This is a genomic window from Microbacterium awajiense (genome assembly GCF_039536545.1).
GTDB classification, from domain to species: Bacteria; Actinomycetota; Actinomycetes; order Actinomycetales; family Microbacteriaceae; genus Microbacterium; species Microbacterium awajiense.
Genome location: NZ_BAAAYU010000004.1, coordinates 1 through 102,807, shown reverse-complemented (window position 1 = coordinate 102,807; position 102,807 = coordinate 1). Strand labels below are relative to the sequence as shown.

Below are 102,807 nucleotides of genomic sequence, written 5' to 3'. Positions count from 1 at the left end.
CGTACACCACGTACACCACCAACCGGCGACCCCCCACCGGAAACACCGCCGGAACCGCACCCACCGCGCCCGGCTCCACCGTGGTCAGCGCAGACCCTGCTCGAGCGCCGAGAGGAGGTAGGCACCGTACCCGCTCTTCATCAGCGGCTCGGCCCGGGCACGCAGTTCGTCGTCTGTGAGGAATCCCATGCGCCACGCCACCTCTTCGGGGCAGCCGATCGACAGCCCCTGGCGCTTCTGCACGGTGCGGATGAACTCGGTCGCCTCGCTGAGCGAGTCGAATGTGCCGGTGTCCAGCCACGCGGTACCCCGAGGCAGGATCTCGACCTTGAGATCGCCGCGCTCGAGATACGCCTTGTTGACGTCGGTGATCTCGAGTTCTCCGCGCGGCGAGGGGGTGAGCGACTTCGCGATCTCGACCACGTCGTTGTCGTAGAAGTACAGGCCGGGCACCGCGTAGTGGCTGCGGGGGGCGGCCGGCTTCTCTTCGAAGGACACCACTCGCCCGTCTGCGTCGAACTCCACGACGCCGTACGCCGTGGGGTCATCGACCCAGTAGCCGAAGACGACGCCGCCGGAGAGGTCGTTGTACTGCCGCAGCCGCGTGCCGAGCCCCGGGCCGTAGAAGATGTTGTCGCCCAGGACGAGCGCGACCGTCTCGGAGCCGATGTGCTCCTCGCCGAGGATGAACGCCTGGGCCAGACCATCGGGCGACGGCTGGGTCTTGTAGGTGATGCTGACCCCGAATTGCGACCCGTCGCCCAGCAGCCGCTGGAACTGGTCCGAGTCGTGCGGCGTCGTGATGACGAGGACATCGCGGATGCCCGCCAGCAGCAGGGTCGACAGCGGGTAGTAGACCATCGGCTTGTCGTAGACGGGCACGAGCTGCTTGGACGTGCCGAGGGTGATCGGGTGCAGACGGGAACCCGTACCACCCGCGAGAATGACTCCGCGCATGGGTACCAGTCTCGCCGATCGCACCGGTCGGGCAAAACCACCCACGGCGCAGGGGGAAACCTGGCGTCCTCGGCCGTAGACTTCGTCCGTGCCCGGCACCGAGCGCTCCCTCCCCCTCCCCGACGAACCCACACTGCTCGACCGCGCCCTCGCGGACTTCAGCGCGCTGAACCGCGAGCTCTCCGCGCGCTGCGCGACGCTCGCACGGGAGAACGACGAGATGCGGTCGCTGCTGGCCCGCCGGCCCTACCGTCTGCTCGCGCGCGTGCTGCGGATTCTCGGGCGATGAGTCCGCACGACGGCGCGCCGGTCACCACGGTGCTCGCGTATCCGGACTATCCCGACAACCCGTGGCAGCGGGTCGTGTACTCGGCGTTCTCCGCGGCCGGCGGCCGCGTCCTCCCGCTGGAGAGGATCGGCGAACTGGCCGCGGCAGCCGCCGCCGTCCGCCGCGACGGCGGACGGTGCGTGCTCCACCTGAATTGGACGGCGCCGATCTCGCAGGCGTCGCCGTCGATCGCGGACTCGGCGCGTGCCGTGGACGAAGCGGTCACCGCGATCCGCGCGTTCCTCGCCGACGGCGGGCGGCTCGTGTGGAGCGTCCACAACGTGCTCCCGCACGAGCTCCACCACTTCGCTCCCGAGGTCATCCTCTGCCGCGCGCTCGCGGAGGCGGCCCACGCGATCGTGATCATGAATCCGGCGACCCCGACGCTCATGGCGCCGTTGTGCGCACTGGATCCGGCGCGCACCGTCACGATCGATCACCCCCGCTACCTCGGCGAGTTCGACGACACGGTCACGCGCGCCGAGGCGAGAGAGCGGCTGGGCCTCGACCCCGACGATGTCGCGACCCTGTTCTTCGGACTCATCCGCCCCTACAAGGGGGTGGAGTCGGTCGTCGACGCCTTCGACCGGTTCGATGACCCTCGTCGGCGACTGCTCGTCGCCGGGGCGACCGGTCCTGGGTACTCCCCGGACGAGGTGGATCGGATGCTGCACCCCCGGCCATGGCTCACGCGGCATCGGGACCGCGTGCCCGACGACGAGGTGCAGCTGTGGTTCGCTGCGTCCGACCTGGTGGTGCTGCCGTACCGGCGCGGCCTGAACATGAGCGTGCTCCTTCTGGCGGCGACGTTCGGAACACCGTCGATCGTCCGCGGCATCCCCGGGACGGAATACCTCGCCGACGAGCGGTGGATCGCCCGCGTCGACGACGACGACGCTCGGTTCGCGGCGTCGCTGTGAGTCGCGCAGGACGACCTGCTCGCCCGGCCGGACGCGCGTGCCGCCGCGCGTGCCTACGCGCAGGCCCGGCGCCCACAGCTGGTCTCGCAGCGGTATCTCGAGCTCTTCCGGGCTCAGTGAAGGCGCAGACAGCGCGACTACGCTGGAGGGATGCGCAAGCTGCTCGTCACCGGCGGCGCCGGGTTCATCGGCTCCAACTTCGTCCACCACGTGATCGACCACACTGACGACCACGTCACCGTGCTCGACAAGCTCACCTACGCGGGCAATCTCGCCTCGCTCGAGGGGCTCCCGACCGACCGGTTCCGCTTCGTCCAGGGCGACATCGCCGACCCCCGCGTCGTGGACGAACTGTTCGCCGACGTCGACGCCGTCGTCCACTACGCGGCCGAGAGCCACAACGACAATTCACTGCACGACCCGCGGCCGTTCCTCGACACCAACATCATCGGCACCTACACGCTGCTCGAGGCCGCTCGACGGCACGGCCGGCGACTCCACCACATCTCGACCGACGAGGTCTACGGCGACCTCGAACTCGACGATCCCGCACGATTCACCGAGACCACGCCCTACAACCCCTCATCGCCGTATTCGTCGACCAAGGCCGGCAGCGACCTGCTCGTGCGCGCCTGGGTGCGCTCGTTCGGCGTTCAGGCGACCATCTCGAACTGCTCGAACAACTACGGCCCGTATCAGCACGTCGAGAAGTTCATTCCTCGGCAGATCACGAACGTCGCGCGGGGAACACGACCCAAGCTCTACGGCGCGGGCGAGAACGTGCGGGACTGGATCCACGCCGACGATCACTCCTCCGCCGTCTTGACGATCCTGGATCGCGGTGCCATCGGAGAGACGTACCTCATCGGCGCCGACGGCGAGAAGAGCAACAAGGACGTCGTCGAGTTGATCCTCACGCTGATGGGCCGACCGGCGGACGCCTACGACCACGTCACCGACCGTGCAGGCCACGACCTGCGCTACGCGATCGATTCGACGAAGCTGCGCACCGAGCTGGGCTGGGCTCCCCGCTACCCGGACTTCGAGGCGGGCCTGGCGGCGACCATCGAGTGGTACCTGTCCCACGAGCCCTGGTGGGCACCGGCCAAGGACGCCACCGAGGCGTTCTACGCCGCGAAGGGGCAGTGAGGGCATGACGGAGTACGGCAAGGCGCTCGGCGCCGCCGAGACCTCGATCCCGGGACTGGTCCTGTGGGATCTGCCGGTGCACGGCGATGCGCGGGGATGGTTCAAGGAGAACTGGCAGCGAGAGAAGATGCGGGCCGCCGGGCTGCCCGACTTCGGCCCCGTGCAGAACAACATCTCGTTCAACGACGCCGTCGGCACCACCCGCGGCATCCACGCCGAGCCGTGGGACAAGTGGGTGTCGGTCGCGACGGGGCGGATCTTCGGAGCGTGGGTGGACCTGCGTGAAGGACCGACATTCGGGACGGTGTTCACCGCCGAACTCGATCCGTCCACGGCGATCTTCGTCCCGCGCGGTGTCGGCAACGCGTATCAGACCCTCGCGCCCGACACCGCCTACGTCTATCTCGTGAACGACCACTGGTCGCCCGACGCCGACTACACGTTCCTGAACCTCGCCGACGAGACTGCCGCGATCGACTGGCCGATCCCGCTGACCGAGGTCGAGATCTCGCCGAAGGACCGCGCGCATCCGCGGCTCGCCGATGTCGTCCCCATGGGCCCCCGCAAGACGCTCGTCATCGGCGCCAACGGCCAGCTCGGTCGCGCGCTGCGCGCGGAGTTCGGCGAGCATCCGTCGATCGAGTACACCACGCGCGATGAGCTCGATCTGGCCGCAGCCGACCTCGAGGGCGCACGACGATGGCGCGACTACGGTGTGATCGTGAACGCGGCCGCGTATACGGCGGTCGACGTCGCCGAGACGCCCGATGGACGCGCCGCCGCCTGGGCCGCGAACGTCGCGGGCGTGGCGGCGCTGACCCGCATCGCGACGGAGGCCGGTGTCACCCTCGTCCACGTCTCGAGCGACTACGTCTTCGATGGGACGAAGGCGACGCCGTACACCGAGGAGGATCCGGTGAGTCCGCTCGGCGTGTACGGGCAGACCAAGGCTGCAGCCGACGCCGTCGTCGCCACCGCGCCCCGCCACTACATCGTGCGCACGTCCTGGGTCATCGGCGAGGGCCGCAACTTCGTGCGGACGATGGCGTCGCTCGCGCAGCGGGGAGTCGACCCGGCGGTCGTCGACGATCAAGTCGGCCGGCTGTCTTTCACGCGCGACATCGCGCGCGGCATCCGACACCTGCTCGACGTGGGAGCTGAGTACGGCGTGTACAACCTGACCGGCGGCGGCGAGGAGGCGACCTGGTACGATATCGCCCGCCGCGTCTACAGCGCGACCGGCGCCGACCCGAACCGCGTCACGCCGATCAGCACCGACGACTACTACGCCGGAAGCGAGGGCGTCCACGCCCCTCGCCCGCGCCGCAGCATGCTCGACCTGGCGAAGATCACCCGCACGGGTTTCACCCCCGCTCCCATGCTGGAGTCGCTCGACGACTACCTCGCGGCCGACGCCGCACAGTGAGCCCGACACCACCCCGAACAAGCACGAGACAGACACGCGCGCCCGCGGGCGGCGTCCGAGGAGACCACCACGTGAAGAAGGTTCTGCTCACCGGCACCGCGAGTGCTCACAACAAGGGCGATGCCACCATGCAGCTCGTCGTCTCCACCGAACTCGAAGCCGCGCTGGGCGATGACATCCGTGTGGCGATCGCGTCGCCGTCGCCGTCCTTCGATGTCGCCGCCTACCCCGACCGCCTCGTCGTCGCCAGCGTCCGCCGCTCACGTCTGTTCCCGGTGAGCCTCGCCGCCGCCGGCCTCTGGGGCGTCCTCAACCGCGCCTTCGGCATTCGTGCCGACGCCCTGCTGTTCACCGATGAGCTGCGCTGGACCGAATCCGCCGACCTCGTCGTCGACCTCAGCGGCGACATGCTCACCGAGGACTACGGCTTCCTCGTCGGCTTCAGCCACTTCATCCCGCTGATCATGGCGCGCTGGCTGCGCACGCCGTACGTGATCTGCGCGCAGTCGATCGGCCCGTTCTCGCGCCTCAAGCCGATCGCGAAGTGGATCCTGCGCCGCGCCGCCGACATCACGATCCGCGAAGACGTGACCCGCGAGCGGGTCGCGGGCCTGGGTCTTCGGATGGAGACGACCGCGGACGTCTCCTTCCTGCTCCAGCCCGACACCGCCGGCGCCGCAGAGGTCCTCGAAGCAGCCGGTGTGCCCACCGACAAGCGGCTCATCGGTCTGTCGGTCAGCCCGATCCTCAAGCAGCGGTACGAGTCCGCGCACCCGGGCGCGTCGTTCGCGCACGCCATCGCCGAATCGGTGAACACGGCGCTGCACGGCGAGGACGTCCACATCGTGTTGATCCCGCACGTCACCGGCCCGGCGACTCGGCACGACGACCGCATCGTCGCCCGGGAGGTCGCCGCGATGCTCACGCTCGATCACACGAACCTCGAGGGCGAGATCGCTCCGCCGGTGCTCAAGGGCGTCATCGCGCGATGCCACGTCGTGCTCGGCGCGCGGATGCACGCGAACATGGGCGCGCTGTCGCAGGGCGTTCCCGTCGTGGCCCTCTCGTACAGCCACAAGACGCAGGGGATCATGGACTCGTTCGGCCAGGGCGACCTCGTGGTCGACGGGCGGCGGCCGCTGCGCGAAGAGCTCAGCGCCGACATCGTCCGCATCATGGACGAACGCGACGTCCGGGCGGCGGCGATCCGCTCCCACCACGATGAGGTCGTCGCCGAGTCGCGGCGCAACATCACCCGCATCCTGGACCGGCTCGACGCGTGAGCGATCCGCAGATCCCCGACGAGCCGGAGCGACCGGCGCGTCCCCGCTGGCGGCGGGTGCTGGTGCGCAGCATCCCGATCGTGTTCTACGGCCTGCTCGCCGTGTCGCTGGCGTGGATCCTCACCCAGATCGACTGGGCCCAGGTGGCGACGATCAGCTTCGACTGGTGGATGGTCGTGTTCGCGACCGTGGTCGCCCTCGTGTCCCGGTTCTGGCTCGTCACGATCTGGCTCGTCCTGCTGCGGCGACTCGGCGCGCGGCACTTCACCAGCATCCCGCTCCTGGCCCATGCCTACGCCAAGGCGTGGCTCGGCCGGTACATCCCGGGCTCGGCCGCGTGGATCCTCGGCAAGATCTACTTCGCGTCGCGCGAGGGCGTCTCCAAGAGCAAGCTCGCCGTCAGCTCCTTCCTCGAAGCGGGGCTGCAGATCCTGGTGATGCTCCTGGTCGGGATCGTCCTGCTGATGGTGGATCCTCGACTCGACTTCGTCACCCCCGGCATCAGGATCACGATGGGCATCGTGGCCGTCGGTTGCGTGGTCGCACTGTGGCCGCCCCTGTTCAACGGACTCGCGAAGTTCGCCTACCGGAAGGTGCGCAAGCGCGAGCTCGGCGATGAGGATCTGCCCACGTGGGGCGCGATCGGCCAGGGCTTCTGGATGTTCGCCGTGAGCACGGTGCTCACGGGAGTGTCGGTCTTCCTGCTCGCCCGCTCGATCCACTCGGACCTCGACGCGTCGCAGCTGCTGTTCATCGTCGCGGCGAACGCCCTGGCGAGTGCCGTGTCGATGATCGCCGTCTTCGCACCCGGTGGACTCGGCGTCCGCGAAGTGATCCTGATCGCCCTGCTGACGCTCATCATGCCGGCGTCGGTCGCCGTCCTCGTGACCCTGTTGATCCGGGTGTGGTCGATCGCGGTCGACTTCGTCTTCGTCGGTGTCACGAAGCTGCTCACGCTGCTCCGCGGCGAGGACACGCACCTTCCCGATCCGCCGACACCCAACCGGTAGCCTGGGACGATGCCCTCGATCGATGATGTCCTCGCCGGCGGCGCATGCTCGGGGTGCGGTGCGTGCTCGGTGGCGACCTCCGGTCGCATCCCGATCACGCTCACTCGCTACGGTGCTCGGCAGGCGTCCACGGCGGGAGCTTCCGAGTCCGACAAGGCGATCGCGTCCCGTGTGTGTCCTTTCGCCCGGGACTCGCCCGACGAGGATGCGGTCTCCGCCGAGGTCTTCCCGCCCTCACTGGACCACGACGAGCGGATCGGGCGGTTCCTCAAGGTGTCGGCCGCCCAGGTCGCCTCTGACGACTACGTGATCGACAGCTCGTCGGGTGGCATGACCAGCTGGTTCGTCGGCCGGCTGCTGGCGGAGGGCGACGTGGACGGCGTGATCCACGTCGGCCGCAACGAGGACGACCTGTTCGGCTACCGCGTCTCGTACGATATGGACGCCGTGCTCGGCAACCGCAAGTCGGCCTACTACGCGACCTCCTTCGCCGATGCGGTGAGCCGTATCGAAGGCGACGGACGTCGCTATGCGATCGTCGGCGTGCCCTGCTTCATCACCGGCGCACGCCACTTGGTGCGCGAGCGCCCCGCCCTCGCCGATCAGCTCGTGTACTTCGTGGGTCTGGTATGCGGACACCTCAAGACCGACGCGTTCGCCCAGCTGCTCGCGTGGCAGGTCGGTGTCGCACCGGATCAGCTCGCCGAAGTCGACTTCCGGGTGAAGCACCCGCATCGTGACGCGCAGGACTACAGCTTCGCGGCGCGACGTCGCGGTCGCGCGGAGTGGGCGTCGAAACCGAATCGTCGCCTGTTCGGCGCCAATTGGGGCCACGCGATGTTCCAGCTGGGAGCGTGCGACTTCTGCGACGACATCTTCGCCGAGACCGCCGATGTGGTACTCGGGGACGCCTGGCTCGAAGGCTTCCGGCAGGACTGGCGCGGCACGAATGTGGTGATCACCCGGTCACCGCGACTGCAGGAGATCCTGGATGCCGGCGAAGACTCCGGTGCGGTGCGCGTCTGGCCGCTGTCGCCCGACGAGGCGGCGAAGAGCCAGGCAGGGAATTTCCGTCACCGACGCGACGGCCTGGCGGTGCGTCTCGCCGATGACATCGCGGAGGGCCGCTGGGTTCCGCTCAAGCGCGTGCAGCCGGATGCCGAGCGCGTCGGGGCCAAGCGCCGGTCGCTCATCCGGCAGCGCCGCGCCCTCAGCCGCACGAGCCACACCGCGTTCGCGGCCGCGCGCGAGGCGGGATCGCTGCGCGCGTTCATGCGGGTCATGCGGCCGAAGGTGAACGCCTACGTGCTGACCGACCTGGGCCCCGTGATGGGGCGCCTGACGATCTACGCCCCGTGGCTGGCGCGCTCGCGTTTCGTGCGGAACTCGTTCGTGCGCAGCATTCTGTCGCGCGCGCGAACGCGCTCCACCGGCACCTGAACTCAGCGTTCGCGCACCGTGACGACGCCCCTCGAGTAGTCGACGATCACATGCGTGAACTGGACCGTGCACACCCCGCCCGAACACGACCCGTCATCGACCGGCCACCCCCACGACCCCGTCGGCCCACCCGCCGCGAGATACGCCCGCGTGATCGCACTGCTGCGCGCCCGATACGTCACACCCGCACCGGTCGAATAGAAGATCCCCGACGAGAACTCCTGCACCACCCCGCCGCCGTTCGCATCGACGGATACCGGGAAGCGCACCGGGTGACCCGACGACTCCCTGCCGCCGCGGTTCGCCCATGCCGATGCGATCGGCTCCTCGACCGGGATCCCGACCGTTGTGACGCCTGATCGATACCACACGGCGTCGTACTGGAAGTCGACGATGCAGATGCCGTCGATGCACTCCCCGTCGTCGGCGGGCCAGCCCCACGGTCCGGACGGGCCGCCGGAGTTGAGGTAGGCGACGCTGATGGCGCTGGTGCGACCGCGATAGGTCACCGCCTTCGATGTCGCGTAGATGATCCCGTTGTCGAACTCCTGATAGACACCGCCACCGTTCGCGCTGACCTTCTTGGTCGTTCCCACGACGTCGCCGGGTCCGGACACGCCACCGAGCTCCACCCACTTGGCGCGGATGCGCGAATCGGGGATCGAACCCGTCGAGTTCGTGCTGCCGAACCAGTCGGTGAAGTAGTTGTAGAAGTTGCGGTTGCCGTAGCTCGAGCATCCGTCGCCCTCGGCGTACCCGGCGCGCAGGGCGGCGGCGTTCGGCTGGTAGGGCGTGTAGTAGTACAGGTTCGACGTCGCCTGGTTGCGCACATACACCGGCGAAGAGCCGCAGGCGCGGTTCGGGTGGTACAGGATGTTCCACGTCTTCCCGGGTGCGTACCACGTGAAGTACTGGCTGGTGCCGGGCGGGTTGGCATAGCGCTTGAACTGCCACGCGGCGCCGTACACCTGGTTGAAGAACCCGTAGTACCGCGTGTCGCACGCTGCGGTGTCGGGGCAGCCCTGCCCCATCGCGATCGTGTAGCGCCACTCGCTCGGTGCCGTGTGGGTGACCAGACCCTGCTCTTTCTGCAGCGTCGCCAGGATCACCTGCGGATTGATTCCGCACGCCTGGGCGACCTTGTAGATGATGCGCGAGGCGCGCTCGCGCGCGCCGCCCGAATAGGCGCCGCACATCGCGTCGGCGCTCGTACTGCGCGACGTGTCGTACTTGTCCTTCAGACACGTGTAGCCGCTCTGGCACGACGAGACCTTCGACTGCAGGAACGACTGGATCTGGGACTCGGTCATCGACGACTTGTCGAAGAAGACCGCGTCGCTGATGATGTAGCCCGGGTCGAAGCCGGTCAGATCGGCCGTGGCCGCGAAGCTCGCCGACCCCGGTGCCGCGACGGTTGCGGGCGCTGTCCCCGGGCTCACCGATCCGGCGGCGCCCGCAGGTGCGATCGCGACCGACAGTGTGAGCGCGAGTACAGCGGCCCACACGGCCGCGATCCGCGCGAGCACGCGCGAGGGTCGGTGAGCGGGCGTCGCCATGTGAACAGTGTGACGGATGTGACGGATGAGTACAACACTTCGGCGCCTGCCGGGGATGCGACGCGCCGCTCTCGGCGGACTCGCGGTGATCCAGGTGACGTTCTAGAGATCCGCGTGAAGCTGCCACACCCGATCGGCGGCCTCGCTCCACGAGAAGGTGCGACCCCGATCGGCGGCGAGCACGGCGAGCCGCTCTGCGGCCGCGGCCGACGCCAGCCCCTCGGCGAGCGCCGCGGCCATGCCGTCGACGACGGATGCCTCGTCTCGACCGGCGACGAGCACCCCGCCGTCGACGACCAGTTCGGCATTGACCGGTGTGTCGACCGCGATCGTCGGCACCCCGAGCGTCAGCGCCTCGACGATGCGCCAGGGGAAGGCCGTGCGCACAGCCGGCGCGAGGAACGCGAGTGCGGCACCGTACACCGCGGCCCGATCGGGCGCGTCCAGTGCACCCCGCACATGGACTCTGCGCTCCGGGATGCCGGCCGAGGCCGCGAGCTCGGCGACCGCCGGCTCATGCCCCTCCTCGACGTCGATCACGACGACCGGCACGTCGGCGCCGCCCGCCGCGATCGCGCCGAACCCGGTGCTCAGGCGATCTGCGGGCATCGGCCCGCCCGCCAGCATCAGGAAGCCCTCGGGGAGTCCGAGGTCGCGCCGACGGCCGATCTCGTCTGTCGGCACCGCGAATCCCGTCGGGGCGGCGCCGGCGATCACCCGGATGCGCCCCGACAGCTTCGCCTGCTCGGCGAGGCGCTCGGCGATCGCGTGGGCAGGCACGACGACCGCATCGGCATGCTTGGCGGCCCGCTTGAGCATCGCCTTGTGCCAGGCCACCACGCTCCGTGGAAGCTCGTCGGGCGACTCCCACGGTCGCAGGTCCCAGATCGTCACCACGGTCTGGTCGTTGTCGTGCACCCGGTCGTGCCGCACGAGCGGGGCGAACAGGGTCGGCGAGTGGATCATGCCGCCGCCGATGCCTGTTCCGATGCCGAGCTGCAGCGCCGTCGCGAGCTCGCGACGCGGCAGCGCGGTGCGCCGCACCCCGGCCAGACCCGCGATGGCGAGATCCGCCGGGCCGCCGGCGGGCACGATCCCCTCGACCTCGCACGCGGTCGGTGCGCCCGCGATCAGGGCGCGCGCGAGCTGGTCCGACGCCTCGGCGAGCGCAGCCTCGGTCGGCGCGACCAGCTGGTCGAGCATCACACGCAGGATCGCAGTCATGTCGTAGGCCTCACCGCGTCGCCGTGGTCATCCGGCGGGCTCGGCGGTCGGGGTGGGCGGATGCAGCGTCGCCCGCACCAGCTCGTGGATGAACGCGTAGTCGGGGTCGTCCTCCTCGATCCCCCCTTCGGGGGTCAGCTCGATCGTCGAGACCGGCTCCTCCTGGGCCTTGATCGCCAGGTCGGCGAGGAAGGGGATGAACGAGGTCGGCAGGTCGGTCTCGACGATGTCGGCGCCGGCCGTCGCGACATCCTGGAACCGGGTCAGCACGGTCTGCGGCGTGAACTGCGCGAGAATCGCCTGCTGCAGCTGACGCTGCCGCTTCATGCGGTCGAAGTCGTCGGTCGTGTACCGCGATCGGGCGTACCACTGTGCGGTGTCGCCGTCCATGTGCTGCGCGCCGGGCTCGATCCACCCGATCGCCCAGTCCTCGGCCGGCTGACCGTCGTACGACGGTCCGCCGCCCTTGGGCAGGCGCTCCTCGACCGTGATGTCCACGCCGCCGAGCGCATCGATCAGCGACGCGAAACCGTGCATGTCGATGAACACGTAATACGGGATCTCGATGCCGAGGATGCCCTCGGCGGCATCCTTGGTGGCTTCGACCCCCGGCGAGGAGCCCTGGGCGCGGGCATCCGGGTACAGCAGATCGCCGTCCTGGCACACCTCGACCTCGGTGCGCAGCTGGTTGATGCCGCTCCCCCAGCCGCACGTCGCGTCGGCGTGACCCTGATGGCCATCGGGGTACCGCTCGAGCATCGGTCCTTCGGAGAACGGGAAGTGCGGCATGTCGCGGGGGATGCCGGTGATCGTCGTCGCCCCGGTGGTCGCGTTGACCGAGACGACCGAGATCGAGTCGAAGCGCATGGAGTCGCGGCCTTCGCCGCTGTCGGCACCCAGCAGCAGGATGTTGTAGTAGCCGTCGGACGGCTCGACCGGCGGCCCGCTCGCTCCGAAGATCGCACCGAGCGTGTCCCGCGCCGTACCCGCCACCATCGCGGCGTAGGCCGCCGCGCCGCCCGAGATGACCAGGAGCACGACCGCCAGCAGCGCGATGCCGAAGCGGGCGATCGGGCCGGTGCGCACGAGGCGCACCAGGCGCAGGGTGTCGATCGTGAGCACGACCCAGAGCACGGCGTATCCGGCGAGCAGGATCTGGACGGCCGTCAGCGCGAACCAGTTCGTGACGATCGTGATGAAGACGGTCTGCCAGAGCATCGCGGTGAGCGCCGCGAGGATCACGAGCACCCACATCGCCAGCGTCGCGCCGAGGCCGAACCGACCGAGACGCCGGTTGCCGGCGAGCACCTGTGCAGAGCCGGGCAGCAGGAAGTTCATGACGACCAGCCACCAACCCCGACGGGTCATCATCTCAGGCGACCGCGCGTCGGGATGCCGGAGGGGCCGCTCCTCGACGAGTTGGCGCGGGATGGCGGGCGCCGCCGGTCGCGGTGGCGAAGCGACGCTCACAGCGACTCCTTCAGCCGCCGGTTCTTCTCCTCGACCTGCGCCTCGAGGGCGCGGGCGTACTCCTCGACGCGATCACCGAGAGCCGCATCCGCGGTGCCCAGGATGCGGGCAGCCAGGATGCCGGCGTTCTTCGCACCGCCGATCGACACCGTGGCGACGGGGATCCCCGCGGGCATCTGCACGATGCTCAGCAGCGAGTCCATCCCGTCGAGGGTGGCCAGCGGCACGGGGACGCCGATGACGGGGAGCGCGGTCAGCGATGCGAGCATCCCGGGAAGGTGGGCTGCTCCGCCGGCGCCTGCGATGATCACGCGGATGCCGCGGGCCCGGGCCTCCCGCCCGTACTGCACGAGTCTGTCGGGCGTGCGGTGCGCCGAGACGACCTCGACCTCGTGCGGCACACCGAAGTCGGTGAGAGCCTGCGAGGCGTCGCTCATGACGCGCCAGTCGGAGTCGGAGCCCATGACGACGCCGACCAGCGGCGCGTCGGAGGAGTGCAGCGGCCGGGTCACCCGTCCAGGCTAGGCCGCGACCCTGCGAGTTGCCCGCAACGGCACGCGTCCGTCACCCACCACCACCCCGTCGAGCACTCAGTCGAAGTGGGATGCCGCGGCGCGCGCCTCGTACGCGACGTCGTCGAGGTCGAAGCCCGAGACGTTGACGTGGCCGACCTTGCGTCCGGGTCGCGACGCTTTGCCGTAGGTGTGGATCTTCGCGCTCGGATGCTCGCTCATGACCCCCGCGAAGCGTCCGTCGATGTCGCCGACCTCGGGACCACCGAGGATGTTGACCATCACCGTCCACGGCGCCACCGGTTCGGCCGTCCCGAGCGGCAGGTCGAGCACGGCACGGAGGTGCTGCTCGAACTGGCTCGTCACCGCACCCTCCTGCGACCAGTGCCCGCTGTTGTGCGGGCGCATCGCGAGCTCGTTGACGAGCAGTCGCTCATCGGTCGTCTCGAACATCTCGACCGCGAGCATCCCGGTCACGTCGAGCCCTTCGGCGATCGCGGTGCCGATGGATGCCGCCACGGCCGACAGCCGGTCTCCTCCGTGGGGCGCCGGCGCGATGACCTCGGCGCACACTCCGTCGCGCTGGACGGTCTCGACCACGGGATATGCGCGCATCTGGCCGGACGGCCGGCGGGCGACCTGCTGGGCCAGCTCGCGCGAGAAGTCCACGAGCTCCTCGACGAGCAGCGGCGCGCCCTGCGCGGCCTCGAACCAGTCGGCCGCGTCATCGGGATCGCGCACGACGCGCACGCCTTTGCCGTCGTAGCCACCACGCGGCGTCTTGACGACCGCGCGGCCACCGTGCGCGGCGAGGAAGGCGCCGAGGTCGTCGGCTCCGGCGACCGCGGCCCAGTCGGGCTGCGGCATCCCGAGCTCGGCGAGGCGTGCGCGCATCGCGAGCTTGTCCTGTGCGAAGCGCAGCGGACCGGGGCCGGGGCGCACCGGAATGCCGGCATCGACTAAGGCGGCGAGCACCTCCTGCGGGACGTGCTCGTGGTCGAAGGTGAGCACGTCGACATCGCGGGCGAACGCGACGACGGTCTCCGCGTCGCGGTAGTCGCCGACGGCGGTCGCGGCCGCCGACGCGGCCATGCCCTCGGCCTCGGCGAGCACACGCAGCTCGACTCCGAGCTCGACCGCGGGTGCGATCATCATCCGGGCGAGCTGCCCACCGCCGACCACTCCCACACGCAGCGCCATGCCGCTCCTTCCGTCCGCCCTCCATCATCCCCTACCGGCACGGTCGCCCCGATGTCGACGGACAGGTTTGCACGCGACACGCCGGTCATCGGCGTGCAATCCCGTCCGCTCGGCACCGAGACCGGGCGCGGTCAGGGCGAGGGAGGTGCGGGCGGCAGCGGCTGACCGTCGCGATGGGCGAGGATCTGGTTCACCTCGACCTGGTCGACCAGCGCCTCGTACACGAGCTCGACGCTCGGCACGTTCGCCAGACGCAGGGGCGGATCGACGCCGTTCGAGAGCACGAGGGTGCCCGCACGCCACATGCGCTGCAGAAGGCCGCGGCGCACCTGGATCGTGTAGCCGCGCACGTGGGCGAGCTCCCGGCGACGGGCCACGAAGATCCCCCGGCGCTCGATCACCCGACGTGTCGTGATCGTGTACACGTGCGACCACCACGCCAGGAACGGCAGCAGCACGAGCAGGAAGACCAGCACCGCGGCCACGGTCAACAGCATCCAGTTCTCGAACGGGGCCGGCAGATTGCCGTAGAAGTATCCGCACGCGCCGGCGATCGCGACCAGCACCAGCGCGCACCAGAAGAGTCGTCGCGCGTGCCCGCGGAAGCGCGCGACGCGCAGCTCCGGCTGCGCGGGCGAACCCGGAGCCGGCATGAGCGGTCTGCTCGCGAACGGCTGCGGCTGGGTCATGCCTCCATTGTGTCGGTGGGTCGCCGACACGGCCGTCCCGAAACGCGGAGGGTCAGCGCACGTGCACGACGTCGCCGGCCGACACGGCCGTCACCGCGCCGTCGGGGGCGATGACCACGAGGCGCCCGTCGCCGTCGAGCCGGTCGGCGCGGCCTTCGAGCGCTGAGCCACCCGGGAGCGCGACCCTCACGTCACGGCCGAGCGTCGCGCACACCGCCTCGACCTCTCCGGCGACGCCGGCGGCGACGGCGTCGCCCCGCGCGGCGCCGAGGGCCGCGACGCGCTCGCCGAGGCCTGCGACGAAGTCCGCGAGCATCCGGTCGTCGTCCGCCTCGAGGCCGACCGCCGCGAACGAGACCGCGGTGTCGACGGGAAGATCGCCGACGGTCATCCGCGTGTTCACCCCGACGCCGACGACGATCATGTCGGGGTCGTCCGCGGTGGTCTCGCACAGGATGCCGCTGATCTTGCGGCCGTCCAGCAGCACGTCGTTGGGCCACTTCAGCGCCGCAGTCCGGCCCGATCCGCGCAGCTGCCGCGCGATCGCCCGGGTCATCGCCGCCCCCGCCGCCAGCGGGATCCAGCCGCGGGCGCTCGAGGGCACCTCGGGCACGCGCGTGACCACCGAGACCGCGAGGGCGGTGCCCGCCGGTGTCGTCCAGCTGCGATCGAGTCGACCCCGGCCGGCGCGCTGGTCGTCGGTCAGCACCAGCGAGAGGTGAGGCCACCCGAGCGGGTCGCCCGCGGCGAGACCCATCACGTCGGCGTTCGTCGAGTCGGTGGTGGCGACCACCTGCACCCGGGGGCTCACGGCGGCCAGGCGCGGGTAGCCTTCATCGGGGATCGGCATGATGCTCACCCTACGCCCCGCGCTGGGCGACAGCGGATGCCGCACGCCGTTGTGCGAACCCTCCAACGCCGTCGCAGGTCGCGCAGATAGGCTGGGAGCCGTGACCGACCAGCCCGACCTGTCCACCACCGCCGGCAAGATCGCCGACCTGCGCGCCCGCTTCCAGGAGGCGGTCGTCGACGCCGAGAAGACCGCGCAGGAAAAGCAGCACGCGAAGGGCAAGCTCACCGCCCGCGAGCGCATCGAACTGCTGGTGGATCCGGGATCGTTCGTCGAGTTCGACGAGTACGTCCGGCACCGCACCACCGCGTTCGGCATGGACCGCTCGCGGCCCTACGGCGACTCGGTGGTCACCGGTCTCGGCACGATCCACGGCCGCACGACGGCCGTCTACGCGCAGGACTTCTCCACGTTCGGCGGCTCGCTCGGCGAGGTCGCGGGCGAGAAGATCATCAAGATCATGGAGTTCGCCATGCGCAGCGGGGTGCCCATCGTCGGCATCCTCGACTCGGGCGGCGCCCGCATCCAGGAGGGTGTGGTCGCCCTCGGGAAATACGGCGAGATCTTCCGCCTCAACACCGCGGCATCGGGGGTCATCCCCCAGATCTCGATCATCATGGGGCCCGCAGCGGGAGGGGCGGTCTACTCCCCCGCGCTGACGGATTTCGTGGTCATGGTGGACAAGACGAGCCAGATGTTCGTGACCGGCCCCGACGTGATCAAGACCGTGACCGGCGAGGACGTCGGCATGGAGGAACTCGGCGGCGCGCACACCCACAACACGCGCTCGGGCGTCGCGCACTACCTCGCCGAGGACGAGGACGACGCGATCGACTACGTGCGCACCCTCCTCGGCTTCCTCCCCGACAACAACATGTCCGAGCTTCCGGTCTACGAGACCGAGTTCGAGTTCGAGACGACGGACGCCGACCGTGTGCTCAACGCGATCATCCCCGACTCGCCGAACCAGCCGTACGACATGCACGAAGTGATCCGGCACATCGTCGACGCCGAGGACTTCCTCGAGGTGCAGCCGCTGTTCGCACCGAACATCGTCATCGGCTTCGGTCGCGTCGAAGGTCGCACCGTGGGGATCATCGCCAACCAGCCCTCGCAGATGGCAGGAACCCTCAACATCGAGGCCGGCGAGAAGGCGAGCCGTTTCGTGCGGTTCTGCGACGCGTTCTCGGTGCCGATCGTCACGCTCGTCGACGTGCCGGGCTACCTGCCGGGCACCGATCAGGAGTGGACCGGAGTCATCCGCCGCGGCGCGAAGCTGCTCTACGCGTATGCCGAGGCGACCGTCCCCCTCGTCACCGTCATCCTGCGCAAGGCGTATGGCGGCGCCTACATCGTCATGGGCTCGAAGCAGCTCGGTGCCGACGTCAACCTCGCATGGCCGACTGCCGAGATCGCGGTGATGGGCGGCCAAGGCGCCGTCAACATCCTCTACCGGGGCGAGATCAAGCGTGCCGAGGAGGCCGGTGAGGACGTCGCGGCCGTGCGCACCCGCCTCGCCAACGAGTACACGTACAACGTGGCATCCCCCTTCCTGGCCGCCGAACGAGGTGAGCTCGACGGCATCATCGAGCCGGCGGCCACGCGGGTCTCGATCGCGAAGGCCCTGCGCGGACTGCGGGGCAAGCGGGCGAGCCTGCCGCCCAAGAAGCACGGGAACATCCCGCTGTGAGTGACGACGCCTCGAGCCTGCGCATCGACGTGCTGCGCGGCGAGCCCACGGACGAGGAGCTCGCCGCGCTCATCGCCGTCGTCGGCGAGGCGTATGCGCAGGAGGCGGCCACGGCGGTCGCCGACGATGCACCGACCCGCTCGGCCTGGTCGGTGTCGCAGCGGACCCTGCGGCATCCTCTGCCGCGTGAGCTCGGCTGGCGGAGCTTCCCGTCGGTCTGACGGTGCGGCTTTGTCCCCCGAAATACCTACAGACGGCCTCTTGCGGGGTCGGGATACTTGAACTGCTGGAACGCTTTCGCGTTCGGCCGGCCTGCTCCTCTTCGGAGCACAGGTCCGGCCACGTGCGGACGGTTTTCGGGTAACCGCTCCGCCAGGCGAGGGGCGGGCGGCTTCGCCGCCCCTCGCCTCCTCTCACTCCGCTTCCCGTCCCGGGTCCCCTCCCCCACCGGGGCGGGGAGCGTGGCCTTCTTCGTCGCCCTCGTCGCTCTCAGGCGCACGGGGGATCTCGACCCACAGGTCGACGACGTCCTCATCCGACAGGCCGGGACCCGATGCCGAGCGCCCGACCACGGTCGCGGCGATGCGCTCGTCGGGCGACGTGCGGATGAACAGCCGCGCCGACGTCGATGCCCGCACGGCGTCGGCGAGCCGCGCGCGGACGGAATCCAAAGACGCCTGGTCCAATCCGTCCAGCCACCCCTCGTCGAGCACGGTGACGGTGGCCCCCCGGCCGCGCGCCTCGCGCAGCTGCTCGCGCACGGCATCGTCGAGCAGCTTCGGGGCACGGATCTCGTCGCGCAGCGAGCCCTCGGCGATGCGCGCACGGCGGCGATCCTCGTCGTCGAGGCGTCCGCCGCGGGCGACCGTGCGCGACAGGACCGGCCCGGCGACCGCGAGCGCGCGCTGCACCTGGACCCGACGCTCTCGTCGACGGACGAGCTGGGCCGCCTGCCACGCCGAGGCAGCGCGCTGCAGCTGCGCCAGACGCGACGTGTCACGCGCTGCCCGGTCCAGTGAGCGCACCAGCAGCTGGGCGACGGCCACCCACACGACCGAGCCGACCAGACCGAGGGCGAGCGCGTCGACCGGCCCCATCCACAGCATCGACGCCACCGCCAGCAGCACGATGCCGATCCATGCGACCCACGGTCGCCGTCGGACCATCACGATGGTCATGAGTGCGCCGATCCCCCCGAGGTACCACGTCGCGAACGACGCGGTGCGCGCATCGGGCCCCACGGCGTAGGCGATGGCGCTGGGGACGATCGCGGCACTGGCCAGGGCGAGTACGCCTCCCCACACCGGGAGCACGGTCGGCCCACGCGCACTGACGTCCGCGGCGTCTTCGCCCGTGTCGGCCCGCACGATCGGCTGCTCCCAGAAGATGCAGAGCCACGTCGTCGCAAGGTACAGCCCGAGCGTGGCGAACACGACGAGCGGCTGCGGCACCGGCTCCGTCCACCACAGGCCGCGCGCACCCAGATACGCCGTGAAGGCGAGCGCGAGCGCGGTCAGCACATTGCGCACGCTGATCATGCCCCCACCCCCCGCCACGAGAGGCGCACGACCGTCCCCGTGGGCCCCGAGTCGACCTGGGCGGTACCACCGACTGCGGCGACGCGGGCGAGGATCGAGGCGCGGATGCCCAGTCGATCCTCGGGCACCTCCTCGAGGTCGAAACCGGCCCCCTCGTCACGCACCTCGATGCGAATGCCTCGCTCGTCCCCGCGCACCACCACGCCGAGCCCTTCGCCGGCGGCGTGCTGCAACGAGTTCGCGACGGCCTGCATCGCCGCGAGCGAGAGGGCACGGGCCACACGGCCCGGGATGTCGGTTGCGCCGTCGGCCGTGCGTCGGTCGACGGTCACCGCCCCGCCGAGTTCCGCGGAACCGGCTTCGATCTGGTCGGCGATCCACGCGCCGCTGCGCGGCTCGTCCGAGCCTTCGGTCGCATCCTGCTCGGCGTTCGCGAGCCGCGTGAGGGCCTCGCGCGCCATCGCGACGGCGAGCGTGCGCTCACGTTCCGTCTCGGCTCGCGCGGCCGCGATGAGCGCCGCCAGGACGCTGTCGTGCATGAGCGCCGCGACGGCGAGTCTCTCCTTCTCGGCGGCGTCCGCGGCCGCCGCCCGCGCGTACGAGTCGACGGCACGGGCCCTCGTGGCGTCGACGTTGGTCGCCATCGAGCGGAACATCCAGCCGAGCGTGATGAGGACGCCGCCGAGGATCAGTGCGAAGGACACGTCGAGCCCGACCGGGAACCAGAATTCCGCGGCGAACCCCGCTTGGACGAGGCGGACCACACCGAACAGCAGGGGGATCACGATCGTCGCGACGACCTGAAGAGCGAACGGGAACGCCAGCCCCGACGCCATCGTCGCGAGGTTGATCTGATACCAGATCCACGGCTGCTCTGTCGGCACCGGGGCGGAGCCGACGGTCGCGATGGGCCACAGCAGGAGCGTCAGGGTGAACGCGACGACGAAGCCACCGGCCGACACCCGGATCGCGCGACCCACGAGGCACGCGACGATCATGGCTCCGAGCGGAAGGAAGGCGAGGAGCATCAACGTCAGGTGCCAACCGGGGCGCTCGTCGGTGGCACCGAGCGCCGCGATGAACGACTGCGTTCCCAGAACCACGAACCCCACGGCGGCCGCGAGCGACAGAGCCCGCTCCACCCGCGTGCGGGTGAACGACCCGGCACCGGCGTCGGACTCGCGCGATTGCGAGATCAGGCCCCAGGCCTTGTCGACGATCGCGGTGGCGGTGTCAGTCGCCACGGGGCGGGCCCCCGCGATCCGCGGCCGGTTCGGCGAGGATGCCGTCCTCCATCGCGCGCCGCAGCAGATCGACCTTCGTCGGTGCCGGACGACCGACGTCGACGTACTTCACGCGGATGCGCGTGATGTTCTCCTTCGCGGTGGAGTAGGCGACCCCCAGCCGGTCTGCCACGACCTTCAGCGGAAGCCCCGCCGCGTAGAGACGGAGCACCTCGCGCTCACGCACCGAGAGCTGCGCGTCGGCGAAATCGCGATCGCCCTCGACGGCGCTCGCCCATTCGACGTTGTTGAGCGGCTCGCCCCGGGCGACGGTGCGGATCGCATGCGTGACATCATCGATCGGCGAAGCTTTGCTGATGACGCCGGCCGCTCCCGCGGACAGCGCCTCGCGAACGGCGGCCGGGCGGTCGGCGACGCTGTGGATGATGACGCTGGACCCATCGGCGACCAGCCGCTGCACGTTCTCGGTGACCGTCGTGCCGTCGCCGAGCGTCAGATCGAGCACCACGACGTCGGCGGGGGAAGAGGCGCTGAAGGCGCGCCAATCGAGGTACTCGGTGACGTTGCTGCCCGAGAAGACCACGTCCATGCCGGGCTCGCGTGCGCACGCGGCCTCGAGTCCGAGTCGCACGGACTCGTGGTCGTCGATGAGGGCGACCCGTGTCATGCGGCCACTCTAGCCGCGGGGGCGGGTGCGGCCGAGCACGGCGACCGCCTCGACGTGGTGCGAGTTGGGGAACAGGTCGACAGCATGCACCGCGGGCGCCTCGTACCCCGCGTCCCGCAGGGTCGCCAGGTCGCGCGCGAGCGCGACCGGATCGCACGCCACGTACACGACCGTCTCGGGCTCGAGCGCCGCGATGCGATCCACGACCTCGCGGCCCGCGCCCGACCGCGGCGGGTCCAGGAGCACGACGCCCCGTGTCATCCGCTCGCGCTCGGCGACGGACGCCTCGGCGATCAGCCGGTCGAGCCATCGGTCGACCCGGCCGGTCTCGGCGCGCGCGCCGACCCACTCGGCGAGGTTCTCACCGGCGTGCTCGGTGGCGCGGGCATCCGACTCGACGGTCGTCACCCTGGCGCCGGGCCCGGCGAGCGAGGCGAGGGTCGCCGCGAACAGGCCGACCCCGCCGTAGAGGTCGAGGTGGCGGGCATCCGGATCGATGAAGGCGCCCCCGGTGTGCGGGATCGGGCCGTCTTCGCGCAGGTTCCGCAGCTGACCGCGGACGATCGAGGTCAGCGAGTGGGCGGCGAGGCGGTGCACCTGCCAGAAGCCGCCGGCGTCGACACGGAAGTCGCGGCCGTCCACGGTCTCGATCACCGTCTCGCGGGCGGGATCCGCGTGTGCGCGGGTCGACCCCCGTACGGGACCGCGGCGTCCGCGACCGCGCTCGGGGCGCGGGATGACGCACACGCGGCCGTCCGCGGGCTGCACGAGGTCGATGCGCCCTGCAGCGCCGGTGGCCCCCAGCGCGACCCGCTCGACGGCAGGGGTCGCGAGCGGCAGATCCGCGACGGGGATGACGCGGTGGCTGCGGGCGGCGTAGGGCCCGACGCGCCCCTCGTCATCGACGTGCAGGCTCACGCGCGTCCGCCATCCGGTGCCGTCGGCCGACTCGCCCGCGATCACGTCGCCCTCGGGAGCAGCGATCTCGTGCGCCTGCTCGAGGCCGACGGTCAGCTGCAGCCCGCCGATCCGGTGCAGCGCATCCGAGATCACCTGCACTTTCAGCGCCCGCTGGTGCGCGAGGTCGATGTGCCCGAAGTCCGCACCCCCGGGGCGCTGGTCGGGCGGAACGTCCACATCGGCCTGCCGCCACACGTGCGGACGCCGATGGGGCGAGGCGTCGAGGATCTCGAGCGTCTCGCCGCGCCAGAACGCCTTCTTCGACGTGTCGGTCAGGCGCACCCGCACCCGCTCCCCCGGAATGGCGTCGGGCACGAAGACCACACGGCCCTCGTGACGGCCGACGAAGACGCCGCCGTGGGCGACGCCCGTGATGTCGAGATCGATGAGGTCGCCGGATTCCACTGGTCGAGCATACGGTGGGTGCCATGCGCGTGTGCCTGGCCTCGACCTCTCCCGCCCGGCTGATGCTGCTGCGGCAGTGCGGCATCCACCCCCTGACGATCGCGCCCGCTGTCGACGAGGAGGCCGTGATCGCCGCGGTCGAGGCGGCCGAGGACCGCGTGCTCGCCCCCGACGAGCACGTCCTGCTGCTCGCCCGCCGCAAGGCCGCCGACGTCGCTGCGCGCCTGGCCGACGACGACCCCGGATTCGATGGGATCGTGATCGGCGGCGACTCGATGTTCGAACTCGACGGCGAGGTGCTCGGCAAGCCGCTGAAGCCCGAGATCGCCGTCCAGCGCTGGCAGGCGATGCGCGGGCGCACCGGCGTGCTGCACTCCGGCCACGCCGTCGTGCGCGCCGCGCCCGGCACCTCGCCGGTCGAGGTGCACGCGGTGGCGCAGGCATCCGTCACCTTTGCCTCCGACGTGACCGACGCCGAGATCGACGCGTATGTCGCGACCGGCGAACCGCTGCAGGTCGCCGGGGCGTTCACCGTCGACAGCCTCGGCGCCGGCTTCATCGAGAGCGTCGAGGGCGACCCGTCCACGGTGGTCGGCATGTCGCTGTCGACACTGCGTCGCCTCACGCGCGAGGTCGGCGCGGAGTGGACGGCGCTGTGGAACAGCGTCGACCCGTCGCTGCAGAGCGCCGAGATCGCACCCCGCTGACGCGCCACGGCGTTGTACTCGGACGACCACGTTTCTGGTCGGTTCTTGTACCAACCAGTCAAAAGTCCGGGTATCCGCGTGAGTAGGCTGGCCTTCATGCCTCCCATCGCCAAGGTTCTCGTCGCCAACCGAGGCGAAATCGCCGTCCGCGTGATCCGCGCCGCCCGCGACGCCGGGAAGGCGTCCGTTGCGGTGTACGCCGATCAGGACCGCGATGCGATGCACGCGCGTCTCGCCGACGAGGCCTACGCGCTCGACGGCGCCACCAGCGCCGAGACCTACCTGTCGATCGACAAGATCCTCTCGGTCGCGCGCCGCTCCGGTGCGGACGCCGTGCACCCGGGCTACGGGTTCCTCGCAGAGAACGCCGACTTCGCGCGCGCCGTCATCGACGCCGGGATGGTCTGGATCGGACCGAGCCCCGAGGCCATCGAGGCCTTGGGCGACAAGGTCACCGCACGCCACGTGGCCGAGAAGGTCGGCGCTCCGCTCGCGCCCGGCACTCCCGGCCCCGTCGAAGGCGTCGACGAGGTCGTCGCGTTCGCGCAGGAGTACGGCCTGCCGATCGCGATCAAAGCCGCGTACGGCGGCGGCGGGCGCGGCCTCAAGGTCGCGCGCGAGTTCGACGAGGTCGCCGAGCTGTTCGAATCGGCGACCCGCGAGGCGATCACGGCGTTCGGCCGCGGCGAGTGCTTCGTCGAGAAGTATCTCGACAAGCCGCGCCACGTCGAGACGCAGTGCCTCGCGGACACCGCCGGCACCGTCATGGTCGTCTCCACGCGCGACTGCTCGCTGCAGCGACGCCACCAGAAGCTCGTCGAAGAGGCACCGGCGCCGTTCCTGACCGACGAGCAGAACCGCATCCTCTACGAGTCGTCGAAGGCGATCCTGAAGGAGGTCGGCTACGTCGGCGCGGGCACGTGCGAGTTCCTCATCGGCGCCGACGGCACGATCTCGTTCCTCGAGGTCAACACCCGTCTGCAGGTCGAGCATCCGGTCTCGGAGGAGGTCACCGGCATCGACCTCGTGCGCGAGCAGTTCCGCCTCGCCGAAGGCGGCCTGCTGTCGGACGTCGACCCGAGGCCCGAGGGCCACTCGATCGAGTTCCGGATCAACGGCGAGGATCCCGGGCGCAACTTCCTGCCGCAGCCCGGCCCCATCCACGTCTTCAAGACCTTCGGCGGCCCCGGCATCCGACTCGACTCCGGCGTCACCGCCGGCGACAGCGTGACGGGCGCGTTCGACTCGCTGCTCGCGAAGATCATCGTCACCGGTCGCGACCGCGACGAGGCGCTGCAGCGCGCTCGACGCGCCCTCGACGAGTTCGAGGTCGCGGGCATGCCGACCGTGCTGCCCTTCCACCGCAAGGTCGTGCGCGATCCGGCCTTCACGGCCGAGGACGGCCGGTTCGGCGTGTACACACGCTGGATCGAGACCGAGTTCGACAACGACATCCCGCCGTGGGACGGCGAGCTCGACGCGCCCAAGCCCGCCGACGCTCGCCACACCGTCGTCGTCGAGGTCGGCGGCAGGCGGCTCGAGGTGAGCCTGCCCGACCGGGTCGTGGCATCCCCCGGCTCGAACGGCCGACCCGCCGCGGTTCCTCCGTCGCGCCGTTCGCACGCGCAGACCGTCGTCGCCGGAGCGACCGGCGACGCGGTCAACTCTCCGATGCAGGCGACGATCGTCAAAGTCGCCGTCGAAGAGGGCCAGCAGGTCGTCAAGGGCGACCTCGTGGTGGTGCTCGAGGCGATGAAGATGGAGCAGCCCATCCAGGCCCACAAGGACGGCGTCATCGGCGCGATCAACGCGCAGCCGGGCACGACCGTGTCGGCGGGGCACCAGCTGCTGCTGATCGCGAACGCCTGACGACGCCGCCGATCGAGGCGATCGAGCTGCGCGTCAGGCGCCGTAGACCGTGTGGTCGACGACGTGCATCGCCCGTGCGGCATCGGTGATGCTGCCCGACAGCGACGGGTAGACGGCGAACACGCGCGAGACCTGGTCGACCGTCAGGCGCCGCTCGACGGCGATCGCGATCGGGTAGATGAGCTCGGATGCGCGCGGTCCCACGATGACGCCGCCGATGACGCTGCCGCTGCCCTCGCGCGCGATGAGCTTCACGAAGCCGTCCTTGATGCCCATCATCTTGGCGCGGGCGTTGGCGGCGAGCGGCAGCTTGTGCACGACGCCGTCGACCTTGCCGTCGGCGATGTCCTTCTCCTGCCAGCCGACCGTGGCGATCTCGGGTGCGGTGAAGATGTTCGAGGTGATGCGGCGGCGCTCGAGCGGGATCACGACGTCGCCGAACGCGTGGAAGACGGCCGTGCGTCCCTGCATCGCGGCGACGGATGCCAGCGGCACGAAGGTCGTGCAGTCGCCGGCGGCGTAGATGTTGGGCACCGACGTGCGCGCCACGCGGTTGACCTGGATGTGACCCGACTCGGTCGTCTGCACTCCGGCCTCCTCGAGGCCGATCCCCGCGGTGTTCGGAATCGATCCGACTGCCATCAGGCAGTGGCTGCCCTCGAGCGTACGGCCGTCTCCGAGCGAGACGACGACGCCGTCGCCCGTGTTCTCGACGCGCTCGGCACGGCACTTCGACAGCACGGTCATGCCGCCGCGCTTGAAGACGCGCTCGAGCACGGCCGCGGCATCCGCGTCCTCACCGGGCAGCACCCGGTCACGGCTCGAGACGAGCGTGACCTTCGCCCCGAGGTTCATGTACGCGCCGGCGAACTCCGCGCCGGTCACGCCCGATCCGACGACGATGAGGTGCTCGGGCAGCTGCCGCATGTCGTACAGCTGGGTCCAGGTGAGGATGCGACGGCCGTCGGGCTTGGCGCTCGGCAGCTCGCGCGGCGAGGCGCCGACCGAGACGACGATCGTGTCGGCTTCGACGCGGTCGAAGTCGGTGCCGCCCTCGTCGGTCGACACGATGACGGCTCGGGGGCCCTCGAGCCGACCGTGCCCCGACACGATGCGCACACCGGCTTCGACGAGCGACGCACGCATGTCGTCCGACTGCTGACGAGCCAGCGACAGCAGTCGCTTGTTCACCGCGGCCAGGTTGATGGCCACCTGCGGCGTGAGCGGCCGACCCTCCTCGCCGCGGGCGAACAGCTGAACGCCGAGGTCGCTCGCTCCGGCGATCGCCACCGCGGCGTCGGCGGTCGCGATGAGCGACTTCGACGGCACGACGTCGGTGATCACCGCCGAACCGCCGACTCCGGCTCGTTCGACCAAGGTCACCTGGGCACCCAGTTGCGCGGCGGCCAGCGCCGCCTCGTACCCGCCGGGACCGCCGCCGATGATCGCGACGGTCTGGGTGCGCTCGAAGCTCATCGACATGTCCTCCATTCTTCCCGCATCCGACGCGGTTCCACGACCGCCGCCGTGGCGCATCTGGCTCCAGGGGCTCCGCGTTCCTAGAGTGGGGTCATGTCAGACGCCATCGACAACCCGCTCGACGACCCCGCCGCCGACCCGACCGACGTCGCGCGGGCCGCCGCCGCCGACATCGCCCGCCTGACCGGAGTGGAACGCCACGACATCGCGCTGACGCTCGGCAGCGGGTGGGGCCGCGCCGCCGAGCTCATCGGCGAGACCACCGCGACGCTCGCCGCGACCGACGTCACCGGATTCGGCAAGCCCGCTCTCGAAGGCCATGTCGGCACGCTCCGCAGCATCCTCACCGCGAGGGGCAGACGCGTGCTGGTGATCGGCGCACGCACCCACTACTACGAGGGGCACGGTGCGCGCCGCGTCGTGCACAGCGTGCGCACCGCCGCTGCGACCGGCGCCTCGACCATGGTGCTCACCAACGGCGCCGGCGGGATCAAGCACACGTGGCGCCCCGGCCAGCCGGTGCTCATCAGCGACCACATCAACCTCACCGGCGACAGCCCGCTCGAAGGCGCGACCTTCGTCGACCTCACCGACCTGTACTCGGTGCGCCTGCGCGACCTCGCGCGCCGCGTCGACCCGAGCCTCGACGAGGGCGTGTACTGCCAATTCCGCGGTCCGCAGTATGAGACACCGGCCGAGGTGCGCATGGCGAAGACCATCGGCGGCCACATCGTCGGCATGTCGACGGCGCTCGAGGCGATCGCCGCGCGCGAGGCCGGCATGGAGATCCTCGGCTTCTCGCTCATCACGAACATGGCCGCGGGCATCCAGACCACACCGCTGAGCCACCAGGAGGTCATCGAAGCCGGCCGCGAGGCCGAGCCGGTGATCTCGGCTCTGCTGGCGCGCGTCATCGACCAACTGTGAGGGAGGACGCCTTGTCCGAACACGACGACGGGATGCTCGACCGCGCCCGCACCTGGCTCGCCCAGGATCCCGACGGTGAGACCCGCGCAGAGTTGCGCGCGCTCATCGACTCCGCCGAAGCCGGCGACGACGCGGCGCACGACGAGCTCGCCGATCGGTTCGGCACACGCCTGGCGTTCGGCACGGCCGGGCTGCGCGGACGCCTCGGAGCCGGCAGCAACCGCATGAACCGCGTGCTGGTCGCCCAGGCCGCCGCGGGCCTGGCGGCGTACGTCCGCGAGACGGCCGGTGACGACGCCACCGTGGTCATCGGGTATGACGGACGCCGCAACTCCGACGTGTTCGCGCGCGACTCGGCCGAGATCTTCGCGGGAGCAGGGCTGCGGGCGGTCATGCTGCCGCGGATGCTGCCCACGCCGGTGCTCGCGTTCGCCGTGCGCGCGTTGGACGCCGCGGCGGGTGTGATGGTGACGGCGAGCCACAACCCACCCGACGACAACGGCTACAAGGTCTACCTCGGCGGCGAGGACGGCGGGGCGCAGATCGTGCCGCCCGCCGACCAGCGCATCGCGGCGCATATCCAGCGGGTGGCCGACGACGGCGACATCGCCGCGCTCCCACGCTCGCTCGCCTTCACGACGGCGCCCGAATCGCTGATCGACGAGTACATCGCCGCCACCGCCGCCGTCGCACCCGCACCGCCGGCATCCGACGGTCTCGTCTGGGTCTACACGGCCCTGCACGGCGTGGGCTGGCAGACCTTCTCCCGGATCATCGAGGATGCCGGATACCCCGCACCCGTGGTCGTGGAGCAGCAGCTCGCGCCGGACGGTGCGTTTCCGACCGTGTCGTTCCCCAATCCGGAGGAACCCGGCGCGATGGACCTCGCCTTCGAGGCCGCGCGCACGAGCGGTGCCGACCTGGTGATCGCGAACGATCCCGATGCCGACCGACTCGCCGTGGCGATCCCCGATGCCGAGGCCGAGGGCGGCTGGCGGCGTCTGAGCGGCAACGAGATCGGCCTGCTTCTGGGCTGGCGGGCTGCGCGCATCGCCGCGGACGACGGCGAGACCGCGGGGGCCTCGCTGGCGTGCTCGCTGGTGTCGTCGCCAGGGCTCGCGACCGTCGCCGAGCACTTCGGGCTCGGATTCCACGCCACCCTCACCGGCTTCAAATGGATCTCGCGCGCCCCCGGGATCGTCTTCGGTTTCGAGGAGGCCCTCGGCTACCTCGTGAATCCCGACACGGTCCGCGACAAGGACGGCCTCTCGGCGGCGATCGCGATGCTGGGCATGGTCTCGGAGGCCCGCGCGCGCGGGGCGTCGCTCGGCGACCTGCTCCGCGAGTTCGCCGACACCTTCGGGCACTTCGCGAGCGACCAGGTCTCGGTGCGGTTCGACGATGTGTCGCAGATCGCGGGCATCATGGCGGTGCTGCGCGAGCGGCATCCGCAGGCGATCGGCGACGTCGACGTCGACCGGGTCGACGACCTGCTGCACGGCGACGGCGACCTGCCGCCCGGCGATGTGCTGCGCCTGTGGCTCGCCGACGGGTCACGGGTCATCGTGCGACCGAGCGGCACCGAGCCCAAGCTCAAGCTGTACCTCGACGTGCGGGGAGACTCGGCCGACGACGCCGCGGCGCGCATCGCCGCGCTCGCCGACGGATCGCGCGCCCTGCTCGACGGCCTGCGCTGACGACACTCGCGTCGAGATCAGGCGGTCCGGCGAACGCGCGACGGCGAGGGCGCCGGCTGTCGTGTCCTGGCCGGATCACCTGACTCGGGCGGGACCACCCGCGTGTCGGCGGCGGGCCGTATGCTCACTGCGTGTCGATGACCGAATCGGATGCCGCATCCCCGGCACCCGCCGACCCCCCGCACTGGGTGCGCAAGGTCGTCCTGTTCCTGGGTGGGCAGACCGCGAGCCTGTTCGGCTCGATGCTCGTGCAGTACGCGGTCTTCTGGTATCTGACGATCACCTACCAGTCGGGGATCATCATGATGCTCGCCGCGGTGTTCGGCTTCCTGCCGCAGGCGATCGTCTCGGTGTTCGGCGGTGTGTGGGCCGACCGGCACAACCGCAAGTGGCTGATCGTCGGGGCCGACGCCGCCATCGCGGCCACGACGCTGCTGCTCGCCCTCGCCCTCATGACCGGATTCGACGCGCCGTGGCTCATCTTCGCGGCGCTCGCGATCCGGTCGGCCGGCGCCGGCATCCAGATGCCCGCCGTCGCGGCGCTGATCCCGCAGATCACACCGATGCGCCACCTGATGCGCGTCAACGGCATCAACGGATCGATCCAGTCGGCCATGGCCCTGCTCGCCCCCGCTGCGGCAGGGGCGATCTACGCGTGGTCGGCGTCGGTGAACGGCGGGTCGGCGGCATCCCTCGTCCCGATCTTCTTCGTCGACGTCGTCACCGCGGTGATCGGCATCGGCCTGCTCGCCTTCGTGGGCGTGTCGGCGATCCGCACCGCCGGCGAGGCGCAGACCGGCTACTTCGCCGACCTCGTCGACGGCGTGCGCTACATCGCCCGCCACGGGTTCGTGCGGTGGCTGCTGGTGCTCTTCGCGATCATCTTCGTGCTGACCGTGGCCCCGTCGAACCTGACGCCGCTCATGCTCGTGCGCTCGTTCCCGGCCGGCGAGCAGCAGGACGTCGTCAACCTCGCGGTGCTCGAGATCGCCTTCAGCATCGGGATGACGCTCGGCGGCATCGTCGTCGCGTCGCTGTTCGCCAACCGCAGCCGGGTCGGGATGCTGGTGGTGTCGTCGCTGGTGTTCGGCGCCCTGTCGATCGGCCTCGGGCTGTCGCCGAACATCTGGGTCTTCTTCGCGTTCATGTTCCTGGTCGGCCTGGCCGTGCCGTTCTTCTCGACGCCATCGATGACGCTTCTGCAGGAGACCGTCGAACCCGAACGGCAGGGCCGCGTGTTCGGCTTCGTCGGAATCGTGATGGCCGTCGCGATGCCGTTCGGCATGGTGGTCTTCGGGCCGCTCGCCGACGTCGTGCCCATCGAGGTGCTGCTGGTGGCCGCCGGCATCCTGACGTTCGTCGTGGTGGGGCTGGCGGTCTGGCTGCCGGCGGGTCGACGAGCCGTGACCGCCGCACGGGCGGCATCCCGCGCGAACGACCCCCGTGAGGGCGCCGCCGCCGTGGAGGCGGCGATGCACGACGACGCGGAGTGACACCGAGCCCTACGCTCAGGGTGTGCAGCTGAACGAACCTGTCGTCCTCGAGAACGCATGGGTGCGCCTGGAGCCCTTGGGCGACCAGCACATCGATGACCTCGCCGAGGCATCCCTCGGACTGGAGCGCGCGTGGTACACGACCGTACCCACGGTCGACGGCATGGGCGCCGACATCGCCTGGCGGCGCGGCCAGCATGAAGCCGGAACGATGAACCCGTGGGCGGTGCGCCGACTCGAGACGGGCCGGGTCGTCGGAACGACCACGTTCTGCAACATCGACCAGCCCAACCGGCATGTCGAGATCGGCCACACGTGGCTCGGTCTGTCGGCGCAGCGCACGGCCGTCAACTCGGCCGCGAAGCTGCTGCTTCTCGGCCACGCGTTCGAGACGTGCGATGCGATCGCCGTCGAGTTCCGCACGCATTGGCACAACCGGCAGTCCCGCGAGGCGATCGTGCGGCTGGGCGCCAGGCAGGACGGCGTGCTGCGCAACCACCGCCTCGGCCCCGACGGGTCGCTGCGCGACACCGTGGTCTTCTCGATCCTGCCGCACGAGTGGCCCGCCGTCCGCCTGGGGCTGGTGGAGCGCCTCGCCCGACCCTGAGCGGCTCCGGCATCCCCTTTCACCCGTTTGGGGCGCACTTCCGGTTGTGGGGCGCGGAAATGCGCGCCCCGAGTCCGCAAACTCGCCCCATACCTGGTCGCAGTGCGGCGGACGCCGGTTCCTCCCCAGGCGAGCCTGACGGGTGGATCGCCTCCGAGGGCGGTGGATGCCGCACTCCGACCACCCTCGAGCGGCGAGCATCGTGGTGTGAGCGACACGGACCTTCCACTCCGACGGCGCTGTGAGCTGCTGGAGGACGGCGTCACCGACCGCGCGGTCGGCGCGAAGGTGCGCGCAGGCTCATTGGTTCGGGTCCGCCCCGGCGTCTACGTCGACGGCAGTGCATGGCGTGGTGCGCGTCCCGAAGAGCGGGTGATCGCCCGAGCCCGTGCGCTGTCGTTGGTGTCGCACACGCCGCCCGTCGCGTCTCACGAGACCGCCGCGGCCCTGCACGGCTTGCCCGTGTTCCGCCCCGATCCCGCGCGGGTGCACGTCATCGTCCCGACCGCGCGGCCCGGCGCGGCGACGGGAGTCGTCCGGCATCGAGGCGAACTCGACCCGTCCGAGGTGGTGGAGATCGACGGCGTGGTGTGCACATCGCTCGAGAGGACCATCGCCGACATGGCCCGCACGGCGAGCACCGAACAGTCGGTCGTGGCGGGCGACGCCGCCTTGAGGGCGATCTGCGGGGTGGGCCCGGGGCAGTACGCGAGGGATCTGGCCGCGGACTTCACCGAGCGGGTGCGGACGATCGCCCACCGAAGCGCCCACGGTGTAGCTCGTGCGGACCGCAGGCTCGCATTCATCGACGGCCGTGCGCAGCTTCCCGGCGAGTCCATCAGCCGCATCCGTCTGCACCAGGCCGGATTCCGCAGGCTCGACCTGCAGGTGCCGGTCGCCGGCCCGCCCGGTCGGGGGTACTTCTTCGTCGACTTCTGGCTGCGGGATGCTCACGCCTTCGGTGAGTTCGACGGATCCATCAAGTACACGGACGGCAGATACACCGACGACCGCTCGTCGTTCGAGGTCTTCGACCGCGAGAAGGCGCGCGAGGATTGGATCCGCGGTTCGCAGCAGGCGCCGCTCGTCCGGTGGGGCTGGTCGCACATCCGCACCGCCGAGACACTGGCGGCCCGGCTCGCCGCATTCGGCGTCGTCGCGCCGTAAGCCCGCACATCCGGCATCCCGTGGTTCGGGGCGTGATCCGGTCATCGGGGCGTGAAGTTCCGCGCCCCGAGGTCGGGGGTGCGCCCCAAACCTGGAGGAACAGGGTGGATGCCGGAGGACAGGACGGATGCTGCAGGGCGACCGATGATCGCGCGGTCAGCCGTCGACGACAGCCACCAGCTCGTCGAGGAACGCCGTGAAGTCGGTGCCCCGGCGCACGATGCGCTGCACGCTCTCGCGCTCGGAGAAAACCTCGACGAACTGTTCGAAGACGGTCTGGAAGGCCTCGCGGTCGTTCTCGGAGAACGCCACCAGTGCGACGACCTGCACGCGCCCCTCCCCCCAAGCCATCGACGGCTCGGCGATGCCGATCGCGATCGCCGTACGGCTCGCGGTCATCCCCAGCGCGTGCGGCACCGCGAGCGCGTCGGTGAACGCCGTGGACGACAGGCGCTCCCGCTCGATCGTCCGCTCGACGTAGTCCTCGTCGATGACGCCCTGCTCGACGAGCATCCCGCCCAGCATCCGGATCACCGCCTCGGCGTCCATGCCGTCGAGCCCCCGGCGGAATGCCGACGGGTCGAAGTACCGCTCGAGCTCGGCCCGCAGTCGTCCCAGCCGGCGCGACCGCCGCACGCGCCCGGCGGCCTGCTGCACCCGGTCGATGTCGGCGTCGGTGAGGAACGGCTGGATGCGCACGATGCGGTCGCCTCGATCGCCGACGGATGCCGCGGGGTCGATCGTCGTCAGCACCAGGTCGGTGTCGACCGACGCCCAGTCGGGGTCGACACGCGTCTCGACCCCCACCACCTCGATCGCCTGACCGAGCGAACGGGCGACGCTCGATCGCAGCAGCTCGTGCAGCTCGTAGTAGCCGGGGCACACGATCGTGGCGGTCAGCAGCTGGTCGGCCCGGCGGCTGCGTTCGAGTCGGCCGCCCACGTGCATGGCGATGTAGGCGATCTCGTCGTCCAGCAGCGGAATGCCCAGTCGCTCCTGCAGTCCGTTCGCGATGTAGACGCCGACCTCGAAGATCATCGGGTAGGTCGACTTGAGCGATCGGGTGAGCGGGTTGCGCGACCACGCCTGCTCGCGCGCGCGCTGCCGCAGATTCTGCACGTGCAGGGCGAGGCGCAGGATGAAGTCCTCGTGGGCGATGTCGACGAGGAACTCGGCGGCCGCCCCCGTCACCACATCGCGGACCGCCGATTCGACCTCGGGGTCCAGCGGCGAGCGGGCACGGTCGCCGGGGCGGGCGCCGGGCGCGACGATCCGGGTGAGGACGAGGGTGCTGAGGTGGGCCGCGTCGCCGGTGCCGAGGCGCACGTCGAGGTGCTGCTCGGCGAGGCGCACGATGATGTCGGCCACCTCCCGCTGCCCGGGCTGCACGGCCACCGAGGGTTCGTCGAGACCGCGGTCGCGCGAGACGCGATCGGCCGCGATGGCGATGTGCATGACGACGTCGGTGATGCCGATCTCGTTGACGAAGTAGCCCAGTGCGCCCAGCTCGGCCACCAGCTCGCTCTTGAACGGCCCGAAGGCGCGGGCGCCGACCGACTCCTCCCCCAGCGTGCGACGCAGCGCGTCGAGGTCGAACGAACCGGCATCCATCTCGTCGTGCGCGAGACGGCTGAGCAGCCGCCGCTGGGCGGTCTCGGTGCCCAGCAGCCGTGCCCGCTGCGCGGAGCGCTCGAGGGTGAGCTCGGTGCCGCCGAGCAGTCCCCGTACGCGCGCCAGATCGGCCTCGACCGTCGCCGAGCTCACATGCAGCTGTTCCGCCGTGTCATAGACGTCGATGCCGTCCTCGGAGTCCAGCAGCAGCCGGACGAGCGTGTGCAGGCGATCGCGCGGCGTTCCCGACTCGCCGGCCGAACGCAGCGCCGCTCCGGCTTCCGGTCCCGCTCGATAGCCCTGCGGACCCGACTCGATCGCGGTGCCGGCCGGCACGCGCGCGTTCAGCGCCGTGACGTAGGAACGGATGCTGCGGGGCGTGACCCCGAGCGAGTCGGCCAGTGTGGCCGCGGTCGCCCACTCGCCGTCGCGCACGAGGGCGGCCAGCAGGCGATCCTGTCTTGCTCGTGTCACATCGAACCTCTCCCGACGCCGCCGTCGGTCTGTCGGAACGAGCCAAGTCAACCACGATCCCGTCGGTGCGGCGCGGCGCCCCGCGTGCCACTGACCCCCGGGCGACCCGCAGCGATAGCGTGAGCGCGAGCGCGCGGACGGTCCGCGCGGATCTAAGGAGTCACCATGGCCGGTCAACGCCCCGGAGGCGTCACCCTCGTCGCGGTCATCGCATGGCTGAACGGACTGTTCACCATCATCAGCGGCGTCTTCCATATCTTCAGCTGGGCGGGATGGGTGCAGATCATCATCGGCATCCTGACCATCGCGGTGAGTCTGGGGCTGTTCCGCGGCAGCAACCTCGCGCGGATGATCCTGGCTGTGATCTTCGTCATCGACATCGTCGTGGCGATCGTCGCGTGGTTCGCCGTCGAGGGCTTCGGCCTGTGGGCGACGCTCGGCGCGAGCATCCTGCCCCTCATCGGGCTGATCCTGCTGTTCTCGCCGAAGGCGAACGCCTTCTTCCGCTGAGAGCCGATCCACCACCCCGACGGGGCCGCCGGAACCACCGGCGGCCCCGTCGGCGTTTCCGCCCCTGTGGAAAGAGGTGTGGTTGTCCGCTCCCAGTGATCTCACAAGAATGAGGAACACGAGGAGGTGGGTCGATGAGGATCCTGGTCGTCTGCGGTGCGGGCGCGTCGAGCACGTTCGTGGCTCAGCGAGTGCGTCGGGCCGCGCAGCAGCAGGGTCTCGGCTACACCGCGTTCGCCGGCACCGAGCAGTCTCTGCCGATCGACCTCGATGCCGCCGACGTCGTGCTGATCGGCCCGCACCTCGGCCATGCGCTGACACGCATCGAGAAGGATGCCGCCTATCGCGGCACCACCGTCGTGCTGCTGCCCGACGACATCTTCCAGGACCTGGACGGGACGCGCACCCTCGCGCTCGTCCACGGCGCGGTCGACGGCTCCGGGGGGATCCCGTCGGCCGCGCCATCATCCGCCGACGTCTCGACGAAAGGAACATCATGACGCAGCTCACGCGCACCGTCCGCATCGGTTCGTCCCATGGCCTGCACGCCCGCCCCGCGAAGCTGTTCGCGCAGGCGGCGAAGGACGCCGGCATCCCGATCACGATCGCGAAGGGCTCGGGCGCCCCCGTCAACGCGGCGAGCATTCTCGGCGTCATCGCGCTCGGGGTCGAGCAGGGCGACTACGTCACCCTCACCGCCGACGGCGACAATGCCGAGACGGCGATCGACACGCTCAGCGAGCTGCTGACGACCGATCACGACGCGGAGTAGACCGATGACGGAACTTCGTGGAGTCGGAATCGGCCTGGGCGTCGCCCAGGGACCCGTCGCGCGCATGGCGGAGCCGCTGCCGGCGCCGTCGGACGCACCGAGCACCGTGGGGGTCGAGCCCGAACGCGAGCGTGTGCGCGACGCGATCGCCGGCGTGGCCCGTGAACTGGAAGAGCGCGGCGCACAGGCCGGTGGGTCCGCGCGCGACGTGCTCGAGGCCCAGGCCATGATGGCCGAGGATCCGACGCTCGCCGCCGAGGTCGACACGCGCATCGCCGACGGCAAGACCGCCGAGTGGGCTGTGCACGACGCGTTCGCGTCGTTCCGAGACCAGCTCGTCGCCATCGGCGGCTACCTCGGCGAGCGCGCCGCCGACCTCGACGACGTCGCCCAGCGCGTCATCGCCCGGCTGCGCGGACTGCCCGCCCCGGGCGTGCCCGACCCCGGGCATCCGTTCATCCTGGTGGCGAAGGACCTCGCACCGGCCGACACCGCGCTGCTCGACCTCGACAAGGTGCTCGGGCTCGTGACCACCGAAGGCGGGCCGACCTCTCACACCGCGATCCTCGCCCGCGAGAAGTCGATCGTCGCGGTCGTCGGCGCCGCGGCTGCCAAAGACCTCGCCGACGGCGAGACCGTCATCGTGGATGCCGCCGCCGGCGTCGTCGTGCGCGACCCCAGCGCCGACGAGCTCGAGCGGGCACAGCACCGTGCCGACTCGCGCGCCGCCGCTGCCGACGCCCCGATCACGCCGGGCGCGCTCGCCGACGGCACGGCCGTGCCGCTGCTGGCGAACCTCGGCAAGCCGGGTGCCGCGGCCGAGGCCGTCGGGCTCGGCGCCGAGGGGGTGGGCCTGTTCCGCACCGAGTTCCTCTTCCTGAGCTCGAGCCAGGCGCCGACCGTCGCGGAGCAGAAGGCGGCCTACACCGAGCTGCTTGCGGCGTTCCCCGGCAAGAAGGTCGTCGTGCGCGTGCTGGACGCCGGCGCCGACAAGCCGCTGCCGTTCCTCAACGACGCCCACGAAGAGAACCCCGCGCTCGGCCTGCGGGGCATCAGAGCCCTTCGCGCGAGCGAGGACATCCTGCGCGAGCAGCTGACCGCCCTCGCCGAAGCGGATGCCGCGACCTCGGCCGACCTGTGGGTGATGGCTCCCATGATCGGCACCGTCGAGGAGACCCGGTACTTCACGGCTCTCGCCCGCGAATACGGCATCAAGACCGCGGGGGTCATGGTGGAGGTGCCCTCGAGCGCTCTGCTGGCCGACCGCGTCCTCGCCCACGCCGACTTCGCGTCGATCGGCACGAACGACCTCACCCAGTACACGATGGCCGCCGACCGCCTGCTCGGCTCGGTCGCCGCGTTCCAAGACCCGTGGCATCCCGCCGTCCTCCGTCTCGTGCGCGAGGTCGGAGCGGCGGGACAGGCGCGAGGCAAGCCGGTGGGCATCTGCGGCGAGGCTGCGGCCGACCCGCTGCTGGCCGTCGTGCTCGTCGGACTCGGTGCGACGAGCCTGTCGATGGCTCCCACAGCGCTCGCCGACGTGCGCGCGACGCTGCTCCAGCATTCGCTCGACGATGCCCGCCGCATCGCCGACGCGGCGCTGGCCACCGATGATCCGGAGCAAGCCAGACGTGCGGCACACGCTGCCGCCACCCGAGAAAAGGAGACACAGCAATGACAACGGCGTCCGCACCCCCATCGGGTGTCAGCAGAGCTCGCGTAGGGGTGCAGCGATTCGGCACCTTCCTCTCGGGCATGATCATGCCGAACATCGCGGCATTCATCGCATGGGGCTTCATCACCATGCTCTTCATCCCGTCCGGCTTCCTCGGACCCAACAGTCCGTTCGGATGGCACTGGTATCCCGTGTCGGACATGCTCGGCTCCGGCGGTGACGCAGCGGTCATCGGCTGGGAGGGAGCGATGCTCCAGCTCGCCGAGGGCGACGGCGGGAACTTCTTCCAGTACGTCGGCCTCGTCGGCCCGATGATCGTCTACCTGCTTCCCCTGCTGATCGCGAACACCGGTGGCCGCATGGTCTACGGCGAGCGCGGCGGCGTGGTCGCGACGATCGCGACGATGGGTGTCATCGTCGGCACGAACATCCCGATGTTCCTGGGTGCGATGATCATGGGTCCGCTCGCCGCCCTGGCCACGAAGTACATGGACAAGATCTGGGACGGCAAGATCAAGCCCGGGTTCGAGATGCTGGTGAACAACTTCTCCGCCGGCATCCTGGGCATGATCCTCGCGATCGTCGGGTTCTTCGTCTTCGGTCCAGTCATGCTCGGCGTCAGCGCCGTCCTGGGCGGCATCGTGGGGTGGCTGGTGGACTTCAACCTGCTGCCGCTGCTGTCGATCATCGTCGAGCCGGCGAAGGTGCTGTTCCTGAACAACGCCATCAACCACGGCGTGTTCACACCGCTCGGCATCGAGCAGGCCGCCGAGACCGGCAAGTCGATCCTGTTCCTCATCGAGGCGAACCCCGGCCCGGGCCTCGGCCTGCTGCTGGCCTTCACCTTCTTCGGTGTCGGCGCGGCGAAGGCCTCGGCGCCCGGCGCGATCATCATCCAGTTCTTCGGCGGCATCCACGAGATCTACTTCCCGTACGCGCTGTCGAAGCCGATCACCATCCTCGCGCTGATCGCAGGTGGCGCCACCGGTGTCACGACGAACATGCTGCTGGGCGGCGGACTCGCCTTCCCCGCGGCACCGGGAAGCATCATCGCCGTCACCGCGGCGGCGATCGGCCCCGGCGTCGGCAACCTGCTGGTGGTCTACCTGTCGGTGATCCTCGCCGCCGTGGTGACGTTCCTCATCGCCGGCGTGATGCTGCGTGCAACGCGCAAGCGCGATCTCGAGGCGGGGCTGTCCGGCGACCTGAGCGCCGCGATCGCCCAGACCGAGGCGAACAAGGGCAAGGAGTCGGCTGCTCTCGCGGGTCTGCGGGCCAGCGCCGGCCACGACGCACGGGCCGAGCGCGATGCCGAGGCGGCGTACGACGAGGCCGAGACCGCGCGGTCGACCGATGGCGTGCTCAGCGGAGGGCGCTTGGAGACCAAGCAGGTGCGGAACATCGTGTTCGCCTGCGACGCCGGGATGGGCTCGTCCGCGATGGGCGCGAGCGTGCTGCGCAACAAGATCAAGAAGGAGGGCATCGAAGACGTGACGGTCGTCAACAAGGCGGTCGCGAACCTGGATGCCTCTGCCGACCTGGTCATCACCCAGAATCAGCTCACCGACCGGGCGAGGAAGCAGGCGCCCGACGCGATCCACGTGTCGGTGGACAACTTCATGAACTCGCCGAAGTACGACGAGGTCGTTGAACTGGTGCGCGACCAGCACCAGGCTGGTCAGTAGCAGCGAGAGACAGCTGCGGGGTCGGGCGGCGGGAGGCCCCCGACCCCGTGGCCTTTCGGTCACAAGGCCGCATCACGCGGCGGAGAGAAAGGCGCAAGGCATGGCACGAGACGTTCTGAGCATCGGACAGGTGCGGATCCACGGCGGCAGCGCGTCGCGGGAAGAGGCGATGAAGGAGGCCGCCGACATCCTCGAGGCCGCCGGCGCCGTGACGGGCGCCTACTTCGACGCGATGCAGCAGCGGGAGCAGACGGTGTCCACCTACATGGGCAACGAGCTGGCGATCCCGCACGGCACGAACGACACGAAGGATGCGATCCTCGAGTCCGCATTGTCGGTCGTCCGCTACGACGGCGGCGTCGACTGGGACGGGGAGCAGGTGACCTTCGTCGTCGGCATCGCCGGCAAGGGCGACGAGCACCTCGAGATCCTGTCGCAGATCGCGATCCTGTTCTCGGATGAAGACGAGGTCGCAAAGCTCAAGACGGCGAGCACTCCCGAAGAGCTGTTCGCGCTCGTCTCGGCGGCGGGCGTCTAGATGAAGGCCGTCCACTTCGGAGCCGGCAACATCGGCCGCGGGTTCGTCGGGCTGCTGCTGCACGACGGCGGATACGACCTCGTCTTCTCGGACGTGGCCGCACCGCTGGTCGATGCCATCAACGGCGTCGATTCCTACACGGTGCACGAGGTCGGCGAGGGCGGCGAGGATCGCGTCGTCACCGGCTTCCGCGCCCTCAACAGCGCCGATGATCCGGATGCCGTCGCCGCAGAGATCGCGTCGGCGAACGTCGTCACGACGGCGGTCGGCCCGACGATCCTGAAGTTCGTCGCGCCGCACATCGTCGCCGGCCTCGGCCTGCGCGACCCCTCCGCTCCCCCGCTGCAGATCATGGCGTGCGAGAACGCGATCAACGCGACCGACCTGCTCCGCGACGAGATCATGCGCGAAGCGGGCGAAGCGTGGGATGCGCTGTCGGCCCGCGCGGTGTTCGCGAACACCGCCGTCGACCGCATCGTGCCCGCTCAGCCCGAGGGCGGCGGCGTCGACGTCACGGTCGAGCCGTTCTACGAGTGGGCGATCGAGCGACCGCCGTTCGGAGACGAGCCGCCGAACATCCCCGGTGCGCACTTCGTCGACGACCTCGCCCCGTACATCGAACGGAAGCTCTTCACGGTCAACACCGGCCATGCGACGACCGCGTATTTCGGCGCACGCGCCGGTGTCGAGCGGATCTCCGAGGCGCTCGCCGACCCCACGATCGCCGCGGACGTCGAAGCGGTGCTGGAGGAGACCTCGGCCCTGCTGGTCGCCAAGCATGAGCTCGACCCCGAGACCCAGGCAGCCTACCGGCGCACCATCCTCGCCCGCTTCCGCAACCCGTCGCTGCCGGACACCGTCTGGCGCGTGGGCCGCCAGCCGCAGCGCAAGCTGTCGCGCAACGAGCGCTTCGTCGGTCCGGCAGCCGAAGCGTCGGAGCGCGACCTTCCCGTCGACGCCCTCGTGAAGGCGATGGCTGCGGCACTCGAGTTCGACGACCCCGACGACCCGCAGTCGGTCGAACTGCAGGCGTTGCTCCGCTCGGAGGACGCCGCGGGCATCACCGCCGCGGTCACCGGCCTCGAGCTGCGGCATCCGCTGTTCGCGCGGATCGAGGCGATCGTCGCGGAGCGTCAGCAGGCGCTGCGGACGTGACCCGGATTTTCGGTTAACGGCTCGTAACCCTTAGGGTTCTACCCTAGGTCGGCGCGTCCGCCGGCACGACGATGTGCAGGAGACAACGCATGGAGCATCGCTACGCCGTGATCGGCGCAGGGCCGTCGGGGCTGTCAGCGGCGCGCGCACTGCAGAAGGCGGACATCGCGTTCGACGGCTACGAGGCGTCGCGCGGCGTCGGCGGGTTGTGGGACATCGAGAATCCGCGCTCGACCATGTACGAGTCGGCGCACCTCATCTCGTCGCGCACGACCACCGAGTTCGCCGAGTACCCGATGGACTCCCGCGCCGACTACCCCAGCCACCGCGCCCTCATCCGGTACTTCCGCGACTTCGCCGACCACTTCGGCCTCACCGAGCTGTTCCGCTTCGACACCAAGGTGACCGGCCTCGAGCGCACCGATGACGGCTGGCTGCTGCGCGCCGACGGGCCTGACGGCGAGATCGAGCAGCACTACACCGGCGTGATCCTGGCCAACGGCACGCTCGCCGAGCCGAATGTGCCCGCCTTCCGCGGCGAGTTCACCGGCGAGCTGCTCCACACCAGCGCCTACAAGTCCGCCTCGCAGCTGACCGGCCAACGCGTGCTCATCATCGGCGCCGGCAATTCGGGGTGCGACATCGCCGTCGACGCCGTGCATCATGCGGCATCCGTCGACATGAGCGTGCGCCGCGGCTACTACTTCGTGCCCCGCTACCTGTTCGGCCGGCCCTCCGACACCCTCAATCAGGGCAAGCCGCTGCCTGCGCGTATCAAGCAGTTCGTCGACAAGCGCGTGCTGCAGGCGTTCACCGGCGACCCGGTGCGGTTCGGGTTCCCCAAGCCCGACTACAAGATCTACGAATCGCACCCCATCGTCAACACGCTGATCCTCAACCACCTGGGCCAGGGCGATCTTCACATCCGCCCCGACATCGACCAGTTCGACGGGAAGACCGTGCACTTCCGCGACGGTACGAGCGGCGAGTACGACATGGTGCTGCTGGCGACGGGATACACGCTCGACTATCCGTTCGTCGACCGGGCGGAGCTGAACTGGACGGGCTGGTCCCCCACGCTCTTCCTCAACGTCTTCCCGCCGTCGTTCAACGGGCTGTACGTCATGGGCATGATCGAGGCGTCCGGCATCGGGTGGCAGGGTCGGTACGAGCAGGCCGAGCTCATCGCGACCTACCTGGCCGCGCTCGAGCGGCATCCCGAGCGCGCGGCGGCGCTGCGTGAGCGCGTCGCGTCCGAGCCGTGGCCCGATCTCACCGGCGGCTATCGCTATCTGGGCCTGGAGCGCATGTCGTACTACGTCAACAAGGATGCGTATCGCGCGGCCGTGCGGTCGACGACGACACAGCTGAGATCGGATGCCGCCGACTCGGGTGTCGGCGCGACGGGCCGCTCCATCCGGTCGCGCCTTCGCCGCCCCTCGACGCGGAAGGTGCGGGCATGAACCCCGACGACATCGTCCTCAACTTCAACCCGGGCACGCTGATCATCCTCAACGTCGTGCTCGGGCTGATCATGTTCGGCATCGCGCTGGACACGACCGTCGACGACTTCAAGGTGGTCGCCCGCAAACCCAAGCCGTTCGCGATCGCGATCCTCGCACAGCTGGTCGTGCTGCCGGCGGTGACGTTCGGGCTGACGCTGATCCTGCCGGTCAGCCCGTCGATGGCCCTCGGAATGATCCTGGTCGCGTGCTGTCCGCCGGGCAACATCTCGCAGGTGCTCACCCACCGGTCTGGCGGCAACGTCGCCCTGTCGGTGTCGATGACCGCTGTCGGCAATCTGATCTACATCGTCATGCTGCCGCTGAGCATCGCGTTCTGGGGATCGTTGCATCCGACGGCGCGCACGCTGCTGGAAGCCGTCGAACTCAACCCGTGGCAGATGCTGCTCGACATCTTCCTCATCATCGGCCTGCCCTTCCTGCTCGGTCTGTTCATCCGGGCGCGCTTCCCCCGCTTCTCGGCGAAGGTGCAGCCGTACGTGAAGTGGTTCTCGCTGCTCGCGCTGGTCGGCTTCATCGTGGCCGCCCTCGCCGGCAACTGGAGCATCTTCGTCGCCTTCCTCGGCATCATCGTGCTGGTCGTGACGATCCATGACGCCGTGGCCCTGGCGATCGGGTACGGCACCGCGGTCGTCGGCGGCCTCGGCACCCGCGAGCGCAAGGCGATGACGTTCGAGGTCGGCATCCGCAACGCGGGCCTCGGACTCGGTCTCGTGTTCGCGTTCTTCGGCGGGCTCGGCGGCATGGCCATCGTCGCCGGCTGGTGGGGCATCTGGGACATCATCGCCGGCCTCATCGTCGCGAGCCTGTGGGCGCGGCACACCAAGCGGCGCACCGGCTCGATCAAGGGCGACGCCTCGCGCCACGCGCGCGCCGGCGACGCGGACGCGGCGGCCGAGGCATCCTCATGACCCGCGTGTTGATCACCGGCGGAGCCGGATTCCTCGGCAGCCACGTCGCCGCGGCGCTGGTCGCGCGGCCCGACGTGGAGCTGATCGTCGCCGGCGACGTGCGGCGGCCGGAGCATCCGCTCGACGGAGTGGTGTACGACGAATGCGACGTGACGATCGCCGGCGCACTGGCGCCCCTGCTCGACAGACACGGCATCGACGTGGTCGTCCACCTGGCGGCGATCGTCAATCCCGGTCGCGACCACGACATGGAGTACCGCGTCGACGTCGAGGGCTCGCGACACGTGCTCGAGGCCTGCCTGGCCGCCGGTGTGCGGCGCATCGTGGTGTCGTCGTCGGGCGCCGCGTACGGCTACCACCCCGACAACCCCGAGTGGCTGCGCGAGAGCGACCCGGTGAGGGGCAACGACGAGTTCCCGTACGCCAAGCACAAGCGGCTGGTCGAACAGATGCTGGCCGGCTACCGCGAGGCGCACCCTGAGCTGGAGCAGGTGGTCTTCCGCATCGGCACGATCCTCGGCCCGACCGTCGACAACCAGATCACGGCGCTGTGGAACGGCGCGCGGCTGCTGGCGATCCGAGGCTCGGAGTCGCCGTTCGTCTTCGTGTGGGTCGATGATGTGGCCGGCGCGATGGCGCGGGCGGCCACCGACGGCCCTCCCGGGGTGTACAACGTCGCCGGCGACGGCAGGGTGACCGTGCACGAGCTCGCCGACCGCCTGGGCAAGCCCGTGTTCACCGTGCCCGCCGGCGTGCTGGCGTTCGCCCTGCGGATCGGCCGCGCGCTGCGGCTGACCGTGCACGGTCCCGAGCAGGTCGGGTTCCTGCAGTACAGACCCGTCCTGGCCAACGACCGCCTGAAGTCCGACTTCGGCTACGTCCCGGCGCTGTCCTCCGCCGAGGCCTTCGAGGCCTACCTCGACACGCACCCCGGCGTCGCGCTCCGCTGACGCGGGTGCCGGCGGCCCGAACTCCTGAATATTCGCCGTGGCGGGCCGCTGGGTCGTCCGAACTGACGTTCTGCCATCCCTTTCTCAGGAGTTCGGTCTACCCGTGCCCGGTCCTCCCCAGCGCCGCGAGCCGGGGAAGTACTCCACATCCGGGTCTTCACGCCGCGCCGGGCGCCGCCGGACGAACACAGTTGGCGGATGCTTCGTCGCCCGAACCCCTGGAACTGCGAGCCTCGGTACGCGAGCAGCCGAGAACTTCGAGTATCCGGCTGGTCGAAGAGGCAGATCGCACGCGCCGTGGAAGTCGGCTCGCTCGTTCGTGTGCGCAGGGGGAAGTTCGTTCCCGCGGTGATGCACGCCGATCTCGTCACGGCCGCCCGACTCGGTGGACGGCTCGACTGCGTCTCGCTGCTCCGAAACCTGGGCGTGTTCGTCCTCGACAGCGGGCCGCTCCACATCCAGATCGATCCCGTCGCCAGTCGAGTGCCCGAGCGCAGCCCGGGTGTGGTCGCACACTGGAAGCCCACCACCGAGGCGCGCGAGTCTCTCGTGACCGAGATCATCGAGGCGCTGATCCAGGCTGTGAGGTGCCAAGACCCGCGCTCGGCGATTGCGATGCTCGACAGCGCGATGCATCTCGGACTTCTCGATGAGCGAGACCTCGCAGAGGTGTTCGCGCGGCTCCCGCGCCGTCACCGAGTCTTGCGTGGGCTTCTCGATCGCCGGTGCGAGTCGGGCCCCGAGTCACTCGTACGACTGATCCTGCGCGCACTCGGGTGCGCGTTCGACGTCCAGGTGCGCATTCCCGGCGTGGGACGCGTCGACTTCGTGGTCGACGGGTGGCTCATCATCGAGTGCGACAGCGAGGAGTTCCATTCGGGGTGGGCTGCGCAGAAGAGGGACCGTCGAAGGGATGCCGCCGCCGCCACGCTCGGATACACCACCGTGCGTCTGCTCGCCGAGGACGTCATGTGGTCGCGCGACCACGTCACGCGTCAGCTCCGGCAGATTCTGGAGCACGGGCGCCGCGGCACCTGCGTGCCCAACTCCTGAAATTCTGTCGTCGAACCACGACGCAATCGCCGTGCGGGCCTGAATCGCCAGAAACTCAGGAGTTGGGCACGGCGAGCGGCCCCCAGCTAGCGGTCGAAGCCGTCGCCGATGATCGCGATGAGCTCCTCGCGCTCCTCGACGGGCAGGAAGGCGCCCGCCGCGGCGTTGAGCTGGAAGACCTCGAGGTCGTCGAGATCGTAGTCGAAGGTCTCGGCCAGCAGTGCGAGCTCGCGGGTGAGCGAGGTGCGGCTCATCGTGCGGTTGTCGACGTTGACGGTGACGGAGAAGCCGAGCTGGTACAGCAGGTCGAACGGGTGGTCCTCGAGCGTCGTTCCCCATGCGGCGATCGCGCCCGTCTGCAGGTTCGAGCTGGGCGAGAGTTCGAGAGGGATCTCGCGATCGCGCACCCATCGCGCCAGGTCGCCGAACTCGACGAGCACCTCCTCGCCCGACCGTGAGACGACCTCGAGGTCTTCGGCGAGACGCACGCCGTGCCCGAGCCGCAGCGCGCGCCCGTCGATGAGCGCGCCTCGGATCGAGTCCAGCCCGGCAGCCTCACCGGCGTGCACCGTGGCGGGGAAGAACTCGGATGCCAGATAGTCGAAGGCCGCGCGGTGCTTCGACGGCGGGAAACCGTCCTCCGGACCCGCGATGTCGAACCCGACGGCTCCGCGGTCGCGGTACGCCACGGCGAGCTTCGCGATCTCGAGCGAGCGGTCGGTGTGGCGCATGGCCGTGATGAGCTGACCGACCCGGATGTCACGGTCACGGCGGTCTGCCGCATCCTCGCCCTGCTCGATGCCCTCCTGCACCGCCTCGACGGCCTCTTCGAGCGAGAGGCCACGCGCCAGGTGCTGCTCGGGCGCCCAGCGCACCTCGCCGTAGACGACGCCGTCGGCGACGAGATCCTCAACGAACTCGCGCGCGACGCGTGTGAGTCCTTCACGGGTCTGCATGACCGCGGTCGTGAGGTCGAACGTCTTCAGATACTCGACGAGCGAGCCCGAGTCGCTCTTCTCGGCGAACCAGTCGGCGAGGTCGTCGGCATCCTCTTCGGGCACGTCGAGGTCGATCTCGTCAGCCAGCTCGATGATGGTCTGCGGGCGCACGCCGCCGTCGAGGTGGTCGTGCAGCGACACCTTCGGCAGGCTGCGGATCGAGACGCCCTGCAGTGCGGCATCGCCGTGCTGATCGATGGCCATGGGAACTCCTCGGCGGGTGGGACGGTGGTGGACGGAACGGATGCCCGGGGTCAGGCGGTGATGCGCTCGTGGACGATCGGCGATCGGGCCACGGCATCCGCCCCGATCTCCCACGCGCCCTCGAGTGCCGCCAGCGCGCGCTCGAACCGCGAGCCATCCTGACCCAGCAAGGTGAACAGCGCCTGACCTTCGGTCACGGCATCGCCGGGCTTGACGTGGAGGTCGACACCGGCGGCGTGCAGCACCGGGTCCTGCGCGCGAGCGCGGCCGGCACCCAGCCGCCACGCGGCGACGCCGAACGGCAGCGCATCCATGCGTGCGACCACACCCGCCGACGGCGCGACGACCGTGTGCGTCTCGTTGGGCGTCGGAAGCGCGGCGTCCGGATCGCCGTCCTGCGCGCGGATCATCGCCCGCCACACGTCCATGGCACGGCCGCTGCGCAGGGCGGCCTCGACATCGGCATCGGGCTGGCCGGCGAGCGCGAGCATCTCGCGGGCGAGCGCGACGGTCAGCTCGACGACGTCGGCCGGTCCGCCGCCGGCGAGCACCTCGACGGACTCGCGCACCTCGTTGGCGTTGCCGATCGCGAGGCCGAGCGGCGTGTTCATGTCGGTCAGCAGCGCCGTGGTCGACACTCCCGAGTCGGTGCCGAGCGCGACCATCGTGCGGGCGAGCTCGCGCGCACGGTCGAGGTCGCGCATGAAGGCGCCCGAGCCGAACTTCACGTCGAGCACGAGCGAGTCGGTGCCCTCCGCGATCTTCTTCGACATGATGCTCGACGCGATGAGCGGGATCGCCTCGACGGTGCCGGTCACGTCGCGCAGCGCGTACAGCCGCTTGTCGGCGGGCGCGAGCCCCGACCCCGCCGCGCAGATCACCGCGCCGACGTCGCGCAGCTGCGCGGTCATCTCGTCGTTCGACAGCGCGGCCCGCCATCCGGGGATCGATTCGAGCTTGTCGAGCGTGCCGCCGGTGTGGCCGAGGCCGCGTCCTGACAGCTGCGGCACGGCGACTCCGAACGACGCCACCAGCGGCGCGAGCGGCAGGGTGATCTTGTCGCCGACCCCGCCGGTGGAGTGCTTGTCGACCGTGGGCTTGCCGAGCCCGGCGAAGCTCATGCGCTCGCCCGAGGCGATCATCGCGTCGGTCATGACGCGCACCTCGTCGCGGGTCATGCCGTTGAGCAGCACCGCCATCGCGAACGCGGCCATCTGCGGGTCGGTGACGTACTCGCGCGTGTAGGCGTCGACCATCCAGCGCAGGGCGTCTTCGGCGACCTCGCCGCCGTCGCGCTTCGCGCGGATGACGTCGACCGCGTCGAACGCCTCGACCGCCGATCCGTGCTCGCTCATCGTCCCTCCAGGTCTCTCGGGCCGAACGCGTCGGGCAGCACCTCGTCGATGGTGCGGATGCCCGACACCGTCTCGAGCAGCATCCCGGGGATGGCGTGCTCGTACAGCAGCTGGCGGCAGCGGCCGCACGGCATGATCGTCGCGCCGTCGCCGTTGACGCACACGAAGGCGACGAGCTGTCCGCCACCGGTCATGTGCAGGTCGCTCACGAGCCCGCACTCGGCGCACAGGCCGACGCCGTACGACGCGTTCTCGACGTTGCATCCGCTCACGGTGCGACCGTCGGTCACGAGGGCGGCGGCGCCGACCTTGTAGCGCGAGTACGGCGCGTAGGCGCGCTGCATGGCTTCGACGGCGGTCGCCCGCAGCTCGTCCCAATCGATGTCGGTCACGGGCTGCCTTCTTCCACGTCGGTATCTGGGGGGTCTGCGGATGCGGTCACGGGCGCGGTCATCCCTTGATGTACGGGATGCCGTCGGCCGCGGGCGCCCGCGACTTGCCGACCACACCGGCCACGACGAAGATCGTCACGAGGTACGGGAGCATGAGCATGAACTCGCTCGGCACCGGCGAGCCGATGACGCTGAGGGTGTTCTGCAGGCTCGAGGCGAACCCGAACAGCAGCGCGGCGAGGGTCGCCTTGATCGGGTGCCACTGGCCGAAGATGACCGCGGCGAGGGCGATGAAGCCGGCTCCGGCGGTCATCTCCTTGTTGAACGCGATGCCGTTGCCGATCGTGAACACCGTGCCGCCGAGGCCGGCGATCGAACCGGCGAGCAGCACGTTCCAGAACCGCGTCGCGTTCACCTTGATGCCGACGGTGTCGGCGGCCTGCGGATGCTCGCCGACGGCGCGCAGGCGCAGACCCCACTGCGTGTGGAACAGGCCGATGTACACCGCCGCGATGACGACGTACATGATGTAGACGATGATCGTCTGGTTGAACAGCACCGGGCCCACGATCGGGATGTCCGACAGCAGCGGGATCGCGATGCGCCCGAACCGCGGCGGCGTGTTCAGCAGCGCCGCGTTGGGCTGCAGCACCTGCGAGTAGAGGAACCCGGTCACGCCGATCACCAGCACGTTCAGCACGACACCGACGATGACCTGGTCGACGAGGTACTTGATCGCGAAGGATGCCAGCACGAAGGCGACCAGGACGCCCGCGACCATCGCCGCGAGCAGGCCGAGGAACGGAACGCCGGTGAGGCTCGCGACCACCGCGGCGGTGAACGCGCCCGCCAGCAGCTGACCCTCGATGGCGATGTTGACCACGCCCACCCGCTCGCCGATGACGCCGCACAGCGCCCCGTAGATGAGCGGCACGGCAAGGCCCAGAGAGCCGGCCAGCAGACCCGTCACCGGAATCGTCGAGCCCGAGGCCGCCCACGTCAGGAAGCCGATGATGATGATGCCGATGTAGACGCTCACGATCCACAGCGGCGAGCGTCCCGACGCGCGCACGAAGTACGCCGAGGCGGCCGTCAGCAGCACGAGGAAGATCAGGCACACCCACGTCGTCAGCACGACCGGCAGCGCGAGCGGCGGCAGCTGCAGCGGGTCGGCGCCCGACGAGAGGCGGAACGTCGTCTCGCCGGCACGCGGGGCGACCAGGATGAGGATCGCGAAGAGCACGGTGAACACCGCGAGAGCGACCGGCGCCTTCCAGCTGCGGATGACGGTCGTCTCGGGCAGCGGACGCTCGGCCGCGATGTTGACGGCGGGGGCGGTCACTTCGCCACCTCCATCTCGTCGGCCTGGATCTGGGCCTTGAGCGCCTTCTGCCGCGCCTTCTCCTCGCGGCGGCGGTCGCGCTCGGGCGAGGGCAGGAAGAAGATCGTGCGCACCAGCGGCGGCGCCGCGATGAACAGGACGATGAGCGCCTGCACGACGGTGACGATCTCGATGGGGATCTGCTGTCCCGCCTGCATCGCGAACCCGCCGGCCTTGAATGCGCCGAACAGGATGCCGGCGGCGAAGGTGCCCCAGGGCGTCGACCGGCCGAGCAGCGCGACGGTGATGGCGTCGAAGCCGATGCCGGCGTCGATGCCCGCCGTGAAGCCGGTGGTGATCGTCCCGAGCACCTGGTTGACCCCGGCGAGGCCGACCAGGGCGCCCGCGATGAGCATGCCGTAGACGTACATGTTCTTGACGTCGATGCCGGCCACCCGCGCGGCGTTGGGGTTCTCACCGACAGCGCGGAACTTGAATCCCAGGTTCGAGCGGCTGAGGATCCACCACACCAGGATCGTCGCGGCGACGACCAGCACGAACCCGAAGTGCAGGTTGTACTGCGGGCCCAGCAGGTCGGGGAAGACCGCGGTGTCCTTCATCGCGGGCGTCTTCGGGTTGCTGGACCCGGGCGCCTGCAGCAGTCCCGGCGTGCGCAGCATCCACGAGATCAGGTAGAACGCGACGTAGTTGAGCATGATCGTCACGATGACCTCGTGCGCGCCGGTGCGCGCCTTCAGGAAACCCGCGATGCCGGCCCAGAGGGCACCGGCGGCGAGGCCGGCGATGAGGGCGACGATCATGTGGATGCCCCACGGCAGGTCGAGCGAGAACGCGACCCAGCCCGCAGCGGCCGACGCCATGAGCATCTGGCCGCGGCCGCCGATGTTGAACATGCCGATGCGGAACGCGAGGGCGACGCCGAGGCCCGCGGCGATGAGCGGCGTCGCGAAGGTGAGCGTCTCGGTGAGGGGCCGGATGGCCCGATCGAACGACGCCGCCTGGAAGTTGTAGATCGACCCTTGGAAGAGCGCGATGTAGGCGCCCGACACCGAGTTCCAGATCGCAATCAGCGTGTCGCCCGGCCGGGCGAAGAAGTAGACGGATGCCTCTTGCACGTCCTCGTCGGTGAAGGCGATCATGATGCCGCCGACCAGGAGCGCCAGCACCACCGCCAGCACCGAGATCAGGGCGTTGCCCTGCGTGATCTTCAGGAACGTCTCGTGCCACTTCGAAACGGGCGGAGCCGTCTCGGCCGGATCTGTCGTGGTGCTCACGCGGCGGCCCCTTCCCCGGCGGGCGTCTCGCCGGCCATCATCAGTCCCAGAACGTCGCGGGGAGTGTCGCCGGGGACGATCCCGACGATGCGGCCGCGGTACATCACCATGATGCGGTCGGCCAGTGCGCTGACCTCGTCGAGTTCGGTGGACACGACGACGACCGGCACCCCGGCATCCCGCGTCTCGACGATGCGCTTGTGGATGAACTCGATCGATCCGACGTCGACGCCGCGTGTGGGCTGGGCGGCGACGAGCAGGGCGAGGTCGCGACTCAGCTCGCGGGCGAGCACCACCTTCTGCTGGTTGCCGCCGGACAGGTTGCCGACCAGTGTCGTGATCCCCGGGGCCCGCACGTCGAACTCGGTGAGCTTCTCGTCTGCGAACTCGTCGAGCACGCCCTTCTGCACCGACCCGCGCTTGACGAACGGCGCGCCGTTGGCGCGGTCGAGCATGAGGTTCTCGGCGATGGTGAACGTGCCGACCAGGCCGTCCTCCTTGCGATCCTCGGGGACGAAGCCGACGCCCTCGTCGAGGATGCGCCGCACGCTGCGGCCCGCCAGCTCTTCGCCGTCGAGCGTGACCGAGCCGCGCACCTGCGGCTGCAGTCCGACGAGCGCCTCGGTCAGCTCGGTCTGCCCGTTGCCCTGCACTCCGGCGATCGCGAGGATCTCGCCACCGCGCACCTCGAAGCTGACGTCGTTGACGACCACCTGGCCATGGGGGTCGATGACCGACAGGTTCTCGACGACCAGGTGCCGGTCTCTGAGCTGGGGGGGATCTTTGTGGACCGTGAGCTCGACCGCGCGCCCCACCATCATCGAGGCCAGCTCGCTGTTCGACGCCTCGGGCGACGCCTCGCCGACGACTTTGCCGAGCCGGATCACCGTGATGCGGTCGGCGACTTCGCGCACCTCGCGCAGTTTATGGGTGATGAAGACGATGGAGGCACCCGACTCCTTGAGCTGCCGCATGATCCCCATCAGCTCGTCGGTCTCCTGCGGCGTGAGCACGGCCGTCGGCTCGTCGAACACGAGCACCCGGGCATCCCGCGACAGCGCCTTGATGATCTCGACCCGCTGCTGCACGCCGACGGGCAGGTCCTCGACGACCGCGTCGGGGTCGACGTGGAAGCCGAAGCGCGCCGAGATCTCGCGCACGCGCTCGCGGGCCGCCTCGAGGTCGAGGAACCCGCCGGCACGGGTCGACTCGTGGCCGAGCATGACGTTCTCGGCCACGGTGAAGACGGGCACGAGCATGAAGTGCTGGTGCACCATGCCGATGCCGGCACGCATCGCGTCGCCGGGGCCTTGGAAGTTCCGGGGGTGGTCGTCGAGCAGGATCGTGCCCTCATCGGCGCGATAGAGCCCGTAGAGGACGTTCATGAGCGTGGACTTGCCGGCGCCGTTCTCGCCGAGGAGGCAGTGGATCTCCCCGGGTTCGACCACGAGATCGATGTGGTCGTTGGCGACGAGGCTTCCGAACCGCTTGGTGATCCCACGGAGTTCGAGCTTCATACAGATGATCCTATTGACGAGGGTGCGTCGCTCGCACCCACAACGGTGCCGCACGCACGGAGGGCGGCCGGCTCGCGCCGACCGCCCTCCGGTGTGTTGGAGACTTACTCCGCCAGGTAGGACGTCACCGGGATCGACCCGTCGATGATGCCTGCGGCGATCGCGTCGAGCTCACCCTGCAGATCGGGCGAGACGAGCGACTCGAAGTCGTGGAACGGCGCGAGGCCGACGCCGTCGTTCTCGAGGGTGCCGACGAACGGGGTGGCGTCGAACTCGCCCACGCCCGCCGCCATCACCGCGTCGTACACACCGACGTCGATGAGCTTGCGCACCGAGGTGAGCAGCAGGTCGGCGACGCTGGGGTCGGTCTCGTAGACGTCGGCGTCGACACCGAGCAGCGCGATGTCGCGACCCGACGAGCGGATCACCGAAGCGGCGCTCTGGTAGATCGGGCCACCGACGGGCAGCAGCACATCGACACCCTGGTCGACGAGACCCTGGGCGGCGTTGATCGCGTCCTGGTTGGCTTCGAAGCCACCGGTGAAGACACCGTCGGTGCCGTCCCAGCCGAGGACCTCGACGCTGTCGCCCATCTCGGCGTTCCAGTACTCGACGCCCTGCTTGAAGCCGTCCATGAAGATCGAGACGGTCGGGAAGTTCATGCCGCCGAAGGTGCCCACCTTCTTCGCCGTCGAGTACGACGCCGAGGCGTATCCGGCGAGGAACGCAGCCTGCGCGGTGTCGAAGATGATCGGCTTGATGTTGGGCGAGTCGGTCGTACCGTCGAAGTCGTTGTCCACGACGTCGTCGATCGAGACGTACTCGACGTCGGGGTTCTGCGCGGCGGACTCGCCGGCGGCCGACGCGAGCGCGAAGCCGACGGTGATGATGAGCGTGCAGCCCTGGTCGACGAGGCTCGTCAGGTTCGGCGCGTAGTCCGACTCCGAGCCGGACTCGACGGCGAGGAAGTCGACGCCGAGCTCATCGGCGGCGCGCTCCATGCCCTCGTAGCCGAGCTGGTTGAACGACTTGTCGTCGAAGCCACCCGCGTCGGAGACCATGCAGGGCTTGAAGCCCTCGATGGCACCGCCACCGGCCTCGGTCTCGGTCGGGGTGGCTTCGGGGGCCGACGCGCAGCCGGCGAGCGCAACGGCGGTGGTCGCGGCGACGAGGCCGGCGAGCAGCCGCTTGCGGGTCGAGATGGTGGTCACTGTGCCTCCACGTGCAAAGGGAAGAACCCGCGGACTTCGCGGGTGATGTGTGAAAGCTACCCCGTGTGACGCTCACGACGCATGCCGACAGCGGCTGTGCGCGCGAATGGTTACAAAGCCGCAATACGTCCGTATCAGAGCACGTCGCCGCGGCCCGTCAGCTTGAGCGCGTCGACGACGCCCTTCACACGCTGCGCATGCTCGCTCGTGGTCACCAGCAGCGCGTCCTCGGTGTCGACGACGACGATGTCGCGCACGCCGATGAGGCTGATGACACGGTCGGTCTGGCTCACGACGATGCCGCTGGCGGCATCCGAGAGGATGCGGGCGTTCTCGCCGAGGATCGCGAGGTCGTTCTTGCGACCGTGCGAGTTGAGCTTGGCCAGGCTCGCGAAGTCACCGACGTCGTCCCAGTCGAAATGACCCGGCACGACGGCGAGCCTGCCCCGCTGCGCTGCCGGCTCCGCCACCGAATAATCGATCGCCACCTTCGCGAGGGTCGGCCAGATGCGGTCGACGACGGGGCCGCGCTGCTCGCGGTCGTCCCACGCCTCGGCGAGGTCCATCAGGCCCGCGTAGAGCTGGGGTTCCTGCTCGGCGATCTCGCCCAGCAGGACGTCGGCGCGCGAGATGAACATGCCCGCGTTCCACAGGTAGGTGCGGTCGGCGAAGTACTCCTTCGCCGTCTCGAGGTCGGGCTTCTCGACGAAACTCGCGACCAGGGACGCCTCGGGCGCGCCGTCGACGATGAGCTCGGCGCCCTTGCGGATGTAGCCGAATCCGATCGAGGGCTCCGTCGGCGGCATCCCGATCGTGCAGACGTATCCCTCGCGGGCCACTTCGATCGCCTGGCGCACCGCCCAGTCGAACAGGTGCGGCACCCGGATCACATGATCGGCGGCGAAGGAGCCGATGATCACGTCGGGCTCACGGCGTGCGAGGACCGCCGCCGCGAGGCCGATCGCCGCCGTCGAATCGCGCGGTTCCGACTCGAGGAACACGTTCTTGTCGGGGACCCCCGGCAGCTCCTTCTCGACCGCCGCGCGGTGGGCGCGCCCGGTGACCACGGCGATGCGGTCCGGACCGGTCAGCGGCTCGAGGCGGTCCCACGTGTCGCGCAGGAGTGTGCTGCCCGATCCGCTCAGGTCGTGGAGGAACTTCGGAGCATCCGCGCGTGAGAGCGGCCACAGCCGACTGCCGATACCGCCTGCGGGGATGACTGCGTAGAAGTCTGCGACGGGCTCGGCCATGACCCCAGGCTAGTGGTCGGTGTCAACGATCGGCTGCGGGGTCCGCGCCGCGCTTCTTCGACGCCCGGGATGCCGCCGGGGATGCGGTCGACTCGGCGATCCCGGCGCCGATGCCGCGACCGACCGTCTGGCCCTGGATGATCGCGGCGAGGTCGAGACCGGTCGCCGCCTCGACACTGTCGAACACCGATCGCATCGCCGTGGCGCTGTCGCCCCCGACCACGGCCGACGCGCTGTCGTCGCCCGCGCCGATGATCGAGACGTTGCCGATCGCCGAGTACCCCTTGGCGAACTCGGCCATGATCTGCGGCAGCACCTCGACCACCCGCTGCGTGAGGAGGGCCTCCTGGTTCGAGGCGATCGCCTCGGCCTCGGCTTCGACGGCGGCTGCGCGCGCCTCGCCCTCCGCGCGGATCGCGTCCGCCTCGGCCTGCGACCGCAGGCGTCGGGCGGCCGCCTCGGCGTCGGCGAGCGCCCGCAGCGCGCCGGCTTCACCCGCCGCCTTGGCTTCGGCCGCCGCCGCTTCACCCGCGGCGCGTGCGCGGTCGGCTTCGGCCTGCTGCTCGGCGATGCGCGTGCGGGCCTCCGCCTGCTTGACCTGCTCGATCGCGGCAGCCTCGGCCGACCGCTCACGCGTGTACAGATCGGCCTGCGCACGCGTCTCGGCCTCGTATCGCTGCGCGTCGGCGACGCGCTTGACATCGGCGTCCAGCTGGGCCTGCTTGTTCTCGGCCTGCTGCTGCAGAACGGCCTGCTCGGCCTGCGCGCGGGCGAGGTATTCGGCCTGCTCGGCCTCGGCGCGCGCGCGACCGACGCCCGCGTCCGCATTCGCGGTGTTGGTGTCCAGCGCCGTCTGCTCGACCAGGTTCGCCTCCTGGTTGGCGATGATCTTCTGGTTGATCGCGCGGTCGGCGTTGGTCTGGGCGATCTCGGCCGCCTGTCGCTTCGCCTGGATCTCTGGCGCGCCGAGCGACTGGATGTAGCCGACGGCGTCGGTGATCCCCTTGATCTGGAACGAGTCGAGGATCAGCCCCTGCTCGGCGAGCTCGTGCGAGACGTCGGCCGCGATCTGGTCGGAGAACTTCTTGCGCTCGCGCATGAGCTCGACGACGGAGAGGGTCGCGACGATGCCGCGCAGGGCGCCCTCGAGCTGCTCGGTCGTGAACTGCTCGATCGCCTGGTCCTGCGACGCGAACCGCTCGGCGGCGCGGCGGACGAACAGCGGATCGGACCCGATCTTCACGATCGCGACACCGTCGACGTTGAGCGTCACGTTGTCGAGCGACTGCGCTTCGGCGTTGAGCGACACCTGTCGTGAGCGCAGCGAGATGATCTCGTGGCGCTGCGTGATCGGGTTCACGAGCGACTTGCCGTTGACGATGACCGTCACCGGCGACTCCGTCAGCTCGGATCGCGTGGAGCCGTCGACCGCCACGACCGCCTGCTGGACCTTCTGCTTGCGGCCCGAGATCACCAGCGCCTCGTCGGCGCGCGCCACCTTGATCCAGCTGCGTGCGAACAGCAGGAGGATGAGTCCGATGATGATCGCGGCGGCGACACCGACGCCGATGATGAGCAGGATGCCGACGAGTCCGGCGATCTCCATGGACGACTCCTTCGTGGTACTCCCCGACGGCGGATCGCTCGACGGCCATTGCAATCCTGCCAGCACGCGCGCGCTTCGAGACGTCGCTGTGGACAGCGCGCTTAGGTGCACCTAAGCGACCGGCAGCCGACGACGGGAATAGGATGGGATCTGCGCCCACCAGGCGCCCGGCTCGCGCCTTCGCGGTGCGCCGGCGGAGGGGTTGATCGAACGCCCCTCGTCGATCGACCAGGGAGGACGGCTGTGTCTGCACCAGCACGCGTGACCCCGTCGGTGTCCGAGACCACCTCGAAGGTTCCCCGCGGAACGCTCTACCGCGGCAACGAGGGCATGTGGTCGTGGGTGCTGCACCGGATCACCGGGATCGGGATCTTCTTCTTCCTGCTCGTCCATGTGCTGGACACGGCACTGATCCGGGTCGCCCCCGATGCGTACGACGCCGTGATCGGCACCTACAAGAACCCGATCCTCGGCCTCGGCGAAGTCGCGCTCGTGGGCGCCATCGCCTACCACGCCTACAACGGTCTGCGCATCATCCTCGTCGACGTCTGGTCGTGGGCCACGCGCCACCAGCGTCAGCTGTGGTGGGGCGTCCTGGGCCTGTGGGTCGTCACGATGCTCGCCTTCACGCCGAGGCACCTGATGAACGTCTTCGCCGGAGCGGGAGGGGGTCACTGATGACCGCGATCGCCGATCCCCGCGCCCCGCAGACCGCCGCACGCCGCGGCGGAGTCAATCTCGAGAAGTGGGGCTGGATCTACATGCGCGTGTCGGGCGTGCTGCTGATCATCCTCATCTTCGGGCACCTGTTCGTGAACCTGATGCTCGGCGAAGGCATCCACGGGCTCGACTTCGGCTTCGTGGCGGGCAAGCTCGCATCGCCGTTCTGGCAGTGGTGGGACGTGCTGATGCTGTGGCTCGCCCTCATCCACGGAGCCAACGGCATGCGGACGATCGTGAACGACTACGTCACCCACAAGGGCACGCGCAAGGTGCTGGTGTGGGCGCTGTGGCTGTCGGCCGGATTCCTGATCCTGCTGGGCACCCTCGTCGTGTTCACCTTCGACCCCTGCATCCCCAACCTGAGCGACGGCAGCGTCCTCACCGAGATCTGCAGCGCACAGGGCTGAGCGCGCGACGACGAAGCGAAAGACGACCGAGGCACCCCACACGTGAGCACACAGGCGACGGACTCCTACGTCAAAGACGGCGTCCACTACCACCAGTTCGACATCGTGATCGTCGGCGCCGGCGGCGCAGGCATGCGGGCGGCGATCGAAGCCGGTCCCGGCGCGAAGACCGCGGTCATCACCAAGCTGTACCCGACCCGGTCGCACACCGGGGCGGCGCAGGGAGGCATGGCGGCGGCGTTGGCGAACGTCGAAGAGGACTCGTGGGAGTGGCACACCTTCGACACCGTCAAGGGCGGCGACTACCTCGTCGACCAGGATGCCGCCGAGATCCTCGCCAAGGAGGCCATCGACGCGGTCATCGACCTCGAGAACATGGGCCTGCCGTTCAACCGCACCCCCGAGGGCAAGATCGACCAGCGCCGATTCGGCGGCCACACCGCCGACCACGGCAAGACCCCCGTGCGACGGGCGTGCTACGCGGCCGACCGCACGGGTCACATGATCCTGCAGACGCTCTTCCAGAACTGCGTCAAGCTCGGCATCAACTTCTTCAACGAGTTCTACGTGCTCGACCTGATCACGGTGAAGGATGCCGCGGGCAAGACCGAGGTCGCGGGCGTGGTCGCGTACGAACTCGCCACCGGCGACCTGCACGTGTTCCACTCGAAGGCGGTCATCTTCGCGACCGGAGGATTCGGGAAGATCTACAAGACGACCTCGAACGCCCACACGCTCACCGGCGACGGCGTCGGCATCGTGTGGCGCAAGGGCCTCCCCCTCGAGGACATGGAGTTCTTCCAGTTCCACCCGACCGGGCTCGCCGGTCTGGGCATCCTCCTCACCGAGGGTGCACGCGGTGAGGGCGCGATCCTGCGCAACGTCTCGGGCGAGCGGTTCATGGAGCGCTACGCCCCGACCATCAAAGACCTCGCGCCCCGCGACATCGTCAGCCGCTGCATGGTGCAGGAGGTCGCCGAGGGCCGCGGAGCCGGTCCGCACCGCGACTACGTGCTGCTGGACTGCACGCACCTGGGCGCCGAAGTGCTCGAGACCAAGCTCCCCGACATCACCGAGTTCGCCCGCACCTACCTCGGCGTCGACCCCGTCGTCGAGCCGGTGCCCGTCATGCCCACCGCGCACTACGCGATGGGCGGCATCCCGACCAATAACGACGCGCAGGTGCTCAGCGACAACACGACCGTCGTCCCGGGCCTCTACGCCGCCGGCGAGTGCGCGTGCGTGTCGGTGCACGGCTCGAACCGTCTGGGCACCAACTCGCTGCTCGACATCAACGTGTTCGGCAAGCGGGCCGGACGCAACGCGGTGGAGTACGTGAAGACCGCCGAGTTCGTCGATCTGCCCGACGACCCGGCCAAGGACGTCCGCGAGATGATCGAGGGCCTGCGTGAGAACACCGGCACCGAGCGGATCGCCGTGCTGCGCAAGAAGCTGCAGGACGAGATGGACCGCAAGGCGCAGGTGTTCCGCACCGACGAATCGCTCGGCGAGGTGCTCGAGGTCATCGAGGAGCTCCGCTCGCGCTACCGGAACATCCACGTCGACGACAAGGGCAAGCGGTACAACACCGACCTGCTCGAAGCCGTCGAGCTGGGCTTCCTGCTCGACATCGCCGAGGTCGTCGTCGTCACCGCGCGCAATCGGCAGGAGAGCCGCGGCGGTCACATGCGCGACGACTACCCCAAGCGCGACGACGAGGCTTTCATGCAGCACACGATGGCCTACCTCACCGGCGATCCGCACTCGTCGAACGCCGACGACCACATCCGCCTGGACTGGAAGCCCGTCGTGGTGACCCGCTACCAGCCGATGGAGAGGAAGTACTGATGTCGACCGCTCTGGTGGAGACCGACGACACGGCTGAGATCGAGGCCGCCGACGACACCGGCATCCAGTCGTTCCTGGTGACGTTCATCATCCGTCGCTTCGACCCCGAGGTCGACGAGGAGCCCCGCTGGGTCGACTACGACGTCGAACTGTACTCGACCGACCGCGTGCTCGACGCGCTGCACAAGATCAAGTGGGAGGTCGACGGCTCGCTCACGTTCCGTCGCTCCTGCGCCCACGGCATCTGCGGGTCGGACGCCATGCGCATCAACGGCCGCAACCGCCTCGCCTGCAAGACCCTGATCAAGGATCTCGACATCTCGCAGCCGATCTACGTCGAGGCGATCAAGGGGTTGCCGCTCGAGAAGGATCTCGTCGTCGACATGGAGCCGTTCTTCGCGTCGTACCGCGACGTGCAGCCGTTCCTCATCGCGAACTCGAAGCCCGAGCCGGGCAAGGAGCGCATCCAGTCGATCGTCGACCGCGAGGTCTTCGATGACACCACCAAGTGCATCCTGTGCGCGGCGTGCACCTCGTCGTGCCCGGTCTTCTGGACCGACGGCCAGTACTTCGGCCCCGCCGCGATCGTCAACGCGCACCGCTTCATCTTCGACTCGCGGGATGACGCCGGCGACGTCCGACTCGACATCCTCAACGACAAGGAAGGCGTGTGGCGCTGCCGGACGACCTTCAACTGCACGGAGGCGTGCCCGCGCGGCATCGAGGTGACCAAGGCGATCGCCGAGGTCAAGCGGGCCGTGCTGGGCGGCGGTTCCTGACCCGTCCGCGACGAATCGGCGCGTGCGCCTCGCTAGGCTGGGCGGCGTGAGCGGAAAGGGGCACCAGGCGGCGCGCACTCAGGCCGACGCCGCACAGCGCGAAGAAGAGACGCTGCGAGCCCGGTGGGAGTCCACGCAGGAGTCGTTCCGCGAGAGATTCGACGAGCCGATCGAGCGCGCGACCCGCATCACGAAGCAGACGCTCGCCTGGTTCCCGGTGCGCGTGTGGCGGCACTTCCTGCAGCACAACGGGTTCCTGCTGGCAGCCGGTGTCAGCTATCAGGCGCTGTTCGCGTTCTTCGCGGTCATGTACGTCGCGTTCGCCGTCGTCGGACTCTGGCTCGGCGGCAACGAGGCGGCGGTCACGGCGATGATCAACGTGATCAACACGTATGTGCCGGGGCTCATCGGCACCGACGGTCAGCCGGGTCTGTTCACCGAGCAGGACGTGCAGACCATCGCGATCGACAGCAGCGGTGTGCTCGCGATCACGGGTCTCATCGCGCTCGGAACGGCGATCTGGACGGCGATCGGCTTCATCACGTTCCTGCGTCGAGCGGTGCGCGACATCTTCGCGCTGGCCCCCGACCGTCGCAGCTACATCCTGCTCAAGTCGCGCGACTTCCTGGCCGCCATCGTGTTCGGCACGGCGATCGTCGCCGGCGGCGCCCTCAACGCGGTCGGCGTCTGGGCGCTGTCGTGGCTGGGAGGACTGCTCGGCCTCGACGGGTCAGCCCTCTCCACGATCGCCGTGCGACTTGGATCGGTGCTCGTCTCGCTCATCATCAACGTCGCGGCGCTGGCGGCGCTGTTCCGGTTCCTCACCGGCACCCAGCTGCGCTGGCGCCGGATCTGGCCCGGCTCCATCCTCGGCGGCGCGGCGCTCACCGTCCTCCAGCTGGGTGCCGGCGTCCTGCTGCTCTACACCCCGTCGAACCCGCTCCTGGCGACCTTCGCGATCTTCGTCGGCCTGCTGCTCTGGTTCCGCCTGGCCGGCATCGTGATGCTGGTGGCGGGCGCGTGGATCGCCGTGTCGGCATCGGATCGCGACGTTCCGCTCGTGCCGATCACCGAGGCCGAGCGGATCGCCGCGGAGCACCGTGCCCTGCTCGTGGCCGCCCAGGTGAGACTGCGCACCGCGCGTGAGGCGCGCACGAGCGCGCCCTGGTATCGCGTGTGGGCGGCCGACCGCGCCGTGCATGCCGCACAGACCGAGCTCGCGCAGGTCGAAGCCGCCGCTCCCGCTCCGATCGAGCACGGAAACGTCAGCCGCTGACGCGCGGCCCGGTGTCGGCGGTCGTGGCTAGGCTGGCGGGCGTGCCCGCATCCGTACGCATCGCCTCCGTCAACGTCAACGGCATCCGCGCCGCCGTGCGCAAGGGCATGATCGAGTGGCTGGCGGGTGCCGATGTCGACGTCATGGCCCTGCAGGAGGTGCGCGCGAACGCCGATGAACTCGCGGCGGCCCTGCCCGGATGGCACATCGTCGGCAACGAGGCCGAGGCGAAGGGCCGCGCCGGCGTTGCGATCGCCGCGCGGATCGCCCCCGCCGATGTGCGCACCGCGCTGGGCGATGGCGGTACGGACGCCGCCGGGCGCTGGATCGAGGCCGACTACGAGTTCGGCGGCGAGCGCCTCACGGTCGTGAGCGCCTACGTGCACACGGGCGAGGCGGGCACGCCGCGCCAAGCCGCGAAGTACGCATTCCTCGACGCGATGGAGGAGCGGATGCCCCGCCTGCAGGCCCACGCGCCGCTGTCGCTCATCATGGGCGATCTGAATGTCGGCCACACGCAGCGCGACATCCGCAACTGGAAGGGCAACGTCAAGAACGCCGGCTTCCTCCCGCGCGAGCGCGCGTACTTCGATCGTTTCGTCGGTCAGGCCGGCATGCCCGTCAACACCGCCGACGGCGCGACCGGCACGGGGCTCGGCTGGGTGGATGTCGGCCGACAGGCGCACGGCGATGTGGACGGCCCCTACACCTGGTGGTCGATGCGCGGTCGCGCCTTCGACAACGACACCGGGTGGCGCATCGACTACCACCTGGCCACGCCCGACCTCGCCGCGCGCGCGAGCGGCTACAGCGTGGTGCGCGCGCCCTCGTGGGACACGCGCTGGAGCGATCACGCGCCGGTGGTCGCCGACTACCGCGTCGGAGCCTGAGCGGCTGCGAGCGCGTGCGCGCGGCGCAGCTCGATGACCGGCGGATGCCGCAGCGACTGCGCCACGACGCAGTACCGCTCGGTCGCCGCGGCCAGACGAGCCAGCGTGGGGTCGTCGAGCTCGGCTGCGACCTCGACGACGAGGGTCACGGGTGCGATGCCGACGTCGACGCCCCGATCGACGCCGAGGGTGCCGCGTGCGTCGAACGTCGACTCTGCATGGATGCGCACGCGCCCGAGGTCGATTCCGGCCGACGTGGCGACTGCCGAGACGGTGACCCCGGCGCACGCGACGAGCGCCTGCAGCAGCAGGTCTCCCGAGCACGCGCCCGCCGAGGCATCCCCGCCGGTCGCGGGATGGAGGGCTGCGCGCACGACGCCGGCCGGGGTCTCGACGTCGACCGTGAGCGGTTCGGCGATGACACCCGCGGCATGCACGGGTGTGAGTGCGGCATCCGGTTCGGCACGATAGCGCTCCTTGAGCGGGGCCTGCGCGCTGCGCAGCCGGTCGCGGTCCATGGCAGCCGTCCTCTCGCTTGGGCCTCCAGCCTGACGCGCGTCGTGCGGCGCGCCAAGCCGGCGTGACGCCATGTGACGCGGGGTCACACCTTTCCGGCGACCTTCGCCAGTCGCAGCCAGGTGTCCACGACGGTGTCCGGGTTGAGCGACATCGACTCGATCCCCCGCTCCAGCAGCCACTCGGCCAGATCGGGATGGTCGCTGGGCCCCTGTCCGCAGATGCCGACGTACTTGCCCGCGGCCAGGCACGCGTCGATGGCGCGGCCGATCATGTGGAGCACTGCCGGATTGCGTTCATCGAACAGGTCGGCGACCAGACCCGAATCCCGGTCGAGGCCGAGGGTGAGCTGGGTCATGTCGTTGGATCCGATCGAGAACCCGTCGAAGTGCTGCAGGAACTGCTCGGCGAGCACCGCGTTGCTCGGCAGCTCGCACATCATCATCACCTCGAGTCCGTTCTCGCCGCGGCGGAGACCATTCTCGGCGAGCAGCTCGATGACGCGCTCCGCTTCGCCGACGGTGCGCACGAACGGGATCATGAGGGCGACGTTGGTGAGCCCCATCTCATCGCGCACGCGCTTCATCGCCTCGCACTCCATGTCGAAGCACTCGCGGAAGTCGGGTGACACGTACCGGGCCGCCCCGCGATACCCGATCATCGGGTTCTCCTCGTGCGGCTCGTACACGGGCCCCCCGATGAGGTTGGCGTACTCGTTCGACTTGAAGTCGCTCATGCGAACGATGACCCGCTCGGGCGCGAACGCGGCGGCGATCGTCGACACACCCTCGGCGACGCGACGAACGAAGAACTCGCGCGGCGACGGATACGCGGCGATCCGGGGCGCGATCTCGGCACGCAGCTCGTCCGAGATCGAGTCGTACTCCAGCAATGCACGGGGGTGGATTCCGACCTGACGGTTGATGATGAACTCGAGCCGTGCGAGACCCACTCCGTGGTTGGGCAGCTGGGCGAACGAGAACGCCTGCGAGGGCGTGCCGACGTTCATCATGATCTTCGTCGGGATCTCGGGCATGTCGGCCAGCTCGGTCCGCTCCTCGTGGAACTCGAGCAGGCCGTCGTAGACGAACCCTGCATCGCCTTCGGCGCAGGAGACCGTCACGGCCTCACCCTCGGTGATGGTCTCGAGCGCGTTCCCGGTGCCCACGACCGCGGGAACACCGAGCTCGCGGGCGATGATCGCCGCGTGGCAGGTGCGACCGCCGCGCGAGGTGACGATGGCCGAGGCGCTCTTCATGATCGGCTCCCAGTCGGGGTCGGTCATGTCGGCGACGAGCACCTCGCCGTCACGGAACTGCCCCATCTCGTCGATCGAGTGGATGACACGGGCCGGGCCCGCGCCGATGCGGTTGCCGATCGCGCTGCCGTGCGTGATGACGCGGCCGCGGTCACCCAGCACCCATCGGCTGACGACGCCGGCCTCCTGGCGCGAGACCACCGTCTCGGGGCGGGCCTGCAGGATGTACAGCTTGCCGTCGACGCCGTCCTTGCCCCACTCGATGTCCATGGGGCGGCCGTAGTGGTCTTCGATGACCAGCGCCTGGCGCGCCAGCTCGGTGACGTCGTCGTCGTCGAGACTCAGCACGAGGCGGTCCTCGTCGGGCACGTCGACGAACACCGTGCTCGTGCCGACGCTGCGCCCCTCGGCATAGACCATCTTGATCGCCTTGTCCCCGAGCTGGCGGCGCGAGATCGCCGGTCGACCGTCGCGCAGCGCGGTCTTGTAGACGCTGAACTCGTCGGGGCTCACGGCCCCCTGAACGACCGCCTCACCCAGACCCCACGACGAGGTGACCAGCACCGTGTTGGTGAAGCCGGATTCCGTGTCGACCGTGAACATGACCCCCGACGATCCGACATCCGAGCGCACCATGCGCTGGATGCCGGCCGACAGCGCGACCTCGTGGTGCGCGAAACCCTGGTGCACCCGGTAGGCGATGGCACGGTCGTTGTACAGCGAGGCGAACACCACACGCATCGCCTTGAGGACGTTGTCGATGCCGTGGATGTTGAGGAACGTCTCCTGCTGGCCCGCGAACGAGGCGTCCGGCAGGTCCTCGGCGGTCGCGCTGGAGCGCACGGCCCATGAGACGGCATCCGGATCGGGATCGTTCGCGACCAGGGTGGCGTAGGCCTCGCGGAAGTCCTTCTCGAAGGCCGCCGGCAGCGGCTGCTCCTCGATCCAGCCGCGGATCTGCGCGCCCACGCGCGAGAGCTGGCTGATGTCGCCCACGTCGATCGACTGGGCGGCGACCCGGATCCGCTCATAGAGATCGCCTTCGGCGAGGAACTCTCGATACGCGTCGGCGGTGGTCGCGAAGCCGCCGGGCACCGCGACTCCCAGATGTGAGAGGTTCGAGACCATCTCGCCGAGCGACGCGTTCTTGCCGCCGACCTGTTCGATGTCGTCGATACCCAGGTCCTGGAACCAGCGGATGTTCGGCATGTCGTCCTCCTCTTTCGCGCGGGAGAGCCTCCCCGGAGGGACGACGAACCGAGCGCGGCGTGGGAGGACCGCCGGAGGCGGACGCTGACCTCGATTCCCCGGCTCCGTCGCCGGAGGACTCGATATGGGTCGATGTCGAGTCTACGGACGCGCCGTGCCGCGACAAGGGCAGAGAATCTTCCGCCGGGGCGGAAGGCGCCGCGCGTGCGGCAGGTGCGCCATCCCGCCCCGTCGCCCGCCCGTAGGATTGGCGGGTGACCAAGCCCCGCCTCTACTCCGGAATGCAGCCCTCAGCCGACTCCCTGCAGGTCGGCAACTACATCGGCGCGCTCATGCAGTGGCGCGAGCTGCAGCAGTCCTACGAGGCGTTCTTCTCGGTGGTCGATCTGCACGCGCTGACACAGCCGAACGATCCCGCAGAGCTGCGCGAGAAGACCCGCCGCACGGCGGCGCAGTACATCGCGGCCGGGATCGAGCCGTCGAAGTCCACGCTCTACGTGCAGTCGCACGTGCCCGCCCATGCAGAGCTCGCGTGGGTGCTCTCCACCGTGACGGGCTTCGGCGAGGCCGGCCGTATGACGCAGTTCAAGGACAAGTCGCAGCGCTACGGCAGCGACGCGACCTCGGTCGGCCTGTTCACCTACCCGGTGCTCATGGCCGCCGACATCCTGCTGTATCAGACCGACATCGTGCCGGTCGGCGACGATCAGAAGCAGCACGTCGAGCTCACGCGCGACCTCGCCGAGCGGTTCAACGCGCGCTTCGGCACCGCGTTCCAGGTGCCGATGCCCGTGATCCAGCAGGACACCGCGCGCATCTACGATCTGCAGAACCCGACCGCGAAGATGTCGAAGTCGGCGGAGTCCGATGCGGGCGTGCTGTGGCTGCTCGACGACCCGGCGGTGTCGGCGAAGAAGATCATGCGCGCAGTGACCGACAGCGACGGCACCGTGCGCTACGACCGCGAGAACAAGCCGGGCGTCTCGAACCTGCTGGTGATCTTCGCCGCCCTGTCCGGCCGCCAGATCCCCGCGATCGAGGACGAGTTCGCCGGCCGCGGGTACGGCGACTTCAAGAAGGCGCTCGCCGAGGTCGTGACCGAGGAGTTCGGCCCAGTGCGCACCCGTGCCCTCGAGATGCTCGACGACCCCGCCGAACTGGACCGCGTCCTGGCAGCCAACGCCGCCCGGGCCGCCGCCGTCGCCGACGCGACCCTCGCCGACGTCTACGACAAGGTCGGGCTGCTCCGCCGGGTGTGAGGCATCCCGCGCGTCGCCCTCTCTGCGGACAGGCGGCGAGACGGGCGGGGGTTAGAGTGACCGGATGATTCCCGTCATCCTGCGCACGAAGCGACTCGAGCTGTCGGTGCCCGGCACCGACGACGTCGATGCGATCTTCGCCGCATGCCAGGACCCCGAGATCCAGCGCTACACGACGGTTCCTTCGCCCTACCAGCGAGCGCACGCCGAGGAGTTCATCCGGCGCGCCGCCGCGCACTGGGAGGAAGGCACCGAGGTGGTGTGGGCGCTGCGTGCAGACGGCGTGCTCGCCGGCGTCGCATCGGTGTTCGGGCTGACCGAGAAGGCGCCGGTCGGCGAGATCGGATACTGGATGGCGCCGGGCATGCGGGGCCGCGGCCTGCTGGGCGAGGCCATCACCGCGGTCGTGACCTACGCCCTCTCCCGCGACGGGCTGGGGCTGCGGCGCCTGCAGTGGCGCGCGATCGCCGGCAATCGGGCGTCCGCGTCGGTGGCGGCGCGGGCCGGGTTCCGCTTCGAGGGCACGCTGCGCGCAGCCCTCCCCGATCGCGGGACCCAACGCGACGGATGGGTCGCGGCGATCCTCGACGACGACGACCGGATGCCGCAGGACTGGCCGGTCCTCGCCGGCTGAGCACGTGCGAGGATGGGCCCATGCCCGAGATGCCGGAGGTGCAGGGACTCGTCGAGTTCGTGCGTGACCGCGCCGACGGCCTCGAGATCACACGGGTCACGGTGGCGAACATCGCCGCACTGAAGACCTACGATCCACCCGTCACCGACCTGGTCGGCCGCACCATCGGCGGCGCTGAGCGCGCCGGCAAGTTCATCGATCTGGTGACCGACGGCCCCCATCTCGTCTTCCATCTCGCGAAGGCCGGCTGGCTGCGCTGGTACGACCAGCTGCCGGCGACGCTCATCAAGCCGGGCCGCACGCCGATCGCCGTGCGCGTCGCGCTGTCGGACGGCTCGGGCTTCGATCTCACCGAGGCGGGCACGAAGAAGTCGCTCGCGGTGTACGTCGTCCGCGCGCCTGCCGACGTGCCGGGGATCGCGCGACTCGGGCCCGACCCGCTCGACGACGCCTTCGACCGCGACACGCTCGCGCAGCTGCTCGCGGGCCGCCGCACCCAGATCAAGGGCGTACTGCGCGATCAGGCCACGATCGCCGGCGTCGGCAATGCGTACAGCGACGAGATCCTGCATGCCGCGAAGATGTCGCCGTATGCGCTGGCGGCGAACCTCGACGACGGCGAGATCGACCGCCTCTACGCAGCGATGGCCGAGGTGCTTGCCGAGGCGGTGTCCGAGGCATCCGGCAAGCCGCCCGCCGATCTGAAGGACGCGAAGCGGCGCGGGATGCAGGTGCACGGCCGTCGCGGCGAGGCCTGCCCCGTGTGCGGTGACGAGGTGCGCAGCGTGTTCTTCGCCGACAACTCGCTGGAGTACTGCGCGACGTGTCAGACCGGCGGCAAGATCCTCGCCGACCGGAGGCTGTCGCGCCTGCTCAAGTAGCGGCGGCGCGCTCCCACGTCGGATCGGCCGCGTGCACCCGCTCGAGTGCGCGGACCACCTCGGCCGCGACGCGGTCGGCGTCCCAGCCGAGCACCGGCGCGATCGCCTCGGCGACCTCGGCGGCCGACTCCTCGGACACCCCGCCGGTGAACGCGATGCTCGATCGGCGCTGCAGCAGGTCGTCCAGGTGCACCACCTGCTCGGTGGCCGCGATGTGTCGCAGCTCTTCGACCGAGTAGGCGGGCAGCGTACGAAGCGGCCGATCGGCGCCGGCGAGAGTGATGGCGTCGATCACCTGCGCTGCGACGGTGCCGTAGCGATCGAGCAGCACGGCGGCGCGGGCGATGCCGATGCCGTCGGCGTGCGACGACACCCAGTGCGAGCGCGAGCGCTCGGTGGTCGGGAATCCCGCCCCGCCGCCGATCGGGATGCCGCGCGTCGTGTGACGGCGCGGCGTGGCCAGCAGCGCCAGCACGCGGTCGGCGACGCGTTCCGCGGACGCGCGGAAGGTCGTCCACTTGCCGCCCACCAGGCTCAGCACGGTCGAGTCCCCGCCGAGGAGGGGTGCCTGCTCGATGCGGTAGTCGCGCGAGACGAATCCGGGCGCGGTGTCGCCGTGCCCGGGCAGCGGCCGCACACCGGCGAACCGGTGGACGATGCGGTCGCGGTCGACCGCGATGTCGGGCAGCACCTGGCCGATGAGGTCGATGAAGTAATCGACCTCGTCTTCGGTGCACACGATCGGATCGGTCATGTGATGTTCGAGGTCGGTCGTGCCCACGAGCACGCGGCCCTTGAGCGGGTAGATCAGCACGATGCGGCCGTCGCGGTGCTCGAAGAAGAGCTCGCGCCCGCTCGTCGCCGCCAGCAGCTCGGGGTGGTCGAGCACGATGTGCGAGCCCTTGGTACCGCCCATGTACCGCGTCGGGTCGCCGAGCGCGAGATTGGTGAGGTCGGTCCACGGCCCGGTCGCGTTCACGATGACGGATGCCGCGAACGGCACCTCGTCGCCCGTCTCGATCTCGCGCAGCACGACACGGCCGGACTCGACGCCGACGGCCGCGGTGTGGTTCGCCGCGCGGGCCCCCGCCGCGCGAGCGTCGCGCAGCACGTCGATGGCGAGCCGCTCGGGGTCGTGCAGCGAGGCATCCCAGTAGGTCGCCGTGTACTTGACCGTCGGGTTGAGTCGGGGCAGATCGCGCAGCGATCGCCGGCGACCGTGGAACTCGTGGCGCGGGACGCGGCCGCCCCCTCGCGAGAACGAGTCGTAGATGACGAGGCCGATCTTGATGAGGATCGCGCCGCGCTCTGCGGGCCGACCCCGGCCATGACGCAGGAACCGCAGCGGCGCGCCCAGCAGACCCGAGAACGTCGAGTGGATCGGGATGGTGGTCGGCAGCGGCCTCACATAGTGCGGCGCGATCTTCAGCAGCCCGTTGCGCTCGGTGACCGCCTCGTGCACGAGACGGAACTCGCCGTTCTCGAGGTAGCGGATGCCGCCGTGGATCATGTGCGACGAGGCGGCCGACGCGCCGCTGACGAAGTCGGCGCGCTCGACGAGCGCCACGTCGATGCCCTGCATCGCGAGATCGCGCAGCACGGCGAGTCCGTTGATCCCGCCGCCGATGATCAGGACGTCGGCGTACGGCCGCTCGGCCAGCTCGGCGAAACCCGATCCGGTCGTCTGCTCTGTCATGCCTCTCCCCCCGGTTCCAGCGTACGTCGCACCGCCGATCGCGGCGTCCATCCACGGGAATGAACCGGCCGACGGTGCGTTGGCTAGACTCTGAGCATTGACGTGCTCCGGGGTCGGTGAGAATCCGAACCGGCGGTGACAGTCCGCGAGCCGAGGCGCTCCATCCGATCAGGATGCCGCCGAAGCCGATCCGGTGGAATTCCGGGACCGACGGTGATGTGCTGGGTGACCAGCACGAGTCCGGATGGGAGGCAGCACGGGGCGACGCGACGCGCGTCGCGCGGCCGCATTCCCCGGAGCCTCGACGGAGGACTCGGATGAGCGGCGAACGCGAACAGGCGGCCATGCGGCACGCGCTGAACCTCGCTCGCCGAGGACCCCGGGGCGTGAACCCGCAGGTGGGCGCCGTGCTCCTCACCCCGTCGGGCGACGTCATCGCCGAGGGATGGCATCACGGCGCGGGCACGGCGCACGCCGAGGTCGACGCGCTGTCGAAGGCCCCCGCAGATGCCGTGCGCGGGGCGACGGCGGTGGTCACGCTCGAGCCCTGCAACCACACCGGACGCACGGGGCCCTGCTCGGAGGCCCTCATCGCGGCGGGGGTGGCACGCGTCGTCTATGCGATCGCCGACCCGGGCCATGACGCCGGCGGCGGCGCGCGCCGACTGCGTGAGGCCGGCGTCGACGTCTCGGCCGGCGTCCTCGCGGATGAGGCCGAAGACCTGCTGTCGGGCTGGCTGACGGTGCAGCGCCTGGGCCGACCACACATCACGGTGAAGTGGGCGCAGAGCCTCGACGGACGCATCGCGGCCGCCGACGGCTCGAGCCGCTGGATCACCGGCGTCGCGGCGCGTGCCGACGTCCACCGCCGCCGCGCGCTCGCCGACGCCATCCTCGTCGGAACCGGCACCGTGCTCGCCGACGATCCGGCACTCACCGCCCGCGGTGCCGACGGCGACCTCGCCGGCGACCAACCGCTGCCGGTCGTCCTCGGCCGGCGCCCCGTGCCGGAGGGCGCGGCTGTGCGTCGGCACCCGCGGCCGTTCCTCCAATTCGACGACCTCGACGCCGCGCTGGCCGACCTGCGCGCCCGCGGCGTGCAGACCGTGTTCGTCGAAGGCGGACCGACGGTCGTGGGCTCGGTCCTGCGTGCCGGTCTCGCCGACGACCTGCTCGTCTACACCGCCCCGGTGCTCATCGGCGGACCGCGCCTGGCGGTCCACGACCTCGGAGTGGACACGATCGCCGACGCGCTCAGGTTGCGCACAACTCAGGTCGAGCAGCTGGGAGACGACGTGCTGATCGTCGCGCATCCCCCGGCATCCGATCACCCATCCGAAGGAGAGAGCTGATGTTCACCGGCATCGTCGAAGAGATCGGCGCCGTCACCGCCGTCGAGGACGCGGGCGACGGCGTGCGCCTGACCGTGCGGGCACCGCTGGCCGTAGCGGATGCCGGGCACGGCGACTCGATCAGCGTCAGCGGCGTGTGCCTGACCGTCGTCGACCGCGGTGAGGACTGGTTCACCGCCGACGTCATGCGGCAGACGCTCGTGATGTCGACGCTGGACGGTGTCGCGGCCGGGCGGCCCGTCAACCTCGAGCGTGCGACGCGGGCACATGGGCGCCTGGGCGGGCACATCGTGCAGGGCCACATCGACGGCACCGGCACCGTCCTCGACGTTCGACCCGGAGACCAGTGGCGCGTGCTGCGCGTCGGCCTCACCGCCGACATCGCACCACTCGTGGTCGACAAGGGCTCGATCGCCGTCGACGGCGTCTCGCTCACGGTGAGCGACGTCAGTGAACCGGATGCCGGCGGCGACGCCTGGTTCGAGGTCTCGCTCATCCCCGAAACGCTCGCGGCCACGACACTCGGGGCCCTCGTGGCCGGCGATCGCGTGAACCTCGAGACGGACATCCTCGCCCGCCACGTCCGCCGGCTGCTCGCCTTCGCGCCGAGCGCCGCGGCGCCCGCAACACCCCCGGAAGGAGGCTCGCGATGAGCCTTGCCACCATCGACGAAGCCCTCGACGCGCTCCGGGCAGGTCGACCGGTGATCGTCGCCGATGATGAGAACCGCGAGAACGAGGGCGACGTCGTCCTCTCGGCCCAGCTGGCCACTCCCGAGTGGATCGCCTGGACGGTGCGCTGGTCGAGCGGCTTCATCTGCGCGCCGATGCCGGCGGACTGGGCCGACCGGCTCGATCTCCCCCCCATGGTCGAGGTCAACGAGGACGCGCGCGGCACCGCCTACACCGTGAGCGTCGACGCCGCCGATCGCATCTCGACCGGCATCAGCGCGGCCGATCGCGCACACACCCTCAACGTGCTGGCATCCCCCTCGTCGGTCCCCGAGAGTGTGATCCGGCCGGGACACATCCTGCCGCTGCGCGCGGTCGACGGTGGCGTGCGCGAGCGCGGCGGGCACACCGAGGCGGCGGTCGAGCTCATGCGCCTGGCCGGGCTCGAGCCGGTCGGCGCCATCGCCGAGGTCGTCGCCGAAGACGGGTCGATGATGCGCCTGCCCGGCCTGCTCGAACTCGGCGAGCGCGACGGCGTACCCGTCATCACGATCGAGCAGCTGGTCGCCCATCTCGAGGCGGCCGATCCGATCGCCCCCGGCGGGCCCCCTGCCCACCGCCGCCGCGTGAGCCTGCGTGCCGAGGCGCTGGTGCCGACGTCGCACGGCAGCTTCCGCTTCCTCGCCTACAAGGACCGCGTCACCGGCACCGACCACGTCGCCGTCGTGTCGGGCGACCTCACCGACGACTCACCGCTGGTCCGGGTCCACTCGGAGTGCCTGACCGGCGAGGCGTTCGGCTCACTCAAGTGCGAGTGCGGCCCACAGCTCGAGGCGGCGCTGGACGCCATCGCACAGGACGGCGGCGTCGTCGTCTACATGCGCGGGCACGAGGGCCGCGGCATCGGTCTGATCAACAAGCTGCGCGCCTACGGCCTGCAGGAGCGCGGCCTCGACACCGTCGATGCCAACCTCGCGCTCGGCCTTCCCGCCGACGCGCGGGACTACGCGGCGGCGGCCGGGATCCTCGCCGACCTCGGCGTCGAGCGGGTGCGCCTGCTCACCAACAACACCGACAAGGTGACCCAGCTGCGCGAACTCGGCCTCGACGTCGTCGACCAGGTTCCGCTGCTGGTCGGCGTCGGACCGAACAACCACCAGTACCTCGAGACCAAGCGCGACCGCATGGGCCACCTCATCGCCGACGACGATCTGCGCGATGCCCTCGAGCAGATGCACGAAGGAGCGGAACGATGAGCGGCACGGGAGCACCGCGGGCGCAGGAGACCGTCGACGCCACGGGCCTGGACGTCGTGATCGTGGCCGGCACGTGGCATCCCGTCATCACCGACGGGCTGATCGCCGGTGCCGCACGCGCCCTCGACGCCGCCGGAGCGACCTGGCGGGTCGTGCGCGTGCCCGGCTCGTTCGAACTGCCGGTGGTGGCGAAGGCCGCGCTGCAGGCCGGTGCCGATGCCGCCGTCGCGCTCGGCGTGATCATCCGCGGCGGTACGCCCCACTTCGAGTTCGTGTCGTCTGCGGCGACCGACGGCCTCACCCGCGTCGCGCTCGACACCGGCAAGCCGGTGGGCTTCGGCGTGCTGACCCTCGACGACGAGGCACAGGGGATCGATCGTGCGGGGCTGGAAGGGTCGCGCGAGGACAAGGGCTTCGAAGCGGCGGATGCCGCCGTGCGCACCGCGCTCGTCCTGCGCGAGGTGGGCAGCGCCTCCTGAGGTCGTGCCGCGCACCGGGTCGCCCCGTCAGGTCCGCGTGGTGAGGCGTGCCTTGCTGGCGTGCCGGTCACGATCGGCATAGCGTGAGCGGCATGGAGATCCTTCGCCACATCGTCGTCTTCATCCACCTCATCGGCTTCGCCGTGCTCTTCGGAGCCTGGCTCGTCGAGGCGGTCGCGCGGCGGATGCGGTTCACACCGCTCATGAACTGGGGCCTGCTGATCGCCGGCGTCGCAGGCATCGTCCTCGCCGCGCCGTTCGGAGTGTCGTACGAGCTCAACTACGCCAAGATCGGCGTGAAGCTCGTCGTGCTCCTCGTGATCGGCGCTCTTCTCGGCATCGGCATGGGCCGCCAGCGCAAGAACGGCTCGGTGCCGCCGGCGCTGTTCTGGTCGGTGGGTGTTCTGACCCTGCTCAACGCCGGCATCGCGGTGCTCTGGCGCTGAGCGCGACCGTCCCGCGAGTCCTGCCCTCGGCCGCCCACTAGCCCGACGCGACCTCGTCGTCCGGCTGTTCGTCGACGACCAGTCGGGCGTCGTCGCTCACCTCGTCGATCGCGTCGTTGCGCGCCGCCGGGCGCGGGGGCGGTTCGGCGCCGCTCGTGCTCGCGGATCCTGCGTCGGCGAGCCGCAGGGCGGTGCGCGCCGCTTCGCCGGACAGTCCCAGCACCGAGTTCACGTGGACATCGCGCTGCGGGAACGGGATCTCGATGCCGTGGGTCTGGAGCGCGGTGTGCAGCGCCCAGTTGTAGGCGGCGGTCACCGCCCCGGGCTTCTTCGTCGCGTCAGCGGTCAGCCAGATCACGAGCTCGAAGTTCAGCGAGCTGTCGCCGAACTCGGTCAGCCACACCTGAGGACGGCGGGGCCCGTCGAGGGCCAGGGTGAACGGCACCTCGGATGCCGCTGACAGGGCCGCCTCCTTCACGATGTTCTTGTCGGTGCCGTAGGCCACACCGAAGGGCACGTGGAGCCGGCGCACGACGTCACGGTGCGTCCAGTTGACCACCCGCCCGTCCACGAACTCGGAGTTCGGGACGAGGATGTCGAGGTTGTCGTTGGTCGCGATGGTGGTGGCACGCATCTTGATGTCGCGCACGCGCCCGGTGACGCCCGACTCGAGTTCGACGAAGTCACCGATCTTCAGCGACTTGTCCAGCAGCAGAACGATTCCCGAGATGAAGTTGGCGAACAGCGATTGCAGGCCGAAGCCGAGTCCCACGCCGATCGCGCCCGCGATCAGCGCGAAGCGGTCGAGCGGCACGCCGAGCGCCGTGAAGGCGAGCAGCACGCCGACTCCGACGACCGTGTACGCCGTGAGTCGGGCGAGCGTGTACCACGTCGCGGTGTGCGCACCGTCCTGGCGCCGTGCCCGACGGCGGATCAGCAGACTGAGGCCGACCCCGATCGCAATGGCGACGATGAGGATCACGCCGGCTCTGACCAGTCCCCCGACGGTGAAGGTCGTGTCCAGGATCTGGATCGTCGCGTCCGTTGCCTGCGCTCCCACGCCGTCCAGCACAGCACACTTCTCGCCGTCGCTGCGGAGAACGCACACGTTCCCGTCGATCAGTCGAGGAACAGCGCCCGCAGCCGCTTCGTCGTGAACACCAGGCCCACCGCGATCATCACGACGTAGTACAGGACATGCCACAGCATGTCTGCGCTCAGGATGCCGGTGGTGAGCCCGCGGAGCAGTTCGACGCCGTGCCACAGCGGGAACGCCATGATGACGTGCTGGATCCACTCGGGATACACGGTGATCGGGTACAGCGTCGCCGAGAAGAGGAACATCGGCAGCAGCACGAAGTTGATCCAGTCCATCTGCTGGAAGGTCTTCATGTAGCTGGTGACCGCCATGCCCAGGCTCGCGAAGCCGAAGGCGATCAGCATCACGGCGGGAAGGGCGAGGATCGCCGTCCACGACAGGTTCAACCCCAGCGCCTGCATGATGATCATGAATCCGGTGGCGTAGAGAAGCCCGCGCATCAGCGCGTAGAGGATCTCACCGAGGGCCACGTCGAGCGGCCCCAGCGAGGTCGCCAGCATCCCCTCGTACAGCTTGCCGTAGTTGAGCTTGAAGAAGACGTTCCACGTCGAGTCGTAGATGGCGCCGTTCATGGCCGACACGGCCAGCAGCGCCGGGGCGATGAACGCCGCGTAGGAGACCTCGACCCCGCCCGTCACCTGGATGTCGCCGATGAGCGCGCCCAGCCCGATGCCCATCGAGAGCAGGTAGAACACCGGCTCGAAGAAGCCGGACAGCACCACCACCCAGCTCGACGAGCGCGCCGCGATCAGCCCGCGCTGCACGACCGCTTGCGGGTTGCCCGCCCACAGCGCTCGGACGCCGCCGGCGCGGACGGGCACGGTCTCGGTCGCGACGGTCATTCGCCGAGCCTCCTCCGGAAGATGCGGCGAGCGATGACGAGCGCGCCGACGGTCAGCAGCAGCAGGTAGGCGAGGTGCACGGCGACCATCACCGGCTCGGCGGGCTTGTCGTACGATGCCATCCGACCGAGTTCGGTGGCATGCCACAGCGGCGAGACCCATCCGATCCATTGCAGCCACAGCGGCAGGGTCGCCAGAGGGTAGAAGGTGCCCGAGAACAGGAACATCGGCATGAAGACGAACCGCTGCACCAGCGCGATCTGGCCCTTGTCTTCGGTGATCGATGCCGAATAGGCCATGTAGGGCACGCCGAACGCGAGTCCGGCGAGGACGCCGATCGGGATCATCAGCCACCCGGTCGCCGGATCGGGAACGGCCTGGAACACCCACAGGAACGCGTAGTACGCGCTGACGACGAACGCCATGCGCGCCGCCGCCCCGAGGACGACGCCGCCGGCGATCTGCCCGGGTGTGAGGGCGGAGGCACTGAACCCGTAGAAGTAGCGGCGCCACTTGAACCCGGCGATCACCGGATACGAGAACTCCTCGGCCCCGACCTGGAGCGCAGCCGTCATCAGCAGCGCGGGGGCGACGAACACCAGATACGACACCTCGATGCCGCCATCGGAGATGGGGGCGTCGATGAGCGCCGCGAGCCCGACCGCGAGGCCCAGCAGATAGAGCACCGGCTGGCCGAGTCCGCCGACGAGGATCGTCCAGCCGTAGGCGCGCATCGCGCGAACCATGTGCTCGGCGACGTACAGGGTGCCGAACGCGCGCGGCCTGCGCCCCCAGGCGAGCGCCTCGGCGCGCAGCTCGTCGAGCGACGGCTGTGCGCCGGTCGCGGATGCCTGTGCCGGCGGCATCCGGCTCGCCGCGGCGTCGCTCATTCGATCAGCGACCTGCCGGTGAGCCGCAGGAAGACGTCTTCGAGGCTCGAACGTCGCACCAGCGACGTGATCGGGTGCAGGTCGCGCGCGACCACCTGCTCGAGCGCGGCCTCGCCGTTGTGCGCGTAGATGAGGACGCGGTCGGGCAGCACCTCGACGCGATCGCCGATGCCGTCGAGCTGCGGCGCGACCTGCTCGTTGCGCGCCGATCCGAAGCGCACCTCGAGCACCTCGCGGCTGGAGTGCTCTCGGATGAGCGACGCGGGGGTGCCCTCGGCCATGATGCGACCCTTGTCGACCACGATGAGCCGGTCGCACAGCTGCTCGGCCTCGTCCATGTAGTGGGTCGTGAGCACGAGCGTGGTGCCGCGCTCCTTGAGGCGGAACAGGCGGTCCCATAGCACGTGGCGCGCCTGGGGGTCGAGACCGGTGGTGGGCTCGTCGAGCAGCAGGATGCGGGGGTCGTTGATGAGACCGCGCGCGATCGTGAGACGGCGCTTCATGCCGCCCGAGAGCTGGTCGACCTTCGACTTCGCCTTCTCTTCGAGCGCGGCGAACGCCAGCAGCTCATCGGCCTTCTGGTGGCACACCTTGCTCGGCAGCCCGAAGTAGCGACCGTAGATGTAGAGGTTCTCGCGCGCGTTGAGTTCACCGTCGAGGTTGTCCTGCTGCGGCACCACGCCCAGACGGGAGCGGATCTCGGGGCCGTTGCGGTCGGGATCCAGGCCCAGGATGCTCAGCTCGCCGCTCGTGCGGGTCGAGACGGCCCCGATCATCTTCATGGTCGTGGACTTGCCCGCTCCGTTCGGGCCCAGCAGACCGAACGACTCGCCGGAGGCGACCTCGAACGACAGACCGTCGACGGCGAGGAAGTCGGGCTTCTGCTTGACCTTGTAGGCCTTGACGAGATTCGAGGCGGCGATCACGGGTTCGGGCACCGGACTACTGTACGGCCAGCCGACGACACCGCCTCACGAAGGTACGGTCGTAGAGAGGCCGCACGATGCCGCCGCAGGCCGCCCTTCCCCGCAGAACGAGGTCGCACCCGCATGTCCGCTCCCACCGACACCCGCCCCCGCCGCGGCCGCCGTCCCGCCAAGGACGACGGACCCCGCGCCAGCCTGCGTCAGCTGCTGCCCTTCCTGTTCGAGCACAAGCGCACGCTCGCGGTCGTGGTGGTCCTCAGCATCGTGGGCGCTGCCGCATCCCTGGTCCAGCCGCTGCTGGTGGGCCAGGTCATCGACCGTGTGCAGAACCAGGTCGACCTCGGCTTCCTGCTGTGGGCCCTCGTCGGCTTCGTCATCCTGGCCTCGCTGATCTCCGGCTGGCAGCACTACCTGCTGCAGCGCACCGGCACCGCGGTCGTCTACTCGAGTCGGCGACGGCTGATCGCCCGCATCCTGCACCTGCCGATCCGTGAGTTCGACGCGCGCCGCACCGGCGACCTCGTCTCGCGGGTCGGCTCCGACACGACGCTGCTGTACGCCGCACTCACGCAGGGACTGGCCGACACCGTCGGCAACGCGCTGCTGTTCGTCGGAGCGCTCATCGCCATGGCGATCATCGATCCGCTGCTGCTGGTGATCATCGTCGTCGTGATCGGCGTCTCGGTGGTCGGCGTGGTCACCTTGAGCAGCCGCATCCGCTCGGCGTCGACCGAGCAGCAGGAGAAGGTCGGCGCCCTCGCCTCGGGCGTCGAGCGCGCGGTCGGGTCGATCCGCACCGTCCGCGCCGCGGGCGCCACCGAGCGCGAGATCGACGCGGTGACCGCGCAGGCGACCGAGGCCTATCGCGTCGGAGTCCGCATCGCGAAGGTGTCGGCACTGGTCGTGCCGATCGCGGGCATCGCGCTGCAGGTCTCGCTTCTCGTCGTGATCGGTCTCGGCGGTTTCCGCGTCGCCACGGGCGCGCTGACGATCGCGAACCTGGTCGTCTTCATCATGTTCCTGTTCATGCTCATCGCGCCGCTGGGCTCCTTCTTCGGCGCGATCACCTCGGTCAGCCAGGCGCTCGGCGCGCTCGGCCGCATCCAGGAGGTGCTCGACCTGCCGATCGAATCGCAGAGCGACGACGCGATCGCCGCCGCGGTCGGCGAATCCGCCCCCGGTCGGACGATCGGCGCGGATTCCTCCGACCGGGCCGCGGTGCGCCCACCTGAGGACCGGCCGAGCCCGGCGATCGAGTTCCGCGACGTGCGGTTCCGCTACCCCGAGGCGGTCGTCGCCGCGCGCCGCTCGGCCGAGACCGAGGCCCTGGCGGTGCTCGAGAACGCCCACGTCGACACGTCGACGATCGTGCTGCCCGAGGCATCCGACGACACGACGACGGATGCCTCCGACGTGCTGCGCGGCGTCTCCTTCGCCGTGCCGAGAGGGTCTCGCGTCGCGCTCGTCGGACCGTCCGGCGCGGGCAAGAGCACGACGCTCGCCCTCATCGAGCGGTTCTACGATCCGACCGACGGCGCGATCCTGCTCGACGGCCGCGACGTGCGTTCGCTGCAGCGCGATGCGCTTCGCGCGCAGCTCGGGTACGTCGAGCAGGACGCCCCGACCCTGGCCGGCACGATCGGCGACAACCTGCGGCTCGCTTCGCCCGAGGCGACCGACGCCGACTGCGAGCGCGTGCTGCGTGCGGTGAATCTCGGCGAGGTGCTCGACCGCAGCGAGCTCGGACTGGACGCGCCGGTGGGCGAGAGCGGTGTGATGCTCTCAGGCGGAGAGCGCCAGCGACTCGCGATCGCGCGGGCCCTGCTCGCGGCTCCCCCGATCCTGCTGCTCGACGAGTCGACGTCGTCGCTGGACGGCCTCAACGAGCAGCGGATGAGGGAGGCGATCGATGCCGTCGCGGCGGGCCGCACCCTCGTCGTGATCGCCCACCGACTGTCGACCGTCGTCGACAGCGACCTCATCGTCGTGATGGATCACGGTCGGGTGGTCGGCCAGGGCACGCACTCCGAACTGGTGGCATCCACGCCGCTGTATCGCGACCTCGCCAAGCACCAGCTGCTGGTGTGATCCGCTGGCTCAGGCCCGATCGAGGCGGTACCGCAGCGCGGCGAGCTCGGCCTGCAGCGGGGCGGGCACCCGCCCGTCGAAGGTCGCGTAGAACTCCTCGGTCAGGTCTGCCTCGCGCTTCCACGACTCGGGGTCGATGGCGAACAGCGCGTCGAGGGCGTCCTGCGTGATGTCGAGGTCGTCGACGTCGAGGTCTTCAGTGCGCGGCAGGCGCCCGATGGGGCTGTCGACAGCGGGCACCTCACCCTCGATGCGGCGGATGATCCAGTCGATGACGCGCGAGTTGTCGCCGAAGCCCGGCCACAGGAACGAGCCGTCGGCGCCCTTGCGGAACCAGTTGACCTGGAAGATGCGCGGCGCGCGGTCGAACCGCAGCTTCTGACCGATCTTGAGCCAGTGACCGAAGTAGTCGGCCATGTTGTAGCCGCAGAACGGCAGCATCGCGAACGGGTCGCGTCGCAGTTCGCCGACGGTGCCCTCGGCGGCTGCCGTGCGCTCCGACGAGATGTTCGAGCCCATGAACACGCCGTGCGTCCAGTCGGTGGCCTCGACGACGAGGGGAACGTTCGTGGCCCGACGGCCGCCGAAGAGGATCGCGTCCAACGGCACACCCTCGGGGGCGTCCCAGTCGGGGGCGATCTGCGGGCACTGCCCGGCGCTCACGGTGAAGCGCGAGTTGGGGTGCGCCGCGGGGCGGCCGGATGCCGGGGTCCAGGGCTTGCCCTCCCAATCGGTCAGCTGCGCGGGCGGCGTGTCGGTGAGGCCCTCCCACCACACGTCGCCGTCGGGGCGCAGCGCGACGTTGGTGAAGATCGTGTTGCCCCACAGCGTCTCGACCGCGGTGACGTTGGTCGACTCGCCGGTGCCGGGCGCGACGCCGAAGAAGCCGGCCTCGGGGTTGATCGCCCACAGGCGCCCGTCGCTGCCGGGACGCAGCCACGCGATGTCGTCGCCGAGCGTCTCGACCCGCCAGCCCGGGATGGTCGGCCGCAGCATCGCGAGGTTGGTCTTGCCGCAGGCCGACGGGAACGCGGCGGCGACGTGGTACGCACGACCGGCCGGGTCGATCACGCGGATGAGCAGCATGTGCTCGGCGAGCCAGCCCTCGTCACGGCCGATCACCGAGGCGATCCGCAGCGCGAAGCACTTCTTCGCGAGGATCGCGTTGCCGCCGTAGCCCGAACCGTACGACCACACCTCGAGGGTGTCGGGGAAGTGCACGATGTACTTGTCGTCGTTGCAGGGCCACGCGACATCCTGTTCACCCGGCGCGAGCGGGGCGCCGACGGAGTGCACCGTCTTCACCCACGGCGCGCCACCGGCGATCTCGCGCAGCACCTCGGTTCCCACGCGGGTCATGATCTCGATGGATGCCACTGCGTACGCCGAATCGGTCACCTGCACGCCGATGTGCGACAGCGGTCCGCCGACGGCGCCCATCGAGAAGGGGACGACGTACATCGTGCGTCCCTTCATCGACCCCTCGAAGACCCCCTCGAGCGTGCCGCGCATCTCGGCCGGGTCGGCCCAGTTGTTGGTGGGGCCGGCATCCTCTTCGCGCTCGGAGGCGATGAAGGTGCGACCCTCGGTGCGCGCGACGTCGCTCGGGTGCGAACGAGCGAGGTACGAGCCGGGGCGCCACTCGGGGTTGAGCTTGATGAGCTTGCCCTCGTCGACCATCTCGCGCAGCAGCGCGTCGTTCTCGGCGCGCGAGCCGTCGACCCAGTGAATGCGAGCCGGCTGCGTGAGCGCCGCGATGGTCTCGACCCACTCGACGAGTTCGGCGAGACCTTCGCCCGCAACAGCGGGCAGATCGCCGAACGTGCGAGCAGGGGGGGTGGTGAGGGTCTTCTCCGGTCCCGTGAACGTGTCGGCAAGTGCCATGGGGCGCTCCTTCTTCGCGGTGTGACGAGGTCTTGTTTCAACTGTGCGGCGGATTCTCCAGAGCTTCTGCACGCATGGGGATTCAAGAACTGCGATTCTTTCCGTATCATCAAGGAATGGCTGCCACCGCCCTCGAACTGTCGACCCTTGGTCACCGCATCCGTCACCAGCGGGTGTCGAGCGGGTTCACCCTCGACGAACTGGGCGAGCGCGTCGGCGTCGCCGGCAGCCAGCTGAGCCTCATCGAGAACGGGAAGCGCGAGCCCAAGCTGTCACTGCTGCAGGCGATCGCCGCCGCGACCGGAACCGACGTCACCGACCTGTTGTCGACCGAGCCGCCCAATCGCCGCGCCGCGCTCGAGATCGAACTCGAGCGCGCGCAGTCCAGCTCGGTGTTCCGCCGCTTGGGCGTCCCGCCGGTGAAGGTCACCAAGGGGATGAGCGACGAGACCCTCGAGTCGCTGTTGGGACTGCACCGCGAACTGCAGCGCCGCGAGCGCGAGGCGATCGCGACCCCCGAGGAGGCGCGTCGCGCCAACACCGAGCTGCGGCTGAAGATGCGCGCGATCGACAACCACCTGCCCGACATCGAGCGGCTCGCCGAGCGCCAGTTGAAGGCCGCAGGCCACACCGGCGGCGCGCTCACCCACCGCACGGTGAGCATCATGGCCCAGCAGCTGGGGTTCGAGCTGATCTACGTCAACGATCTGCCCCACTCGGCCCGTTCGGTCACCGACCTCGAGCACGGCCGCATCTACCTCCCCCCGGCATCCATCCCCGGCGGCCACGGCCTGCGTTCGATGGCCCTGCAGGCGATGGCGCACCGGCTGCTCGGGCACGAGCGCCCCACCGACTACGCCGACTTCCTGCAGCAGCGTCTCGAGATCAACTACTACGCGGCCTGCTGCCTCATGCCCGAGACGGCGGCGGTCGCGTTCCTGCAGCAGGCCAAGAAGGACCGGAACCTCGCCGTCGAGGACTTCCGCGACGCGTTCGGGGTGACCCATGAGGCCGCCGGCATGCGGCTGACGAACCTCTCGACGGTGCACCTCGGCATCCCGCTGCACTTCCTTCGCGTGGACGGTTCGGGCGCGATCACCCGCGTCTACGAGAACGACGGGCTGCCCCTGCCCATGGACGTCACCGGCGCGATCGACGGACAGATCGCGTGCCGCCGCTTCGCCGCGCGCGAAGCCTTCTCGCAGCAGAACCGGACCACGGAGCACTACCAGTACACCGACACCCCCGGTGGCACGTTCTGGTGCTCGACGCAGACCGGCACCACCGACGACGGCGAGTTCTCGATCACCGTCGGCGTGCCCTTCGACGACGCGAAGTGGTTCCGCGGCCGCGAGACGGGCAAGCGCGCCGTGTCGACGTGCCCGGACGAGTCGTGCTGCCGACGCCCGGCCGCCGACGTCGCCGAGCGATGGGCCGGGAAGGCGTGGCCCAGCGCCCGCGTGCACATGCAGATGTTCTCCCCGCTCCCCCGCGGCGCCTTCCCGGGTGTCGACGACAACGAGGTGTACGCGTTCCTCGACCGGCACGCCTGACGCCTCCCGCCGATCGGCGAGCGGACCGGTCTGCCCGCCCCTGTCGGCGTGTCGCGGGCATTCTCGTCCGCTCGTCGACCTGGGGCGATCCGGGTCAGCCTGCGACGAAGCGCCGGTACCGCTCGAGCGCGGCCGACAGCTCGTCATCCGTCGCACGGCCGTGCAGCAACAGGTCGCGAACCGGTTCGTCGATGTGACGGCCGACGGCGAGCGAGTGCGCCCACGTCGCGACGATCTCACCGCGCGCCACCAGGAGGGGCCGCACCATCCCGTTCGCGCCCGGTCCGACCGTCGCGAGGATCTCCGGCGGGCCGATGACGGTGCGATCGGCGTACGAGATGTAGAACTCGTCGAAAGGCGGCAGCGCCACCACCTCCGCCGCCGCCGTCGAAGGGCGCGGTCGCGACGATCCCACGAACAGGCCGTCGTCGATCTCGCGCACCCGATCGCCCGCGGCCTCGGCCGCCACCCGCGCCGTGCCGAGCGGCAGTCCCGTCCACCAGGCGAAGTCGGCAGCGCCGGCAGGCCCGTGCCCGTCGATGTAACGCACGAAGAACTCGGCGAGCGGATCCGCCGGCGGTGCGGCATCCTCGATCCACTCTTCGACCAGCACGAAGTACTGCTCGCGGGCCGGGCCGACCTCGCGCGGGACCACGCCCGCCTGCACGATCACGCCGCGCAGGCACAGCGACTGCAGCAGATGCACGCCGCGCTGGTCGCGAGGATCGATGCCGAGGTCGCCCAGCAGGTCGAACAGCTCGGCTCGGGTGAGCCGCCCGTCTCCGCGCAGCGCTCCCCGCACCGCGCGTTCGACGCGACGCAGCATGTCGCCGTCGATGCCGAGCCGGCGATGACGGGATGCCGCAGAGCGGAACTGCCTGTCACCGGTGACACCGAGCACCCATGCGAGATCGCGCGCGGGGATCGTGTGGAGGGTGCCGCGCATGGTCCACGACCGCACCAGTTCGCCGCGGTCGAACAGCGCATCGACCTCGGCGATGCGCTCGATCCCCCGCGTGCGCACCGCGAGTGCCCACCGCCCACCCCAGAACTCCTGCGACTGCACGGCGAGCAGATGGGATGCCGCTTCGGTGAGGGACGCAGCGGGCGCGCTCAGCCGGTGCGACCTCAGCCGCTCCGCGCGCAGGCGCATCGTGTCCATCCGGCCATCATCGCGGCCGGTTCCGACGCCGCGCGATGGACCTCGGTACGCCGCCTGCGGCGGCTACTCGATCTCGACCCGCGTCAGAACGGGTTCGGGGTCAGCGTGTACTTGGTCTGCAGGTACTCGTGGATGCCCTCGGCGCCGCCCTCGCGGCCCAGACCCGACATCTTCCAGCCGCCGAAGGGGGCGGCGGCGTTCGAGACCACGCCCACGTTGAGGCCCATCATCCCCGTCTCGAGGCGCTCGATCATGCGCTGCCCGCGCGCCAGGTTCTCGGTGAAGACGTACGACACCAGGCCGTACTCGGTGTCGTTGGCCAGTCGCACCGCATCGTCCTCGTCGTCGAACGGCACGATGGCGAGCACCGGGCCGAAGATCTCCTCGCGCAGGATGTCGCTGCCGGCGACCACGCCCGTGACGACGGTGGGCTCGTAGAAGGTGCCCGGGCCGTCGACCGCCGTGCCGCCGGTGGTGACGGTCGCCCCGCGCTCGACGGCATCCGTCACCAGTTCCGAGGCCTTCGCGACCGCGCGATCGTCGATGAGCGGGCCAATCGCGACGCCCTCCTCGGTGCCGCGGCCGATCTTCATCGCCTTGACACGCTCGGTCACGCGGCGCGCGAACTCGTCGGCGACGTCACGGTGCACGATGAAGCGGTTGGCCGCGGTGCACGCCTGGCCGATGTTGCGGAACTTCGCGAGCATCGCCCCGTCGACCGCCTTGTCGAGGTCGGCGTCGTCGAAGACGACGAACGGCGCGTTGCCGCCCAGCTCCATCGACGTGCGCAGCACCCCCTGCGCGGCCTGCTCGAGCAGGCGCTGACCGACACCCGTCGAGCCGGTGAAAGAGAGCTTGCGCAGGCGGGGATCGCGGATGATCGGCTCGGACACGGCACCCGACGTCGAGGTCGTGAAGACATTGACGACACCGGCGGGCACGCCGGCGTCCTCGAGAAGCTGCGCGAAGGCGAGCGTCGTCAGCGGTGTGAGCTCGGCGGGCTTGATCACCACGGTGCAGCCGGCGGCGAGCGCCGGCGCGACCTTGCGAGTGGCCATCGCGAGCGGGAAGTTCCACGGTGTGATGAGGAAGCACGGTCCGACCGGATGCTGCGACACGATCATGCGACCGGTGCCCTCGGGGTTCTGACCGTACCGCCCCTGGATGCGCGCGGTCTCCTCGCTGAACCAGCGCAGGAACTCGCCGCCGTATGCGACCTCGCCGCGTGCCTCGGCGAGGGGCTTGCCCATCTCGATGGTCATGAGCAGCGCGAAGTCCTCTTTGCGCTCCTGCAGCAGGTCGAAGGCGCGGCGCAGGATCTCGGCCCGTTCGCGAGCCGGCGTCGCCGCCCAGTCGGGGAATGCGTCGACCGCGGCGTCCAGCGCCGCCTTGCCGTCCTCGGGCGAGGCGTCGGCGATGGTCTTGACGACCTCGCCGGTCGCGGGGTCGCGCACGACGAGCGTGCGTCCCGCCGCCGCGGGCCGCCACTGCCCGCCGATGTAGAGGCCGTCCGGGATCGACTCGAGCAGCTCGGTCTCGCGGTTCTCGGTCATGGGTCTCCCTCGTCTCGGCGTCGGTCGCGGAACAGGACCCCGTCGGGTCCCCGGCATCCATCTTGCTCCCGCCCGATCAGCGGCGACATATACCCCGTGTACACCGTCGACGTGCCGCTCTCCGCCGCGGCGAAGACACGGCCGTGCCGGCGCGTCAGGCGGAGTGGTCCTCGCCCACGAACCGGATGTTGTACTCGGCGATCCGCTGCGGGACGCCGTCGAACGCAGCCGCACGCGCATCGGACGCCATGTAGGCGGCCTCGACGGCGAGGAACGCGTCTTCGTCGCCCGGGACGCTCACGGCCCACACGAACTCGTTCGACTCCGGCAGGCCGTACGCGAACTCCAGCGTGAACCCGGCATCCGCCCGCACCTGCGGAATGCTGCCGCGCCACCACTCGATGAACGCCTCGTACTCCCCGTCGACGAGCGAGTACCGGCGCAGCTGGATGGTCTTCATGATCCGATCCTGCCAGCATCCCGTGCCTATACTCGTGCTGTCCGGCGGATGTGCACCGCCGGTGCTCGAAAAATGAGCACGCCGCCGCCCGTGAGGACGCGCGAGACACATACGGCCCCGCATCCGTCGTCTCGAAAGGCATCATCGCCATGCCCACCGTCTCCGCCCACGTCGCCCTCACCCTCGCCCGCCACATCGACCACGTCTTCGGGGTCATGGGCAATGGCAACGCGTACTTCCTCGACGCACTCGTGAAGGGTGCCGGTGTCGAGTACACCGCCGTCCGTCATGAGGCCGGGGGCGTCGTCGCCGCCGACGCCTACCACCGCGCCGGTGGCGGACTGGCCGCAGCGACCGCCACGTACGGCGCCGGGTTCACCAACACCCTCACCGCGCTCGCCGAGGCCGTGCAGGCGCACGTGCCGCTGGTGCTCGTGGTCGGCGACGAGCCCACGTCGGGCCCGCGGCCGTGGGACGTCGACCAGATCGCGCTCGCCTCGGCCGTCGGCGCCCGCACCTACACGGTGGGACGGGCGGATGCCGCCGCCACGACGGTCATCGCGATCGAACACGCCCTGACCTATCGCGTGCCGACGGTGCTCGCGATCCCCTACGACGTGGCCCGGCTCGAGGTGGGCGACCTGCCGGTGCCGCCGCAGCCCACGCTGCCCGGACCCCTGCCGCCGTCGGGACCGTTCGCACACGCGGCGATCGACGACCTCGCCCGCGCTCTGGCGGACGCACGGCGCCCCCTGCTGCTCGCCGGCCGCGGAGCGTGGATCGCCGGCGCCGGACCTGCGCTCGGCCGCCTGGCGGATCTCACCGGCGCGCTGACCGCGTCGACGGCGCTCGGGCGCGGCGTCTTCCCCGATGACCGCTTCGACCTGGGCGTGACCGGAGGGTTCGGTGCCGACGGCGCGATGGACCTCATCCGCGAGGCCGACGTCGCCGTGGTGTTCGGCGCCTCACTCAACCAGTTCACGATGCGGTTCGGCGAGCTGTTCGCTCCGGGCACGCACGTGGTTCAGGTCGACGTGGCACCGGCCGCGACCCACCCGCACGTCGGCGGCTACCTGCGCGGGGACGCCGCACTGGTGGCATCCGCCCTCGTCGAGCGCGTCGACGTCCTGGGCTCCGCGCCGTCGGGCTGGCGCGAGGCGGTCGACGTCACGGCGGCGCGGCACCGCGACCGCGGGGACGGCCTCGCACCCGACGGGCGCCTCGACCCCCGCACGGTTGCGGCGCGGCTGGCCGAGCTGCTGCCGGACGACCGGGTGGTCGTGTCGGACGGCGGACACTTCATCGGCTGGGCGAACATGTATTGGCCGGTGGCCTCACCCGACCGGATGATGATGATCGGCACGGCCTACCAGTCGATCGGGCTGGGCTTCCCGTCGGTTCCCGGCGCGGTGCGCGCTCGCCCCGGGTCGACCGTGGTGCTCACCACCGGCGACGGCGGGGGGCTCATGGCCCTCGCCGACCTCGAATCCGCGGTGCGCGTCGCCGGCGGCCGTGGTGTCGCGGTGGTGTGGAACGACGCCGCCTACGGCGCCGAGGTGAACCTCTACGGGCTGAAAGGGCTCGCGACCGAGCCGATGCTGATCCCCGAGGTGGACTTCGCCGCCCTCGCCGCCGGTGTGGGCGCCGAAGGCGTCGTCGTGCGAGACATCGCCGACCTCGACCGGCTCGGGACGTGGGCGCGCGAGCCGGTCGACGAGCGCCGGTTCCTCGTGCTCGACTGCCGCATCTCGGGCGCGGTGATCGCGCCCTACCAGGAAGAGATCATCCGGGTGAACTCATGACCTCCGACGACGTCTTCGCCACCGAGCACACCCGCGCGATGATCGCGGGGGATGCCGCATCCGCCGCGTTGGGCATGACCGTGGTGCGCGCCGAGCCGGGACACGCCGTCGTGACGATGACCGTGCGCGCCGACATGCTCAACGGCTTCCAGGTCGCCCACGGCGGGCTCGTGTTCGCCCTCGCCGACACGGCGTTCGCTCTGGCGTGCAACGAGACCGACACCGTCACGCTCGCGGCGGGTGCCGACATCGCCTTCCTCTCGCCCGCCCGCGCCGGGGACGTGCTCGAAGCCGTCGCCGATCGCCGGGCGCTCGCGGGCCGCTCGGGCCTGTACGACATCCGTGTGACGGCGCAGGACGGCCGGGTCGTCGCCGAGGTGCGCGGCCGCAGTCGTACGAGCGCTCTGACGATGCCGTCGTCCTGATCCCACCCCCTGACCGATGGCACGGCCGGGAGGCGGCTGTCAACCCTCGACCGCCCGGCACCGCTCCTGCGAAGCTCGACGCATGCAGCGCACCGTTTCGAGCAGGATCGTCCTCGATGTCACCGAGCCCGCCGAGCTCGTCTTCGCCGTCGCCGTGTCGGCGCACTACTCCGACGTCGACGAGGTGTTCACGGCCTCGGTCGACGGCACCGCCGTCGACGCCCGCCCGATGTCGGACGCGCACGGCACGCGGCTGCGCGCGGTGTCGAGCCCGCCCGGGCGCCTCGAGGTGACCTATCGCGCCGAGGTCAGCGGGCTCGGCGCCATCGCGACGGCCAGCTCGACCGACCGCCTCGTCTACCGTCGTCCGAGCCGGTACGCGCAGTCGGATGCCCTGCTCGCCCAGGCCGCCGAGGAGTTCGCCGGGGTCGACGAGCCCGCCGATCTGCTGCGCGCGGTGTCGAGCTGGGTGGGAACGCGGCTCAGCTACGTGCCCGGCTCCAGCGGACCCACCGACGGCGCGACTCGCACGCTCGACATCCGCAAGGGCGTGTGCCGCGACTACGCGCACGTCTGCGTCGCCCTGCTGCGGGCCCGCGGCATCCCGGCGCGCATGGTCGCCGTGTACGCGCCGGGTCTCGACCCGATGGACTTCCACGCCGTCGCCGAGGCGTGGGTCGACGGCGCGTGGCGTGTCGTCGACGCGACGACACTCGCGCCGCGCTCGACGCTCGTGCGCATCGCGACGGGGCGGGATGCCGCCGACACGGCGTTCCTGACGGTCGTCTCCGGTCGCACCGATCTCGTCGAGACCGAGATCACGGCCGTGGTCGACGAGCTGCCCGGCGACGATCTCGACGATCTCGTGCAGATCCGCTGAGGCGCCCTCTGCTCCCCGACCCGATCTGCTCGCCGCCGTTGCGCGGCCGTGCCAGGCTGGAGGCATGAAGGTCTGGGTCGTGCGATTCGTGTCGCTGTTGGCGTTCAACGTCGTCACGCTGCTGGTCATCGGGTGGCTGACTCCGGCGCGGGTGGGCTGGGCGGCGCTGTGGGCGGGCATCGTGCTCACCGCGCTCGCACTGTGGATCAAACCGCTCGTGACCCGCTGGTTCCACTCGATGGCCGAGAAGTCGGCGACACGGCGCACCAAGGTCGGCCAGAAGATCGTCGAGTTCCTGCTCGCGCTCGCGGTGGCCTTCCTCGTCTGGATCGCCACGGTGCTGCTGAGCGGCGTGAGCATCGGAGGCGGGTTCTTCGGCTGGGCCTGGGGGTGGATCCTGCCGCCCGTGCTCCTGCTGATCGGGTGGGCCGTCTACGACGCGATCGACGACAAGGTGGAGGCGCGCGCAGGGGCGGTGTACGACCGAGCAATGGGCGGCCCGGCCCGGCCCGTCGACGACGGGTCGACACCCGCCGTTCCGGCCGCCCCCGAGACCTCGGCGGCGCGACGCGAACTCAAGGACGGCCTCACCGACGAGCAGCGCCGGATGCTGGATGAGCTCGGCAGCTGACCGACGCTCGATGAAGAACGTGTAACAGAGGGACTCCCGACGGAGCCCGCGCGCCGCAGCGCGGCCATGATGGATGATGCACCCGGCCGCCGCCGACAGCACGGCGCGGCCATTCGAGCCTGGAGGCACCATGTCGCGCACCCGATCCGTCCGCTTCGCCGTCGCCGGACTGGCGCTGGCCGCCGTCGCCCTCGCGGGCTGCGCGTCCGGCGGCACGTCGGCCGAACCGACCGAGACCGCTGCGGCCGACGAGGCATACCTCGAGCCCGGCAAGCTGACCATCGCGACCGGCGAGACCGCGTACTACCCCTATGTCATCGACGACGACCCGGCGTCGGGTGAAGGCTTCGAGGCCGCCGTCGCCTACGCCGTCGCCGACGAGCTCGGCTTCGCGCCGGAGGACGTGGTGTGGGTGCGCACCAGCTTCGAGTCGGCGATCGCGCCCGGCCCGAAGAGCTTCGACTTCAACATCCAGCAGTACACGATCACCGAAGAGCGCTCGCAGGCGGTCGACTTCTCGTCGCCGTACTACGCGGCCAGCCAGGCCGTCGTCGCGATCGAGGGCGGCGCGGCCGACGGCGTGACCGACATCGCGGGCCTCAAGGACATCACGCTCGGCGCGATGGCCGGCTCGACGAGCGCGACGACGATCGCCGAGGCCGTCCAGCCGAACGTCGAACCGCTGCTCTACAACTCCAACGAGGATGCCGTCGCCGCCCTCAGCGCGGGACAGATCGATGCGATCGTGCTCGATCTGCCGACGGCGTACTTCGCGACCGCGGTGTACATCGAGGACTCGTTCATCGTCGGCGAGCTGCCCGCCGCCGGCGTGCCCGACGAGTGGGGCCTGCTGCTGGCCAAGGACTCGCCGCTGACCGAGCGCGTGTCGGCCGCCGTCGACGCGCTGCGCGAGGACGGCACGCTCGAAGAGATCACCGACGAGTGGCTCGGCTCGGGTCAGGGCGTGCCGCTGCTGCAGTGACCCGCTGTAGCGTCGTTCCGTGACCGCGTACCGACCGAGCGAGCTCGAACTCGAGCGCCGCGCCTTCCGGCGCGCCCGCTCGCGCCGCTCGATCCTCATCGCGGTGGCGTCGTCGCTGGTGTTCGCGGCGATCGTGTGGGTCACCGTCTTCAACACCGAGGGCTGGGCGCAGGTCCAGCGCTTCTTCTTCGACCCTGCCATCGCGCTGCAGGCCCTGCCGAAGGTGTGGGACGGATTCCTCATCAACCTGCAGGTGCTCGCGTACTCGGTCGTCACCGTCGCCGTCGTCGCTCTCGTCATCGCCGTGCTGCGGACCCTGCGCGGGCCGGTCTTCTTCCCCGCGCGGGTGCTCGCCGCCGGCTACACCGACCTGTTCCGCGGTCTGCCGTTCATCATCGTGCTCTACCTCGTCGGATTCGGCCTGCCGACGATCGCCGACACGCGGATGCCGGTGGTGCTGCTGGGCGTGATCGCCGTGACCCTCACGTACTCCGCCTATGTCGCCGAGGTGATCCGCGCGGGCATCGAGGCCGTGCATCCGTCCCAGCGGCTCGCCGCGCGCGCTCTCGGCCTCGGCTACGTCCAGGCGCTGCGCCGGGTCGTCCTCCCCCAGGCGCTGCGCAAGATGACGCCGCCGCTGATGAACGACTTCATCTCGATGCAGAAGGACGTGGGCCTGATCTCGATCCTGGGCGCGGTCGACGCGATCGCCGGCGCGCGCTCGGTGGCATCCCTCACCTACAACTTCACGCCCTACGTCGTCGCGGGCGTGCTGTTCATCCTGCTGGCGATCCCCACGATCCGGCTCACCGACTGGTACACCGCGCGGCTTCGCGAACGCGAGCAGGCAGGAGCGATCCTGTGAGCGCCCTGCTGCGCGCGACAGGCATCCGCAAGGCCTTCGGCCAGCGCGAAGTGCTGCGCGGCGTCGGTGTCGACCTCGCGACCCACGAGGTCGTCGCCCTGATCGGTGCGAGCGGCTCGGGCAAGTCGACGCTGCTGCGCTGCCTCAACCTGCTCGAGCCGATCGACGACGGTCAGATCTTCCTGGGCGACGAGGACATCTCCGACCCCCGGGTCGACGCCAACCGCGTGCGCGCCCGCTTCGGCGCGGTCTTCCAGGCCTACAACCTCTTCCCGCACCTCTCGGTGCTCGACAACGTCACCCTCGCGTCGCGGGTCGTGCACCGGATGCCGCGCGCCGCGGCGGAGGATCGCGCGATGGGACTGCTGACCCGCGTCGGTCTCCTCGAGCACGCCCGCGAGCATCCCGATCGGCTCTCGGGCGGACAGCAGCAGCGCGCCGCGATCGCCCGCGCGATCGCCACCGACCCCGAGGTGCTCTTCCTCGACGAGATCACCTCGGCGCTCGATCCCGAGCTCGTCGGCGAGGTGCTCGAGCTGGTCCGCAGCCTCGCCGACGAGGGCGCGACGATCCTCATGGCCACCCACGAGATGGCGTTCGCGCGCGACGTGGCCAACCGCGTGCTGTTCCTCGACGAGGGCGTCGTCGTCGAGGAGGGCCCACCGGCAGAGGTGCTCGCCGCGCCGCGCGAAGCGCGCACACGGGCCTTCCTGTCCCGCTTCACCGGCTAGCGGACGCGACGTCAGACGGCTCAGGCTTCGGAGAGTCGCTCGGCGGCCTCGACGACGTTCGTCATGAGCAGCGCGACCGTCATCGGTCCCACGCCGCCCGGGTTCGGCGAGAGCATGCCCGCGACCTCGGCCACGTCGGGATGCACGTCGCCGAAGACGACGGACTTGCCGGTCTCGGGGTCGGTCTCGCGCGTGACGCCGACGTCGAGCACGGCGGCACCGGGTTTGACGTCCTCAGCACGCACGATGTGCTTGACGCCGGCAGCCGCGACGATGACGTCGGCGTTGCGCAGGTGCGTGGACAGGTCGGCGGTACCGGTGTGGGTGAGGGTCACGGTCGCGTTGCACTCACGGCGCGTCAGCAGCAGCCCGATCGAACGGCCGATCGTCACGCCGCGACCGACGACGACCACCTCCTTGCCGTCGAGGTCGTAGCCGTTGCGTCGCAGCAGCTCGATCACGCCGCGGGGCGTGCACGGCAGGGGCGAGGTGATCGGGGTGTTGACGTTGAGGACCAGACGCCCGAGGTTGGTCGGGTGCAGACCGTCGGCGTCCTTCGCAGGATCGATGCGCTCGAGGATCGCGTCGGTGTCGATGTGCGAGGGCAGCGGCAGCTGCACGATGTAGCCGTGGCAGGCGGGATCGGCGTTCAGCTCGTCGATGAGGGCTTCGACGTCGGCCTGCGAGGCATCCGCCGGCAGCTCGCGCTGGATCGAGTTCATGCCGATCGCCTCGGACTGACGGTGCTTCATCCCGACGTAGAGCTGCGACGCCGGGTCGGCCCCGACGAGCACGGTGGCGATGCCCGGGATGATCCCGCGTTCGGCGAGCGCGGCGACGCGGGCCCGCAGTTCTTCCTTGATCTCGGCCGCCGCCGCCTTGCCGTCGAGCTTCTTCACTGTCATGACGTGTCTCTCTCCCGGCTCCGGCTGAGAATCAACATCCCGGATGAGAATCAGCGGCGTGCCGACGATTCCCGTCCGGCATGGTGATTCTCGATGGATGCCTTTCAGGTACCTGTATGCGTAGTGATGTTCCCGATCGTGCGATCACTGCACGAGGTCGGGGTAGAGCGGGAACCGGTCCGCGAGCGCCGCGACCCGCGCGCGCAGCGCCTCGACGTCGGGATCGGGCAGCAGCGCGAGGGCGATGACATCGGCCACCTCGGCGAATTCGGCGTCGCCGAAGCCGCGGGTCGCGAGCGCCGGCGTACCGATCCGCAGGCCCGAGGTCACCATGGGCGGCCGCGGGTCGTCGGGAACCGAGTTGCGGTTCACCGTGATGCGGATCTCGTGCAGGAGGTCTTCGGCCTGCTTGCCGTCGATCGCCGCGTCGCGCAGGTCGACCAGCACGAGGTGCACGTCGGTGCCTCCGGAACGCACGGTGATTCCCGCGTCGGCGACTTCGGGCTGCGACAGCCGCTCGGCGATGAGGTGGGCGCCGCGCAGCGTGCGCTCCTGACGTTCACGGAACTCGGGGGTCGCGGCGAGCTTGAACGCCGTCGCCTTCGCGGCGATGACGTGCATGAGCGGACCACCCTGCTGGCCGGGGAACACGGCCGAGTTGATCTTCTTCGCGATCTCGGGGTCGTTCGTGAGGATGAACCCCGATCGCGGCCCGCCGATCGTCTTGTGCACGGTCGACGAGACGACATGCGCGTGCGGCACGGGGTTGGGGTGCACACCGGCGGCCACCAGACCCGCGAAGTGGGCCATGTCCACCCACAGCAGTGCGCCGACCTCGTCGGCGATCGCACGGAACGCGGCGAAGTCGAGCTGCCGCGGATAGGCCGACCAGCCGGCGATGATGACCTTGGGGCGGTGCTCGACCGCGAGGCGGCGCACCTCCGCCATGTCGATGACGGATGTCTCGGGGTCGACGCCGTACGCGACGATGTCGTAGAGCCGACCCGAGAAGTTGATCTTCATGCCGTGCGTGAGGTGCCCGCCCTGGTCGAGGGCGAGACCGAGGATCGTGTCGCCGGGCCGGGCGATCGCGTGCAGCACGGCGGCGTTCGCCGAGGCACCGGAGTGGGGCTGGACGTTGGCGAACTCGGCGCCGAACAGGCTCTTGGCGCGGGCGATCGCGAGCTCTTCGGCGACGTCGACGACCTCGCAGCCGCCGTAGTAGCGGCGTCCGGGGTACCCCTCGGCGTACTTGTTGGTGAGAACGGAACCCTGCGACTGCAGCACCGAGACGGGCACGAAGTTCTCGGACGCGATCATCTCGAGGTACCCGCGCTGGCGATCGAGTTCGCGCTGCAGGACGTCGGCGATCTCGGGATCGACCTCGGCGAGCGGGGCGTGGAAGTGGGGGTCGGTCATGGGCGGCCTCTCCTGGTCGGCGTATCGGGTCGGAGTATCGAGACCCGGCCCAGGCGTGCGGTCGAATGCCTTGTCGGTCGCTCCCCGGTGGGTGCCCACCTCAACGCCAGTCGCGACACCATGAGCATAACGGATCACCTGCGGCGGCCGGGCGGCGCTGATAGGCTGAGCGACAGCCCATTTGTTAGGACTCCTTACATGAGCCCCGGAGGCCCCATGACCGTCGCCGTCGTCCCCGCCCCGTCGACGATCCGAGACGTCGGAACCGCTCCCTTCCGCCTCGCGGGAGCAGGCATCGTCGGCGATGCGGATGCCGCCTCCGCCCTGCGAACGCTGCTGTCCGCCCTGACGGGTTCGAGCCCGGGCGGTGACGAGCGCACGATCGACCTGCAGATCGAACACGGCGGCGCTCCCGAGTCGTACACGCTCGTCGCCGACGAGACATCCGTCGTGGTGACCGGCGCCGATGCCGCCGGTCTCTTCTACGGTGTGCACACGCTCGCTCAGCTCGCACGCGAGAGCACCGACGGCTGGGTGATCGACGCCGTCGAGGTCGAGGACGCACCACGATTCCGCTACCGCGGCGTCATGCTCGACGTCGCGCGGCACTTCCATCCGGTCGCGACGGTCGAGGCGTTCATCGATCGCGCCGCGATGCTCAAGTTCAACCACCTGCACCTGCACCTCACCGACGACCAGGGGTGGCGAGTGCACCTCGACGCGCGCCCCGAGCTCACGCGGCAGGGATCGGGCACGTCCGTCGGCGGCGACCCGGGGGGCTTCTACACCAAAGACGACTATCGCCACCTCGTCGCCTATGCGGCAGCGCGCCATGTCACCGTCGTGCCCGAGATCGACATGCCGGGCCACACGCACGCGGTGGGCCTCGCGTATCCGGAACTCGTCGAGGCGCCCGTGCTGAGCGAGCACATCCTCGAGACGGTGGCCGAGTTCGGCGGAGACGCACCCGCTGCCGGCGTCGCCTACGACGGGATGGCGGTCGGATTCTCGTCGCTGCGCATCGGCGACGAGCGCGCCTACGACTTCGTCGCCGACGTGTTCGGCGAGCTGGCGTCGATGACCCCCGGCCCCTACCTGCACGTCGGCGGCGACGAGGCGCTGGGCACGGATCCGGCGGACTTCGCGGCCTTCGTCGCGCGGGCCACCGAGATCATCGCCGATCTCGGCAAGACGCCGATCGCCTGGCACGAGGCGGGGGCCGCCCCCGACCTCGCCCCCGGCACCGTCGGCCAGTACTGGGGCTTCGTCACGCCGACCGACGGCATGGACGACGCAGCGCGCGCGTTCGTGCGCAACGGCGCGCCGCTCATCCTCTCGCCCGCCGACGCCGTCTACCTCGACATGAAGCAGACCGCCGACTCTCCGCTGGGTCTCACGTGGGCGCGGGGCATCACCGATGCGCGTCGGGCCTACACGTGGGAGCCGACCGCGGTGATCGACGGCATCGGCGAAGACGACATCCTCGGAGTCGAGGCCCCGCTGTGGACCGAGACCGTGCGCAGTCTCGCCGACATCGACGAGCTGGCGTTCCCCCGCATCGCCGCCGCCGCCGAAGCCGCATGGTCGCCGCCGGTCGGCACGAGCGCGCTGCGCACATGGGAGTCGTTCCGTGAGCGCGTCGGCCGCCAGGCCCCGCTGTGGCGCGCTCAGGGCATCGGCTTCCACCGATCGGAAGACATCCCGTGGCGGTGACGGTCATCCACTCGGTGCGCCTGGTCGACGACGGCACCGAGACCCCCGACGCATGGGTGAGGTTCGACCGCGGGTTCGTCGCGGCATCCGGCATCGGCGACGAGTGGAGGTCGCGCCCCGCCGACCACGTCGTCGACGGCGGGGCGCTCGCCGGCGAAGGGGCGGTGCTCAGCCCCGGCTTCGTCGACATCCACGGCCACGGCGGAGACGGCCGCGAATACGACCAGGGCGCCGAAGCGGTGCGGAGCGCGCGCACCGCCCACCGCCGTCACGGCACGACGCGCGCGGTCATCTCACTGGTGACCGCCGATCTCGACACCCTCGCCGCACGCGCCGCCATGGTCGCCGACCTCGCGGCGACCGATGGCGATGTGCTCGGTTCGCACCTGGAAGGACCGTTCCTCGACCCCGGGCACAAGGGGGCGCACGATGCCGCGCGCCTGCTCGCCCCGACGCCGCAGTCCGTCGACCGACTGCTCGAGGCCGGGCGCGGCACGATCCGGCAGATCACGATCGCCCCCGAACTGCCCGGCGCGCTCGATGCGATCCGGCAGATCGTCGACCGAGGCACGGCTGTCGCGATCGGTCATACCGGAGCGGATGCCGCCACGTCGGCGGCGGCATTCGATGCCGGCGCTCGCATTCTCACCCACGCCTTCAATGCGATGCCGCCGCTGCATCATCGTGCGCCCGGTCCGATCGGTGCCGCGACCGCCGACCCCCGGGTGACGCTCGAGGTGATCGCCGACGGCGTGCACCTCGATGCCGAGCTCGTGCGGATCGCCTTCGCCGCCGCATCCGGGCGCATCGCGCTGGTCACCGACGCGATGGCCGCGGCCGGCGCGGCCGATGGCCGCTACGAGCTCGGCGGCCTGGCGGTCGAGGTGCGCGAGGGCGTCGCGCGGCTCGCCGAGTCGGGCGCGATCGCCGGATCGACGCTCACTCAGGATGCGGCCCTGCGTTTCGCGGTGCAGCGGGCGGGCGTCGCGCTGCCGACGGCGATCGCCGCACTCACGTCCACGCCGGCGCGCGCGGTCGGCGTCGCCGACCGCTTCGGCGCCCTGACCGTCGGGCACGTGGCGGATGCCGTGCTGCTGGACGCATCGCTCACCGTGCGACGCGTGTGGGCGGACGGCGCGGCGATCGACTGAGGCCGTCGCTCGGAAGAGGAGAGGGCGGCCGGGCCCCCCGGTCCGACCGCCCCGCTCCGTTGCCCCCCGTCGCACGGCCGGGGGTCCTCCCCCGATTCACCCCGGCCGTGCGGGCCGAGACGGGGCCCGAACCCCGCCTGATGGACGCACGCTCCCCCCATCGCGATGGGTTGCGTCACTGATGAGACGCGACCCCGGGCGATCCATTACGCGGTTCCTGCAGGATTTCCGAGAATTCGATTGGCGCGACCCCGGTGCCAGCCGGGAGAATGGTGGGTACGCGTGATGAGGACGGGACGCGGACGTCTCTCAGAGCGACGGCGCCGATCCCCGGCGGCGCACCCCCGAAGGAGTCCGACCCCGTGTCCGAACACGAGACCGCCGAGCGGATCGCCGCCAGCGGCGATGCCGACCTCGTGCTGCGCACGCGCTCCGGCGACCGCGACGCGTACGCCGAGCTGTGGCGCCGCCACTACCGATCGGGCATCACCGTCGCCCGGTCGATCACCTCGACGTTCGACGCCGACGACCTCGTGCAGGAGGCGTACGCGCGCATCTTCCAGTCGATCCGGCGTGGCGGCGGCCCGACCGGATCGTTCCGTGCCTACCTGTTCACCAGCATCCGCAACACCGCGGCGGCGTGGGGCCGATCCCGCCGCGAGGTCGGGATCGACGATGTGGCGGAGTTCGCCGACCCCCGCACGACCGTGCAGGCGACCGAGGACGCTCTCGATCGCAGCCTGACCCACCAGGCGTTCCGCAGCCTGCCGTCGCGGTGGCAGGAGGTGCTCTGGTACACCGAGATCGAGGGCATGAAGCCCGCCGAGATCGCGCCCCTGCTCGGCATGACCGCCGGCAGCGTCTCGCAGCTCGCCTTCCGCGCTCGCGAGGGGCTGCGCGAGGCGTGGATCCAGGTGCACCTGCGCTCGGTCGCAGACGGCTCGGAGTGCCAGTACGCCATCGAGCGCCTCGGCGCCTACGAGCGCAACAACGTCGGGCGACGCGACCGCACGCGCATCGAGCGTCACCTGCACGATTGCGCACGATGCACCATCGTCTACGGCGAAGCGCAGGAGGCGGGGCGTCGCCTCGCGCTCGTGCTGCTGCCGCTCACCGTGGGCGCGGGCGGAGCGACCGCCTACCTCGCGTCGCTGCAAGGCGGCGGCGTTCCGGTCGCGACGCTCGCCGCGATGCCGTCCGGTGTCGTCGACGGCGCCGTCCTCGCCGCAGGTGCTCCGACCGTCACGCTCGGAGCGGACGCCGGTGCCGCCGGTGCCGCTGGTGCCGCCGGATCGTCGGGATCGGCAGGAGGCGGCGCGCTCTCCGGTGCCGCGTTGGCGGGTGTCATCGGCGGCGGGTTCGCGGCCGCACTCGCCGTCGCCGCCGCGCTCGTGGTGCCCGGCCTGCTGAACCCCCCGGTCGCCGACGCCGCCGCATCCGATGTCGCCGCATCCGACACCGTGCCCTTCGAGCCGTCGACGGCGGATGCCGGCGCCCCTGCCCCCGCAGCGAGCGCCCCGGCCGCGGTCGACGACGAGGACCCCGTCGAGGTCGACGCGGACACACGAGCCCCGGTCACCCGCAGCACCGCCCCGGTCACCGGCACCACCGCACCCGCCGAGACCGGGCAGCCCGTGCCCGCCGCCCCGGCACCGACCACGCCTGCCGCGCCGACGCCCGGCCCGACCACTCCGGCCCCCACGACGCCGCCGTCACCGACGCCGACGCCCACTCCGGCGCCGACCCCGCCGCCCGCACCGCCGGCCGAGACCGCGCTGCATGTCGCATCCGTGCAGACCTCCGTCGTCGGGCCCCGACAGGTCGAGCTCGCCGTCACCGTGGGCGGTCCCGCCGACGCGGCCGTCACGCTGCGGGTGCGGGGCACCGTCACGTCGGCGACCACCGACGTGAACGGGCACGCGACGCTGACGCTGCGTCCGTCGTTCGGCCACATCAACAACGCCAGCCTGGTGACGCTGTCGGCCACGGCGCCGGACGGCACGGTGCAGACGGTCCGGATGCCCCTCACCGACCTGGTCGACCGAAGCGTCTTCGGCCGCGACTGACCGCCCCCGTTCTCTCGTCGAGCGGACGAACCTGCACGCGACACGCCGGGCAGAGCGTGCATCCTCGTCCGCTCGACCGGGCGCGGGGGACGCGAGGTGCGCGGCCTAGAATGGAGGCCATGCGCCCCGAGTCCGATCACCACGCGTCGGCGGCGCCCGCAGCCGGCATGGTGGAGCGTCCGGGCGTCCTCGACATCGTGCGCCTGCTCGTCGAGCTCGCCGCGTTCGCCTCACTCGCCATCTGGGGCTTCGCCGCCTTCGCGTTCCCCTGGAACATCGTCGCCGGCATCGGCACCCCGCTGGTCGCGATCATCGTCTGGGCCCTGTTCCTCTCGCCGCGCGCCGTCGTCTCGCTGCATCCGTTCGTGCAGGCGTTCGCCGAGCTGATGATCTACGTCGCCGTGACGGCCGCCTGGTGGAGCCTCGGCCAGCCCTGGATCGGTCTCGCGTTCGCCGTGGTCGCCGTGACGGTCGGCGTGCTCGTCGGACGGCGCCGGTTCGCATGAGTGACGGCGAGGTGGTCGCGCAGCTGCGCGAGGCGCTCGGGGACCGCGTCGACACCGATCCCGCATCGCTGCAGATCGCGCGCGCCGACAAGTCGGGCCACGCTGCGGCATCCGCGCCGCTGGCCGTCGTGCGAGCGCGCACCGTCGAGGACGTGCAGCAGACGATGCGAATCGCGACCCGCACCGGCACGCCGGTCGTCGCGCGGGGCGCCGGGACGGGTCTCGCCGGCGGGGCCAATGCCGGCGCCGGTGAGATCGCGCTGTCGCTGCGTGAGATGGATCGCATCGTCGAGGTGCGCCCCGACGACCTCATCGCGGTCGTCGAACCCGGCGTGCTCAACGGCGCGCTCGACGCCGCACTGGCCGAACACGGGCTGTGGTGGGCGCCGGATCCGGCGAGCCGCGACATCTCGACGGTCGGCGGCAACATCGCCACGGGTGCGGGCGGCCTGCTGTGCGCCAAGTACGGAGTGGTGCGCGACGCCGTACTCGGCGTCGATCTGGTCCTCGCCGACGGGCGCCTGCTGCGACTCGGCCACCGCACCGTCAAAGGCGTGACCGGCCTCGACCTCACCTCGCTCGTCATCGGTTCCGAGGGCACGCTCGGCATCGTCGTGGGCGCGACCCTGAAGCTGCGCCGCCGGGTCCCCGGCGACGTGCACACGATCGCGGCCGTGTTCCCCGACGTGCGCTCCGCGGCCGCGGCGTCGGCCGCGGTCACGGCGGCGGGCATCCAGCCCGCGATCATGGAGCTGATGGATGCCACGTGCCTGGCGGCCGTCCATGCCCTCCTCGGCATGGAGGTCCCGCCCGCACGGGCGGCCCAGCTCACGCTGCAGACCGACGGGCCCGCGGCCGCCGACGAGGCGGAGGCGATCGCGACCCTGCTGCGCGAGCGCGGCGGGGAGGTCGCCGTCTCGGCCGACCCCGTCGAGGGCGAGCGCCTGCTCCGCATCCGGCGATCGATGCATCCGGCCATGGAGACCCTCGGCACCACCCTCATCGAAGACGTGTCGGTGCCGCGCAGCGCCCTGCCCGCGATGTTCGACGAGATCGCCCGTATCGAGCGCGCCTACGGCATCGTGATCCCGACCGTGGCCCATGCCGGTGACGGGAACCTGCACCCCAACTTCGTCTTCGACGCCGAGCCGAATGCCGCCGGCATCGTCGAGGTGCCGCCGACGGTGTGGGAGGCCGCGGACGAGCTGTTCCGCGCCGCATTGAAGCTGGGCGGCACCCTGACGGGCGAGCACGGCGTCGGCGTGCTCAAGAGCCGCTGGCTCGCCGACGAGCTCGGCGACGATCAGTGGGAGCTGCAGCGGCAGATCACGCGGGTCTTCGACCCCGCGGGCATCCTCAACCCCGGCAAGGTCTTCGTCGCCTGACCGGGCGGGGTGAGCTCGAGGTGGCACCCCGCCTACCGCTCGTATAGCGGGGGATGATCGTTCCGGCCACCGGGCCACCTATACGGTCAGGGTCGACTTCGCGCATCCACGCGTGGTTCGAACTGACGCCGGCCGTCGTGGTCGGTTGGGTCGTGCGCGGCGAGCGACCGGCATGCGGGCGCCGACGGACACGCGATTGTCTGCCGCGAGTGCTGGTAGAGCGCGACGTCGATATGGGACCATGACACAACACTTCGGGTCCGGGAGAACGGGAGCGCATGAGCTCGATTCGGCAAAGTCTGTCTCTCGTCTTGATGATCAGTGTTAGCACGGTGTTGGCTGGGTGCGTCCCGATCGGGCCGGTGTACTCCGTCCTGGATAGAGATGCGACGGCGGACGATCAGGTGCCCGAGGTCGTCGAGAGCGGGGCTGCTGACATCGCGATTGAGACGGCGCGCTACGTCGGCCAGGCCGAGGGGGTGGGTTCTTGGCTTGCCCACGCCACGACACCTGATTTGATCTGCCTCATCGTCTACTCGAACGCCCAGGAGTGGGTGACCGGATGCGGGGGAGGCGGAACGGAGTTCGGCCTGGGCGGCCCGTCCGGCCAATTCGTCGTACTCCCCGATGGCGCTTCCGCACCCAACAATGCCAGCCAGCTTGCCGAAAACGTGTACAGGATCTCGAACTAGCACGTCGCCGCCAATTGCCCGGGCGATGAAGGACCGGCGACCGGGCTCGTGTCAGACTGCCAGGGTGCGTCGGGACCAAGTTCGCCAGCCTCCCGTCGTCGCGCTCGAACCACGCGATGATGCCTTGGCCGCGGATCGCAGCCAATG

Annotated in this window: 92 protein-coding genes and 2 riboswitches; of the genes, 56 read left to right on the top strand and 36 right to left on the bottom strand. The window is 70.3% G+C overall.

Annotated features, from left to right (window positions below; translation table 11 throughout):
* Positions 1–84: 84 nt before the first annotated feature.
* Entirely contained in the window at positions 85–957 is an 873-nt protein-coding gene (rfbA, locus tag ABD663_RS06885) for a glucose-1-phosphate thymidylyltransferase RfbA (RefSeq protein ID WP_344737227.1), read from the bottom strand.
* 88 nt (positions 958–1,045) lie between these two features.
* On the opposite strand from rfbA, the gene ABD663_RS06880 reads away from it, so the two are divergent.
* From ABD663_RS06880 to ABD663_RS06850, 7 genes are all read left to right on the top strand, one after another.
* Positions 1,046–1,246, top strand: coding sequence for a hypothetical protein (locus ABD663_RS06880; RefSeq protein ID WP_344737226.1), 201 nt, complete (start codon positions 1,046–1,048; stop codon positions 1,244–1,246).
* Complete coding sequence (locus ABD663_RS06875) at positions 1,243–2,205, top strand: glycosyltransferase (RefSeq protein ID WP_344737225.1); 963 nt, start codon at positions 1,243–1,245, stop codon at positions 2,203–2,205. The genes ABD663_RS06880 and ABD663_RS06875 overlap by 4 nt, the downstream gene beginning before the upstream one ends.
* Before the next feature lie 150 nt (positions 2,206–2,355).
* A complete protein-coding gene (gene rfbB, locus ABD663_RS06870) occupies positions 2,356–3,354 on the top strand; it encodes a dTDP-glucose 4,6-dehydratase (RefSeq protein WP_344737224.1) in 999 nt (332 codons plus the stop codon).
* Between the two features lie 4 nt (positions 3,355–3,358).
* Positions 3,359–4,780, top strand: a complete 1,422-nt coding sequence (locus tag ABD663_RS06865; RefSeq protein WP_344737223.1) for a sugar nucleotide-binding protein — start codon at positions 3,359–3,361, stop codon at positions 4,778–4,780.
* A gap of 71 nt (positions 4,781–4,851) precedes the next feature.
* Entirely contained in the window at positions 4,852–6,063 is a 1,212-nt protein-coding gene (locus ABD663_RS06860) for a polysaccharide pyruvyl transferase family protein (RefSeq protein ID WP_344737222.1), read from the top strand.
* The gene (locus ABD663_RS06855; RefSeq protein WP_344737221.1) at positions 6,060–7,073 is read left to right on the top strand and encodes a lysylphosphatidylglycerol synthase transmembrane domain-containing protein; all 1,014 of its coding nucleotides are present in this window, start codon (positions 6,060–6,062) and stop codon (positions 7,071–7,073) included. Before ABD663_RS06860 ends, ABD663_RS06855 begins: the two co-directional genes overlap by 4 nt.
* A 9-nt stretch (positions 7,074–7,082) precedes the next feature.
* Complete coding sequence (locus ABD663_RS06850) at positions 7,083–8,513, top strand: Coenzyme F420 hydrogenase/dehydrogenase, beta subunit C-terminal domain (protein WP_344737220.1); 1,431 nt, start codon at positions 7,083–7,085, stop codon at positions 8,511–8,513.
* A 2-nt stretch (positions 8,514–8,515) separates the two neighbouring features.
* Here the strand turns inward: ABD663_RS06850 and ABD663_RS06845 are convergent, their stop codons facing one another.
* The 7 genes from ABD663_RS06845 to ABD663_RS06815 all read right to left on the bottom strand — a co-directional run bounded on the left by ABD663_RS06845 (position 8,516) and on the right by ABD663_RS06815 (position 16,014).
* The gene (locus ABD663_RS06845) at positions 8,516–10,069 is read right to left on the bottom strand and encodes an LGFP repeat-containing protein (protein ID WP_344737219.1); all 1,554 of its coding nucleotides are present in this window, start codon (positions 10,067–10,069) and stop codon (positions 8,516–8,518) included.
* A gap of 102 nt (positions 10,070–10,171) precedes the next feature.
* On the bottom strand, positions 10,172–11,293 hold the full coding sequence (locus ABD663_RS06840; RefSeq protein WP_344737218.1) for a glycosyltransferase: 1,122 nt from the start codon (positions 11,291–11,293) through the stop codon (positions 10,172–10,174).
* 27 nt (positions 11,294–11,320) lie between these two features.
* Positions 11,321–12,763: an LCP family protein gene (locus tag ABD663_RS06835; RefSeq protein WP_344737217.1), complete on the bottom strand. Its 1,443-nt coding sequence runs from the start codon at positions 12,761–12,763 to the stop codon at positions 11,321–11,323.
* Entirely contained in the window at positions 12,760–13,227 is a 468-nt protein-coding gene (gene purE / locus ABD663_RS06830; RefSeq protein ID WP_344737231.1) for a 5-(carboxyamino)imidazole ribonucleotide mutase, read from the bottom strand. The genes ABD663_RS06835 and purE overlap by 4 nt, the downstream gene beginning before the upstream one ends.
* A gap of 126 nt (positions 13,228–13,353) precedes the next feature.
* A complete protein-coding gene (locus ABD663_RS06825; RefSeq protein ID WP_344737216.1) occupies positions 13,354–14,475 on the bottom strand; it encodes a 5-(carboxyamino)imidazole ribonucleotide synthase in 1,122 nt (373 codons plus the stop codon).
* 131 nt (positions 14,476–14,606) lie between these two features.
* A complete protein-coding gene (locus tag ABD663_RS06820) occupies positions 14,607–15,164 on the bottom strand; it encodes a PH domain-containing protein (protein WP_344737215.1) in 558 nt (185 codons plus the stop codon).
* A 52-nt stretch (positions 15,165–15,216) separates the two neighbouring features.
* A complete protein-coding gene (locus ABD663_RS06815; RefSeq protein WP_344737214.1) occupies positions 15,217–16,014 on the bottom strand; it encodes a biotin--[acetyl-CoA-carboxylase] ligase in 798 nt (265 codons plus the stop codon).
* A gap of 100 nt (positions 16,015–16,114) precedes the next feature.
* Between ABD663_RS06815 and ABD663_RS06810 the strand changes: the two genes are divergently transcribed.
* Both ABD663_RS06810 and ABD663_RS06805 read left to right on the top strand, forming a co-directional pair.
* Positions 16,115–17,704: an acyl-CoA carboxylase subunit beta gene (locus tag ABD663_RS06810; protein WP_344737213.1), complete on the top strand. Its 1,590-nt coding sequence runs from the start codon at positions 16,115–16,117 to the stop codon at positions 17,702–17,704.
* Positions 17,701–17,925, top strand: coding sequence for an acyl-CoA carboxylase subunit epsilon (locus tag ABD663_RS06805; protein WP_344737212.1), 225 nt, complete (start codon positions 17,701–17,703; stop codon positions 17,923–17,925). The genes ABD663_RS06810 and ABD663_RS06805 overlap by 4 nt, the downstream gene beginning before the upstream one ends.
* Before the next feature lie 192 nt (positions 17,926–18,117).
* Here ABD663_RS06805 and ABD663_RS06800 read toward each other — a convergent pair whose 3' ends face one another.
* The 4 genes from ABD663_RS06800 to ABD663_RS06785 are packed head-to-tail and all read right to left on the bottom strand — an operon-like array spanning position 18,118 to position 22,518.
* Complete coding sequence (locus ABD663_RS06800) at positions 18,118–19,242, bottom strand: hypothetical protein (RefSeq protein ID WP_344737211.1); 1,125 nt, start codon at positions 19,240–19,242, stop codon at positions 18,118–18,120.
* A complete protein-coding gene (locus tag ABD663_RS06795) occupies positions 19,239–20,486 on the bottom strand; it encodes a sensor histidine kinase (protein ID WP_344737210.1) in 1,248 nt (415 codons plus the stop codon). Before ABD663_RS06795 ends, ABD663_RS06800 begins: the two co-directional genes overlap by 4 nt.
* Entirely contained in the window at positions 20,476–21,153 is a 678-nt protein-coding gene (locus ABD663_RS06790) for a response regulator (RefSeq protein WP_344737209.1), read from the bottom strand. Before ABD663_RS06790 ends, ABD663_RS06795 begins: the two co-directional genes overlap by 11 nt.
* Before the next feature lie 9 nt (positions 21,154–21,162).
* The gene (locus ABD663_RS06785; protein ID WP_344737208.1) at positions 21,163–22,518 is read right to left on the bottom strand and encodes a class I SAM-dependent RNA methyltransferase; all 1,356 of its coding nucleotides are present in this window, start codon (positions 22,516–22,518) and stop codon (positions 21,163–21,165) included.
* Positions 22,519–22,541: 23 nt separating this feature from the next.
* On the opposite strand from ABD663_RS06785, the gene ABD663_RS06780 reads away from it, so the two are divergent.
* A complete protein-coding gene (locus ABD663_RS06780) occupies positions 22,542–23,225 on the top strand; it encodes a Maf family protein (RefSeq protein ID WP_344737207.1) in 684 nt (227 codons plus the stop codon).
* 96 nt (positions 23,226–23,321) lie between these two features.
* Positions 23,322–25,094: an acetyl/propionyl/methylcrotonyl-CoA carboxylase subunit alpha gene (locus tag ABD663_RS06775; RefSeq protein WP_344737206.1), complete on the top strand. Its 1,773-nt coding sequence runs from the start codon at positions 23,322–23,324 to the stop codon at positions 25,092–25,094.
* Between the two features lie 33 nt (positions 25,095–25,127).
* Here ABD663_RS06775 and ABD663_RS06770 read toward each other — a convergent pair whose 3' ends face one another.
* Entirely contained in the window at positions 25,128–26,576 is a 1,449-nt protein-coding gene (locus ABD663_RS06770) for an NAD(P)H-quinone dehydrogenase (protein ID WP_425561770.1), read from the bottom strand.
* 90 nt (positions 26,577–26,666) lie between these two features.
* Here ABD663_RS06770 and ABD663_RS06765 point away from each other — a divergent pair, with 90 nt between their 5' ends.
* The 5 genes from ABD663_RS06765 to ABD663_RS06745 all read left to right on the top strand — a co-directional run bounded on the left by ABD663_RS06765 (position 26,667) and on the right by ABD663_RS06745 (position 32,464).
* Positions 26,667–27,500: a purine-nucleoside phosphorylase gene (locus ABD663_RS06765; RefSeq protein WP_344737204.1), complete on the top strand. Its 834-nt coding sequence runs from the start codon at positions 26,667–26,669 to the stop codon at positions 27,498–27,500.
* Between the two features lie 32 nt (positions 27,501–27,532).
* Positions 27,533–29,197 carry a phospho-sugar mutase gene (locus tag ABD663_RS06760; protein ID WP_344737230.1) on the top strand — a complete coding sequence of 555 codons (1,665 nt, stop codon included), beginning with the start codon at positions 27,533–27,535 and terminating at the stop codon, positions 29,195–29,197.
* Between the two features lie 137 nt (positions 29,198–29,334).
* A complete protein-coding gene (locus tag ABD663_RS06755) occupies positions 29,335–30,690 on the top strand; it encodes an MFS transporter (RefSeq protein ID WP_344737229.1) in 1,356 nt (451 codons plus the stop codon).
* Between the two features lie 22 nt (positions 30,691–30,712).
* The gene (locus ABD663_RS06750; RefSeq protein ID WP_344737203.1) at positions 30,713–31,297 is read left to right on the top strand and encodes a GNAT family N-acetyltransferase; all 585 of its coding nucleotides are present in this window, start codon (positions 30,713–30,715) and stop codon (positions 31,295–31,297) included.
* A 207-nt stretch (positions 31,298–31,504) separates the two neighbouring features.
* Positions 31,505–32,464 (top strand): type IV toxin-antitoxin system AbiEi family antitoxin domain-containing protein, encoded by a 960-nt coding sequence (locus tag ABD663_RS06745; RefSeq protein ID WP_344737201.1) that lies wholly within the window; start codon positions 31,505–31,507, stop codon positions 32,462–32,464.
* A gap of 156 nt (positions 32,465–32,620) precedes the next feature.
* Here the strand turns inward: ABD663_RS06745 and ABD663_RS06740 are convergent, their stop codons facing one another.
* Entirely contained in the window at positions 32,621–34,549 is a 1,929-nt protein-coding gene (locus tag ABD663_RS06740) for a BglG family transcription antiterminator (RefSeq protein ID WP_344737199.1), read from the bottom strand.
* A 165-nt stretch (positions 34,550–34,714) separates the two neighbouring features.
* On the opposite strand from ABD663_RS06740, the gene ABD663_RS06735 reads away from it, so the two are divergent.
* The 11 genes from ABD663_RS06735 to ABD663_RS06685 all read left to right on the top strand — a co-directional run bounded on the left by ABD663_RS06735 (position 34,715) and on the right by ABD663_RS06685 (position 45,321).
* A complete protein-coding gene (locus ABD663_RS06735; protein WP_344737198.1) occupies positions 34,715–35,059 on the top strand; it encodes a hypothetical protein in 345 nt (114 codons plus the stop codon).
* Between the two features lie 134 nt (positions 35,060–35,193).
* Positions 35,194–35,559, top strand: a complete 366-nt coding sequence (locus tag ABD663_RS06730) for a PTS sugar transporter subunit IIB (protein WP_344737197.1) — start codon at positions 35,194–35,196, stop codon at positions 35,557–35,559.
* Positions 35,556–35,831, top strand: a complete 276-nt coding sequence (locus ABD663_RS06725) for an HPr family phosphocarrier protein (protein WP_344737196.1) — start codon at positions 35,556–35,558, stop codon at positions 35,829–35,831. The genes ABD663_RS06730 and ABD663_RS06725 overlap by 4 nt, the downstream gene beginning before the upstream one ends.
* 4 nt (positions 35,832–35,835) lie before the next feature.
* Complete coding sequence (gene ptsP / locus ABD663_RS06720; RefSeq protein WP_344737195.1) at positions 35,836–37,509, top strand: phosphoenolpyruvate--protein phosphotransferase; 1,674 nt, start codon at positions 35,836–35,838, stop codon at positions 37,507–37,509.
* Positions 37,506–39,191 carry a PTS mannitol transporter subunit IIBC gene (locus ABD663_RS06715; RefSeq protein ID WP_344737194.1) on the top strand — a complete coding sequence of 562 codons (1,686 nt, stop codon included), beginning with the start codon at positions 37,506–37,508 and terminating at the stop codon, positions 39,189–39,191. The genes ptsP and ABD663_RS06715 overlap by 4 nt, the downstream gene beginning before the upstream one ends.
* 100 nt (positions 39,192–39,291) lie before the next feature.
* Positions 39,292–39,729, top strand: coding sequence for a PTS mannitol transporter subunit IIA (locus tag ABD663_RS06710; protein WP_344737193.1), 438 nt, complete (start codon positions 39,292–39,294; stop codon positions 39,727–39,729).
* Positions 39,730–40,884 carry a mannitol-1-phosphate 5-dehydrogenase gene (locus ABD663_RS06705; protein WP_344737192.1) on the top strand — a complete coding sequence of 385 codons (1,155 nt, stop codon included), beginning with the start codon at positions 39,730–39,732 and terminating at the stop codon, positions 40,882–40,884.
* Between the two features lie 89 nt (positions 40,885–40,973).
* Positions 40,974–42,347: a flavin-containing monooxygenase gene (locus tag ABD663_RS06700; protein WP_344737191.1), complete on the top strand. Its 1,374-nt coding sequence runs from the start codon at positions 40,974–40,976 to the stop codon at positions 42,345–42,347.
* Positions 42,344–43,318, top strand: coding sequence for a bile acid:sodium symporter family protein (locus tag ABD663_RS06695; RefSeq protein WP_344737190.1), 975 nt, complete (start codon positions 42,344–42,346; stop codon positions 43,316–43,318). Before ABD663_RS06700 ends, ABD663_RS06695 begins: the two co-directional genes overlap by 4 nt.
* Positions 43,315–44,268 carry an SDR family oxidoreductase gene (locus tag ABD663_RS06690; RefSeq protein ID WP_344737189.1) on the top strand — a complete coding sequence of 318 codons (954 nt, stop codon included), beginning with the start codon at positions 43,315–43,317 and terminating at the stop codon, positions 44,266–44,268. The genes ABD663_RS06695 and ABD663_RS06690 overlap by 4 nt, the downstream gene beginning before the upstream one ends.
* A 351-nt stretch (positions 44,269–44,619) precedes the next feature.
* A complete protein-coding gene (locus ABD663_RS06685; protein WP_425561771.1) occupies positions 44,620–45,321 on the top strand; it encodes a DUF559 domain-containing protein in 702 nt (233 codons plus the stop codon).
* Between the two features lie 86 nt (positions 45,322–45,407).
* On the opposite strand, the gene ABD663_RS06680 is transcribed toward ABD663_RS06685, so the two are convergent.
* The 9 genes from ABD663_RS06680 to ABD663_RS06640 all read right to left on the bottom strand — a co-directional run bounded on the left by ABD663_RS06680 (position 45,408) and on the right by ABD663_RS06640 (position 56,470).
* Positions 45,408–46,523 carry an adenosine deaminase gene (locus ABD663_RS06680; protein WP_344737187.1) on the bottom strand — a complete coding sequence of 372 codons (1,116 nt, stop codon included), beginning with the start codon at positions 46,521–46,523 and terminating at the stop codon, positions 45,408–45,410.
* A gap of 50 nt (positions 46,524–46,573) precedes the next feature.
* Entirely contained in the window at positions 46,574–47,878 is a 1,305-nt protein-coding gene (locus tag ABD663_RS06675; RefSeq protein ID WP_344737186.1) for a thymidine phosphorylase, read from the bottom strand.
* The gene (locus ABD663_RS06670; protein ID WP_344737185.1) at positions 47,875–48,270 is read right to left on the bottom strand and encodes a cytidine deaminase; all 396 of its coding nucleotides are present in this window, start codon (positions 48,268–48,270) and stop codon (positions 47,875–47,877) included. The genes ABD663_RS06675 and ABD663_RS06670 overlap by 4 nt, the downstream gene beginning before the upstream one ends.
* A gap of 58 nt (positions 48,271–48,328) precedes the next feature.
* Positions 48,329–49,612 carry an ABC transporter permease gene (locus tag ABD663_RS06665; protein WP_425561769.1) on the bottom strand — a complete coding sequence of 428 codons (1,284 nt, stop codon included), beginning with the start codon at positions 49,610–49,612 and terminating at the stop codon, positions 48,329–48,331.
* Complete coding sequence (locus ABD663_RS06660; protein ID WP_344737184.1) at positions 49,609–50,886, bottom strand: ABC transporter permease; 1,278 nt, start codon at positions 50,884–50,886, stop codon at positions 49,609–49,611. Before ABD663_RS06660 ends, ABD663_RS06665 begins: the two co-directional genes overlap by 4 nt.
* A complete protein-coding gene (locus ABD663_RS06655) occupies positions 50,883–52,403 on the bottom strand; it encodes an ABC transporter ATP-binding protein (protein WP_344737183.1) in 1,521 nt (506 codons plus the stop codon). Before ABD663_RS06655 ends, ABD663_RS06660 begins: the two co-directional genes overlap by 4 nt.
* Before the next feature lie 104 nt (positions 52,404–52,507).
* Positions 52,508–53,614, bottom strand: coding sequence for a BMP family lipoprotein (locus tag ABD663_RS06650; RefSeq protein WP_344737182.1), 1,107 nt, complete (start codon positions 53,612–53,614; stop codon positions 52,508–52,510).
* 134 nt (positions 53,615–53,748) lie between these two features.
* Positions 53,749–54,864 (bottom strand): mannose-1-phosphate guanylyltransferase, encoded by a 1,116-nt coding sequence (locus ABD663_RS06645; protein WP_344737181.1) that lies wholly within the window; start codon positions 54,862–54,864, stop codon positions 53,749–53,751.
* Between the two features lie 22 nt (positions 54,865–54,886).
* Positions 54,887–56,470, bottom strand: coding sequence for an SPFH domain-containing protein (locus ABD663_RS06640; RefSeq protein ID WP_344737180.1), 1,584 nt, complete (start codon positions 56,468–56,470; stop codon positions 54,887–54,889).
* Between the two features lie 243 nt (positions 56,471–56,713).
* Between ABD663_RS06640 and sdhC the strand changes: the two genes are divergently transcribed.
* Genes sdhC through ABD663_RS06610 form a run of 6 tightly spaced genes read left to right on the top strand, consistent with a single transcriptional unit; the run spans position 56,714 to position 62,393 of the window.
* The gene (gene sdhC / locus ABD663_RS06635; protein WP_344737179.1) at positions 56,714–57,148 is read left to right on the top strand and encodes a succinate dehydrogenase, cytochrome b556 subunit; all 435 of its coding nucleotides are present in this window, start codon (positions 56,714–56,716) and stop codon (positions 57,146–57,148) included.
* A complete protein-coding gene (locus tag ABD663_RS06630) occupies positions 57,148–57,600 on the top strand; it encodes a succinate dehydrogenase hydrophobic membrane anchor subunit (RefSeq protein WP_344737178.1) in 453 nt (150 codons plus the stop codon). Before sdhC ends, ABD663_RS06630 begins: the two co-directional genes overlap by 1 nt.
* A 42-nt stretch (positions 57,601–57,642) precedes the next feature.
* Positions 57,643–59,448, top strand: coding sequence for a succinate dehydrogenase flavoprotein subunit (sdhA, locus tag ABD663_RS06625; protein ID WP_344737177.1), 1,806 nt, complete (start codon positions 57,643–57,645; stop codon positions 59,446–59,448).
* Positions 59,448–60,227, top strand: coding sequence for a succinate dehydrogenase iron-sulfur subunit (locus tag ABD663_RS06620; protein ID WP_344737176.1), 780 nt, complete (start codon positions 59,448–59,450; stop codon positions 60,225–60,227). The genes sdhA and ABD663_RS06620 overlap by 1 nt, the downstream gene beginning before the upstream one ends.
* 46 nt (positions 60,228–60,273) lie before the next feature.
* Positions 60,274–61,503 (top strand): YihY/virulence factor BrkB family protein, encoded by a 1,230-nt coding sequence (locus tag ABD663_RS06615; RefSeq protein WP_344737175.1) that lies wholly within the window; start codon positions 60,274–60,276, stop codon positions 61,501–61,503.
* 41 nt (positions 61,504–61,544) lie between these two features.
* The gene (locus tag ABD663_RS06610; protein ID WP_344737174.1) at positions 61,545–62,393 is read left to right on the top strand and encodes an exodeoxyribonuclease III; all 849 of its coding nucleotides are present in this window, start codon (positions 61,545–61,547) and stop codon (positions 62,391–62,393) included.
* Here the strand turns inward: ABD663_RS06610 and ABD663_RS06605 are convergent.
* Positions 62,375–62,911: an OsmC family protein gene (locus tag ABD663_RS06605; RefSeq protein ID WP_344737173.1), complete on the bottom strand. Its 537-nt coding sequence runs from the start codon at positions 62,909–62,911 to the stop codon at positions 62,375–62,377. The two genes, ABD663_RS06610 and ABD663_RS06605, sit on opposite strands and share 19 nt — an antisense overlap.
* Before the next feature lie 83 nt (positions 62,912–62,994).
* Positions 62,995–65,376, bottom strand: a complete 2,382-nt coding sequence (gene ppsA, locus ABD663_RS06600) for a phosphoenolpyruvate synthase (protein ID WP_344737172.1) — start codon at positions 65,374–65,376, stop codon at positions 62,995–62,997.
* A 254-nt stretch (positions 65,377–65,630) separates the two neighbouring features.
* Between ppsA and trpS the strand changes: the two genes are divergently transcribed.
* From trpS to ABD663_RS06585, 3 genes are all read left to right on the top strand, one after another.
* Positions 65,631–66,635 (top strand): tryptophan--tRNA ligase, encoded by a 1,005-nt coding sequence (gene trpS / locus ABD663_RS06595; protein ID WP_344737171.1) that lies wholly within the window; start codon positions 65,631–65,633, stop codon positions 66,633–66,635.
* Between the two features lie 64 nt (positions 66,636–66,699).
* Positions 66,700–67,269 (top strand): GNAT family N-acetyltransferase, encoded by a 570-nt coding sequence (locus ABD663_RS06590; protein ID WP_344737170.1) that lies wholly within the window; start codon positions 66,700–66,702, stop codon positions 67,267–67,269.
* Between the two features lie 20 nt (positions 67,270–67,289).
* Positions 67,290–68,150, top strand: a complete 861-nt coding sequence (locus tag ABD663_RS06585; RefSeq protein ID WP_344737168.1) for an Fpg/Nei family DNA glycosylase — start codon at positions 67,290–67,292, stop codon at positions 68,148–68,150.
* Here the strand turns inward: ABD663_RS06585 and ABD663_RS06580 are convergent.
* Positions 68,143–69,846: a glycerol-3-phosphate dehydrogenase/oxidase gene (locus tag ABD663_RS06580; RefSeq protein WP_344737167.1), complete on the bottom strand. Its 1,704-nt coding sequence runs from the start codon at positions 69,844–69,846 to the stop codon at positions 68,143–68,145. The two genes, ABD663_RS06585 and ABD663_RS06580, sit on opposite strands and share 8 nt — an antisense overlap.
* A 100-nt stretch (positions 69,847–69,946) precedes the next feature.
* A riboswitch (FMN riboswitch) is annotated at positions 69,947–70,106 on the top strand.
* Positions 70,107–70,163: 57 nt separating this feature from the next.
* Here ABD663_RS06580 and ribD point away from each other — a divergent pair.
* The 5 genes from ribD to ABD663_RS06555 all read left to right on the top strand — a co-directional run bounded on the left by ribD (position 70,164) and on the right by ABD663_RS06555 (position 74,050).
* A complete protein-coding gene (gene ribD / locus ABD663_RS06575) occupies positions 70,164–71,198 on the top strand; it encodes a bifunctional diaminohydroxyphosphoribosylaminopyrimidine deaminase/5-amino-6-(5-phosphoribosylamino)uracil reductase RibD (RefSeq protein WP_344737166.1) in 1,035 nt (344 codons plus the stop codon).
* Complete coding sequence (locus tag ABD663_RS06570) at positions 71,198–71,851, top strand: riboflavin synthase (protein WP_344737165.1); 654 nt, start codon at positions 71,198–71,200, stop codon at positions 71,849–71,851. The genes ribD and ABD663_RS06570 overlap by 1 nt, the downstream gene beginning before the upstream one ends.
* Positions 71,848–73,125: a GTP cyclohydrolase II gene (gene ribA / locus ABD663_RS06565; RefSeq protein ID WP_344737164.1), complete on the top strand. Its 1,278-nt coding sequence runs from the start codon at positions 71,848–71,850 to the stop codon at positions 73,123–73,125. The genes ABD663_RS06570 and ribA overlap by 4 nt, the downstream gene beginning before the upstream one ends.
* Entirely contained in the window at positions 73,122–73,604 is a 483-nt protein-coding gene (gene ribH / locus ABD663_RS06560) for a 6,7-dimethyl-8-ribityllumazine synthase (protein ID WP_344737163.1), read from the top strand. The genes ribA and ribH overlap by 4 nt, the downstream gene beginning before the upstream one ends.
* A 92-nt stretch (positions 73,605–73,696) precedes the next feature.
* Positions 73,697–74,050: a Fe-S protein gene (locus tag ABD663_RS06555; protein WP_344737162.1), complete on the top strand. Its 354-nt coding sequence runs from the start codon at positions 73,697–73,699 to the stop codon at positions 74,048–74,050.
* A 37-nt stretch (positions 74,051–74,087) separates the two neighbouring features.
* Here the strand turns inward: ABD663_RS06555 and ABD663_RS06550 are convergent, their stop codons facing one another.
* From ABD663_RS06550 to ABD663_RS06535, 4 genes are read right to left on the bottom strand one after another with little or no spacing between them, the layout of a single operon-like run.
* Entirely contained in the window at positions 74,088–75,122 is a 1,035-nt protein-coding gene (locus tag ABD663_RS06550; RefSeq protein ID WP_344737161.1) for a mechanosensitive ion channel family protein, read from the bottom strand.
* A gap of 47 nt (positions 75,123–75,169) precedes the next feature.
* Positions 75,170–75,991, bottom strand: a complete 822-nt coding sequence (locus tag ABD663_RS06545) for an ABC transporter permease (RefSeq protein WP_344737160.1) — start codon at positions 75,989–75,991, stop codon at positions 75,170–75,172.
* A complete protein-coding gene (locus ABD663_RS06540) occupies positions 75,988–76,881 on the bottom strand; it encodes an ABC transporter permease (RefSeq protein WP_344737159.1) in 894 nt (297 codons plus the stop codon). The genes ABD663_RS06545 and ABD663_RS06540 overlap by 4 nt, the downstream gene beginning before the upstream one ends.
* Complete coding sequence (locus ABD663_RS06535; protein ID WP_344737158.1) at positions 76,878–77,819, bottom strand: ABC transporter ATP-binding protein; 942 nt, start codon at positions 77,817–77,819, stop codon at positions 76,878–76,880. Before ABD663_RS06535 ends, ABD663_RS06540 begins: the two co-directional genes overlap by 4 nt.
* Before the next feature lie 111 nt (positions 77,820–77,930).
* Between ABD663_RS06535 and ABD663_RS06530 the strand changes: the two genes are divergently transcribed.
* On the top strand, positions 77,931–79,895 hold the full coding sequence (locus tag ABD663_RS06530) for an ABC transporter ATP-binding protein (protein WP_344737157.1): 1,965 nt from the start codon (positions 77,931–77,933) through the stop codon (positions 79,893–79,895).
* A gap of 9 nt (positions 79,896–79,904) precedes the next feature.
* Here the strand turns inward: ABD663_RS06530 and ABD663_RS06525 are convergent, their stop codons facing one another.
* Complete coding sequence (locus ABD663_RS06525; RefSeq protein WP_344737156.1) at positions 79,905–81,779, bottom strand: phosphoenolpyruvate carboxykinase (GTP); 1,875 nt, start codon at positions 81,777–81,779, stop codon at positions 79,905–79,907.
* Positions 81,780–81,895: 116 nt separating this feature from the next.
* Here ABD663_RS06525 and ABD663_RS06520 point away from each other — a divergent pair, with 116 nt between their 5' ends.
* Positions 81,896–83,332, top strand: coding sequence for a helix-turn-helix domain-containing protein (locus ABD663_RS06520; RefSeq protein WP_344737155.1), 1,437 nt, complete (start codon positions 81,896–81,898; stop codon positions 83,330–83,332).
* A gap of 94 nt (positions 83,333–83,426) precedes the next feature.
* On the opposite strand, the gene ABD663_RS06515 is transcribed toward ABD663_RS06520, so the two are convergent.
* The 3 genes from ABD663_RS06515 to ABD663_RS06505 all read right to left on the bottom strand — a co-directional run bounded on the left by ABD663_RS06515 (position 83,427) and on the right by ABD663_RS06505 (position 86,507).
* Positions 83,427–84,494, bottom strand: coding sequence for a winged helix DNA-binding domain-containing protein (locus tag ABD663_RS06515; RefSeq protein ID WP_344737154.1), 1,068 nt, complete (start codon positions 84,492–84,494; stop codon positions 83,427–83,429).
* A gap of 83 nt (positions 84,495–84,577) precedes the next feature.
* Positions 84,578–86,047: an NAD-dependent succinate-semialdehyde dehydrogenase gene (locus tag ABD663_RS06510; RefSeq protein WP_344737153.1), complete on the bottom strand. Its 1,470-nt coding sequence runs from the start codon at positions 86,045–86,047 to the stop codon at positions 84,578–84,580.
* 154 nt (positions 86,048–86,201) lie between these two features.
* Positions 86,202–86,507, bottom strand: coding sequence for a hypothetical protein (locus ABD663_RS06505; RefSeq protein ID WP_344737152.1), 306 nt, complete (start codon positions 86,505–86,507; stop codon positions 86,202–86,204).
* Positions 86,508–86,656: 149 nt separating this feature from the next.
* Between ABD663_RS06505 and ABD663_RS06500 the strand changes: the two genes are divergently transcribed.
* From ABD663_RS06500 to ABD663_RS06470, 7 genes are all read left to right on the top strand, one after another.
* Positions 86,657–88,309 carry a thiamine pyrophosphate-binding protein gene (locus ABD663_RS06500; protein ID WP_344737150.1) on the top strand — a complete coding sequence of 551 codons (1,653 nt, stop codon included), beginning with the start codon at positions 86,657–86,659 and terminating at the stop codon, positions 88,307–88,309.
* Positions 88,306–88,734, top strand: a complete 429-nt coding sequence (gene paaI, locus ABD663_RS06495) for a hydroxyphenylacetyl-CoA thioesterase PaaI (protein WP_344737149.1) — start codon at positions 88,306–88,308, stop codon at positions 88,732–88,734. The genes ABD663_RS06500 and paaI overlap by 4 nt, the downstream gene beginning before the upstream one ends.
* A gap of 82 nt (positions 88,735–88,816) precedes the next feature.
* The gene (locus tag ABD663_RS06490) at positions 88,817–89,614 is read left to right on the top strand and encodes a transglutaminase-like domain-containing protein (RefSeq protein ID WP_344737148.1); all 798 of its coding nucleotides are present in this window, start codon (positions 88,817–88,819) and stop codon (positions 89,612–89,614) included.
* A gap of 64 nt (positions 89,615–89,678) precedes the next feature.
* Positions 89,679–90,245, top strand: coding sequence for a hypothetical protein (locus ABD663_RS06485; protein ID WP_344737147.1), 567 nt, complete (start codon positions 89,679–89,681; stop codon positions 90,243–90,245).
* A gap of 130 nt (positions 90,246–90,375) precedes the next feature.
* Positions 90,376–91,227: an ABC transporter substrate-binding protein gene (locus ABD663_RS06480; protein ID WP_344737146.1), complete on the top strand. Its 852-nt coding sequence runs from the start codon at positions 90,376–90,378 to the stop codon at positions 91,225–91,227.
* Between the two features lie 19 nt (positions 91,228–91,246).
* The gene (locus ABD663_RS06475) at positions 91,247–92,092 is read left to right on the top strand and encodes an amino acid ABC transporter permease (protein WP_344737145.1); all 846 of its coding nucleotides are present in this window, start codon (positions 91,247–91,249) and stop codon (positions 92,090–92,092) included.
* The gene (locus tag ABD663_RS06470) at positions 92,089–92,823 is read left to right on the top strand and encodes an amino acid ABC transporter ATP-binding protein (protein ID WP_344737144.1); all 735 of its coding nucleotides are present in this window, start codon (positions 92,089–92,091) and stop codon (positions 92,821–92,823) included. The genes ABD663_RS06475 and ABD663_RS06470 overlap by 4 nt, the downstream gene beginning before the upstream one ends.
* 20 nt (positions 92,824–92,843) lie before the next feature.
* Here ABD663_RS06470 and ABD663_RS06465 read toward each other — a convergent pair whose 3' ends face one another.
* Positions 92,844–93,728 (bottom strand): bifunctional methylenetetrahydrofolate dehydrogenase/methenyltetrahydrofolate cyclohydrolase, encoded by an 885-nt coding sequence (locus tag ABD663_RS06465; RefSeq protein ID WP_344737143.1) that lies wholly within the window; start codon positions 93,726–93,728, stop codon positions 92,844–92,846.
* Positions 93,729–93,872: 144 nt separating this feature from the next.
* Entirely contained in the window at positions 93,873–95,147 is a 1,275-nt protein-coding gene (gene glyA, locus ABD663_RS06460; protein WP_344737142.1) for a serine hydroxymethyltransferase, read from the bottom strand.
* A gap of 40 nt (positions 95,148–95,187) precedes the next feature.
* Positions 95,188–95,271: riboswitch (ZMP/ZTP riboswitch) on the bottom strand.
* Between the two features lie 74 nt (positions 95,272–95,345).
* Here glyA and ABD663_RS06455 point away from each other — a divergent pair.
* From ABD663_RS06455 to ABD663_RS06430, 6 genes are all read left to right on the top strand, one after another.
* Complete coding sequence (locus ABD663_RS06455) at positions 95,346–96,860, top strand: family 20 glycosylhydrolase (RefSeq protein WP_344737141.1); 1,515 nt, start codon at positions 95,346–95,348, stop codon at positions 96,858–96,860.
* Entirely contained in the window at positions 96,851–98,011 is a 1,161-nt protein-coding gene (nagA, locus tag ABD663_RS06450) for an N-acetylglucosamine-6-phosphate deacetylase (RefSeq protein ID WP_344737140.1), read from the top strand. The genes ABD663_RS06455 and nagA overlap by 10 nt, the downstream gene beginning before the upstream one ends.
* 362 nt (positions 98,012–98,373) lie before the next feature.
* Entirely contained in the window at positions 98,374–100,077 is a 1,704-nt protein-coding gene (locus ABD663_RS06445) for a sigma-70 family RNA polymerase sigma factor (RefSeq protein ID WP_344737139.1), read from the top strand.
* A 119-nt stretch (positions 100,078–100,196) separates the two neighbouring features.
* Positions 100,197–100,583 (top strand): YrdB family protein, encoded by a 387-nt coding sequence (locus ABD663_RS06440; protein ID WP_344737138.1) that lies wholly within the window; start codon positions 100,197–100,199, stop codon positions 100,581–100,583.
* Complete coding sequence (locus tag ABD663_RS06435; RefSeq protein WP_344737137.1) at positions 100,580–101,968, top strand: FAD-binding oxidoreductase; 1,389 nt, start codon at positions 100,580–100,582, stop codon at positions 101,966–101,968. Before ABD663_RS06440 ends, ABD663_RS06435 begins: the two co-directional genes overlap by 4 nt.
* Before the next feature lie 278 nt (positions 101,969–102,246).
* Entirely contained in the window at positions 102,247–102,660 is a 414-nt protein-coding gene (locus tag ABD663_RS06430) for a hypothetical protein (protein WP_344737136.1), read from the top strand.
* Positions 102,661–102,807: the final 147 nt, after the last annotated feature.

Coding starts and splice junctions, on each gene's coding strand:
- rfbA (WP_344737227.1), bottom strand. CDS start 957: ATGCGCGGAGTCATTCTCGCGGGTGGTACGGGTTCCCGTCTGCACCCG.
- ABD663_RS06875 (WP_344737225.1), top strand. CDS start 1,243: ATGAGTCCGCACGACGGCGCGCCGGTCACCACGGTGCTCGCGTATCCG.
- rfbB (WP_344737224.1), top strand. CDS start 2,356: ATGCGCAAGCTGCTCGTCACCGGCGGCGCCGGGTTCATCGGCTCCAAC.
- ABD663_RS06865 (WP_344737223.1), top strand. CDS start 3,359: ATGACGGAGTACGGCAAGGCGCTCGGCGCCGCCGAGACCTCGATCCCG.
- ABD663_RS06850 (WP_344737220.1), top strand. CDS start 7,083: ATGCCCTCGATCGATGATGTCCTCGCCGGCGGCGCATGCTCGGGGTGC.
- ABD663_RS06845 (WP_344737219.1), bottom strand. CDS start 10,069: ATGGCGACGCCCGCTCACCGACCCTCGCGCGTGCTCGCGCGGATCGCG.
- ABD663_RS06840 (WP_344737218.1), bottom strand. CDS start 11,293: ATGACTGCGATCCTGCGTGTGATGCTCGACCAGCTGGTCGCGCCGACC.
- purE (WP_344737231.1), bottom strand. CDS start 13,227: ATGGGCTCCGACTCCGACTGGCGCGTCATGAGCGACGCCTCGCAGGCT.
- ABD663_RS06825 (WP_344737216.1), bottom strand. CDS start 14,475: ATGGCGCTGCGTGTGGGAGTGGTCGGCGGTGGGCAGCTCGCCCGGATG.
- ABD663_RS06820 (WP_344737215.1), bottom strand. CDS start 15,164: ATGACCCAGCCGCAGCCGTTCGCGAGCAGACCGCTCATGCCGGCTCCG.
- ABD663_RS06815 (WP_344737214.1), bottom strand. CDS start 16,014: ATGCCGATCCCCGATGAAGGCTACCCGCGCCTGGCCGCCGTGAGCCCC.
- ABD663_RS06800 (WP_344737211.1), bottom strand. CDS start 19,242: ATGATCAGCGTGCGCAATGTGCTGACCGCGCTCGCGCTCGCCTTCACG.
- ABD663_RS06790 (WP_344737209.1), bottom strand. CDS start 21,153: ATGACACGGGTCGCCCTCATCGACGACCACGAGTCCGTGCGACTCGGA.
- ABD663_RS06780 (WP_344737207.1), top strand. CDS start 22,542: ATGCGCGTGTGCCTGGCCTCGACCTCTCCCGCCCGGCTGATGCTGCTG.
- ABD663_RS06775 (WP_344737206.1), top strand. CDS start 23,322: ATGCCTCCCATCGCCAAGGTTCTCGTCGCCAACCGAGGCGAAATCGCC.
- ABD663_RS06770 (WP_425561770.1), bottom strand. CDS start 26,576: ATGTCGATGAGCTTCGAGCGCACCCAGACCGTCGCGATCATCGGCGGC.
- ABD663_RS06765 (WP_344737204.1), top strand. CDS start 26,667: ATGTCAGACGCCATCGACAACCCGCTCGACGACCCCGCCGCCGACCCG.
- ABD663_RS06760 (WP_344737230.1), top strand. CDS start 27,533: ATGCTCGACCGCGCCCGCACCTGGCTCGCCCAGGATCCCGACGGTGAG.
- ABD663_RS06755 (WP_344737229.1), top strand. CDS start 29,335: ATGACCGAATCGGATGCCGCATCCCCGGCACCCGCCGACCCCCCGCAC.
- ABD663_RS06735 (WP_344737198.1), top strand. CDS start 34,715: ATGGCCGGTCAACGCCCCGGAGGCGTCACCCTCGTCGCGGTCATCGCA.
- ABD663_RS06730 (WP_344737197.1), top strand. CDS start 35,194: ATGAGGATCCTGGTCGTCTGCGGTGCGGGCGCGTCGAGCACGTTCGTG.
- ABD663_RS06725 (WP_344737196.1), top strand. CDS start 35,556: ATGACGCAGCTCACGCGCACCGTCCGCATCGGTTCGTCCCATGGCCTG.
- ptsP (WP_344737195.1), top strand. CDS start 35,836: ATGACGGAACTTCGTGGAGTCGGAATCGGCCTGGGCGTCGCCCAGGGA.
- ABD663_RS06715 (WP_344737194.1), top strand. CDS start 37,506: ATGACAACGGCGTCCGCACCCCCATCGGGTGTCAGCAGAGCTCGCGTA.
- ABD663_RS06710 (WP_344737193.1), top strand. CDS start 39,292: ATGGCACGAGACGTTCTGAGCATCGGACAGGTGCGGATCCACGGCGGC.
- ABD663_RS06705 (WP_344737192.1), top strand. CDS start 39,730: ATGAAGGCCGTCCACTTCGGAGCCGGCAACATCGGCCGCGGGTTCGTC.
- ABD663_RS06700 (WP_344737191.1), top strand. CDS start 40,974: ATGGAGCATCGCTACGCCGTGATCGGCGCAGGGCCGTCGGGGCTGTCA.
- ABD663_RS06695 (WP_344737190.1), top strand. CDS start 42,344: ATGAACCCCGACGACATCGTCCTCAACTTCAACCCGGGCACGCTGATC.
- ABD663_RS06690 (WP_344737189.1), top strand. CDS start 43,315: ATGACCCGCGTGTTGATCACCGGCGGAGCCGGATTCCTCGGCAGCCAC.
- ABD663_RS06685 (WP_425561771.1), top strand. CDS start 44,620: ATGCACGCCGATCTCGTCACGGCCGCCCGACTCGGTGGACGGCTCGAC.
- ABD663_RS06680 (WP_344737187.1), bottom strand. CDS start 46,523: ATGGCCATCGATCAGCACGGCGATGCCGCACTGCAGGGCGTCTCGATC.
- ABD663_RS06675 (WP_344737186.1), bottom strand. CDS start 47,878: ATGAGCGAGCACGGATCGGCGGTCGAGGCGTTCGACGCGGTCGACGTC.
- ABD663_RS06655 (WP_344737183.1), bottom strand. CDS start 52,403: ATGAAGCTCGAACTCCGTGGGATCACCAAGCGGTTCGGAAGCCTCGTC.
- ABD663_RS06645 (WP_344737181.1), bottom strand. CDS start 54,864: ATGGCCGAGCCCGTCGCAGACTTCTACGCAGTCATCCCCGCAGGCGGT.
- ABD663_RS06640 (WP_344737180.1), bottom strand. CDS start 56,470: ATGGAGATCGCCGGACTCGTCGGCATCCTGCTCATCATCGGCGTCGGT.
- ABD663_RS06630 (WP_344737178.1), top strand. CDS start 57,148: ATGACCGCGATCGCCGATCCCCGCGCCCCGCAGACCGCCGCACGCCGC.
- ABD663_RS06620 (WP_344737176.1), top strand. CDS start 59,448: ATGTCGACCGCTCTGGTGGAGACCGACGACACGGCTGAGATCGAGGCC.
- ABD663_RS06605 (WP_344737173.1), bottom strand. CDS start 62,911: ATGGACCGCGACCGGCTGCGCAGCGCGCAGGCCCCGCTCAAGGAGCGC.
- ppsA (WP_344737172.1), bottom strand. CDS start 65,376: ATGCCGAACATCCGCTGGTTCCAGGACCTGGGTATCGACGACATCGAA.
- ABD663_RS06590 (WP_344737170.1), top strand. CDS start 66,700: ATGATTCCCGTCATCCTGCGCACGAAGCGACTCGAGCTGTCGGTGCCC.
- ABD663_RS06585 (WP_344737168.1), top strand. CDS start 67,290: ATGCCCGAGATGCCGGAGGTGCAGGGACTCGTCGAGTTCGTGCGTGAC.
- ABD663_RS06580 (WP_344737167.1), bottom strand. CDS start 69,846: ATGACAGAGCAGACGACCGGATCGGGTTTCGCCGAGCTGGCCGAGCGG.
- ribD (WP_344737166.1), top strand. CDS start 70,164: ATGAGCGGCGAACGCGAACAGGCGGCCATGCGGCACGCGCTGAACCTC.
- ABD663_RS06570 (WP_344737165.1), top strand. CDS start 71,198: ATGTTCACCGGCATCGTCGAAGAGATCGGCGCCGTCACCGCCGTCGAG.
- ribA (WP_344737164.1), top strand. CDS start 71,848: ATGAGCCTTGCCACCATCGACGAAGCCCTCGACGCGCTCCGGGCAGGT.
- ribH (WP_344737163.1), top strand. CDS start 73,122: ATGAGCGGCACGGGAGCACCGCGGGCGCAGGAGACCGTCGACGCCACG.
- ABD663_RS06555 (WP_344737162.1), top strand. CDS start 73,697: ATGGAGATCCTTCGCCACATCGTCGTCTTCATCCACCTCATCGGCTTC.
- ABD663_RS06545 (WP_344737160.1), bottom strand. CDS start 75,991: ATGACCGTCGCGACCGAGACCGTGCCCGTCCGCGCCGGCGGCGTCCGA.
- ABD663_RS06540 (WP_344737159.1), bottom strand. CDS start 76,881: ATGAGCGACGCCGCGGCGAGCCGGATGCCGCCGGCACAGGCATCCGCG.
- ABD663_RS06530 (WP_344737157.1), top strand. CDS start 77,931: ATGTCCGCTCCCACCGACACCCGCCCCCGCCGCGGCCGCCGTCCCGCC.
- ABD663_RS06525 (WP_344737156.1), bottom strand. CDS start 81,779: ATGGCACTTGCCGACACGTTCACGGGACCGGAGAAGACCCTCACCACC.
- ABD663_RS06520 (WP_344737155.1), top strand. CDS start 81,896: ATGGCTGCCACCGCCCTCGAACTGTCGACCCTTGGTCACCGCATCCGT.
- ABD663_RS06515 (WP_344737154.1), bottom strand. CDS start 84,494: ATGGACACGATGCGCCTGCGCGCGGAGCGGCTGAGGTCGCACCGGCTG.
- ABD663_RS06510 (WP_344737153.1), bottom strand. CDS start 86,047: ATGACCGAGAACCGCGAGACCGAGCTGCTCGAGTCGATCCCGGACGGC.
- ABD663_RS06505 (WP_344737152.1), bottom strand. CDS start 86,507: ATGAAGACCATCCAGCTGCGCCGGTACTCGCTCGTCGACGGGGAGTAC.
- ABD663_RS06500 (WP_344737150.1), top strand. CDS start 86,657: ATGCCCACCGTCTCCGCCCACGTCGCCCTCACCCTCGCCCGCCACATC.
- paaI (WP_344737149.1), top strand. CDS start 88,306: ATGACCTCCGACGACGTCTTCGCCACCGAGCACACCCGCGCGATGATC.
- ABD663_RS06490 (WP_344737148.1), top strand. CDS start 88,817: ATGCAGCGCACCGTTTCGAGCAGGATCGTCCTCGATGTCACCGAGCCC.
- ABD663_RS06485 (WP_344737147.1), top strand. CDS start 89,679: ATGAAGGTCTGGGTCGTGCGATTCGTGTCGCTGTTGGCGTTCAACGTC.
- ABD663_RS06480 (WP_344737146.1), top strand. CDS start 90,376: ATGTCGCGCACCCGATCCGTCCGCTTCGCCGTCGCCGGACTGGCGCTG.
- ABD663_RS06465 (WP_344737143.1), bottom strand. CDS start 93,728: ATGACAGTGAAGAAGCTCGACGGCAAGGCGGCGGCGGCCGAGATCAAG.
- glyA (WP_344737142.1), bottom strand. CDS start 95,147: ATGACCGACCCCCACTTCCACGCCCCGCTCGCCGAGGTCGATCCCGAG.
- ABD663_RS06455 (WP_344737141.1), top strand. CDS start 95,346: ATGAGCCCCGGAGGCCCCATGACCGTCGCCGTCGTCCCCGCCCCGTCG.
- ABD663_RS06440 (WP_344737138.1), top strand. CDS start 100,197: ATGCGCCCCGAGTCCGATCACCACGCGTCGGCGGCGCCCGCAGCCGGC.
- ABD663_RS06435 (WP_344737137.1), top strand. CDS start 100,580: ATGAGTGACGGCGAGGTGGTCGCGCAGCTGCGCGAGGCGCTCGGGGAC.
- ABD663_RS06430 (WP_344737136.1), top strand. CDS start 102,247: ATGAGCTCGATTCGGCAAAGTCTGTCTCTCGTCTTGATGATCAGTGTT.